Here is a 110,714-nt window from a genome sequence, read left to right on the forward strand (position 1 = left end):
CACGGCCCGGGCGGCCAGCACCCGCTGGCGCACGTCGGCGCTGGGCTCTCCGGGCGGGCCGTCGAGCATTTCCTGATGATCCTGCGCCGGCACTTCCACCTGCAGGTCGATCCGGTCGAGCAACGGTCCCGACAGCCTGGACTGGTAGCGCAGCACCTGGTCCGGCGTGCAACGGCAAGGACGGGAAGGGTGCCCCTGATAGCCGCAAGGACAGGGGTTCATCGCGGCGATGAACTGGAAGCGCGCCGGGAAGTCGGCTTGCCGCATGGCGCGCGAGATGGTGACGCGGCCGGATTCCAGGGGTTCGCGCAGCACTTCCAGCACCTTGCGGTCAAATTCAGGCAACTCATCCAGGAACAACACACCTTGGTGGGCCAGCGAGATCTCGCCTGGCCGGGGATTGCTGCCACCGCCCACCAGCGCCGCCGCCGACGCGGTGTGGTGCGGCGAGCGGTAGGGCCGTTCACGCCAGCGGGCGGGATGGAAGCCGGCGGCGGTCAGGCTCTGCACCGCGGCGGATTCCAGTGCTTCGTCCAGGGTCATGGGTGGCAACAGGCTGGCAAAGCGCTGCGCCAGCATGGATTTGCCGGTGCCGGGCGGACCGACGAGCAGGGCCGAATGCTGGCCCGCCGCCGCGATCTCCATGGCGCGGCGCGCTTGCGCCTGTCCCCGCACGTCACGCATGTCCGGGCCGGCCGGGTCGCCTCCGGCGATCTCCACCAACGGCTCCGCGCGTGCCAGGCGGTCCGCGGGCAGAGGGCCAAGGTGAGCACAGACTTCCAGCAGGGAGCGCGCCGCATATACCGTGACGCCGTCGATCAGGGCCGCCTCGGGCGCGTTTTCCGCCGCCACCACGAAGCTGCGCGCCGAGCCTTCCCCAGCGGCTTGCCGTGCCGCGTTGTCGCGCCCCAGGCCCATGGCCATGGCCAGTGCCCCGCGCACGGGGCGCAATTCGCCGGACAGCGACAGCTCGCCGGCGAACTCGCTGGCATCCAGGCCATCCAGCGGGATTTGCCCGCTTGCGGCCAGGATGCCAAGCGCGATCGGCAGGTCGAAGCGCCCGGACTCCTTGGGCAGGTCGGCCGGCGCCAGATTTACCGTAATGCGCCGGCTGGGAAACTCGAGCTGGCTGTTGAGGATCGCCGCGCGCACCCGCTCGCGGCTCTCGCGCACTTCGGTATCGGCCAACCCGACGATATTGAAGGCGGGCAGGCCGTTGGCCAGGTGCACCTCGACCGACACCAGCGGTGCCTCGAGTCCGGTCAGCGCCCGGCTGCGCAGGAGGGCGAGGCTCATCTCACTCCGAAAAGCATCAAGGAAGTGTTAACGAAAATGGCCGCCGGAATACGGCGGCCATTCTGGCGGTCGAGGGCTGCGCCCGGGGTCATCGGGCCCCTGGGGCAAACACGGGACGCGGCAAGGGTTTCAGCCCGAAACAGGCGTGTCGGAACCGCCTGCCGAGCGGCTTTCCAGTGCCTGCACGCGGGCTTCCAGTTCCTCCAGGCGCGCGCGGGTGCGCGCCAGCACCTGCGACTGGACGTCGAATTCCTCGCGGGTGACCAGGTCGAGCTTGGAAAACCCTTGCGTCATCATGCTGCGAACGTTTTTTTCGATGTCCTTGGCCGGCGAATTGCGCAGGGCTTCGCTGATCTTGGCCTGGAAATCGTTGAAGAGATCGGTGGGTTTCATACTGGTTCTCCTTTTGCACCGTCCTGGTGCGGATAACTGGGTGGGCGGGATTCGGCATGCTGCATCGCGGTGCACCGAGACAGGGTGCGGGCAAACGCGGTGCGTGCACGGCACTTGCCGCCGGCATGGGCCGATTATCGCGCTTCAAGCGTCCCCGGGAAAGCGCCAGCGCGGGCTGGTAACACCTTTTAACGTCAGTAAGTTCGCTGGGAGACAGTCGGCTTCGTCCATTCTGATGTCTTTTTGCGCACAAAATGATTTTCTCATGCCACGGTTCCATCCTGGCACGGCAGTTGCAGTAATGGAGACAGGAGCCTCGTTTTACAAACTACTTTCAAACACACGAGTACCGAGCCAGAGGAAAAGGAGAACAAACCCATGAAGAAGTTGGCCCTTGCAGTCAGCGCCAGTGCAGTTGTGCTTTGCGGGCTCGCCCCCGCCGCCTTCGCCCAGAGCAATGCGCAGGAGGGCGGTGCGCCTACCGACGCCACTGCCGCCGCCGAGGCTTCGCCGCACACCTTCACCGCCAACGTGACCCTGGCCAGTGAGTATCGCTATCGCGGCTTGATGCAGACCAACCGCCGCCCGGCCATCCAGGGCGGGTTCGACTACTCGCATTCGAGCGGCTTCTACGTGGGTAACTGGAACTCGAGCATCAGCTGGCTCGGCGACAGCAATCCGAAAGTCTCGGCACCGATCGAGATGGACTTCTATGGCGGCTTCAAGAACACGGTGACGCTGGCCGGCCTGGAGTGGAACTATGACGCAGGCGTGCTGCAGTACTACTACCCGGGCGATTACCCGAACGGCTTTACCCGCCCATACACCACGGAACTGTATGTCGGCGCTGGCGCTGGCCCGGTGTTCTTCAAGTATTCGCAGGCGCTGACCAACCTGTTCGGCTTCGCTGACAGCAAGTACAGCTACTACGCCGACCTATCGGCCAATGTGCCGCTGAACTTCTGGGACCTGACGCTCAATGCCCACGTTGGCTACCAGAACGTGAAGCACGTGAACAGCGCCTCCTACACCGACTGGAAGCTCGGGCTGACCAAGGACCTGGGCAAGGGCTTCGCGCTGGCGATCGCTTATATCGACACCAATGCGCACAAATCGGCCTATACCAATGTACCGGGCCGCTACGTCGGCAAGGCTACCGCCTGGGCTTCGATCACCAAGACTTTCTAAACACGCATCAGGTCGAGCGGGCGCCGGACGCTAGGCCGGGCCGTCCCGCTCAGAGGAGAAATCGGATGAAACTGATCATCGCCGTCATCAAGCCGTTCAAGCTCGACGAGGTGCGCGAAGCGCTCTCGGACGTGGGCGTGTCCGGCATCACCGTGACTGAAGTCAAGGGCTTCGGCCGCCAGAAGGGCCATACCGAGCTGTACCGGGGCGCGGAGTACATCGTGGATTTCCTGCCCAAGGTGAAGATCGAAGTGGCCGTCCCGGACGACGTGGTCGACCGGGCCATCGAGGCGATCGAGAAATCGGCGCGCACCGGCAAGATTGGCGACGGCAAGATCTTTGTCGCACCGATCGAGCAGGTCATCCGCATCCGCACCGGCGAGACCGGCGGCGACGCGCTGTGACGCACAGCCCAACGACAAGAGGTTAATCACAATGAAATCCTGGTTCAAGCGCATCCTGACAACCGGCGCCATGGCGCTGGCCCTGGGCACGGCCGGCATCGGCCTGTCCACCCACGCCGTGGCGCAGGACAAGCCCGCGGCCGAAGCCTCCGCGCCGGCCGCCACCGCCGCACCTGCAACTGCCTCCGCGGCAGCGGCAGCGGCAGCTGCGCCTGCAGAGGCTGCCGCCCCTGCCGCAGCGCCGGCACCGGTGCCAAACAAGGGCGATACCGCGTGGCTGCTGGTCTCTACGGCCTTCGTGATCCTGATGACGCTGCCTGGCCTGGCGCTGTTCTACGGCGGCCTGGTCCGCTCGAAGAACATGCTGTCGGTGCTGATGCAGTGCCTGGTGATCTTCTCGCTGGTGTCGCTGCTGTGGGCCATCTACGGCTACAGCTTTGCCTTCACCGAGGGTAATGCCTTCTTTGGCGGCACCGACCGGCTCTTCATGAAGGGGCTCAATGTCGATGCCGTGGCTGCCACCTTCTCCAAGGGCGTGGTGGTACCGGAACTGGCTTACTTCGCCTTCCAGTGCGCCTTCGCAGCCATTACCTGCGGCCTGATCATCGGCGCTTTCGCTGAACGCGCCAAGTTTTCGGCGGTGCTGGTCTTCGTGGTGCTGTGGTTCACCTTTTCGTACATCCCGATGGCCCACATGGTCTGGTTCTGGCCTGGTCCTGACCTGTACACCGACGCGGCAGCCGGCGCGGCAGCTACGGCCAAGGGCGGCTGGCTGTTCCAGAAGGGCGCGCTCGACTTCGCTGGCGGCACGGTGGTGCACATCAACGCAGCCGTGGCTGGCCTGGTGGGTGCCTTCATGTTCGGCAAGCGGATCGGCTTTGGCCGTGAGGCCCTGCGTCCGCACAGCCTGACCTTCACCATGGTGGGCGCCTCGCTGCTGTGGTTCGGCTGGTTCGGCTTCAACGCCGGCTCTGCGCTGGAAGCCAACGGCTCGGCCGCACTGGCCTTCGTCAACACCCTGCTGGCGACCTGCGCCGCCGTGCTGTCCTGGACCTTTGGCGAATGGATCAGCAAGGGCAAGCCCTCGATGCTGGGCGGCGCTTCGGGCGCAGTGGCCGGCCTGGTGGCCATCACCCCGGCAGCCGGCTTCGTTGGCCCGATGGGCTCGATCGTGATCGGCATTGCCGCCGGCCTGCTGTGCCTGTGGGGCGTAACCGGCCTGAAGAAGCTGCTGGGCATGGACGACTCGCTCGACGTCTTCGGCGTGCACGGCGTGGGCGGCATCCTGGGTGCGCTGCTGACCGGCGTGTTCGCCGCGCCGAGCCTGGGCGGCACGGGTATCTATGACTACGTGGCCAACAAGGTCTCGGACGATTATTCGATCGCGGGCCAGGTGTGGATCCAGTTCGAAGGCGTGCTCACCACCATCGTGTGGTCGGGTGTGGTGGCCTTCGTCGCCTTCAAGCTGGTGGATATGCTGATTGGCCTGCGGGTGCCGGAAGAAGAAGAACGCGAGGGCCTGGACATCACCTCGCACGGCGAGACCGCGTATGAAGCCTGATCGTAAAGGTGTTGTGCTGGAGAGCTGATTGGGAATCTTCTCTCAGGAGTTTCGCCCGGCCTTGTGCCGGGCTTTTTTCATTTCAGGCGTCCGCCGCGGGCGGCCGGGCCAGACGGAAAGCGGAGCCGGCGGCTTTTTCGCAAAGTGCTTAAATCCGATCTTAAAAAGCTTCAATTGTTTTTGAGGGGGGGCGCACATACAGTGCCAGTGAGGCAGTTTCCTCCACCTGCAGAACGCTCCCCGTATCTGTCAGGCCATTTGAAAGCGCGGCTCCGGTCGCGCTTTTTTTTTGCCTCCCGGCCTTGCTGGCAGGCCGCCCGGAAGTGCTTCGGATTCCTCTTAGGACCCCCCCTTTTATTCCGGGCCCCCATCCCCATATCCGTATCCCTTATCCCTTATGCCGGCGCTCGCATATGCTTATTCAGGCGGCGCCAGCAGCCAATTGGCCGTTCCTCTACAATCTGGGCGAACGATAAAGACGATCAATAGGATGTTTATGGTCCCGCATCTCATCACCGCGCTGAACGGTCCGCTGCTCGAGCTGGAAAAAAAGATCCTGGATGCGACGCCGTCCATCGAGCGCTGGTTCAGGCTGGAATGGCAGGAACATACGCCTCCGTTCTACTGTTCGGTCGACCTGCGCAACGCCGGCTTCAAGCTGGCCCCGGTCGATACCAACCTGTTCCCGGGCGGGTTCAACAACCTGGCGCCTGAAATGCTGCCGCTGGCAGTCCAGGCGGCGATGGCGGCGATCGAGAAGATCTGCCCCGACGCCAAGAACCTGCTGCTGATCCCTGAGCGCCACACCCGCAACATGTTCTACCTGCAGAACGTGGCGCGGCTGTCGCTGATCATGCGCCAGGCCGGCCTCAACGTCCGCCTGGGCTCGCTGTCCGAAGACATCACCGAGCCCACGCCGATCGAGCTCCCCGATGGCCAGACGCTGGTGGTGGAGCCGCTGGCCCGCCTTGGCGCGCGTGGCCGCCGCCTGGGCCTGAAGGACTTTGATCCTTGCTCGATCCTGCTCAACAACGATCTCTCCGCCGGCATTCCCCCGATCCTGGAGAACATCAATGAGCAATACCTGCTGCCGCCGCTGCACGCGGGCTGGTCCACGCGCCGCAAGTCGAGCCATTTCTCGGCCTACGACGAAGTCGCCAAAAAGTTCGCCAAGCTGATCGACGTCGATCCGTGGATGGTCAACCCGTACTTCGCCAAGTGCGGGGGCATCGATTTCCATGAGCGCATTGGCGAGGAGGCGCTGGCCGACTCGGTCGAAGGCGTGCTCAAGAAGATCGCCAAGAAGTACCGCGAGTACGGCATCAAGGAAACGCCGTATGTCGTGGTCAAGGCCGATGCCGGCACCTATGGCATGGGCATCATGACCATCAAGGATCCGTCCGAGATCAAGGGGCTGAACCGCAAGGAACGCAACAAGATGAGCGTCGTCAAGGAGGGCCTTGAGGTCAACGACGTCATCATCCAGGAAGGCGTGCACACCTTCGAGAAGGTCAACGACGCGGTGGCCGAGCCGGTGGTGTACATGATCGACCGCTATGTGGTCGGTGGCTTCTACCGCGTCCATACCGGCCGCGGCAACGACGAGAACCTGAACGCGCCGGGCGCGCATTTCGTGCCGCTGGCGTTCGCGCCCAACGGCATTCCGGACAGCCATGCCAAACCGGGCGCGGCCGTGCCGAACCGCTTCTATATGTATGGTGTGGTGGCGCGGCTGGCTTTGCTGGCGGCGTCGCTGGAACTCGAGAAGACCGACCCCAATCCGATTCTCTGAGACAAACGCTGCGACCGGGACGAGCCAACATGCGCATTCTGTTTATTACCGACCCGCTGGACACCTTCAAGACCTACAAGGACTCGACCTACGCCATGATGGTCGAGGCGGTCGAGCGCGGCCATGAGTTGTTCGCCTGCCTGCAGTCGCAACTGTCGCTGTCGGCCCATCAGGTCGAGGCGGTGGTGCGCCCGCTGCAACTAACGGGCGACGCCCATGACTGGTACCGCGCGGGCGAGCCCGGCCTGCAGCCACTGACCGGCTTCGATGCGATCGTGATGCGCAAGGATCCGCCCTTCGATATGGAGTACGTGACCAGCACCTGGCTGCTGGAACTGGCCGAGTCGCAGGGCGCCAATGTGTTCAACAAGCCGCAGGCGATCCGCGACCATTCCGAAAAGCTGGCGATTGCCCGCTATCCCGAATACATCACGCCGACCCTGGTCACCCGTGACGCGGATCGTATTCGCGCGTTCCACGCGGAGCATCTTGATGTGATTCTTAAGCCTCTCGATGGCATGGGCGGGATGGGGATCTTCCGAGTTGGCGCGGATGGCCTGAATCTTGGCGCCATCATCGAGACGCTGGGGGAGAACGGTGCGCGCACCCTGATGGTGCAACGTTATATTCCCGAGATCAAGGACGGCGACAAGCGCATCCTGCTGATCGGCGGCGTGCCCGTGCCGTACTCGCTGGCGCGTATTCCCAAGGACGGCGAGGTGCGCGGCAACCTGGCGGCGGGCGGCACCGGCCGTGCCCAGGAACTCTCGGCGCGCGATCGCGAGATCGCCGAGGCGCTGGCCCCGGGCCTGTGGGAACAAGGCCTGCTGCTGGTTGGGCTGGACGTGATCGGCGACTACCTGACCGAGGTCAATGTGACCAGCCCGACGTGCTTCCAGGAAATCACGCAGCAGACCGGCTTCCAGGTGGCTGCCATGTTCATCGACGCCCTAGAGCACGCGGTACAGGCGCGTTCGCGCTGAATCACGGGCGGGCTGCCTGCTACAATCGCGTCAATCCAACGGATTCACCACCATGGCAGGCATCCTGATCATCGCGCACGCCCCGCTGGCTTCGGCATTGCGCGAGTGCGCCGCCCACGTCTACTGCGGCCAGCCCCAACGGCTCGAGGCGATCGACGTCATGCCGGACGCTGAGCCCGCCGCCGTGCTGGCGGAGGCCCGGCGGCGCCTGGCCGAAGTCTGCGAAGACAACGGCGCGCTGGTGTTGACCGATATCTTTGGCGCCACGCCGGCCAACATTGCCGCGCGCCTCGCCGAGCCGGGCCGCGTCAAGGTGCTTGCCGGCGTCAACCTTCCCATGCTGGTGCGCGCCATCTGCTACCGTGCCGAGAAACTCGACCAGCTCGCCCTCAAGGCGCTGGCGGGGGGCTCGCAGGGTGTGCTGCAGGTAGGCTCCACCACCGTCCAGAACCAAATCGCAAATCATCCCGACAAATATGCTGCAGAGGGACACCAACATAATCAATAAGCTTGGGCTGCATGCCCGTGCTTCCGCCAAGCTGACGCAACTGGCGGGCAATTTCGTCAGTCAGGTCAAGATGTCGCGCAATGGTCGGCAGGTCGACGCCAAAAGCATCATGGGTGTGATGATGCTGGCCGCCGGCATCGGCTCCACCGTGACCATCGAGACCGACGGGCCCGATGAGCAAGAGGCCATGGACGCCTTGCTGGCGCTCATCGCCAATCGCTTCGGCGAAGGGGAGTAGGGGGCCGGGTACGGGATGAAAGGCGGCAGTGCCGAGCGTGGCGGCGGGCCTGGCCGGGGCCGCTTCGCCGCATCCTGAAGCCGTTTCCAAGGTGGCTGGCCCTGGCCAGATTTTTTAAACGTTCCTGACGGAGCGGTACATGCCATTTGCCCTGCACGGCATCCCGGTTTCGCGCGGCGTCGCCATCGGGCGCGCGCATTTGCTGGCGCCTGCCGCGCTTGATGTCTCCCATTACCTGGTCGACGAAGACCGGCTTGATGCCGAGGTCGAGCGCCTGCGTTCGGCGCGCGCGGCGGTGCGGGCCGAGCTGGTCACGCTCAAGCGGGATCTGCCGCGCGAGGCGCCGGAAGAACTGGGCGCCTTCCTCGACGTGCATGCCATGATCCTCGATGACGAGGCGCTGGCGCGCGAGCCCGAAGCGCTGATCCGCAACCGGCGCTACAACGCCGAATGGGCGCTGACCACGCGGCTCGAAGAGCTGATGCGCCAGTTCGACGAAATCGAGGACGAATACCTGCGCGAGCGCAAGGCGGACATCCGCCAGGTGGTCGAGCGCATCCTCAAGGTGCTGGCCGGCGCAGCCGTGCTGGCACCGGCCCCGGTGCCACCTTCCTCCCTGGCCCCTGACGGCGAGCCCGCGCCCGGCGTGATCGTGGTCGCCCACGACATCTCGCCGGCCGACATGCTGCAGTTCCGCCACACCGTGTTCCACGGCTTCGTGACCGACCTTGGCGGACGCACTTCCCATACCGCCATCGTGGCACGCAGCCTCGACATCCCGGCCGCCGTAGGCGTGCAGAGCGCCAGTGAGCTGATCCGCCAGGACGATTGGGTCATCATCGACGGCGATGCGGGCCTGGTCATCGTGGATCCGTCCGCGATCATCCTCGAGGAGTACCGCCACCGGCAGAGCGAGCGCGCGCTGGAAAAGAAGCGCCTGCAGCGCCTGCGCCATACGCCTGCGGTGACGCTGGACGGGCTCGAGATCGACCTGCTGGCGAACATCGAGATGGCGGAAGATGCCACCGCGGCGCTGACCGCGGGTGCCGTTGGCGTGGGCCTGTTCCGCTCCGAATTCCTGTTCATGAACCGGCGTGGCGAGCTGCCCGACGAGGAGGAGCAATTCGAGGCGTACCGCGGCGCGGTGGACGCCATGCACGGGCTGCCCGTCACGATCCGCACCATTGACATCGGTGCCGACAAGCCACTGGATGGCCGCGACGGCCGGGATGGCCGCGGCGACGATTTCGAGACGGCCCTGAATCCGGCGCTGGGCTTGCGCGCGATCCGCTGGTCGCTGTCCGAGCCGGCCATGTTCCTGACCCAGCTGCGCGCGCTGCTGCGTGCCTCGGCCTTTGGCCCGGTGCGGCTCCTGATCCCGATGCTGGCGCATGCCCGCGAGATCGACCAGACCCTGGACCTGATCGCGCAGGCCAAACGCCAGCTCGACGCGCGCGGCCAGGCGTTCGACCCCAACATCAAGGTCGGGGCGATGATCGAGATCCCGGCCGCCGTGTTGATGCTGCCGCTGTTCCTGCGGCGCATGGATTTTCTCTCCATTGGCACCAACGACCTGATCCAGTACACGCTGGCCATCGACCGTGCCGACAATGCCGTAGCGCATCTCTACGACCCGCTGCACCCGGCGGTGCTGCAACTGATCGCCCGCACCATCCGCGAGGCCAACCGCGCTGGCGTGCCCGTCGCGGTGTGTGGCGAGATGGCCGGGGACCCCGCCATGACGCGCCTGCTGCTGGGCATGGGGCTGCGCGAGTTCTCGATGCATCCCTCGCAATTGCTGCGGGTCAAGCAGGAAGTCCTGCATGCCGATTGCGAGCGGCTGGAGCGGCTGGTGGAGCAGGTGCTGAGCGCTTACGAGCCGGAGGAGCTCGCTTGCGCGTTGAAACTGCTTTGACAACCCTGATTCCATTGAGGTTTTTACGAAAATCCAACGCCGCACAGATGGTTTTTGGGGCACTTTTCTGTCGGTTGTGACGTTTCCTGTCTCTGCAATCCCCGGACTAAGTGCCGTGTTCTTGGCATGTATCCTTTGTGGCTTAATGGGAATTGTTATCATTTTCGATCTCTGATATTCTGACGTACATCGCGGGTGACATGCCGGTGTCACCCCTCTCCCAAGGAGGGATTTGTGTACGTTTGCATCTGCAATCAGGTTACCGACCGAGAAATTCACGGTGCTGTGCATCTAGGCGTGTCCACGCTCGACGAGCTGGCTGAAACGCTAGGTGTTGGCACCTGCTGTGGCCGCTGCCGCGAATGCGCCCAACAGGTGCTTTGCGAAGGCGTCGCGGCGGTCCGCAGCGTCAAGGTCTCCACCATCCAGGTCGTGCCCATTTCTTCCTGTTCGTCGTCGGGCCCACGTGCCATAATGGACACTCGGGACCCGGCAGTCGCGAACGACCAGCGCACTGAGCTGGTTGCTTAAATTCGCCCGCAACTATCAGGTTGCGGCGCGTGTTCGCTTGTTTTGACTGCCTGCGGCGCGCCTTGCGCCGCTTCGCGTTTTTGCGGGGGCCCGTTGCAACAAGGAGCCTCCAATGAAAGGTGACAAGAAGGTCATCCAGCATCTGAACGCGCAGCTGAAGAACGAGCTGACCGCGATCAACCAATACTTCCTGCACGCTCGCATGTACCGCCACTGGGGCCTGAAGAAGCTCGGCGATATCGAGTACAAGGAATCCATTGGCGAGATGAAGCATGCCGATCGCCTGATTGATCGCATCCTGATGCTTGACGGTCTGCCCAATCTGCAGGACCTCAACAAATTGCTGCTGGGCGAAGACACCCCGGAAATGCTCAAGTGCGACCTGAAGCTGGAGCAAGGCGCGCATGCCACCGTCAAGGAAGGCATTACGTATTGCGAATCGGTGGGCGACTACGTCAGCCGCGAGATCCTGGTCGAGATCCTGACCGATACCGAAGAGCACATCGAATTCCTCGAGACGCAGCTCGACCTGATCGACAAGGTTGGCCTGCCGAACTATCTGCAATCGCAGATGGAGCCGGGCGAGCAATAATCCGCCCAGCAGCCGGCCGCAAGTTCGCAAGAACCCAGTGGCCGCAACCGCGCGGCGCCACTCGGTGCTGCCGGTTCCGCCCGCATCCAGGCGGTAACCCTTATCATTCAGATTCCCATTCTTCCCCCAGCCTCACCACCCTTGTCAGGGCCAGTGTGTTCGCGCCAGCTTGAGCGCGATCCGCCTATGCTGCGGAGAAGGGAGCCGAATCGGCATCGCACAACACAACACCACACCAAACCAAACCAAACGACAGGAGCCAGCATCATGGCAGACCCGATCCGCCTGACGCAGTACAGCCATGGTGCCGGCTGCGGATGCAAGATTTCGCCGCAGGTGCTCGACGTGATCCTCGCCGGCAGCGGCAACCAGCATCTCGATCCGCGCCTGTGGGTCGGCAATGCCTCGCGCGACGATGCGGCGGTTTATGCGCTGGATGGGCTGGAGGAGGGCCGTGGCGTGGTCTCCACCACCGATTTCTTCATGCCGATCGTCGATGACCCGTTCGACTTCGGACGCATCGCTGCCACCAACGCCATCAGCGATATCTATGCGATGGGGGGCGATCCGCTGCTGGCCATCGCCATCCTCGGCTGGCCGGTCAAGCTGCTGCCGCCCGAGGTGGCGCGCGAGGTGGTGGCAGGTGGGCGCCGTGCCTGCGAGGAAGCGGGCATTCCGCTTGCCGGCGGGCATTCCATCGATGCGCCTGAGCCCATCTTCGGGCTTGCGGTGACTGGCGTGGTCGACCGCGCGTACCTGAAACGCAACGACACGGCGACCGCCGGCTGCCGTCTGTACCTGACCAAGCCGCTGGGCATCGGCGTGCTGACCACCGCCGAGAAGCAGGGCAAGCTGCGCGCCGAGGATATCCACCTGGCGCGCGACTGGATGTGCGTGCTCAATCGTCCCGGCAGCCGCTTCGGCAAGCTGGCGGGCGTGCGAGCCATGACGGATGTCACGGGCTTTGGCCTGCTCGGGCACCTTGTCGAGATGGCAGACGGCAGCCGCCTCACAGCGCGTCTTGACCACGCCGCCGTGCCGTTGCTGCCGGAAGTGCTGCGCTACGTCGAGGCCGGTTGCGTGCCCGGGGGCACCCAGCGCAACTTCGATAGCTACGGCGCGCGGATCGGCGCCGGGATCGACAACCAGGGCGGCGCGTTGAGCGAGGTGCAGCGCGCCTTGCTGTGCGATCCGCAGACCAGCGGCGGCTTGCTGGTGGCGGTCGAGCCCACCGGCGAGGCCGGTTTCCATGCCGCCTGCGCGGAGTTTGGCCTGGCGCTGGCGCCGGTCGGCGAGTTCGTCGAGCAGGGCCGGTACGCCGTCGAGGTGATCTGATGCGTGAGGATACGGCCGACTTTCGCCAGCTCTTTCTTTCCGGCGTGCCGCTGCTCGATGCGCGCGCGCCGGTGGAGTTCGCGCGCGGCGCGTTTCCGGGTGCAGTCAACCTGCCGCTGATGGACGATGCCGAGCGGCACCAGGTTGGCTTGTGCTATGAGGAGCAAGGGCCGCAGGCCGCGCTCGCGCTGGGCCACCAGTTGGTGACCGGCGAAATCCGCGCGGCGCGAACCGCGGGCTGGGCAGCCTTTGCGCGGGCGCATCCCGACGGCTACCTGTATTGCTTCCGCGGCGGCCTGCGCTCGCAGATCGTGCAGCAATGGCTGCGCGAGGATGCCGGCATTGCTTATCCGCGTGTGACGGGCGGCTACAAGGCGATGCGCAGCTTCCTGATCGAGACCCTGGATGCGGCCGCCGCCGAATGCAGCCTGCTGGTGCTGGGCGGCATGACGGGGAGCGGCAAGACCGAGCTGATCGCCGACCTGGTCACGGGCCCGAGCGGCAGCCGGGACGCCGCCATCGACCTGGAGGGCCAGGCTCGCCACCGCGGGTCCAGCTTTGGCCGGCGCACGGTGGCGCAGCCCACGCAGATCGATTTCGAGAATGGCCTGGCGATTTCGCTGCTGCGCCATCGCACGGCCGGGTTGCCGGCGCTGGTGGTCGAGGACGAGGGGCGCTTCATCGGCGCGCGCAACCTGCCGCAGGCCTTCTACCAGGCGATTCAGGTAGCGCCGCTGGTCTGGCTGGAGGAATCCTTCGAAGCGCGCGTGCACCGCGTGCTGGAAGACTACGTGCTTGGCTTGTCGGCGGAATTCATGGCGGCACTGGGTGAGCAGGCGGGTTTCGCCGCTTACGCGGCGCGCCTGCGCGATGCCATGGGGGCCATTGCCAAGCGGCTCGGCGGCACGCGCTACGAGCGGCTCTCGGACTTGCTGGACCAAGCGCTGGCGCGCCAGGAGGAAACGGGCGAGACCGACCTGCATCTGGGCTGGATCGCCTTGCTGCTGCAGCAATACTACGACCCGATGTACGCCTACCAGCGCGAACAGCGCGAGGCCAGGATCGTGTTCCGCGGCGAGCGCACCGCGGTGCTGGCATTCCTGCGTGAGCGCACCCGCGCCTGACCGCGCGCAGGCCGCCTAGGGGGCGGCTTGCGCGTGCGCGCCACCGCAGACTTCGCAATCGGCCACGCGCGCTAGGCGCATCGTGGTCCATTCCATGCCAAGCGCATCGACCATCAACAGGCGGCCGGCCAGGGTGGTGCCGACGCCCATCAGCAGCTTGAGGGCCTCGGCCGCCTGCACCGTGCCCACCATTCCCACCAGCGGCGCGAACACGCCCATGGTGGCGCAAGCCACTTCCTGCGCCGGCTGCGAGGGCGGGAACAGGCAGGCATAGCAGGGCGCGCCCTGCTGGCGGTGGTCGAACACGCTGATCTGCCCGTCGAAGCGCAGGGCCGCGCCGGACACCAGGGGCACGCTGTGCTGCACGCAGGCGCGGTTGACGGCCTGGCGCGTGTCGAAGTTGTCGCAGCAATCGAGCACGACGTCGGCATCGGCCACCAGGCGCGCTAGCTCTGCGGCGCCAACGCGCGCTTGGACCAGGCGCACGTCGATGCCCGGGTTGATACGCAGCATGCCCTCCCGCGCCGATTCCACCTTGGGGCGTCCGACATTGGCGGTGGTGTGGATCACCTGGCGCTGCAGATTGGTCAGGTCGACCACGTCGTCATCGACCACGGTGATGGTGCCCACGCCGGCCGAGGCCAGGTAGGGCAGGGCGGCAGCGCCCAGGCCGCCCGCGCCAATCACCAGCGCGTGGCTGGCGAGCAACCGGCTCTGGCCCTCGATGCCGAGTTCGTCGAGCAGGATATGCCGCGAATAGCGCAGCAGTTGATCGTCGTTCATGGCGTGCAATGCAAAAGCGGCCCCGCAGGGCCGCTGTTATTCATCAGGATTTCAGGGAGCCTTGCCGGTCGGCGTGCCCAGCGGCGTTCCGATCGGGGCGCTGGCCGGCGGCGCGCCGGCTGGTGCCTTGGTGGCCGGCTTGGCCGGGGTAGCCGCCTTGGTTGCCGCAGGCTTGGACGGCTTGTCCGACGTGGCCACGGCTTCGAGCTTGGACTTGGAGCGCTTGACCGGCTGGCCTTCGAGCTGGGCGATGGCTTGCTGCAGCATGAAGTCCTCGGCCGAGCCGAACTCGATCGGCTTCTTCTTGCGTTCCTTGTCGCGCTCTTCCGGCGTCTTCTTGGCGTTTTCTTCCTCGAGGCGGCGCAGCTCCTCGACGCGGCGCTGTTCGCGCTCGTTCATCTCGGGCTCTTCCGATTCCTGCTTGTTGTGCAGGTGGCGCTCGGTGTCGATCTCGCGGGTGATCAGCGCGTCGTCAGGATCGCCTTCCGGGTTCTGGTCGACCGGGATGTCCGGGCGGATGCCCTTGGCCTGGATCGACTTGCCCGTCGGCGTGTAGTAGTACGCGATGGTCAGCTTGATGCCGGTGTCGTTGGTGAGCGGGCGCACGGTCTGCACGGAGCCCTTGCCGAACGTGGTCTTGCCCATGATCAGCGCGCGCTTGTGGTCTTGCAGCGCGCCGGCAACGATTTCGGAGGCCGACGCCGAGTAGGCGTTGGTCAACACCACCATCGGGATCTTTTTATACAGCGCCGGCAGGTCCTTGAGCGGATCGTCCTCGAGCGAGGACAGCCGGTAGTTGTTGAACGTGGTCTTGTAGACGCGCTTGGCATCTGGCACCTGGCCATTGGTCGAGACCACGGTCACGTCGTCGGGCAAGAAGGCTGCCGCCACGCCGACCGCGCCTTGCAGCACGCCACCGCCGTTGTTGCGCAGGTCCAGGATCACGCCCTTCAGGTTGGGGTTCTTCTGGGCCAGTTCGTCCAGTTTCTTGCCCAGGTCGGCCACCGTGCGTTCCTGGAAGCTGGTCAGGCGGACCCAGGCGAGGCGGTCATTGTCGATCAGCTTGGCCTTGACCGACTGCACGCGGATCTCCGCACGCGTGATCGACACCGGGAAGGTGCGTTCGTCGCTCTTGCGATAGATGGTCAGCGTGACCTTGGTGCCCGGCTCGCCGCGCATGCGCTTGACTGCCTGCTCCAGCGGCAGGCCGCGCACGGGCTTGTCGTCGATGCGGGTGATCAGGTCGCCGGGCTGGATGCCAGCGCGGAAGGCGGGGGTGTCTTCGATCGGGTTGATCACCTTGACCAGCCCTTCTTCCTGCGAGATTTCGATCCCCAGGCCGGCGAAGCGTCCGCGCGTGCCTTCCTGCAGTTCCTTGAAGTCCTTCTCGTCCAGATAGGCCGAATGCGGATCCAGGCTGGCGACCATGCCTTTGATGGCTTCGGTCAGCAGCTTCTTGTCATCCACCGGCTCTACATATTCGCGCTTGATCTGGCCGAAGATGTCGGCCATCAAGCGCAACTGCTCCAGCGGCAGCGGCCCCGGCGAATTCTGCGCCGTGGCCGAGAGTTGCAGCGTGGCGAGCACGCCGGCAACGAGTCCGGCAGTAACAAGACTGATGTTCTTGAGCGTCTTACGCATGAGGGCTGCCTGAACGTGTGAGGATTGTGCTGTGTCGGAGCCGGCCTGGCGCATCGCACCGGCCGGATTTGTCCGACAGTATAAGAGGGAGCAGCAAAAAAGGCCTGGTCCACTGCCTGAGGCGGCCGGGCGAGCCTCGCGGCGCTCGCCCGGCCCGGGCCTCAGTTTGCCTTGCCTTGGTTCGCCACGGCGGCCAGGGAGGCTGCGATCGCTTCCTGGTCGCCCAGGTAGTAATGACGCAACGGGCGCAGGTCGGCGTCCAGCTCGTACACGAGCGGGGTGCCATTGGGGATGTTGATGCCAACGATGTCGTCATCCGAGATCTGGTCCAGGTATTTCACCAGCGCGCGGATGCTGTTGCCATGGGCGGCGATTACCACGCGCTTCCCCGCTTTGATGTCGGGGGCGATGGATTCGTTCCATAGCGGCAGCACGCGCTCGACCGTGTCTTTCAGGCATTCGGTCAGCGGAATCTGCTCGCGCGGCACTTGCGCGTAGCGCGGATCGTCGTAAGCCGCACGCGGATCGTCCGCGTCGAGTGCCGGCGGCGGGGTATCGTAGCTGCGGCGCCATACCAGCACCTGCTCGTTGCCGAACTTGGCTGCGGTCTCGGCCTTGTTCAGGCCGGAAAGCGAACCATAGTGGCGTTCGTTCAGGCGCCATTCGTTCCGGACCGGAATCCACATCAGGTCCATTTCGTCCTGCACGTGCCACAGCGTGCGGATGGCACGCTTCAACACCGAGGTGTAGGCTACATCGAAGGCCAGCCCTGCCTCGCGCAGCAGCTTGCCGCCCAGCTTGGCCTGGGCCACGCCGGTGTCGGTGAGGTCGACGTCGACCCAGCCGGTGAAGCGGTTTTCGAGATTCCACGTGGATTCGCCGTGGCGGATGAGAACGAGTTTGTACATGCTGCTTCCAAAGCGTGAGAAACCTGTGTGCGCCCTGCCACATACCGCCGCACATGTGTCAACTAGGAGACAATAGCGGGTCGCGGGCGCCAAACCGTCTATTTTATAATGCCGCCGACTCAACCCACCGGAATGCCAACGTGAATTTCTTCGCCGACTACAACAACCTTGCCTTGATCGCCCTCGCCGTCGTGTCGGGCGGCCTGCTGGCGTGGCCCGCCATCTCGCGCGGAACCTCCGGCAAGACCGTCAACCCGGCCGCCGCTACCCAGCTGATCAACAAGCGCAATGCCGTGGTCGTGGATATCCGGGAAGCCACCGAATACGCCAAGGGCCACCTGCCGCAAGCCAAGAGTGCGCCACTTTCCGACCTGGCAAGCCGTGCCKCCAGCCTTGCAAAGGACAAGTCCGTCCCCATCATCGTCGTGTGCCAGACTGGCCAGCGTTCGGGCAAGGGTCAAGCAGCCCTGAAGGAAGCCGGTTACAGTGAGATCTATTCGCTCGAAGGTGGCCTTGCCGCCTGGCAGCAAGCCGGTCTGCCCGTCGTCAAGTAAGCGGCGCAGGCGAGCGGCGCCGGGGGTACGTCCGCCGTTGCCGCCGCTGTCCCGGCTTGCGAGCACCCGACCAACCTCCGGATTCCGTTTTTCAAGGAGATGCGCATGGCCCGCGTTGTAATGTACAGCACGGTAGTTTGTCCGTATTGCCAGATGGCCGAGCGCCTTCTGAAGGCCAAGGGCGTGGAGGCGATCGAGAAGATCCTGATTGACCGCGAGCCCGGCAAGCGCGAGGAAATGATGAGCCGCACCGGTCGCCGCACCGTGCCGCAGATCTACATCGACGAGACCCATGTCGGTGGCTTCGACGACCTCTCGGCGCTCGATCGCCAGGGTGGCCTGGTGCCGCTGCTGGCAGCCTGAAGCGCCGCCTGTCTCGCCGCGGGTGAATTCGCCACCCGCGTCATGTACCATATGCGTTTTCCAACCGGGTGCCGACCCGGGCCGTGACCCTGGGCCAATCCCGCCCAGGGTGCCAATGTCCCGCACGCCTGGCCCCCAACGCCCATTTTTTCCGGAAGCCTTTCATGAGCGACCAGCAGAACAATCAGCAGGAAGACCAGCCGTTCTTCAACATCCAGCGCGTGTACCTGAAGGACATGTCGCTCGAGCAGCCGAATTCGCCCGGCATCTTCCTCGAGACCGAAGCGCCGGCCGTGGAAGTGCAGGTGAACGTGGGTGCCTCGCAACTCCAGGAAGGCATCTTCGAAGTCGTGGTGACCGGTACGGTGACCACCAAGGTGCAGGACAAGGTTGCCTTCCTGGTGGAAGCCCACCAGGCCGGCATCTTCGATATCCGCAACGTGCCGGTGGAGCAGCTCGACCCGCTGCTGGGCATTGCCTGCCCGACCATTCTCTACCCGTACCTGCGTAGCAATATCGCCGACGTGATCACCCGCGCCGGCTTCCAGGCCATTCATCTGTCGGAAATCAACTTCCAGGCCCTGTACGAACAGCGCCTGCAAGCCGCGATGGAAGAAGCGGAAACCGCGCAAGGTGGCAACAGCGGCATCGTGATGCCCGACGGCAGCCAGGCTCGTCACTGATCCTGCTGCAGGATGTCGCAAAGACGGGGCTTCGGCCCCGTTTTGTCTTTCCGGTTCGCGTCATTCGTGGCGCGCAAGGCTTAAGGCTTCGAGGCCGAACAAGCGAGGCAAACCGCCATGAAAATCACTGTCTTCGGTGCAGGTGCCTGGGGCACCGCGCTCGCCAGCCATGCCGCAGCGGCCCACGATGTGGTGTTGTGGGGGCGTGATGCCGCCCAGCTGGCCGCTATTGGCGCAGACCGCGTCAATGCTACCTACCTGCCCGGCGTGCCGCTGTCCGGGCGGCTCGTGGTGGAACCCGATTTCGAGCGGGCCGCGGCGCATGCCGATGTCGAACCCGATGGCCTGGTGATCGTCGCCACGCCGGTCTCGGGCCTGCGTGAAATGACGCGCAGGCTGGCCGCGAGCCAGGCCGGGGGCTTGCGCATGCTCTGGCTGTGCAAGGGCTTCGAAGCCGGCACCAATGCGTTGCCGCACCAGATGGTGCGGGAAGAGCTCACCGCCGCCGGCCGTCTCGCCGACACCAGCTACGGCGTGCTGACCGGCCCCAGTTTTGCCCGTGAAGTGGCGTTGGGCCTGCCCTGCGCGCTGACTGTGGCGGGCACTTCGCCGGCGCTGTCCGAGTTGGCGCAGCAGGCTTTCCATCACCATGCCATGCGCATCTACGGCAGTGATGACCTGGTCGGCGCCGAGGTGGGGGGCGCAGTCAAGAACGTGCTGGCGATTGCCACTGGCGCCAGCGATGGCCTGGGCCTTGGCCTGAACGCGCGCGCCGCGCTGGTGACACGCGGCCTGGCCGAGATGACCCGGCTCGGCATGGCATTGGGAGGGCGCGTCGAAACCTTCATGGGCCTGGCCGGTATGGGCGACCTGATCCTGACTGCCACGGGCGACCTCTCGCGCAACCGCAAGGTCGGCCAGCAACTGGCGCAGGGCAAGACGCTGGCGCAGATTCTGGCCGAGCTTGGCCACGTTGCCGAAGGCGTGCGCTGCGCGCAGGCCGTGGCGGCGCTGGCCGCGGCCAAGGGCGTCGACATGCCGATCACGCGCGCGGTATGTGCCGTGCTCTTCGAGGGGCTGCCCGCGGCCGATGCGGTGGCGCGGCTGCTCCAGCGCGATGCACGCGATGAGTGAACGCGCGATGGAAGATCGTCGCCGCGTCCTGAAAGCTCTTGCCGCTTTCGCCATGCCCGGCATGGCTGGCACCGCGCTGGCTGCGCCCGCATCCGCCCAGCCCTGGCCGGTAAAGCCGATCCGCATGGTGGTGCCGTTCCCGGCCGGGTCCTCGCCCGACCTGATCGCGCGCCTGCTGACCGAGAAGCTGGCCGCAGCGCTCGGACAAGCGGTCGTGGTGGAGAACCGTCCGGGCGCCGGCGGCAATATCGGCACCGGCATGGTGGCCAGGGCCGCCCCGGACGGCTATACCTTGCTGCTCACCATCAATGGGCCGCTGGTCACCGCGCCCACCTTGTCGCGCCATCTCGGCTACGACCCGGTGCGCCAGCTCGCCCCCGTGTCGCTGGTGGCGACTTCGCCCAATGTGCTGGTGGTGGATGCCCGCCTGCCGGTGCATGACGTGCGGGAGTTCGTGGCCCTGGCCCGTTCCCGGCCGGGGGTGCTGAACTACGGGTCGGTAGGCAACGGCAGCGCTGCCCACCTGGCCATGGAGCAGCTCAAGGCGGCCGCCGGCATCGACCTGCAGCACATCCCCTATCCGGGGTTCGCACAGATCACTACCGCCATGGTCGGCGGTCAGGTGCAGGCGGGCTTCATGGTGCCGGCCATCGCCATGCCGCTGGTGACCGCCGGCAAGCTGCGCATCATCGCGGTCACCACCAGCGGGCGCACCAGCCTGCTGCCCGCGGTGCCAACCGTGGCGGAATCTGGCTATCCCGGCTTCGAGGCGATCTCGTGGCAAGCAGTGCTGGCCCCGGCGGGCACGCCTGCGCCGGTGATCGACCGGCTCTATCGCGAGCTGGTGGCCATCATCGGCAGCGAGGACGTGCGCGCCAAGATGCGCGCTCAGTATTTCGTGCCGGCCGGCACCGCGCCGCAATCGCTGCGCCAGACCATGGCGAGCGAGAAGGTGCGCTGGGACAAAGTGATCCACGTGGCGGGCGTGCAGCCGGAATAAGGAAGTGCGCCGGTGGCGGCCTCAGGCGCCGCCGGCAAAGCCATTCTGGCGCCAGGCTTCGAACACCACGACCGCGACGGTATTGGAGAGGTTGAGGCTGCGGTTGTCCGGCCTCATCGGCAGCCGGATGCGCTGCGTGGTGGGAAACCATTCGCGCCGCTCCGGCGCCAGCCCGCGCGTTTCCGAGCCGAACACAAACCAGTCCCCGGGCTGGAAGCTGACCTGGCCGAAGGGCGTCGAGCCATGCGTGGTCAGTGCGAACATGCGGGCCGGGTCGGGTCGCTCGCTTTCCATCAGCGCGTCCCAGTTCTCGTGCACGCGCATGCTGGCGTACTCGTGATAGTCCAGGCCGGCGCGGCGCATGCGCGCGTCTTCCAGCGGAAAGCCGAGTGGCTTGACAAGGTGCAGGCGTGCACCGGTATTGGCGCACAGCCGTATCACATTGCCGGTGTTCGGCGGGATCTCGGGTTCGACCAGGACGACATTGAACATGGGGGAGGGGCGGGCCAGGGGCGCCGCAGCCGTGAAACGCTGGGCAGCTTACCCTGCCGGGGGCCGGCTGTCACGCCGGGCCTGTGGGCTGCGCTACGGCGTGCGCAAGGCGACCACCAGCGTCACGCGCGCCGCGCCGTTGGCTTTCAGGACCCGCGCCGCTTCGCCCAAGGTGGCGCCGCTGGTCATCACATCGTCGACCAGGCCGACATGCTGGCCCGCAACGTCATGGCCGGCCCCGAGGCCGAAGGCATCCTGCAGGTTGGCCTGCCGCGCGGGCAGGTCCAGCGTGGCTTGGGCCGGAGTATCGCGCAGCCTCGCCAGCAGCGTCGGCGCGGCGCGCACGCCCAGCCGGCGTGCCAGAGGCCGGGCGATTTCCCAGGACTGGTTGAAGCCGCGCTCGGCAAGGCGCTGCGCGGACAGCGGGATCGGCGCCAGCACATCGGGCAGGGCCAGGCCGGATCTGCTGCCGGACTCGGCCCGCCAGCGGCGCGCCAGTTCGCCCCCAAGCCAGTCCGCCAGCGGCAGCACGCCGCCGAACTTCAAGGCCAGCACCAGCCCGTCCTGCGGGCGGGCGTAGTCGCCCAGCACCAGCGCGTCGTCAAAAGGCGGCGGCTCGTAGCGGCACTGGGCACAGAGCGAGGCTGCGCCTGGCCCGGCGGTGCGCCCTAGCGGCCGGGCGCAGCAGCGGCAACGCGGCAGCGGCGTCAGCAACTCTAGCGCGCAACCTGCGCAGACGGTTTCGTCCTGCACGGTGCCGCAAAGTGCGCAAGCCGCTGGCAGGAGCGTGCGCAGCAAGCGCCGCGCATGATGGCGCAAGGCGCCTTCGCCCGGGCGCGCCAGGCGGCTCGGCACGGGGGCAACTGCCGCATGGAGCACGTCGGGGCCGTCGGCGGCAGGCCCGGCGGTGGGCGCGTATACTTGCGATCCTGTTGCGGCGCCCGCTGGCGCGCGCACCGCATGCCCGACGGCCGCTTTACGCCGGCCGTCATCCTCATTCTTAGTTTCTTGTTGCCTGGTTTGACCGTGTCCCTGCATGACGCCGACTCCCCCGATGCCTATTTGCCGCCCACGCGGCTGACCCGCCTCGCCTTCGACCGGCGCAGCGCTGGATTCGGCCAGCTGGACTTCCTGCTGGGTGAGATCGGCCAGCGCATGCAGGAGCGCATGCAGATGATCCGGCTTGCGCCGGCGCGCGCGCTCGATATCGGCTGCGGCCACGGGCGCGGCCTGGCCGCGCTGCGCGCCCAGTACCCGGATGCGCAGATCGCCGGGATGGATATTTCCGGCGCCATGCTGCGCGAGGCCGCCCAGCGCGATCCCCAGCGCCAGTCCGGATGGCTGGGGCGCCTGCTTGGCAAGCGCCCGACCTTCGACCTGGTGCAGGGCGATCTTGCCACATTGCCCTTCGCCCCGGCCAGCTTCGACCTGTTGTGGTCCAACCTGGCGCTGCACTGGCACCCCGAGCCGCACCGGGTCTTCCCGGAGTGGCACCGGGTCACCCGCGACGAAGGCCTGGTCCTGTTCTCCCTGTTCGGGCCGGATACGCTGGCGCAATTGCGCGCCGCCTTTGCCGAAGTGGACGGCGACACCCACACGTTGCGCTTCGTCGACATGCATGATATCGGGGACATGCTGGTGCACAGCGGCTGGTCCACGCCCGTGATGGACATGGAGACCCTGACGATCACCTATGAGTCGCCGCGGACCTTGCTGCGCGAAGTGCAGGCCTTCGGCGGGCTGCGCCTGCCGGCTGGCGCGAGCCAGGGAGGGCTGCGCGCTCGCCGCTGGCACGCAGCGCTGCTGGCCGCGCTGGAGCGCCAGCGCAATGCCGAGGGGCTGATCCCGCTTACGTTCGAGATCGTCTACGGCCATGCCTGGAAGCTGGCGCCGCGCGGCAAGCAGGCTGTCGATGAGCTCGGCCACGCCGTGGTTCCGCTCGACAAGATCGGGCGCGCGCGGCAGCGCAAGTAACGTCCGCGGCGCTGCTGCACGCATCGGCGGCGCAGTCAAGCGGCCGATGGCGAGCACCGTACTGATGCACAAAAACTTGTCGCGCGCTAGCCCCTTGGTCAAGTAGCGGCCTTGTCCGAGTAGGCGAAGCGCCCTATAATGCGCCAGTTTGTCGCAGTGGTCTCCCTGGCACAATTTGCCCGAAATCGCACTTCAATGGTGCGTCCCAGGCGCAATCGTCCAGGCGTGCATCCAGCGCAGAGTAGTTGGCGATGCAAGGTTGGCGATGCAAGACTTGGGTATCGCACTCCAGACGGCGCAAGGCAAATCCGGCGGCAGTTCCGACGGATTTGGCCCGCCGGACAAAGACTGGCTGATGAAGCGGAATTGTTCGCTGTCTCCGCGCCAGGTTGGCTGGTTTTACCTCTCAATCGTCAGTGTTTCGCTCGCCATCGCTTTGTTCTTCGCGTGGCGAGGGTCATGGCTCGTGCTTCCCTTTGCCGGGCTGGAACTGTTGGGGCTGGGCATCGCCCTGCTGGTGCACGGGCGGCATGCGTCGGACTACGAGCGCGTCAGCCTCGTCGACGGCAGGCTGGTAGTGGTTTCGGTCAGTGCAGGGCAGCTGACACGGCATGAATTCAACCCGCTATGGGTGCGGGTTGAACCGGGTGAATCATTACGGGCGCTGGTGTTGCTGCGCTCGGGCAAGAGCGCTGTGCGGGTGGGGTGTTTTCTGGACCCGTACAAGCGGCGAAAGTTCGCGCAGGAGCTCGCATCGGCTTTGCGTTGCCTCTGAGAGGCAGCGGGGGCCGGCGGGTCACAGATTTGAATCTGTAAATTGGGTAGATAACAAATGAAAATGTGGAAGAAGGCATCCGCAGCGTGTCTGGTGGGGGCGTCCCTGCTCACCGGTCATGCAGCCCTGGCAGTGGAAGACATGCCAGGTGGCCCCGCCGTGCGACAGCTCAATCTGACCGAGCCGGTCACCAAGATCGCCGAGCAGATTCACTGGCTGAACTGGATGATGCTGATCATGTGCACCGTGATCTTCATCGGCGTGTTCGCGGTGATGTTCTACTCCGTGTTCACGCACCGCAAGTCCAAGGGCGCGAAGTCGGCCTCCTTCCACGAAAGCATCACCGTCGAGGTGATCTGGACCATCATCCCCTTCCTGATCGTCATCGGCATGGCCCTGCCCGCCACCAAGACGGTCGTGGCGATGAAGGACACCACCAACGCCGACATCACCATCAAGGCCACTGGCTACCAGTGGAAGTGGGGCTACGACTACCTGAAGGGCGACGGCGAGGGGATTTCCTTCGTGTCCACCCTGACCACCCCGCGTGAGCAGATCAACAACGAGGCCCCCAAGTCGAACACCTACCTGATGGAGGTGGACAACGAGATGGTTGTGCCCGTGAACAAGAAGGTCCGCATGGTGCTGACGGCCAATGACGTCATCCATGCCTGGATGATCCCGGCCTTCGGCGTCAAGCAGGATGCCATCCCCGGCTTCGTGCGCGACACCTGGTTCAAGGCCGAGAAGATTGGCGTGTACCGTGGCCAGTGCGCCGAACTGTGCGGCAAGGAACACGCCTTCATGCCGATCGTCGTGCGCGTCGTCTCCGACGCCGACTACGCCAAGTGGGTCGACGGCAAGAAGAAGGAGCTCGCCGCCAAGGCGGACGATCCCAACAAGACCTGGACCCTGGACGAGCTCAAGGCCCGTGGCGAGAAGGTCTACACCGCCAACTGCGCGGTCTGCCACCAGCCTAACGGCAAGGGCGGCGGCGCCTTCCCGGCTCTCGACGGCTCCAAGATCGTCAATGGCCCGGATGCCGGCCAGATGCATATCCTGCTGGAAGGCAAGGGTGCCATGCCGGTGTGGAAGCACCTCTCGGATACCGAGCTCGCTGCCGTCATGACCTACACCCGCAACAACTGGGGTAACAAGACGGGTGAAGTGATTCAACCGAGCGATTTCGTGAATGCGCGTGCCGGCAAGTTCCGCGAAGGCGGCGGCGCACCTGGCGCGAGCGGCGATGCCGCGCCCAAGACGGAAGACAAGCCCGCTGCCAAGCAGGCCAGCGCCGCGGGCGACCGCGCCGCAGGTTGAACAGGATTTCAGGAGTTTTCGCGATGAGTACTGCTACCCCGGACGCGCTCGCCCACCCGCACGACCACGCGCATGACGATCACCACGATCAACCGCATGGCTGGCGCCGTTGGCTGTTTGCCACCAACCACAAGGACATCGGTACGCTGTACCTGCTGTTCTCGTTCACCATGCTGCTGTCTGGCGGCGCGCTGGCACTGCTGATCCGTCTCGAGCTGTTCGAGCCGGGCTTGCAGTTCTTCCGCCCGGAACTGTTCAATCAGTTCACCACCATGCACGGCCTGATCATGGTGTTCGGCGCGATCATGCCGGCCTTCGTCGGCTTTGCCAACTGGATGATCCCGCTGCAGATCGGCGCATCCGACATGGCATTCGCGCGGATGAACAACTTCAGCTTCTGGCTGATGCCCCCTGCAGCGCTGCTGCTGGTGCTGTCGTTCTTCGCGCCGGGCGGCGCCACCGCCGCCGGCTGGACCCTGTACGCGCCGCTGTCGGTGCAGATGGGCCCCGGCATGGACATGGCGATTTTCGCCATGCACATCATGGGCGCGTCGTCGATCATGGGCTCGATCAACATCATCGTCACGGTGCTCAATATGCGCGCACCCGGCATGACGCTGATGAAGATGCCGATGTTCTGCTGGACCTGGCTGATCACCGCCTACCTGCTGATCGCCGTGATGCCGGTGCTGGCTGGCGCCATCACCATGGTGCTGACCGACCGTCACTTCGGCACGAGCTTCTTCTCGGCTGCCGGCGGCGGCGACCCGGTGATGTACCAGCACATCTTCTGGTTCTTCGGCCACCCCGAGGTCTACATCATGATCTTGCCGGCGTTCGGGATCGTCTCGCACGTCGTGCCGACCTTCGCCCGCAAGCGCCTGTTCGGCTATAGCTCGATGGTCTACGCGACCGCTTCGATCGCCATCCTGTCGTTCATCGTGTGGGCTCACCACATGTTCACGACCGGCATGCCCGTGACCGGCCAGCTGTTCTTCATGTACGCCACCATGCTGATCGCGGTGCCGACGGCTGTGAAGATCTTCAACTGGATCGCCACCATGTGGCGCGGCTCGATGACCTTCGAGACCCCGATGCTGTTCGCGATCGGCTTCATCTTCGTGTTCACCATCGGCGGCTTCACCGGCCTGATGCCGGCGGTGGCCCCGATCGACATCCAGTTGCAGGACACCTACTTCATCGTTGCCCACTTCCACTACGTGCTGGTGGCGGGCTCGCTGTTCGCGATGTTCTCGGGTTTCTACTACTGGGGTCCGAAGTGGAGCGGTTTCATGTACAACGAAACCCGCGGCCAGATCCACTTCTGGGGCTCGATGATTTTCTTCAACATCACCTTCTTCCCGATGCACTTCCTGGGCCTGGCCGGCATGCCGCGTCGCTATGCCGACTACCCGACCCAGTTCGCGGATTTCAACGCGATTGCATCGATCGGCGCACTGGGCTTCGGCCTGATGCAGGTGTATTTCTTCTTCTTCGTGGTGCTGCCGTCCTACCGTGGCGGCAAGGCAGCCGGGGACAAGCCTTGGGATGGCGCCGAGGGCCTGGAATGGACCGTGCCGTCGCCGGCCCCGTTCCACACCTTTGAAGTGCCGCCGCAAGTCAAGTAAGCCGCAGTCAGGCAAGCCGCAATAAGCACGGAAGGATGGGCACTGCCCGTCCTTCCGTGCCACGCAAGCAAGGTGTTATGCAGGATCCAAACAAAAGTCCATCGCAGGCAGACCGCAAGGCCTCCAATCGTCGTCTCGGCCTGATCCTTTTCTCGATCGTGATGGTTTTCTTTTTGGGTTTCTTCGCCAAGATGATCTTTCTCGGCTGAAGCTGCAGGGTATTGAGATGAGCGCGAACCAGCAGTCAAGCAATGCCACCGACAAGAAGTTCAACCGCGGGATGATGCTGCGGCTGTTGGTGGTGGTGGCGTTGATGTTCTCGTTTGGCTATGCGCTGGTGCCGCTGTACAAGAAGATCTGCGAGATCACCGGCCTGAACGTGGTGACCACGCGCGACCTGTACGGTGGCCAGGTCAAGAACACGCAGGTGGACAAAACCCGCACGATCACGGTCGAGTTCGACTCCAATGCGCGCGGGCCCTTTGCCTTCCGTCCAGTCAAGAGCAGCATGGAAGTGCACCCGGGCGAGATGACCACCATCGTCTACGAAGTGGCGAACGGCCAGGCACGCGATATCTCGGCGCAGGCCATCCCGAGCTACCTGCCCAAGCTGGCTACGCAGTATTTCAAGAAGATCGAGTGCTTCTGCTTCAAGGAGCAGACGCTGAAGGCGAAGGAAGCACGCGAGATGCCGGTTGTGTTCGTGATCGATCCGGACCTGCCGAAAGACGTGAAGAACATTACGCTGTCCTATACCTTCTTCGAGATCGGGACGCCGGTGGCGCAAGCGCCGCAAGGTCCCCTCGACGCGCAGCCAGCAGGCGCGGGCAAGGGCATTTGAGTTTGCAGGCGAGGCAGGTTGCAGGGGAAAAACCGTGGATGAGATGAAGGACGCGGTCAAGCGCAAGCTGTCATTTGCGCAGACGCTGCGCGCGGTGTTCTGGTCGTTTATCGGCCTGCGCAAGGGCAGCGAGCATGAGCGCGACATGGCACAGCTCAACCCGGTCCATGTGATCATTGCTGGCCTGATCGGGGTAGCCATCCTGATCGCGGTGCTGATCACGGTCGTGCGTGTGGTGGTAGGGTGAGGCCATGCAGCGCAAAGCACGGGCAGGGCAGGAGTAAGTAAAAAGAGCAGGGCAAAAGCATGCCGCCGGCCTCGTCAGGGCCGGATGTGCGGATAACGATTACTGAATCAGAGACTCTGAGCTGGAGAAAAAAGAATGAGTGCGAACCGCGCAAACGCTCCGTACTACTTCGTACCGGGCCCCTCGCGCCATCCGATCACGGCTAGCTTTGGCTTGCTGCTGACGGCTGGGGGTGCTGCTGGCTGGGTAAACGGGCAGACCTGGGGGCCTTACCTGTGCGGCCTGGGCCTGCTGTGGTTCCTGTTCGTGCTCAAGAGCTGGTTCGGCGAGGCGATCAACGAATCCGAGACGGGCAAGTACGGCAAGAACATCGACCTGTCCTTCCGCTGGTCGATGGGCTGGTTCATCTTCTCCGAGGTGATGTTCTTCGCGGCGTTCTTCGGCGCGCTGTTCTACGCCCGTAACATCGCCATGCCGTGGCTCGGCGACCTGAACAACAAGATCCTGTGGCCCGACTTCGCCGCCGTATGGCCGAACCTCGGACCGGCCGGTGTCGTGGAGAGCTTCCAGACCATGGGCCCGTGGCCGATCCCCACGATCAACACCGCCTTGCTGCTGATGTCCGGCGTGACGCTGACCTGGGCGCACCATGCGCTGCTGGCCAACAAGCGTAGCCAGCTGATCCAGGGCCTGGTGCTGACCATCCTGCTGGGCGCGGTCTTCATGTGCTTTCAGGTGTACGAATACCACCACGCGTATTCGGAGCTGAACCTCAAGCTGACCTCGGGCATCTACGGTTCCACCTTCTTCCTGCTGACCGGCTTCCACGGTTTCCACGTGACGCTCGGCGCGATCATGCTGACGGTGGTGCTGGTGCGCGTGCTCAAGGGCCAGTTGACGCCCGACCATCACTTCGCATTCGAAGGCGCCGCCTGGTACTGGCACTTCGTCGACGTGGTGTGGCTGTTCCTCTACATCGTGGTGTACTGGCTGTAAGACACCCGATTGCAGTGCCCGCCGGCCACGCCGGCGGCATCGCGGGGGAGGTTCTCCTCCTTCGCGAGGAACAACAAAAAACAAGCGCCGCAGGGGAAGTAGCCAGCCTGCGGCGCTTGTTTTTTGTGGTTTGAACCTGGCGTAGCCAGGCCGCGCCGGCTTCAGGGCGCCATGCGGATGCCCGTGCTCTGTATCCATCCCATCCAGTGCGAGAACAGGATGAAGACGAACAGGGCCACCGAGAAGCCGACCCGGAACATCAGCGAGCGCATCATGTTTGGCGTCCTGCCGCGGTCGCGCATCATGAAGAACAGGGCGGAGGCCAGGCTACCGATGATGAGGAAGAACGCGATGAGGATGACGATGCGCATGGAGGGCCCGCAAGCGCGGGGTCTGCTAGGGATAGAGTGCCATTATCGCATCGGCGCGCGTGGCAACGGCCTCGGGAAATGCCAGGGAGGCCGCACGTGAAGCTGTGGCGCGCACTGAGCCCGCTGCCCACCATTGCCGCGCTGGTGGTGATCGCAGTCACCTGTGCCTTGGGCAACTGGCAACTGAATCGGGCCCACGAAAAAGTGGCGCGGGCCGCGCGCCTTGAGGCGCTGGCTGCCCAGCCGCCGCTGGAGATCGGGCGCAGTCTGGTGGATGGCGCGCTGGCGGAGCGGCGCGTGCACGTGCGCGGGCGCTTCGATGCAGCGCATACGGTTTTGCTGGACAATCGCCCCCACGGCAACGGCACCGATAGCCGTGCCGGATTCATGGTGCTGACGCCGCTGCGGGTTGCCGGGGGCGATGCGGCCGCGCCGGCCGTGCTGGTGCTGCGCGGCTGGCTGCCGCGCGATGCGCAGGATCGCACCCATATCGCGCCGTTCCCGACACCGGAAGGCGAGGTGGAGCTGGACGGCACCGCGCTGGCGACCGCGCCCAGGGTCTTCAGCCTGGGCCGGGGCGCGAATGCCGAGGCCGGCCAGAAGATCCGCCAGAATGTCGATCTCGCCGCTTATGCAGCGGAGCTTGGCGTACCCCTGCAGCCCTTTGTGCTGGAACAGCGCAACGACAACGGCGACGGTCTGGCGCGCGACTGGGCGCCAGCGGACATCGGCGCGGATCGCCACTATGGTTATGCCTTTCAGTGGTTCGGGCTGGCGGCGCTGACCCTGGTGCTGCTGGTGGCGCTGAGCTGGCGGCGCGCTGCCCGCATGACGGCTTGAGCATTCCCGCGGGTGGCACCCGTATCACCCACGAACCACAGCGGCGCGTTGCGGTCAGATGAGCGCAACCGCCCCTAACGACAGACAGACGACAGACAGACGAAACACTATGCAACAGCCAGATCCCGCTTCGGCCCAGGCCGCCCGCGCCGCGCCGCAAGACTCGCGCATCGACGCCCGCACCCGTCGCGGCCGCATCCAGATGCTGCTGCTTCTGCTGGTGTGCGCTTCGCCTGTCATCGCTTCCTACCTGACGTACTACGTGTTCAAGCCGGCGGGCGGTTCCACCAACTACGGCACGCTGATCGAGCCGCAGCGCCCCATGCCCGCGATACAGATCGGCAACGAGCGTGCCGAGTCCGTGCCGCTGGATAGTTTCAAGGGCAAGTGGCTGCTGGTGACGGCGGATGGCGCGGCCTGCGACGAAGCCTGCGCCAAGAAACTGTTCACCATCCGCCAGATCCGCGCGGGGCAAGGCCAGGACCGCGAGCGCATCGTGCCGGTGTGGCTGATCAGTGACGAAGGCCCGATCGATTCCCGCCTGTCAGCCGCCTACAACGAGCCCTATGCCGGCGTGCGCTTCCTGCGCGCCAACCGCGAGGCCATGCAGAAATGGCTGCCGGCGGAACCGGGTGCCCGGATCGAGGACAGCCTGTTCCTGATCGACCCGCTGGGTAACCTGATGATGCGCTTCCCCAAGGAGCCGGACCCCAAGAAGATGAGCTCCGACCTGAAGAAGCTGCTCAAGTACTCTCACATCGGGTGAGGCGCGCATGCTGCTCCAACTCGCCATCATCGGCGTCCTGATCGCGCTGTTCCCCTTGAGCTACGTGCTGGTCAAAGGGGACCGCAACAAGTATCGCAAGCTGGTCTGGATCACCGCCTTCCTGACGCTGGACCTGATCATGTTCGGCAGCTTCACGCGGCTGACGGACTCCGGCCTGGGCTGCCCTGACTGGCCGGGCTGCTATGGCCACTCCAACCCGCACGCGGCGCAGGAGCCTATCCGCGCCGCCGAGACGGCGTTGCCCAGCGGGCCCGTGAGCATCACCAAGGCGTGGATCGAGATGATCCACCGCTACTTCGCCATGGCGGTCGGCGTGCTGATCATCACGCTGATGGTGCTGGCCTGGGTCAAGCGGCGCGAACTCAAGCAGTCGCCCTGGTTCGCCACCGGGGTGCTGCTGCTGGTGTGCGTGCAGGGCGCATTCGGGGCCTTTACGGTCACACTCAAGCTGCAGCCCATCATTGTGGTCACGCACCTCATGCTTGGCATGAGCCTGCTGGCAGCGTTGATCTGGCTGGGCTCGCGCAACGATCCACCCTTGCGGGTGGCGCCGCAGGCGGCCGGGCTGCGCTGGCCGGCGCGCATCGCGCTGGCCTTGCTGGTGCTGCAGATCTTCCTGGGCGGCTGGGTGAGCACTAACTATGCTGTGCTGGCGTGTACCGACTTTCCGCTGTGCAACGGCCAGCTCGTGCCGGACATGGACTTCCACCACGGCTTCACGTTGTGGCGCCAGCTCGGCATGACCGCCGACGGCGACTATATCCCGCACTCGGCCCTGGTGGCGATCCATTGGGTGCATCGCGGTTTTGCCTTCGTTGTGCTGGCTTTCCTGGCCTGGTTCGGGCTGCAGGCACGCCGCCATGGCGGCCTCGCGCGCAGCGCGGGCTGGTTGCTGGGCTTTCTCGCGCTGCAATTGGCCACTGGCTTGTCGAACATCGTGTTTGACTGGCCGCTGGGCGCCGCGGTGGCGCATAACGGCGGCGCGGCGGTCTTGCTGCTGCTCCTGGTTCGCCTCAACTACAATATAGGGCTCGCGGCCCGGTCCGCTGACATTGCTACCGACGTGCCGGCCGCCGCGCGCGCCACATGAAAGACAAGAACTCCCCAGTGGTTACAGCTACCCACACACATCCCCTCGGACGGGTTCGCCACCTGGTCCGCCAGTACGCCGCCCTGACCAAGCCTCGGGTGACGCAGCTTGCCGTCTTCTGCGCCATCATCGGCATGTTCCTCGCCACGCCCGGCATGGTGCCGTGGCCGGTGCTGATTGGCGGCGCCGCCGGCATCTGGCTGTTGGCAGGCGCCGCTTTCGCCATCAACTGCCTGGTGGAGCAGAAGGTTGATGCGCTGATGCGCCGCACCGCGTGGCGCCCGTCGGCCACCGGCGAGATCACCACCATCCAGACGCTGGTGTTCTCCGCCGTGCTGGGCGGGGCAGGGATGTGGCTGCTGCACGTCTACACCAACGACCTGACCATGTGGCTGACCGTGGCCACCTTCGTGGGCTACGCCGTGGTGTACACCATCCTGCTCAAGCCGGCCACGCCGCAGAACATCGTCATCGGCGGCCTGTCCGGCGCCATGCCGCCGGCGCTTGGCTGGGCGGCGGTCGCGGGCGATCTGCCGGCGGAAGCGTGGTTCCTGGTGCTGATCATCTTCACGTGGACGCCACCGCACTTCTGGGCCCTGGCCCTGTATCGCCGCGCCGACTACGCCAAGTCCGGCCTGCCGATGCTGCCGGTGACGCACGGTGAGCGCTTCACGCTGCTGCACATCCTGCTGTACACGCTGATCATGATCGCGGCCACGCTGCTGCCTTTCGTGTACGGCATGTGCGGCTATATCTACCTGGCGGCCGCGCTGATCCTGGGGGCCGGGTTCCTGGCCTACTCGTGGAAGATGTATCGCAACTACTCGGACGCGCTGGCGCAACGCACCTTCCGCTTCTCGATCCTGTATCTCTCGCTGCTGTTCGCCGCGCTGCTGGTCGATCACTACTTCAAGTTCCTGCCGCAGGCCTGAGCGGCGCGTGCAGGCCTGCAGGCTTGCGGCATCTTGTCGCGGCCTGCGCGCGTGGCGGCCGCGATCGGCGATACTGCGTGTCATCTGTTAATGTGACCTTGTCGCGTCCAGCCGCCTGCTGGGCGGCGCCGGCTCGCCAATACCACCCGAACTCGCATGCCAAACCACTTCCCTTCAGGCTCCCTCCCCACCTTCGCGGCCTTTCGCCGGTTTTGCCTGCTGGCCCTGTGCGCGCTGCTGCTGGCGGCATGCGGCCAGCAGAAGGCTTCCTTCAAGAACGTCGATATCACCGGCGGCAGTGAGTTCGGCAAGGACTTCGTCCTTACCGACCACAACGGCAAGGTGCGCTCCATTGGCGACTTCAAGGGCAAGGCGGTAGTGATGTTCTTCGGCTATACGCATTGCCCTGACGTGTGCCCGACCACCATGGCCGAGCTCAAGGCGGTGATGGAACAACTGGGGCCCGACGCCGACAAGGTGCAGGTGTTGTTCGTTACGGTGGATCCGGAGCGCGATACGCAGGCGCTGCTGGCGCAGTATGTGCCTGCCTTCGATCCGCGCTTCCTGGGCATGCGCCCGGCCGACGATGCCGCGCTGCAGAAGGTTGCGAAGGACTTCAAGGTGTTCTACGCCAAGGTGCCGGGCACGTCCCCGAACAACTACACCATGGATCACTCGGCGGGCAGCTATGTGTTCGACCCGAGCGGCAAGCTGCGCCTGTTTATCCGCCACGGCCAGGGGCCGGAGCCGATCGTGCACGACCTCAAGCAACTGCTGTCCTGATGCCGTCATGAGGCGGGCCGCCGGCGCGAAGCCGGCAGGCAAAATAAAACAGGGCCGGTCGCGAGACCGGCCCTGTTTGACTTCTGGCGCGCTTAAGCCTTAGGCAAAGGCCTGCAGCGCACCCTTCATCTTCTTCATCGCCGCGGTTTCGATCTGGCGGATGCGTTCGGCGGAGACGCCGAACTCGTCAGCCAGTTCGTGCAGCGTGGAGCCGCCCGAGCCGTCGTCGTTGACCTGCAGCCAGCGCGCCTCGATGATGCGGCGGCTACGGTCGTCGAGCTTGGACAGCGCTTCTTCCAGGCCTTGCACCTGCAGGCGGTCGTGGCGCTGCGCCTCGATCACGCGGGTGGGCTCGTTGTGGTTGTCGGCCAGGTAGGCGATGGGCGCGAAGTCCTCTTCGCCATCGTCGATCTGCCCTTCGAGCGCCAGGTCGCCGCCCGACAGGCGGGTTTCCATCTCCATCACTTCTTCCGGCTTGACGTTCAGCTCGCGCGCAACCGCGTCGATTTGTTCCGGCGTGAAGGTATGGGCACCCTGCTTGTGGCTGCGCAGGTTGAAGAACAGCTTGCGCTGAGCCTTGGTGGTAGCCACCTTGACCATGCGCCAGTTCTTCAGCACGTATTCGTGGATCTCGGCCTTGATCCAGTGCATCRCATACGACACCAGCCGCACACCCTGATCCGGGTCGAAGCGCTTCACGGCCTTCATCAGGCCGATATTGCCTTCCTGAATCAGGTCTGCGTGGGGCAGGCCATAGCCGAGGTACTGGCGGGCGATGGACACCACCAGGCGCAGGTGCGACAGCACCATGCGGCGCGCCGCATCGACGGAATCGTGCTCGCGCAACTCGCGCGCGAGCCGCTGCTCTTCCTCGGGGGTAAGCAGGGGAATACGGTGGACAGCCTGGATATAGCTGTCGATATTTCCCAGCGTTCCGGGAAAGGTCAGCGCAAACGTCCCGGCGCCCTGTGGCACCGCAGGCAGACGGTTGGTCATTTGGGTTTGGTCAGCAGATAGGACTGCGTTCACTCGATGGCTCCTTTCGCATCCGGCGGGTGGGTTGCCCGCGTGTGCGGCCCTTTTCAGGGTCTCGCACTGCATTGCAACACATATTAGCACTCAAGCCGGGGGACTGCTAAGTTGGAGTGTCAATAGGGTTGATAGTTCCTGGTAATCGAATGGTTATTCTACATAGTATTTTAGTCCGGCATCTTGCAGGATGTGACGAGGCCACTATCTCACGCGGGTACGCGAACGATCCGGCAATGATTAGAGGGCTGATGCCCCTGCCGGTTCTGTCGCCAGTTGAGATGCTGTGTTTCGCTAGCAGCTACACTCTTTTCATTTGTCTCAGTGATGCTGAGCGCCAGCATCGACCAAACCGGGGACCATCATGTCTGCCATCGAGCACTTGTTAAAGCCGCACACCCGTGACCTCGGCGACTTTGCCGTGAGCCGTCTGCTGCCCGCTGCGGCAACCCAGACTGTCGGCCCATTCATCTTCTTCGACCACATGGGCCCGGTGGCCATGCCGCCAGGGGAAGGCGCCGATGTGYGCCCGCATCCCCATATCGGCCTGGCCACGGTCACCTACCTGTTCGAGGGCGAGATCCTCCACCACGACAGCCTGGGCAGCAAACAGGTCATCAGGCCGGGCGACGTGAACTGGATGACGGCTGGCAAAGGCATCGCGCACTCGGAGCGCTCGCCCCAGTCCGCCCGCGATGCCGGGCCGCGCCTGCACGGCATCCAGACCTGGGTGGCGCTGCCCAAGGAGCACGAGAACGTCGAGCCGTCCTTTCATCACCATCCGGCCGCGACGCTGCCCAAGCTGGAGCGCCCTGGCGTACGCATGACGGTGATTGCGGGCGATGCGTTTGGCGCCGAGGCGCCGGTGAAGGTGTTCAGCCGCACGCTCTACGTGGCCATTGAGCTCGAGGCGGGCGCCAGCCTGGAGATTCCGGCGGAGCACGCCGAGCGCGGCATCTACCCGGTGGACGGCACCATCGCCCTGGACGGCGAAGTGTTGCCCGAGCGGCACCTGGCGGTGCTGGTGCCGGGCCAGCCGGTGACGTTGACGGCGCAGGTGGCGTCGCGCGTGATGCTGCTCGGCGGCGACCCGACCGATGGCCATCGTTTTATTTTCTGGAATTTCGTTGCCAGCACCAAGGAAGCGATCGAAGCAGCCTCCCAGCGCTGGGAAGATGACCAGTTCCCGCGCGTGCCGGGCGAGAACGATCGCATTCCGCTTCCACAGCGCAAGCGCTAAGGGCGCCTGCCAGGCGCCATGCTCAGACCGGGCTGGCCCAAGCCACGCGCGTGCCTTGCTGCAGGCAGTCGCGGATGGCGTCGATCTGCGTGGCGATCGGGGCAGGCACTGGCACCTTGCCGTCCAGCACGAGGCGGATCCAGGCCGCGGTCTGGTCCACGTCACTGCCGGGCGGCAATTCCGGCACTTCGACGATGGAGCCCGACGTCGGGTCGACCAAGGTGCGTTGATGCCCGTCGTGCAGCCAGTCGATGCGGCTGTTGCGCCGGGCGTCCGCCACCACCTCGCCCTCGGTGCCTCGCGCCAGCAGCACATTGGCAGGCTCGCGCGAGAAATAATCGGTCAGGGTTTCGCGGTACTCGGGGTGGGTGTAGCTATACAGCCGCAGCGCCTCGGCCGGGCTGTGCGCGCCCACAGGCTGCAACATCTTGACCACCGTATGCGCGGAGTTGCGCAAGCCGATCTGCATGCGCTTGTCCAGCATCCGCGCCAGCGCTGGCGACAGCACGTCGATCGGCAGCACCGCCAGCGGGCCGGGCTGGGCATCCTTGCTGCGCAACTGGGATTCGGCCTGCGCCACAGCGCTGCAAGGCACGATGCCCAGCGCCTCGAACAGCGAGATGCTGGTGACGCGCCCGTTGAATTGGCGGGAGCCGTGCACCAGCACCGGAATGCCCTCGCGGGCCAGCAGCAGCGCCAGCAGCGGCACGAGGTTGGGCTGTTTGCGCGCGCCGTTATAGCTGGGGATCGACACCACGACGCGGTCCGCCGGGCCGGCCAGCGGCAGGCAATGCGCGTGCGCGGCGTCGAGCATCCCGGCCAGCTCGTGCGGGGCCTCGCCCTTGATGCGATAGGCCATCAGCACCGCGCCCAGCTCGATATCGGCCACGCGGCCTGCCAGCATCGCATCGAACAGCGCCTGGGCATCTTCGCGCGGCAGCGCGCGGGCGCCGTTGACGCCCCGGCCGATTTCCTTGATGTACTTCGCGGCAGCGAAAGCAGGGGCGGCGGGGGCCGCGGGGGAGGTGGGCGTGGTGGTCATGGCGGGTTGGGACTATGTGGTTTGAAGTCCATGATAGCGGAGCGGGCCGGCCGTGCCCATGACAGCCGCGATGCCGGCTCGGCCTCGCCCCCGGCACGGGAGTGGCCGGCCCGTCACGGCGCTCGCTCAGGCGGCTTCCTTCAGGGCGGGATTGCGCTGCTTGCGGTACAGGAAGTCCAGCACCGCCGTGCGGCATGCGTGGTAATCCTTGTCCTCGGCCAAGGCCATGCGCTCGCGTGGCCGCGGCAGGTTCACCTTCAGCACTTCGCCGATGGTGGCCGCGGGGCCGTTAGTCATCATGACGATGCGATCGGCCAGCAGCACCGCTTCATCCACGTCGTGGGTCACCATCACCACCGTGCTGCGCGTCTTCGCCACGATCTTGATCAGTTCGTCCTGCAGGTGCGCGCGGGTGAGCGCATCCAGCGCGCCGAAGGGCTCGTCCATCAGCAGCACCTTGGGCTCCATCGCCAGCGCCCGGGCGATACCCACGCGCTGCTTCATGCCGCCCGAGATCTCCTGCGGATACTTGGCTTCGGCATGAGTCAGGCCAACCAAGGCCAGCGTGCCGTGCGTGCGGGCCTTCAGTTGCGCCTTGCTCTCGCTGGCGCCGAACACGCGCTCCACGCCGAGGTAGACATTGTCGAAACAGGTCAGCCAGGGCAGCAGCGAATGGTTCTGGAACACCATCGCCCGATCCGGGCCGGGGCCTGCGATCTCGCGCTCGGCGCAGATCAACGCGCCGGCGCTGGGCCGGTCCAGGCCGGCCAGCAGATTGAGCAAGGTGGACTTGCCACAGCCCGAATGGCCGATCAGCGTAATGAACTCGCCGCTGGCGATGGTCAGGTTGACATCGCGCAGGGCCACGAATGGTCCCTTCTTGGTCTTGAAGGTCTGCCCGACATTCTCGATACGGACGAACTTTTCCATGAGCTTCTCCTTGGGCGCCAGCGCGCGGTTAGCGACTTGGCGTCTTAGTTGCCGTAGCTGAAGCGCTTGGCCAGGCTGAGCAGCGCGTATTCGAGCAGCAGCCCAACCATGCCGATGATGAAGATCGCGATGACGATGTGTTCCACCTTCAGGTTGTTCCACTCGTCCCACAGYCAGAAGCCGATGCCGGTGCCGCCAGTGAGCATTTCCGCGGCCACGATCACCAGCCAGGCGGTACCGATGGACAGCCGCACGCCGGTGAGCATGTACGGCAGCACGGCGGGCAGCAGTACGCGGGTGAACACCTTCCATTCGGAAAGGTCGAGCACGCGCGCCACATTCAGGTAGTCCTGCGGCACACGGGTCACGCCCACCGCGGTATTGATCACCATCGGCCAGATCGAGCAGATGAAGATAGCCCAGATCGCCGCCGGGTTTGCCGACTTGAACAGCAGCAGGCCAATGGGCAGCCAAGCCAGCGGCGAGACCGGGCGCAGCAGGCTGATGATGGGCGCCATCATCGCGTTGAGAAAGGCGAAGCGGCCCAGCGCGAAGCCGGCCGGGATGCCGATCAATGCGGCCAGCCCGAAACCCGCCGCCACGCGAGCCAGCGATGCCAGCACGTTCCAGCCGATGCCCTGGTCGTTGGGGCCGTTGCGGTAGAACGGGTCGGCGAACAGCGGCACGGCGGCATCCCAGGTGGCGGCCGGCGTGGGGATGGCGGGGACCATGGTGGCGATGCCGTGCCACATCAGCAGGAACAGCGCAAAGCCTGCTACCGGCGGCATCACCTTGAGCACCACGGCGGTGATGGCGTCGCGCCGCGCCGCGCGGCGGGCCTCGGCTTGGGCGGCGAGCGCGCGGCGCTCGGCGCGTTCATGGGCTTGCTGGTCGCCAACCACGGCAACCTCGGCATTGGCGCCGGCATCGGCAGGGGCGGCTTGGTTGGCGGCATGCGGGGCCGGCTGGGCTAGTGCATTCACGTCTGGCTCCTTCGGTGGCCGGCGTGTCGCCACGCCGGCGTTCAAGCGGCAATCAACATCGGAATCACGCCGGGGCGCGTGCGCTTCAGGCCTTGATCTTGAAATCGTCGGCGTAGGCCTTGGGGTCCTTGCTGGCGTCCCACACCACGCCGTCGATCAGCTTCGCGGTACGGAAGTCGCTCTTGGGCAGTGGCACCTGCGCGGCCGCAGCGGCCTGTTTGTAGATGTCGATGCGGTTGACCTTCTTCGCCACCTCCAGGTAGTCAGGGTGATCCTTGAGCAAGCCCCAGCGCTTTTGCTGCGTGAGGAACCACATGCCGTCGGAGAGGAAGGGATAGTTGGCGGCGCCGTCCTGGTAGAACTTCATCGAATCCGGGTCGTCCCAGGTCTTGCCCAGGCCGTTGTTATAGCGGCCCAGCATGCGGTCCAGGATGATGTCCATGTCGGTGTTGACGTAGGACTTGGCGGCAATGGTCTCGGCGGTCTTGCGGCGGTTGGATGCCGATGCGTCGATATACTTCGAGGCATCCAGCACGGCGGCCACCATCGCGCGTGCCGTGTTGGGATACTTCTGCACGAATTCCGCCGTGGTGCCCAGGGTCTTTTCCGGATGATCCTTCCAGATCGCCTGCGTGGTCTCCGCGGTAAAGCCGATCTTGTCGGCGATGGCGCGCGCGCCCCACGGCTCGCCCACACAGAAGCCGTCCATGTTGCCCACGCGCATGTTGGCCACCATCTGCGGCGGCGGCACGGTGATGGCCTTGGCGTCCTGCATCGGGTTGATGCCGTTGGCGGCCAGCCAGTAGTACAGCCACATGGCATGGGTGCCGGTGGGGAAGGTCTGGGCAAAGGTGTACTCGCGCTTTTCCTTCATCATCAGCGCCTTCAGGCTGGCGCCGTCCTTGACGCCTTTCTCCGCCAGCTTGGACGACAGCGTGATGGCTTGGCCGTTGTGGTTCAGGTTCATCAGCACCGCCATGTCTTTCTTTGGGCCGCCAATGCCAAGCTGCACGCCATAGATCAGCCCGTACAGCACATGCGCCGCATCGAGTTCGCCATTGACCAGCTTGTCGCGCACGCCGGCCCAGGAGGCTTCCTTGGTGGGCGTGATCTTGATGCCGTACTTCTTGTCGAAGCCGAGCGTGCCGGCCATCACGACCGAGGCGCAGTCTGTCAGCGGGATGAAGCCGATCCGCACCTCCGGTTTTTCCGGCGCGTCGGAGCCTGCCGCCCATGCGCCAGCGCGTACCAGGGGATCGACCAGGGTGATCACGCTGGCGCCGGCGATGGTAGCCAGGGCGCGGCGCCGTCCGTTGCTGGCGGGCACCGCATCGGCTCCCGTGGTGCTGGCGTCGGTGGCAACTGCTGCATGCAGAGACTTGGCAATCTTCAGGCGAGAGGGCATTGACGCGGCTCCAAATAAAAAGCGTCCTGAACTGCTCCGCTTTCGCCAGAAATGCGGGGGGCAGGTCAGGACGCCGTTGTCCCGTGATGCGGCGCGGCCGTCGTTGGCGGCGCACATCGGTATGTGATCGGCCGTCGTTGGCCGATGCTTCGATTATGCAAGCCGCGTGCCAAGGGTCGGGAGGGCTGTTGTCGGGGCCTGACTGCCAGCGAGCGTGGGCAAGGAGCCAGAAGCGGGCGCGCCGAAGCGGCGTCCGTGCGCTGCCGGTGCGTGAAAGGTGATGCGGTCGCGCCATCCTTGTGCATTGCACCAAGCGCGTGCGGGGCGCATCGAGGCGCCCGATCATGGTTTGTTCCGGGCTTAGCTCATCACATCGATGACCCGCCGCGCCGCCTCGACGAGCTTGATGCCGCGCTCCATCGCCATGCTGCGCAGCCGCTTGTAAGCCTCGTCCTCGGTCATGCCGCGCTCCTTCATCAGCAGGCCCTTGGCACGCTCCACTTCCTTGCGCTCGGCCAGCTGCAGCCGCGTGGCATCAAGCTCCGCGCGCAGTTCCTGGTCCAGTTCGAAGCGCGCATAGGCCACATCCAGCACGGTCTTGACGCGCTCGGCGCGCAGGCCGTCGACGATGTAGGCGGTGATCCCTGCGGTTAGCGCGGCCTTGATGCGCTGGGCGTCGTCGTTGTCCGTGAAGAGCACGATGGGGCGCGGCGCATGCTGGGTCGACACGCACACATGCTCGACCGTATCGCGCGCGGCCGACTCCGAGGCGATGATGATCAGGTCCGGCTGCCGCGCGGCGATTGCATCGGGCAGCCGCAGGTCGGCGTCCACCGTTTCGATGTCCGTGAAGCCCGCAGACACAAGCCCAGCGCGGATCGTCTCGATATTGAGCGGATCCTCGTCATGCGGATCGCGCACCAGCAAAATGCGCAGCGCGCGTGAACCCGACGCGGCGGGCGCGGGGCTGGCAGGACTCGTCGGGGTGGAGGGGGCTGTGGGGCGTCTGTTCATGGCGTCACTTGGAATGCCTCTTGCCATGCAAGATTCGCGCCGAGATGCCTTTCATTGTATTGCGGGGTTTCCCGGATTCAATGGCTGCCGGCGCACGCGGCCAGAACCGCCGGTGTATGCTATTGCCCTGCTGCGCGGCAGGGCGTCTACTGGCGATGCCAGCATGCTGGCGCGTAGTCTAAAACACAGAATATGCTTGGAGAGATGGATGACCGAATTCGTATTTGCCCCGCCGGCGCCCAATGGCGTGCCCGTGCGCGGCAGCAGCGCTCAGTTCCCGGTGCGCCGGGTCTACTGCGTGGGCCGCAACTATGCCGCCCATGCCCGTGAAATGGGTTCGGATCCCGACCGCGAGCCGCCGTTCTTCTTCTGCAAGCCTGCCGACGCCGTGAGCTATGTGGCTGACGGTACCGAAGGCGCCTTTCCCTATCCGCAGGGCACCAGCAATTGCCACTATGAAGTGGAGCTGGTCGTTGCCATCGGCAAGGGCGGCAAGGACATCGCCGAGGCGGATGCCGCGAGCCACGTGTTTGGCTACGCGCTCGGCCTCGACATGACGCGCCGCGACCTGCAGAACGAATCGAAGAAGACCGGCCGCCCCTGGGAAACCGGCAAGGCCTTCGATAAGTCCGCCCCGATCGGCCCGATCGTGCCGGTGTCCGCCATCGGCCATCCGGAGAAGGGCGCGGTCACGCTGTCCGTCAACGGCGTGGAGAAGCAGCGCGGCGACCTGTCGGACCTGATCTGGTCGGTGCCCGAGATGGTGTCCTATCTCTCCAAGCTGTTCGAGCTGCAACCCGGCGACCTGATCTACAGCGGTACGCCTGAAGGCGTGGGCCCGGTGGTCAAGGGCGATGTCATGCTGTGCAAGATCGAAGGCGTGGGCGAGCTCACCGTCAAGGTAGTCTGAGTCCATGCTCAAGCTTTACAGCTACTTTCGCAGCTCCGCCTCGTACCGGGTGCGCATTGCCCTGCAGTTGAAGGGCTTGCCTTACGAGTACCTGCCGGTGCATCTGTTGCGCGACGGCGGCCAGCAACTGCTGCCGGCCTACCGGGCGCTGAACCCCGATGCGCTGGTGCCGACCCTGCTGGATGACGATCACGTATTGATCCAGTCCGTGGCGATGGTCGAGTACCTCGACGAGACGCATCCCGAGCCGCCCCTGCTGCCGGGCAGCGCGCTCGACCGCGCCTACATCCGCGCGCTGGCGCTGGAGGTCGCGTGCGAGATCCATCCGCTGAATAACCTGCGCGTGCTGAAGTACATCAAGCACACGCTGGGCGTGGCGGAGGAGGCCAAGGACGCGTGGTATCGCCACTGGGTCGAGCTGGGTTTCGAGTCGGTCAATACCAACCTCGTACGCTCGGGCAAGGCAGGGCGTTTCTGCTTTGGCGATACGCCGACGCTGGCGGACATCTGCCTGGTGCCGCAGGTGTTCAACGCGCAGCGCTTCAATATCGACGTGGCCCGCTACCCAGCCATTGCCAAGGTGTTCGACTCCTGCATGGCGCTGCCCGCGTTCCAGCAGGCCGAGCCCAAGGCGCAGCCGGACGCCGAATAAGTTGCCACGCCAGGTTCGGCAGGCCGCAAAAAGCAAGAAGCCCCGCGAGCGATTGCGGGGCTTTTTTACTGGCGAGCCGGGTGGGCTGTTCAGCCGAGCAGTGCGTCGGCGAATTCCTCGGCCTTGAAGGGCTGCAGGTCCTCGACCTTCTCGCCCACGCCGATGAAGTAGACCGGCACCGGGCGCTGGCGCGCGATCGCGGCCAGGATGCCGCCCTTGGCGGTGCCGTCGAGCTTGGTCACGATCAGCCCGGTCAGGCCCAGCGCGTCGTCGAACGCCTTGACCTGGGACAGCGCGTTCTGGCCGGTGTTGGCGTCGATCACCAGCAGCGATTCGTGTGGCGCGTTCGGCATCGCCTTGGCGATGACACGCTTGACCTTCTTCAGCTCTTCCATCAGGTGCAACTGTGTGGGCAGGCGGCCCGCGGTATCGGCCATCACGATATCGATGCCGCGTGCGCGTGCCGCGTTGACCGCGTCGAAGATCACCGCCGCCGGGTCGCCGCTTTCCTGCGAGACCACGGTGACATTGTTGCGCTCGCCCCAGATGGTCAGCTGCTCGCGCGCGGCGGCGCGGAAGGTGTCGCCCGCGGCCAGCAGCACGGACTGGTCATAGCTCTGGAAGTGCTTGCACAGCTTGCCGATGCTGGTGGTCTTGCCGGCGCCGTTCACACCCGAGATCATCATCACCAGCGGCTGCTCGCGGCCCAGAGACATGGTCTTCTCGAGCGGGCGCAGCAGGTCGGTCAGCAGCTCGCGCAGCGCGGCCTTGACGCCTTCGGCGGTTTCGATGCGTTCGGTCTTGACGCGGCGGCGCAGCGCGCTCAGCAGGTGCTCGGTAGCCTCGACRCCGGCGTCGGCCATGATCAGGGCTGTTTCCAGGTCCTCGAACAGGTCTTCGTCGACCTTGACGCCAACAAACAGCGTGCCCAGATTGCGGCTGGTCTTGGACAGGCCGGTGCGCAAGCGCTGCATCCAGCCGCGCTTGGCCTCGGCGGAGGCGGCCGGCGGCGGGGTCAGGACCAGTTCCTCGGCAGCGGCCGGGGTCGCGCTCTGGACTGGCAGGGCGGCGGTTGGCGGGACGGGAACGACGGCGGCCGGGGCAGGCCCGGCCGCAGGAATTGGGGGTGGCGCGCTGGCGGGCGCCGCGGCCGGGGTGGCGGCGGGCGCCGGGCTTTGCACCTCGGGCGGCGCACTGGCCGGTTCGGCCTTGCGCTTCTTCCAGAAACTAAACATTGGGAAAGGGGTCAATACCCCGGTAGAATCAATCGCCAAAATTCTAGCAGACGGGGTCGCATGAACCATTGTGCTGTCAGGTCCAGGTCGGGCGCCGCCCGTACCGCTTCGCTTCTTGCCGGCGCCGGCGCTGTTCACCCGGCCGCTTTCTCCCGGCGCCTCGTTCCCACCCTTTTGTTGATTGCGATGCCCTGGTTCGGCGCTGCCTATGCGCAGACCGCCGTGGTGGCGCCGCCGTTGCCGACTGGCCAGGCCACCGCCGCGCAAACCGCCGCGGCGCAGGCCGATACCACCGAGTTCAAGCTGTCCAATGGCATGCGGGTCATCGTCAAGGAAGACCATCGCGCGCCCACCGTAGCCCACCAGATCTGGTATCGCGTGGGCGGCATGGACGAGGTCAGTGGCACCACTGGCGTGGCGCACATGCTTGAACACATGATGTTCAAGGGTACACCAAAGGTCGGGCCGGGCGAGTTTTCCAAGCAGATCGCCGCATTGGGCGGGCGCGAGAACGCCATGACCAACCGCGACTTCACGCTCTATTACCAGCAGATCAGCAAGCAGTACCTGCCGAAGATGATGGAGCTGGAAGCCGACCGCATGGCCAACCTCATCATCAAGAAGGATGAGTTCGAGCGGGAAATGAAGGTCGTGATGGAAGAGCGGCGCCTGCGCACGGACGACTCCGCGCGCGGCACCGTCTACGAGCAGTTGCTGGCCACCGTCTACACCGCCGGACCCTACCGGCATCCCGTGATCGGCTGGCCGGCCGACCTGGTCAACATGCGCGTGGAAGACGTGCAGGCCTGGTACAAGAACTGGTACGTGCCCGACAACGCGCTGCTGGTGGTAACGGGCGACGTCACGGCGGCCGAGGTCAAGGCGCTGGCGGAGCGCACCTACGGCAAGCTCAAGGCCCGCCCGCTGCCGCTGCGCAAGGACCAGCAGGAGCCGGCGCAGAAGGGCATCAAGCGGATCTGGGTCAAGGCCCCGGCCGAGAACCCCTACGTGGTCTTGGCGTACAAGGTGCCGCGCCTGCACGATGTCGAGAAGGACGTCGACCCCTACGCCCTGGAGGTCCTCTCTGCCGTGCTCAATGGCTATGACAACGCCCGCCTGACGCGCGACCTGGTGCGCGAGCGCCGCATCGCCGACGACGTCAACGTGGGCTACGACAGCATCAACCGCGGCGAGTCCCTGATGGTGCTCGACGGTACGCCGGCCACTGGCCATACCACCGAGGAGATCGAGCGCGCGCTGCGCGACGAGATCGCCCGCATTGCGCGCGAAGGCGTCTCGCCAGCAGAGCTCAAGCGGGTCAAGGCGCAGGTGGTGGCGGCGCAGATCTACAAGCGCGACTCGGTGTTCGGGCAGGGCATGGAGATCGGCGTGGCCGAGATCGCCGGCATTTCCTGGCGCCAGCTCGACCGCATGCTCGACAAGATCAAGGCCGTCACGCCGGAACAGGTGCAGGCGGTGGCGGGCAAATACTTCAACGACGATAACCTGACCGTGGCGACCCTGCTGCCGCAGCCGATCGACCCGAACAAGGCGAAGGCTCCGGCCGCCGCCGACTCGCTCCGCTGAGCTCTCTAGAGGACAGGACCCAAGATGCCTCTCTTTGCCCCGACGATCCCGTCGCCACGCCTGTTGCGCCGCCTGGCAGGCGCGGCTTGCGGTGCGCTTGCCCTGATCGCCTCGCAGGCCGCGCTGGCTGCGATCCCGATCGAGCAGTGGACCACCTCCACCGGCGCCCGCGTGTATTTCGTGCGCAGCCCGTCCATTCCCATGCTCGACGTCAATATGGATTTCGACGCCGGCAGCCGCTACGACCCGGCCGGCAAGGCCGGCCTTGCCACGCTCGCCTCGGCCCTGCTCGATAAGGGCGCGGCCGCGCAGGATGGCCAGCCGGCCCGCAATGAAGCGCAGGTGGCTGATGCCTTCGCCGACACCGGCGCTGACTTCGGCGGCGCCGCCAGCAGCGATCGCGGCGGCATCGGCCTGCGCACGCTGACCTCCGAGCCGGAACTCAGCCAGTCGCTCGCGCTGGCCGGGCAGCTGATCAAGGCGCCGTCCTACCCGGATGCCGTGGTGGCGCGCGAGAAGCAACGCCTGATCACCGCCATCCGCGAGGCCGATACCAAGCCCGGCGTGATCGCCGACAAGATGGTGTCGCGTGCGATCTATCCGTCGCATCCGTATGGCGTGTCGCCGACCGAGGCCAGTGTCGAATCAATCACGCGAGCCGATATCGAGCGCTTCTGGCGGGATAATTTCGCGGCGTCGCGCGCCGTCTTGACGCTGATCGGCGCTATCGACCGCAAGCAGGCTGAGTCCATTGCCGAGCAGCTGACGCGCGGCCTGCCGGCTGGCGCCACGCCGCCTACAATGCCGCCCGTGCAACTCAAGATCCCGGCTAGCGAGCAGCGCGTGCCGCATCCGGCTCAGCAGGCTACGGTAGCCATTAGTCAGCCCGCCATCGCGCGTGGTGATCCCGACTACTTTGCCCTGCTGGTGGGCAACTACGTGCTCGGCGGCGGCGGCTTCAGCTCGCGCCTGACCGACGAGGTGCGGGAAAAGCGCGGCCTCACCTACGGCGTCGACAGCTACTTCGCACCCGCCAAGCAGGCAGGACCCTTCGGCATCGGCTTGCAGACCAAGAAGGCACAGACCAACGAAGCACTGGCGCTGGTGCGCAAGGTGCTGGCGCAGTACGTGGCGGAAGGCCCCACCGACACCGAACTGAAGGCCGCCAAGGACAATCTGGTCAACGGCTTCCCGCTGCGCATCGACAGCAATCGCAAACTGCTGACCAATGTGGCCAATATCGGCTGGTATGGGCTGCCGCTGGACTACCTTGACACCTGGACCGCCCAGATCGGCAAGGTCACCCGTACCCAGGTCCGCGAAGCCTTCCAGCGCCACGTGTTCCCGGACGCCATGGCGACCGTCATTGTGGGTGGACCGGAATAACGCAGCGACAGGCGCGGGCGCCGGGAGGCGTTTCCGGCGCCCGCGCTTTTCCGCGCCGCAGGCTCTACAATCACGGCATGAATTCGCGTACCCGATCTCCCTCGCCCGCAGCCAGCGGGCGAACCCCATCCCCCTCGCCGCGGCAGTCTCCTGCCCAGGTCCGCATCATTGGCGGCAAGTGGAAGCGCACGCCGCTGCCCGTGCTCGATGCCGAAGGCCTGCGTCCCACCCCTGACCGCGTGCGTGAGACCCTGTTCAACTGGCTTGGGCAGGACATGTCAGGGCTGGCTTGCCTCGACCTGTTTGCCGGCTCCGGCGCACTGGGTTTCGAGGCTGCCTCCCGGGGTGCCCAGCAGGTCACCATGGTCGAAGCGAATCCGCGCGTGGCCAAGCAGCTGCGCGACAACCAGTACCGGCTCGACGCCCAGCAGATCCGGGTGGTGCAAGGCGATGCATTCGCGACTGCGGCGCAGATGCCGTCGGCCAGCTTCGACGTGGTGTTCCTCGATCCGCCCTTTGCCGAAGACTGGCTTGGCCCCGCGCTGGAGCATGCGGCGCGGCTATCACGTCCAGGCGGCGCCGTGTATGTGGAAACGGATCGCGCCCTGATTGGCCCCGACGCGCCCGTGCCGGCGGCGCTGGAGATCGTGCGGCATGCGCGGGCTGGCGCGGTGCACTTCCATTTGCTGCAGCACAGGAACCTTTGAAGAGCCGGTGGCCGCGAGCATTGCGACCGGCCACCTGCACGCAAGATGCGGCGGCGCGGCAAAACCGCGATGTGGCGGCTTGCAAGTGCCGCGTTTAGAGTTACACTACGCCGCTGTCGCCAACGCTCGTCACGCAGCCTTGGCTCCAGCCCTCACCATAGTGGGCGGGGTCGATCGGTCCATCCAGGACCGGCGGCGGGCAGAACAAGGAGGAAGCATGGTCGTCGCGGTCTATCCCGGCACTTTCGACCCAATGACCCGGGGCCACGAGGATCTGGTGCGCAGAGCATCCAATATCTTCGATGAGCTCGTGGTCGGCGTGGCGCATAGCCCCAACAAGCGCCCGTTCTTTTCGCTGGAAGAGCGCATAGGCATCGCCCGTGAAGTCCTGGGCCACTATCCCAATGTGCGCGTCGAAGGTTTCTCCGGCCTGCTCAAGGATTTTGTCCGCAAGAACAATGCGCGCGTGATCGTGCGGGGTTTGCGCGCGGTTTCCGACTTCGAGTACGAGTTCCAGATGGCGGGCATGAACCGTTACCTGCTGCCGGACGTGGAAACCATGTTCCTGACGCCGTCCGACCAGTACCAGTTCATCTCCGGCACCTTCGTGCGCGAGATCGCGGTGCTTGGCGGCGATGTCAGCAAGTTTGTGTTCCCCTCGGTCGAACGCTGGCTTGCGGAGAAGATCAGCAGCAAAACGGAATAAAATGGAGTCTTGCAACATGTCGGCCGCGGCCAGTCGGGCGCGGGGCATGCTGGGTTCAAAGGAAATACCATGGCACTATTGATCACCGACGACTGCATCAATTGCGACGTTTGTGAGCCGGAGTGCCCAAACGAAGCCATTTCGATGGGGCCCGAGATCTATGAGATCGACCCCAACAAATGTACCGAATGCGTTGGGCACTTCGACGAGCCACAATGCCAGCAGGTTTGTCCCGTGGCTTGCATCCCGCACGATCCCAACCGCATTGAGACGCGCGAGATCCTGATGGATCGCTACCGTCTCCTTACGGCGGCCAAACGGGCAGCCTGAGCTACCACTGCGGCTTGCGGCACGAAGTTCGCAGCAAACGAAAAGCCCCATGACCTTCGCGGTGATGGGGCTTTTCGTTTGGGCGCGCGCGTTCAGCGGTTTCAGCGGTTCGTATGCAGTTCCAGCATGGCGCGTTCGGACTCGCCTTTGGCCAGCAACCCAAGCGGTGCGATGCTGCGGTCGATGGCTTCGTCGATGGCCTGCTGCTCCTCGCGGCGCGGCGGCTTCAGCACAAAATTGATCACATCCTCGCGCTCGCCGCCGCCACCGGCCGAATTGCGCGGATGGCCGACGCCAATGCGCAGGCGCCAGTAGTCCTGGGTGGTCAGGTGTGCGGAAATATCCTTGAGGCCATTGTGGCCGCCCGCGCCACCGCCACGCTTGAGCTTGACGGTGCCCGAGGGCAGGTCCATCTCGTCATGGGCCACCGCGATCTCGTCCGGCAGGATCTTGTAGAAGCGCGCGAGCGATACCACGGACAGCCCGGAACGGTTCATGAAGGTGGACGGCTTGAGCAGCCAGATCTCCTGGTCCCACAGCCGGGCGCGCGCTGCCAGCCCGTGGAAGCGGCCTTCCACGCGCAGGGTGACGCCGCCCATGCGGGCCAGCTGGTCGACCAGCCAGAAGCCGGCATTGTGGCGCGTGGCTTCGTATTCCGCCCCGGGGTTTCCGAGGCCGACGATGAGTTTGATCATGCGTTGCACTACTTGGTTGAGAGGGGCGCGAAAGTGCTGCCAGAAGCCAAGCATACGCGAACCTCGGGACGAAAAAAAACCGCCGGACGCGCCGGCGGTTTTTTCTTGCGGCTGCGGGAGCCGTCCTGTTGCACGGCCCAAAGGCCGCGTTCAGGGTACTCAGGCAGCAGGCGTTTCGCCTTCGGCAGCTTCCGACACGCCGCCGGCCGGCAGCGAGATGCTGGCGATAGCGGGGTTTTCGTCGCCGTGGGTGATGGCGCTCACGCCCTTCGGCAGCTTCACGTCGGACAGGTGCAGGGTCTGGCCCAGTTCTGCATTGCCAAGGTCCACTTCGATGAACTCAGGCAGGTCGGCCGGCAGGCACGACACTTCCAGTTCGTTCAGGATGTGGTTGACGATGCCATGGCCCAGCTTCACGCCCGGGGCGTCTTCCTGGTTCATGAAGTGCAGCGGCACCTTGACGTGGATCTTGTCGGTGGCCGACACGCGTTGGAAGTCAACGTGCAGGACCAGCGGCTTGAACGGGTGCATCTGGAAAGCGCGCAGCAGGGCCTTTTCAGCCTTGCCTTCCACTTCGAGGTCGAGAATCGACGAGTGGAATGCTTCTTTCTTCAGCGCGTGGAACAGTGCGTTGTGATCGAGTTCGATCATCTTGGGTTCGGCTGCGCCGCCATAGATGATGCCGGGGGTCTTGCCGGCGTTGCGCAGGCGGCGGCTCGCACCCGTTCCCTGTACGCTACGCTCGAAGGCTACTACTTTCATGATGACTCCAAATGTAAGAGGGCTGTCCGCGACCAGACAGCCCGATGAACCCCGTCACGTGCCGTAATCGGGGTCTTACTCCCCAAAAACAGCCGCAAACGCGGTAAAGCCTTGAATTCTATCAGGAATCGGCGAACAGCGACATGATCGAGTCGCCCTTGACGATCCGGGTAAAGGTCTCTGCCAGCAGCGATGCGGTCGAGAGCTGGCGAATCTTGCCGGACTGGATGGCATCGTCGCGCAGCGGAATCGTGTCGCACACCACCACTTCATCCAGTTCGGAGTCGGCGATGCGGGCAGCCGCGCCACCGGACAGGACCGGGTGGGTACAGTAAGCGAATACCTTCAGCGCGCCGCGTTCCTTGAGCACCTGGGCCGCCTTGCACAGGGTGCCGCCGGTGTCGATCATGTCATCCATGATCACGCAGTTGCGGCCGTCGACTTCACCGATGATGTTCATCACCTCGGCCACGTTGGCCTTGGGGCGACGCTTGTCGATGATGGCCAGGTCGCAGTTCAACTGCTTGGCCAGCGCGCGGGCGCGCACCACGCCGCCGACGTCGGGCGAGACGACCAGCAGATTGCCGTAGTTCTTCTCGCGCAGGTCGCCCAGCAGAACCGGGGAGGCGTAGATGTTATCAACCGGGATATCGAAGAAGCCCTGGATCTGGTCGGCGTGGAGGTCCATGGTCAGGACCCGCTCGACGCCGGCAACTTCCAGCATGTTGGCTACCACCTTGGCCGAGATCGCGACGCGTGCTGAACGCGGGCGGCGGTCCTGGCGGGCATAGCCGAAGTAGGGCATGGCGGCAGTGATGCTGCGTGCCGAAGCGCGCTTGAGCGCATCGACCATCACCATCAGTTCCATCAGGTTGTCGTTGGTCGGCGCGCAGGTGGACTGCAGCACGATGACGTGCTTGCCGCGAACATTTTCCTGGATTTCAACTTGGACTTCGCCGTCGGAGAACCGACCGACCTGGGCCTTCCCGAGCGGGATGCCGAGGTGCTGAACGACAGCCTCCGCGAGTTTGGGGTTGGCGTTGCCGGTAAAAACCATCAAGCCTTCGCTGCTCATTCGGTGCACCTGTCTTGCTACTGGAGGGGGGAACGATTGCTGCCGGCTAGTGCCGGCAGCTTTTCGTGCAGGTCCGTAAGGACACTGTAGGATGTAATGGCAGGGGAAGAAGGATTCGAACCTTCGAATGCCGGAATCAAAATCCGGTGCCTTGACCAACTTGGCGACTCCCCTACACAACCGGGTACGTCCATCGTCACATTCAACTGCCTGCGACGCCGAACGAAAAACTTTTATGCGAGCGTTGCGAGTGGGTGTTGCGATAAACTCTTCGCACACCTGCCATCCCATTCGGGAGGCAACCGGTCTAGTACCTGCTGCGCAGTTTGCTCGTCGTTAAATCGTGCAAACACGCAGGCTCCGGAACCGGTCATCCTTGCATGTGGACTGTACTGTCTCAACCATTCAAGGGCTCGGGCAACTTCGCCGAACTTCACTGTTGCTATCGCTTCCAGGTCGTTGCGACCGAAACCGAACTTGTTTGTGCATCCAGTGAAGTCCGCTATTATGGAGATCGCCGTATCCCTTGTCAAGCGCTTGTCTGAGAAAATTGCAGCGGTCGGAACATGCTGCCGCGGATGGATGATCACGAACCAGCTTTCAGGCAATTCGACCGTCGTCAGTTCCTCGCCAATCCCTTGCGCGAACGCGTTTTCTCCATGCACGAAGAACGGCACGTCGGCACCTAGTGAAAGGCCGATGCGCTTGAGTTCGTCGCGCCCCAGGCCCAGCCCCCAAAGATGATTCAGTGCCAGCAGTGTGGTCGCCGCGTCCGACGATCCGCCGCCGATGCCGCCGCCCATCGGCAGCCGCTTGGCAATGGCGATATCCGCGCCAAAGCGGGTGCCGCCAGCTTGCTGCAAGGCCTGCGCGGCGCGCACGATCAGGTCGCTCTGCGCCGGTACGCCCGGCACGTCGCTGATGCGCTCGATGCGGCCATCGTCGCGGCGGAAAAAGTCGAGCGTATCGCTCCAGTCCACCAGTTGGAAAACTGTCTGCAGCGTGTGGTAGCCATCCGCGCGGCGTCCGGTCACATGCAGGAAGAGATTCAGCTTGGCGGGCGCGGGGCAGTCGCGCAGCGCAGGCGGAGGCAGGGGGCGGGCAGCGCTCATTGTGCTTGCTCCGGATCGATGACCAGACGTACCGAGAGCGGGTTGGCTGCGCCGTCGCGCGCGAGGTCGATGCGGCGCGGGCTTGCCGCGGCCGGCGTGGATGGTGTTGTGGGTGCGGCTTCCTGCCATGCTACGTAGCGCACGGTCCAGCCGTTCTGCGCCAGGGTAGCTAGCCGTCCGTTGTCGTCACGCGTGGCGCGCGCCGGGCTGCCGGGCGCGGGGCGGGCGTGCAGCCAGTCGCGCAGGCCTGCCACCGGCAGCGAAAATCCAAGCGCTTCCTCCAGCAAGGTATCGACTTCGGGCGCGTTGCGCGGCGGCTGGTTGGGCAGGTCGAGCGTGGCCCCCGAAGGCGTCGAGGTGACCACCGCCAGGGTCTGGCCCAGCGGCGAGATCAGGTCCAGGCGCACATTGCGGCCTTGCTCATGCCATTGGAAGCTGCCCTGCACGCCTTCATCGCGGCCGTAGCGCACGTAGTTGGCGGCGAAGCGGCCGCTGAGGTCGCGAGCCTGGGCGGTCTCGCCGGCGTCGAACTGCCGCGTGGGCGTGATGCTGGCGCAGGCGGCGAGCCATAAGGGGGCGCTCAGGCAGAGCAGGGCAAGGCGTCGGGATGTGGGCATGGCGTTTGGCGTGCGCGCCGGCGCCGCCGGGCGCCGGGCTGCCGGCCCGGCGCGAGGGCCGGGCGGCGGATGATTGCGGGTGATCGGAGTGCTGCGTGACGGCTGCGGACGGCAGGATGCTACTTGGACAGCGCGGAGAGCGGGACGTTATAGCGGCGCAGGGTGTCGATCAGGATGACGTTATCCGGCTCGATCTTGGCGGCTTCGGTCCAGGTCTTGCGGGCCTCGTCCTGCTGGCCGAGCTGCCATAGCACCTCACCGAGGTGGGCGCCGATTTCGGCCTCGGGCGCCTTGGCGTAAGCGTTGCGCAGCAGTTCAGCGGCCGGCTGCAACTGGCCCAGGCGGAACTTGACCCAGGCCAGGCTATCCATGATGTAGGGATCGTCCGGGCCCAGCGCTGAGGCTTTTTCCAGCAGCTTGAGGGCTTCGGGCAGGCGCACGTTGCGGTCCGCAAGCGAATAGCCCAGGGCGTTATAGCCCTGCTTGGCTTCCGGCTGCATGGCGATCACGCGGCGCAGCAGCTTTTCCATGCTGTCGTAGCGCTTCTCGCGCTCATCGAGCATGGCGAGTTCATAGACCCAGTCCGAGTTGTCGGGCTCCGCCGCGGCGCGTTCTTCCAGCACCTTGCGGGCGCGGTCGTAGGACTTGGCGTCGATCAGCATGCCAACTTCTGCCTGGCGGATAGCGGTCATGCGCTGCGCGCGCTGGTCGGGCTCGGGTATATCCTCGGCATCGGCCAGCATGTCGTTGAATACCGCCTGGGCGTCGTCGAGCTTGCCCATGCGGCCCAGCAGCTGCGCGCGCTTGACGGCTGCAGCCGGCGCGAGGCGGGCGTCGTCGATGCGGTCGAGCCAGGCTACGGCCGCCGGGTAGTCCTTCTTTTCCTCGGCGATCTGCGCCAGGTACTGGTAGGCGATATCCGGGCTGGCCGCCGGCACTTGCTCGGCGAGTTGCAGGTATTCCTTCAGGTACAGCTCGGCTTCGTCGTAGCGCTTGGACTGCAGGCTGGTGAGGCCGAGGGCGAGCGGCACACGCGGATCCTTCGGCGCAATCTTGCGCAGCGTCTCGAACTCCGAGCGCGCGGCTTGCAGGTCGTTTTGCTGCAGGTAGAGGCGGGCCAGCGTGATGTGTCCGTTGACCGAGGCCGGGGCCTTGTTGACGAACGCCTTGAGCCCGGCAATGGCCTGGTCCGGCGCGCTGTCGGCGCGCAGCTCGGCGGCCATCAGCGCGGCGCCTTCGAAGTCGGGACGGATCTTCTGGGCCTCGTCGAGCTCCGCCAGGGCGCCGGGAATATCGCTGGCGGCTTCCTTGGCGCGCGCAAGGGCAAGGTGAGTCTCGGCCGACTTCAGGTCGTTCGCCACCAGGCGCTGCAGCAGCGCGGCCGCACCGGCGGGATCGCTGGTGCGTGAAAGCTGCTGCTGCATCTGCAGGATGGCCTCCGGCCGCTGGCTCGGCGGCACGCCATTGAGCTGCAGAGCCAGCAGGGGTTCGGCTTCGTCCCATCGGCCGCTAAGGACCAGCAGGGTCGACAGCACCTGCCGCGCACCGGCGGAGGTGGGCGCAAGCTCGGTCCACAGCCGCGCGGCGTCAAGCGCTTGCTGGGCGCTGCGGGCATTGAACGCGATCTCGGTGGCGCGTTGGGCAAAGCGCGGGTCGCGCGTATTGCGCGCCAGTTCCAGGTACGTCTGGTAAGCGGGGCCGACCACGCCGCGCTGGGCGGAGATTTCCGCGGCCAGCACCCGGTAGAGGATGTCCGCGGTCAGCGGCACCGTCGGCAGGGGCATCTTCGGCGGCAGCGGGTTCGAGCGGATTGGCGTGGTGGCCTCCGCGGCGACCTTCATCGCGGGCTTGCCGTCCGCGGGCGCGGCGTGGCTGGCGAGCGGCGCCAGGGCGCAGACTGCCACGGCGGCCGCAGCCGTGGCCGCGAGCCTGTGACGCAGCGGCCGCCGGGGGAAGAGAAGTTGAGCGGTGGTCATCGGGGTACGGTCCAGGCGGTCCGACATGTGGGTGGGTGCTCCAGCACTCAAAGGCGATGGGGAAGGTAAAGGCATTGTAGCCTGCCGCTACAATGCTCTGCATATCCGCATGGCACCGGCACGGCTGGGGTCTCTGGCGGTTTGAGTGGCACAAAAGGGAGAGGTTCGATGCCTGAGTTGCCGGAGGTCGAAGTGACCCGGCGCGGCTTGCTGCCGCATGTGGTTGGGCGGCGCATTGCCGATGTGGTGGTGCGCCATCGCGGCCTGCGCTGGCCGGTCGAGCCGGACCTGGAGTCGCAGCTGGCCGGGCGGGTGATCGCGCGCATCGAGCGGCGCGGCAAATACCTGCTGCTGGAGTGCGTGCGCCCGGACGGCGAGGCTCCCGGATGGCTGCTGATCCACCTCGGCATGACCGGCACGCTGCGGGTGTTGCCTCAGGCGCCGCCGCCGGGCACGCACGATCACCTTGATCTGGTCCTTGCCGAGCCCGACGGCGCGGGCAATGCGCAGCCCGGCGCAGCCACCAGCCTGGTGCTGCGCTTTCGCGATCCGAGGCGCTTTGGCGCGGTGCTGTGGAGCTTGCTTGAAGAGTCGCAATTGCCGACCCATCCTCTGCTGAGCAAGCTCGGCATCGAGCCTTTCGACCCACGTTTCGACGGGGCCTGGCTCTATCGCCTGGGACGCGGGCGCAGCGCGGCCATCAAGACCGTGCTTCTCGCGGGCGACATTGTGGTGGGCGTGGGCAATATCTATGCATCGGAAAGCCTGTTTGCCGCTGGCATCCGCCCCACCACGCCGGCCGGGCGCTTGTCTTTGGCGCGTTGCGAACGCCTGGCCGAGGCCGTGCGCGATACCCTGGCCCGCGCGATCGAGCGCGGCGGCAGCACGTTGCGCGACTTTGTCGGCAGCGATGGCAGCAGTGGCTATTTCCAACTGGATTGCGCCGTGTACGACCGCGCCGGCCATCCATGCCGGGTCTGCGGTACCACCATCCGGCAGATCGTCCAGGGGCAGCGCTCCACATTCTACTGCCCGAGCTGCCAGCGTTGAGCGCGGCGGCGCCGTGCCAGCGGCTCTCGTTGCGCGGGCCGTACGAGAGTGATGATTGCCTATCTTCTTGCGAATGTGGCGCCAACCCGATGGCCCGGCACAACAGGGACGGCGGCGGGCGACTCGAATTTCACAAAAATCCGCCGTAAACCTGTATCTTGAAGAACGTAAAAAAGTGTTACAAAGACACCATGTCACCGCCCGGGTGCCGGCCATCGGACATCGAGATGTCAGGCCTGCAGCGCCGTCGCGGGGGCTTTTCGCCAAGCCGATCCCAGTGCCAATGACAACCCTCGCCCTTCAATTCGAACAATACGGCGCCTGGAGAACCGGGGTACTCCACTCCCTGGCCGAATTCCGCTCCTGGCTGCAGCAGCACGATCTCTACGACGCCCAGGCCGACGAACGCGTCCAGCGCATCCAGGGCGTGCTCAAGAGCGACCGGCTCAAGGTGGCGTTCATCGCGGAGTTCTCGCGGGGCAAGAGCGAGCTGATCAACGCGATTTTCTTTGCCGACTACGGCCGTCGCATCCTGCCGTCTTCCGCCGGGCGCACCACGATGTGCCCGACCGAGCTACGCTACGACGAAGCCGAGGCGCCGTGCATCCGGCTGCTGCCGATCGAGACGCGCCTGCAGGAAGCTTCCACCGCCGATTTCCTTGACGTCGATGCGCACTGGCATACCGTGCCGCTCGACCCCTCGTCGCCCGACGGCATGCTGGATGCGTTCCGGCACGTGGTCGAGACCAACCGTGTCACGCGCGAGATGGCCCAGTCGCTTGGCCTGTACAACGAGAACGATCCCGACGCCGCCTACGCGCTCGATGCCGACGGCATGGTCGAGATTTCCCGCTGGCGCCACGCGGTCATCAACTTCCCGCATCCGCTGTTGCGCCAGGGCCTGGTCATCCTCGACACGCCGGGCCTCAACGCGATCGGCACCGAGCCCGAGCTGACGCTGCGCCTGATTCCGGACGCGCATGTCGTGGTGTTCATGCTGGCGGCCGACGCCGGCGTGACCAAGAGCGACCTCGACCTCTGGCGCAGCCATGTGAGCGCAGGCCACCGCAAGGGGTGCCTGGCGGTGCTCAACAAGATCGATGGCCTGTGGGACCCGCTCAAGTCGCCGGCAGAGACCGCGGCCGAGATCACGCGCCAGGTCACAACCAGCGCTCATGTGCTGGGCATCGACGAGTCGCGCGTCTACCCGGTGTCGGCGCAGAAGGGCCTGGTGGCCAAGGTCACCAACGACGACGACTTGCTGGCGCGCAGCGGCCTGCCGCAGTTCGAGCACGTGCTGTCTGACCAGTTGATCCCGCAGCGGCGCGAGATCGTCGCCGACCAGGTGCAGCGCTCGGTCGAGGAGATGGCGCGCGGCGCGCAGCAACTGCTGCAAAGCCGCCGCCGCAGCATCGTCGAGCAGTTGTTCGAGTTGCGCGGGCTGCGCGGCAAGAACCATGCGATGGTCAAGCACATGCTGATGCGCGTGCAGTCGGAGAAAGAAGAGTTCGAGCAGAGCATCGCCAAGTTCCAGGCGCTGCGGCTGGTGTTCGGGCGCCATAGCGCGGACATCATAAAGAGCCTGCAGCTGCGCGACGTGCGCCGCACCATGCGCGAGCGCCGCGAGCAGATGAAGGAGCGTTTCTTCTCGCGCGGCATGCGCGAGGATATGGACGCCTTGTTCGCGCGGCTTGGCGAACTGGTCAGCGAGTCCGACCAGAAGATCACCCAGCTCCACCAGCTCACCGACAGCATGTACCGCCGCTTCAATGCCGAGCATGGCTTTACGCTGCCCGCGCCGATCCAGTTCGTCACCGCGCGCTACGTCAGCGAATTGCAGCAGACGCTGGCGTTGGCCCATACGCACTTCGGCGCCATGAACATGCTCACGCGCTCGCGCCCGCAGCTGGTGCAGAGCGCGTTTTCCACCATCGCCACGCGCGTGCTGGAAACCTTCCGGGATCTGAACCGCGATATCGAGATCTGGCTCAAGTCGGTGATGACGCCGCTGGAGGCGCAGGTGCGCGAGCACCAGAAACAGTTGCGCCGCCGGGTCGATTCGATCGAGCGCATCCACGAGGCCACCGACACGCTCGAGAGCCGCATCGCGCAGCTCGAGGAAGTGCTCAACGGCCTGGACGATCGCAGCGGGCGCATCGAAATTTTCTCCAGGCGGATCCTGCAGCCGGACGCCGACGAGGGGCAGCTCAGGGCGTTCGCGGCCTGAAGCGCGGCCGGCGCAAGTCCGGCGGCGAATGCAGGTGGCGAGTGCGGGTGGCGGCGAGGCGGTATCATGACGCGCCGCCGCTTCCGGCGCTGTTGCTGTGTTGCCTTACCCGTCACGTACCCGATGCCCCGCAAGCCCGCTGCTTCTCCTGCCGTTTCATCCGATCTTTCCCCCGCCGTGGTTCCTGCCGATTTCGCCGCGCGCGTGGTGGGCTGGCAGCGCGTGCACGGGCGCCATGACCTGCCGTGGCAGAACACCCGCGACCCTTACCGTATCTGGCTGTCCGAGATCATGCTGCAGCAGACCCAGGTCAGCGCGGTGATCGAGTATTTTCAGCGTTTCGTCGGCCGGCTGCCAACCGTGGCCGCATTGGCTGAGGCCAGCGCGGATGAGGTGATGGCGCTGTGGGCCGGGCTTGGCTACTACTCGCGCGCGCGCAACCTGCACCGCTGTGCCAAGGCCGTGATGAGCGAGCATGGCGGTGTGTTCCCGACCGACCCCGAGGTGCTGGTGACGCTGCCCGGCATCGGCCGCTCCACCGCTGCTGCCGTGGCCGCGTTCAGCGCCGGCGTGCGCTCGCCGATCCTGGATGGCAACGTCAAACGCGTCTTTGCCAGGTTCTTTGGCATCCATGGCCATCCCGGCGTCAAGGCGGTGGAGAACCGCATGTGGCAACTAGCCGATGCTGTCCTGCCCGCCAAGGGACCGGCGCAAGCCGAGGACATGGTGTCCTACACCCAGGGCGTGATGGACCTTGGCGCCACTGTCTGTTCGCGCGGCAAGCCAGCCTGCCTCGCCGCCGCCGCGTCGTGCCCGCTGGCCAGCGACTGCGTGGCGCGCCGCGACGGGCTGACCGGCGTGCTGCCCACGCCGAAGCCACGTGCAGCCATTCCCGAGCGCAGCACAGTGATGCTGCTGGTCCGCCGCGGCCGCGAGGTCCTGCTCGCACTGCGCCCGGACAGCGGCATCTGGGGCGGGCTGTGGAGCTTGCCCGAAATGCCGGTCGATACCGTGCCCTTCGATGCGGAACTGGCCGAAGACGCCGCGCTGGAACGCGCCCGCGAATTCGGCAATCCCAGCACGGCCAATATGGTTGGCGAGCTCACCCACGTATTCACTCACTTCCGCCTGCTGATCCGCGCCATTCGCGTCGACGTCACCGGCCTCACCGCGCGCGATGCCGCCAACGGCCCCGCGCTACGCTGGCTGTCACTGGACGATCTGGATGCGGTAGGCACGCCCGCGCCGGTGCGCAAGCTGCTGGAGACGCAAGCCCAAGGCGGATTGTTTTAACGTTGCTTAGAGAATGTGGTGCTGGTGCATGTACTTATGCACGATCTCGATCCGCATGCCCGCGTCCGGCAGCGCCATCAGCATCTGCTTGGCCTTGAGCGGCACCGGCAAGAACTCGCACAGCCGATTGGCCACCCAGCTGGGGTCATCCCACAGGAACGGCTCGCAGAAAGGCAGCTCGCCCGGATGCTCGGCATGGAGCGAGGCAACGATACGCCGCAGCACGGCCAGGCATTCGCCCAGCAGTTCGAGCTTGCAGTCGATGATGTCGGGCGGCAGCAATACCGCCTGGCCGACCAGCAAGCCGTCCGGGTTCACGCTGTGGCCCAGCAACCGGAAGCGTTGGCGGCCGCGCGCACTGATCAGCAGCACGCCCAGTTGCTCCATATTGCAGTCGATGATGTCGGCCAGGCAGCCGATCGTCTCGGGCATGGTGGGCTCGTCCGGGCGGGCGACTTCATTGCCGCTGGCGATCAGGCAGACCCCGAAGGGGGTGCGATCGCGCATGCAGGCGCGCACCATGTCCACGTAGCGCGCTTCGAACACGCGCAGTGGCAGCAGCCCATCGGGAAAGAGTACGGTATGCAGCGGAAACAGCGGCAGGCTATCCAGCGTAGGCCCCGCCGACGTGCTGTGCGAGGCGGCGAACGATGCGGATGAGCCGGGCGTGGCGGGTGAGGACATGCTGAACCAGCAAAGGTTTCGGGCGAGGATTGCCGAGCCTGACCACGAAACCTGGCGGTGCGGCGTTTAGCCGCCTGGTGCGAGCTCGCGGTGTCTCACCAGCACATTACCATGGGCGCGAAAATAGTTGGCAAGTCTTTCCGCGATGTACACGGAGCGATGCTGCCCACCAGTGCAACCGATTGCGACGGTCAGGTAACTGCGATTGTCAGCGATGAAACTTGGCAGCCACTTTTCCACATAGGCGCGTATGTCCTCGGCCATGGCCAGCACCATCGGCTGGCTTTGCAGGAAATCGATCACGGGCTCGTCGCGGCCGGTCAGCGGGCGCAGCGCCAGGTCGTAGTAGGGGTTGGGCAGCGAGCGCACGTCGAACACCAGATCGGCGTCGCTGGGCACGCCGTGCTTGAAGCCGAACGACTCGAACAGCAATGTGAGCTTGAGGTCATCGCCGCGCACGAATTCCTTGATCCACGCGCGCAATGTATTGGTGCGCACATTGCTGGTGTCGATGCGGTGCGCAGCCTCCGCCAGCGGGCTCAGGAGCTCGCGCTCCATCTCGATGGCCTCGATCAGCGAGGTGTCGTTGAATGCGGCTTCGGCGGTACTGTCGGCGAGATTCTCGTTCTTGGGATTGGCCGAGAGGCCAGCCATGGCTGCGCGCATCGATAGCGGATGCCGCCGCCTCGTCTCGGAATAGCGCTGCACCAACGCATCGGTATTGGCGGTCAGGAAGACCACCCGGACCTGGTGTTCGGAGGCGAGGTTGCGAAGCGTGCCGGGCAGCTCGTCCAGCGATTCGCGGCTACGGATATCGGTGGCGACGCCCAGATGGGTGTAGCCCTGTGCTGCGAGGTACTGGGCCAACTCCGGGATAAACTGCGCCGGCAGGTTGTCGACGCAGTAGTAGCCCGCGTCTTCCAGTACGTTCAAGGCAACGGATTTGCCGGAGCCGGAGATCCCGGTGATAAGTATGATGCGCATAGCACGACAAGCATAACATCAGGTGATGACGCCGTCATGACGGCGCGGCGCCAGTAAAAATGGCGAACCGAAGGGGTTCGCCATTTTTACACGTCCGCGCCGCAAATGATGCCGGCAGCTTACTTGGACAAGCAGTCGCTCATGAAGGCCTTGCGCTCGTCGCCCTTCTTGCCGGTGGCCTGGGCGTTGCAGGTCTTCATCTTTTCCTGCTGGCTGTTCTTGGCGGGTGCGGCCGCGGGCTTATTGGACAGGCAATCGCTCATGAAGGCCTTGCGCTCATCGCCCTTCTTGCCGGTGGCCTGCGTGTTGCAAGCCTTCATCTTGTCCTGCTGGGTGTTGGCTGCCGCCGGTGCCGCGGGTGCAGCGGCCGGTGCATTCTGGGCGAAGGCGCCGGTGGCAAAAAGCGGGGCTACCAGCACGCACATCGCGATCAATTTTTTCATGCTTGCTCTCCTGGCTGTGGGAAACTTCATGGCTGCTGGCCTGTCGGCTCGGCAACTCGGGGCTGGGCCCAATGCCCATTACTGCACAAAACGGCCTATGACCCCATCGCGTTGACCATCGAAGCGCGGCCGGATGTAAGCAATTGAAAACGGCCCCGTCGTGGTGGTACGACGTGGGCCGGTCAAACCTAGAGTAGCCGGCCCTGGCCCCGCGATGCGACATCGGCCTGCATCGCGGCGCGCTGGCGGTCCATGAAGTCGCGCAGCGTGTCGATGCCGCGCAGGCGCAGGATGGTGTTGCGCACCGCGGCCTCGACCAGCACGGCGAGATTTCGGCCGGCCGCCACCTGGATCTTGACCATGTGGATGGGCAGGCCGAGCACGTCGAGATACTGGGAGTCCAGCGGCAGGCGCTCGAATTCGCCATCGTTGCGGCGTACCAGCTGCACCACCAGCTTGAGCTTCATCTTGCGGCGTACCGCAGTCTCGCCAAAGATGGTCTTGATGTCGAGCAGGCCCAGGCCGCGCACTTCCAGCAGGTTCTGCAGCAGCGGCGGGCAGCGGCCCTCGATGAAGTCCGGCCCGAGGCGTACGAAATCGACGGCATCGTCCGCCACCAGCCCATGTCCGCGCGAGATCAGTTCCAGGCCGAGTTCGCTCTTGCCCAGGCCGGATTCGCCCATCACCAGCACGCCCATGCCGAGGATGTCGAGGAACACGCCGTGCATGGTCACGCGCGGCGCGGAAATGCGCGACAGATAGAGGCGCAGGTGGTCGATCACCGCGGCCGAAGACACCGGCGTGGTGAACAGCGGGGTGGACGAGCGCGTGCAGCGCAGTTCCAGGTCGGGCGGCGGCTCCATGCCGTCGGCGATCACCAGGAACGGCGGCTCCAGCAGGATCAGCTCGCCCATCTGGCGCTTGCGCATCTCGTCATCGAGGCGCTGGTAATACGTGATTTCGGGCTTGCCCAGCACCTGGATCCGGTTCGGGTGGATCAGGTTCAAGTGGCCGACGAGATCGGCCGCGGACGTGGCTTCACGCGCAAACTCGACATCGAAGGCCCGGTCCGCGCCCTCCAGTCCTGCTACCCAGGAGAGTTTGATATCGGCTGCGTTGTCGTCGAAGATCGACTGCGAGGTGACGCCAGTGAGTTCCATTCGGGTGCTTTCAGGGACGGGCTTTCAGTGCCGGATCAAGGGTGCCATTGCGTCAGCAACTGATGCACGTCGTTGGGGGTGGGCAGGGTAGCCAGTCCTTCGCGCATCTCGCGGTCAGACAGCAGCTGGGCGATCTCGGAGAGGATTTCCAGATGCTGCTGGGTGGCCTGTTCGGGCACCAGCAGGAAGATCAGCAGTGCGACCGGCTTGCCGTCGGGCGACTCGAAGGGGATCGGCTCGGCCAGGCGCATGAAGGCGGCCAGTGGCTGTTTCAGTCCCTTGATGCGGCCATGGGGGATCGCAACCCCCGCGCCAAGGCCGGTGGACCCGAGCGACTCGCGGGCGAACAGGTTGTCGGTCACGGTCGCGCGCGCTACGCCATGGTTGTTCTCGAAGAGGAGCCCGGCCTGTTCGAACACGCGCTTCTTGCTGGTGACGCTGACGTCGAGGTTGATGTTGCCGGGTGGCAGCAATTTAGCCAAACGATTCATGTGGAATGCGCAGGGTTTTCTAGTAAGCAGGCCCGGGGCCAGGAGGCGTCCCGCCGGGCGGAAAGAGGATAAGAACCAGGGCCCGAGGTTTCCACCGGGTGTCCCCCCATGCCGGTGTCAGGCGTCTGGCCATTATAGAGCAGGCCCGCTTCCGCTTTGTGCATTGCAATAGCCGATGCGCTCAAGCGGTGCTGCATGCACCGGAATGGCTAGGCCAGTCAACCATGTATTGCACAGCATACACTGCTACATATGCGTTGCGGAATCCCCTGCGTGGCCCGATCGGGCAGGCTGCAACGAAAAAGCCGCGCTCTGGGCGCGGCTTGATTCCGTTTTTCAAGGGACTGACACCGACGGCCCGGTATGTGGGCCGCCAGGCACGGTCATTGCTGCATCTGCGATGCGGCCATCTGATACTTGACCGCTTCACGGTCGTGGCTCTGCACGCGATCCTTGTGGCGAATCACCTGCCGGTCGAGCTTGTCGACCAGTGCGTCGATAGCGGCATACAGGTCTTCATGATGCGCTTCGACAAAGATGTCCTTGCCCTTGAGATGTAGATTGATTTCCGCGTACTGCCGCCGGTCCTTTTCTTTTGTATTGTCGACAGAGAGCAGCACACTTACGCCAATGACTTGATCGAAATGCCTGACGATACGCTCCAGTTTCGTTTCCACGTACTCACGCAGAGGGGGCGTGATGTCCAAGTGGTGTCCACTGATCTTGAAGTTCATAGCGTTTCTCCTTCTGAAAGAGCTGCATCAGGCAGGCGATGCAGCTCGGCTACAAAGTCTTACGGAGATTTACCGCGGGAATCTTGAGCGCTTCGCGGTATTTGGCAACGGTACGCCGTGCCACCACAAAGCCTTGCTCGCCGAGCAATTCGGCAATCCGGCTGTCGGACAAGGGGTTCCTAGCGTCTTCGGCTCCTATCAATTGCTTGATCAACGCACGGATTGCCGTTGATGAGGCCGCGCCGCCGGTTTCTGTGGATACGTGAGAGCCGAAAAAATACTTCAGCTCGAAAGTCCCCATCGGCGTTGCCATGTATTTATTGGTAGTCACCCGAGAGATGGTGGACTCGTGTAAACCCAGTGTATCGGCAATCTCCCGCAAAACCAAGGGGCGCATCGCAATTTCACCGTGGGTGAAGAAGTTCTTTTGACGTTCGACAATGGCTTGTGCGACGCGCAATATCGTATCGAACCTTTGCTGGATATTCTTGATCAACCAGCGTGCTTCCTGCAGTTTTTGCTGCAGCCCGGCCGCGCCAGCGTCGCCTTTTGCACCGCGCAAAATCTGCGCGTACATGTCGTTGATGCGTAGCCGCGGCATCACATCCGGGTTGAGGTGGGCGATCCATCCGCCGCTCAACTTTCGAACAAAAACATCGGGCACCACGAAGTCCGCTTCTGGCCGGCTGTAGGCGTGGCCTGGATAGGGCGCGAGCGAGCGGATCAGTTCATGTGCTGCCTTGAGTTCCGGCTCGTCCACTTGCAGCGCTTTTTTCAGGCGCGTGTAATCGCGCACCGCCAGCAGCTCCAGGTGATTGGTGACGATGCTCAGCGCCAGTTCGCGCTGCGGATGCTTGAGCCTGCGCAATTGCAGCGCCAGGCACTCGGCGGCGTTGCGCGCCCCGACGCCCGGCGGATCGAAGCTCTGCAGCAGCGTGAGCACAGCCTGGATCTCGTCGACCTCGAACTCGAGCTCCTCCGGCAGCTCGCTGCAGATTTCCTCGAGCGTGGTGCTCAGGTAGCCATCATCGTCCAGGGATTCGACCAGGAAGATGGCCAGCCCTTTGTCGCGCAGGGAAATCTTGAGCGGCGCCAGCTGCTCCATGAGGTGTTCACGCAGCGTGGGCTCGGCATCGCGCAGCTGCATCGGGGTTTTTTCGTCGTCTTCGCCTTGCGGGCGGCGTGCGAAGTCGTCCAGGCTCCAGTCGCTGCCGTAATCCTCATTGCTGTCAGAGTAGCTGTCGTCGGCTTCGGGGGCGCCATCGGGGCGGTTCTCGCTGGTGCCCTGGCCATCGGCTGGCGCCGGCGCGGGCGCGCTCTGCAGGTTCACCGAGCCGTCCGAAGATACGCGCAACGGGCTGTCCAGCCAGTCGTTCTCACGCTCGAGCAAGGGGTTCTCGGTCAGCGCCTGTTCCACTTCCTGCTGCAGTTCAAGCGTGGACAGTTGCAGCAGCCGGATCGACTGCTGGAGTTGCGGCGTAAGCGCGAGATGCTGCGAGAGGCGGAGCTGTAGCGACGGTTTCATGCGACCTATTTTATGCCCAACTTCCGTACTGGTGGAACGGAAATTGCTATCGCTGGTGTCGCTATGATCGTTTGAAGGATAAAAGGCGACACTGAAGCCGCCGGGGGGCGATGCGCGGCAGGCGCCGCGCGCCCTTACATACGGAAGTTCTCGCCCAGGTAGACCTTGCGCACCGACTCGTTGGCGATGATGTCTTCAGGCTGCCCGGACGCCAGCACCGCGCCTTCGCTGATGATGTAGGCGTGGTCGCAGATGCCCAGTGTCTCGCGCACGTTGTGGTCGGTGATCAGCACGCCGATATTGCGTGCCTTGAGGAAGCTGACGATGCGCTGGATTTCGCCCACCGCGATCGGGTCGACGCCGGCGAAGGGCTCGTCGAGCAGGATGAAGCGCGGCGCGGAGGCCAGCGCGCGGGCGATTTCCACGCGGCGGCGCTCGCCGCCGGACAGCGATAGCGCCGGGTTGTCGCGCAGGTGGGCAATCTGCAGGTCATCCAGCAGGGTGTCCAGCCGGCGCTCGATCTCGACCTTGCCCAGGGGTTTGCCATCGTTGAGCTGCAGCTCCAGCACTGCGCGGATGTTCTCCTGCACATTGAGCTTGCGGAACACGGAGGCTTCCTGCGGCAGGTAGGACAGGCCCATGCGCGCTCGCTCATGGATGGCCAGGCCGCTGATGTGCTTGTCGTCGAGCACGATATCGCCCTCGTCCAGCGCCACCAGCCCCACGATCATGTAGAACGACGTCGTCTTGCCCGCGCCGTTGGGGCCCAGCAAGCCAACCACCTCGCCGCTCTTCACGTCGAGCGACACGTCCTTGACCACGGTGCGCGAGCCGTAGCGCTTCTTCAGGTGGCGCACGACCAGCGTGCTGCCGTCCTTCAGGGTGGCGGGCTGGGACGGTGCGGTTTGGGTAGCGGTCATGAAGGTGAAGTCAGAATCCGTGGGTCAGGGGTTGACGGGGGCAGTTGCCGGCTTGAGCGGCAGAGGGCTGGCTGCGGCACCGCTGGCGGGCTGCTCCTGGCGCGGCGACAGCACGGCGCGCACGCGGCCCGACGGGCTGCCCGCGGTCGCGTTCTCGGCGCCACCGCTGGCCGTGTAGAACTCGTTGCGGCTGTCATAGGTGATCACCGCGCCGCGGATCTCGTCGACCAGCTTGGCGCCGGCCAGGCGGGCCATGCGGGCGCGCCCGATCAGCTTGGACAACTCCTGCTTGCCGTCATATTCGATGCGGTCGCCCCAGCCGTCGATGTACTCGTCGACGTTGTCGCGCTTCTGGCGGATATAGGCTTGCTTGCTGCCCTTGGAGGTCGCGACCGCGTACTGGTAGCCCTCGGGATCGGTACGGACTTCGGCTGCGTCGGATTTGAGCACCATGGTGCCCTTGGTCAGCACCACGTTGCCGGTCAGTACATAGACCTGCTTGACGTCATCGTAGCTGGCATTGTCGGCCTCCAGGACCAGCGGCTTTTCGCGGTCGGCCTTTTCGGCGCTGGCGGGCGCGGCCAGCGTGAGGCCAAGGACGGCGGCCAGCGTCAGCAAGGCGGCCGTGCTGCGGCGCAGACAGGACGAAGTCGTCGGGAATGGATTCATGTTGGCGTGATGGCGGTTGACGCGGGCGGCTGGTGCCCGCGGGCGGCTTCAGGGCTACTTTGCGGGACTCGCCGGCGGCGGCCCCGTGATGATGGTGCCGCGTACGTTACCCAGCAATTGTACTTCGCGAGTGACATTGTTGAAGACCAGGCCGTTGGCGGTCATCACCGATGGGCCGCGGGTCAGCTTGACAGCCTTGTCGGTCTTGACGATGTCATCGTTCACCAGCACCTGGAAGTACTCCGAGGCGGCCGTCATCTGCGGATCCTTGGCGGGGTCGGGACCCTGGGCGCGCACGATGAAGGCATTGCCGAACAGGTCGATGACCGAGCCTTCCGCGTTCATCGTGCCGCGATCGGAGTGGCCGGTGACGGGCGGACGGTCGATTTCATAGGAACGCATGGCCGGACGCGTCACATCGTAGGTCTGGTCGTCCTCGAAGTGGATCATCTTGTCGCCGGTGAAGCGCAGCTTGGTGTTGCCGTCCTCGGCAAGCTCGGTCGCGGAAAAACGGATCATGTAGTAATCCGGTTCATGCTTCTTGCCTACCGGCCCGGTGTCCGCTTCTTTCGGGGAGTTGACCTGCACCAGCCAGAAGGTGCTGCCCGCCACCAGCGCCATCAGTAGCAGGGGCAGGGCTCGCATGGCAAGCCGGCTCAGGGAGGACAGGATTTCCCGCATAGGCATGGGCTGGCCTCAGATGACCTTGGCGCGGGTCAGGTCGTGGATGTGGAGCGCGCCGACCAGGCGCCGCTCCGCGTCGACCACCAGCATCTGGTTGATGCGATTCGCCTCCATGACCTGCACGGCTTCCACGGCCAGCTGGTCCGGCCCGACGGTATGCGGTGTGCGGTGCATGACCTCGCTGATGGGTACGGTCTTCCAGTCGCGCGGGGTTTCGAGCAGGCGGCGCAGGTCGCCATCGGTGAAGACGCCGATCAGGCGGTCGTCCGGGTCCACCACCGCGGTCATTGCCATGCCTTTGCGGGTGATTTCCATCAGGGCCTGCGCCAGTGGTGTGCTCTCGCGCACCTTGGGCACCGCGTTGCCGCTGCGCATGACGTCGCGCACGTGGGTCAGCAGCTTGCGCCCGAGCGCGCCGCCCGGATGCGAGCGGGCAAAGTCTTCCTCGCCAAAGCCGCGGGCATCCAGCACCGCCACCGCGAGCGCGTCGCCCATCGCCAGTGCGGCGGTGGTGCTGGCGGTCGGGGCCAGGTTGAGCGGGCAGGCTTCTTTTTCCACGCCGGCATTGAGGTGCGCGTCGGCCAGCTTGGCCAGCGTGGACGCGGGGTTGCCGGTCACGGAGATGAGCTTGGCGCCGATGCGCTTGACGATCGGGACGATCGAAAGCAACTCGGCGGTCTCTCCGGAATTGGAAAAGGCGATCAGCACGTCGTCGCGCGTGACCATGCCCAGGTCGCCGTGGCTGGCTTCGGCCGGATGCACGAAAAACGCGGGCGTGCCGGTCGAGGCCAGCGTGGCCGCGACCTTGCGGCCGATGTGGCCCGACTTGCCGATGCCGGACACGACGACGCGCCCGCTGCAATTGAGCGTCAGTTGCACGGCCTGCGCAAATCCGTCGTCCAGGCGGCCTGCGAGGGCGGCGACGGCGTCGGCTTCGATCTGGAGGGTTTCGCGAGCGAGCCTAAGTGCTCGATCCGCATTGAAATTAGCTATCATGGCGACGAAGTATACCAACGAATGCGATGGCGCTTGGGCTGTTCCTGGGATCGGGCGGCCGGGGCGCCCATCGCGCTTGCCGTAATCCGCCGGCAGGGCCGCCCGCACCGGGCCGGCCCGGTGCCCGGCGCGGCGTACCCTGACCCTGTCGATGCACTCTCCGCTGGACCTTACCCTTGTCCTGCTGGCCGCCGCCGTGTTTGGCGTGGTCGCGTTTCGCATGTTGCAGTTGCCGCCGATGCTGGGGTACCTGGTCGTGGGCATCCTGATCGGGCCGCATGCGCTCGGCCTGGCCAGCGATACCGCGCAAACCAAATACCTGGCCGAGTTCGGCGTGGTCTTTTTGATGTTCTCGATCGGCCTGGAGTTCAGCCTGGGCAAGCTCAAGGCGATGAAACGGCAGGTGTTCGGCCTGGGTGGCTCGCAGGTGGTGCTGTCGCTCCTGGCCGTGATTCCGGCGAGCTGGGCGTTCAACTGGCTGTTTCCGCTGTCCTGGCAGGCCTCGGTGGCGCTGGGCGGCGCGCTGGCCATGTCATCTACCGCCATTGTGTCCAAGATGCTGTCGGAGCGGCTTGAGCTGGAGAGCGAGCACGGGCGCAACATCATCAGCATCCTGCTGTTCCAGGACCTGGCCGTGGTGCCGCTGCTGATCGTGATCCCGGCGCTCTCGCGCGATCCGGGCGACCTGATGATGGCGCTGGGCCTGGCCACGGTGAAGATCGTGGTGGCCCTGAGCCTGATCTTCTTCGTCGGCCAGCGTCTCATGAGCCGATGGTTCCACATCGTGGCGGCGCGCCGCTCGCAAGAGCTGTTCATGCTCAACCTGCTGCTGGTCACGCTGGGCATGGCCGCGCTGACCGAGCGGCTCGGCCTGTCGATGGCGCTGGGCGCCTTCATGGCCGGCATGCTGATCTCCGAGACGCCCTATCGCCATCAGGTGGAGGAGGATATCAAGCCCTTCCGCGACGTGCTGCTGGGGCTGTTCTTCGTCACCATCGGCATGCTGCTCAATATCCATGTGGTGCTCGATCACTTGTGGCTGGTGCTGGCGCTGCTGGTGGTGCCCATTGTCTTCAAGCTGGTGCTGATATCGGGCCTGGCCCGCTTGTTCGGTTCGCGCCAGGGGGTGGCGATCCGTACCGGCCTGGGCCTGGCGCAGGCCGGCGAGTTCGGCTTCGTGCTGCTTAACCAGATCGACGGCCTGAACCTGGTCGACCCGGTGCTGATCCAGGTCATCCTGGCCTCCATGTTGTTGTCGATGCTGGCGGCACCGTTCCTGATCCAGTACAGCGACGCCATCGTGCTGCGCTTTACCGCCAACGAATGGCTGATGCAGTCGCTCAACATGACGCGCATCGCGGTGCAGAGCCTGCAGACCGAGAAGCACGCCATCATCTGCGGGTTTGGCCGCAGCGGCCAGAACCTGGCGCACATGCTGGAGCGCGAGGGCATTACCTACGTGGCGCTGGACCTCGACCCGGACCGGGTGCGCGAAGCCGCCGGCGCGGGCGATACGGTGGTGTATGGCGATGCCGGCCGGCGCGAGGCGCTGATCGCGGCGGGCCTGCATCGCGCGGCAGCCTTGATCATCACTTACAACAACACGCCCTCGGCCCTCAAGGTGCTGCATCATGTGCAGGAACTGGAGCCGGCGCTGCCCGTGATCGTGCGCACCATGGACGACTCGGAGCTCGACATCCTGCAAAAGGCGGGCGCCACCGAGGTGGTGCCCGAAAGCATCGAGGGCAGCCTGATGCTGGCCTCGCATGCGCTGGTGCTGCTGGGCGTGCCGATGCGGCGCGTGGTGCGCGGGGTGCAGGAGGCGCGCGATGCGCGCTACAGCCTGCTGCGCGGCTACTTCCACGGCCGCGACGACGAGGAAGACATGGTGGAGCGAGAGTCCGTGCGGCTGCACTCTATTTCGCTCGGCCCAGAGGCCACGTCGGTGGGGCGGCGCCTGGGCGCGCTCGGGCTGGACCGTATCGGGGTGGAGGTGACGGCGGTGCGCCGGCGTGGCATCCGCGCGTTCGATCCGGAGCCCGATACCGTACTGGAGCCGGGCGATATTGTGGTATTGCGCGGCCAGCCAGAGGCGCTGGAAGCGGCCGAGGCGCGCATGCTGGCCGGCTGAGCCCGCGCTATGCGCTCAGTGGCGCCGCAAGTTCGGGTTCATGCCGCCACGCGGCTGCCGGCGTGTGCCTCTTCCGCCCACGATGGCGGCAGGCCCTCCAGCACGGAGCGCGCATCGAGCGAGCCAATCGGGATGCGCGGGTCGGCGGGAATGCGGCCTTCGCCTTGCAGCATCAGGTAGCGCAGGCAGCATACACGCAGGAAGGACGTAAAGTTTGCGGCCTCGCCCCGGTAGGCGACCAGTTCGTCGTGCAGCCGGGTGATGAGTTGGCCCACGCTCATGCCGTCGCGGCGCGCCAGCGTTTCGAGCACTTCCCAGAACAGGCTTTCCAGCCGGATGCTGGTGGCCACGCCGTGCAGCCGGAGCGAGCGCGACTGGCCCTGGTACGACTGCGGGGTGGCCCGGATGAAGATTTCACACATAGAAGAACTCCCGTACTTAACGGCCCGCGATCGCCCTATGCAGGCTCGCGGGCCGCGTTCGGTAGCCTCTAATGTACGATCCTGGTGCCCAGGACGGCAAGGAACTGCGCCAGCCATGCCGGGTGCGCGGGCCAGGCCGGTGCGCTTACCAGGTTGCCATCGGTGTAAGCCTGGTCGACCGGGATGTCGGCATATTTTCCGCCCGCCAGGCGCACTTCGGGTGCGCAGGCCGGATAGGCCGAGCAGGTCCGGCCTTCCAGGACGCCGGCCGCGGCTAGCAGCTGGGCGCCGTGGCACACCGCGGCGATCGGTTTGTTGGTGCTGGCAAAGTGCCGCACGATCTCCAGCACCCGCTCGTTCAGGCGCAGGTATTCCGGGGCGCGCCCGCCCGGAATGACCAGCCCGTCGTAGGCCGCCGGATCCACATCGGCAAAGCTCGCGTTCAGCGCGAAGTTGTGGCCGCGCTTTTCGCTATAGGTCTGGTCGCCCTCGAAATCATGGATGGCGGTGGGGCAGCTGGCGCCGGCCGCCTTGTCCGGACACACCGCATGGACTGTGTGGCCCACCATCTGGAGTGCCTGGAAAGGCACCATGGTTTCATAGTCTTCGGCGTAGTCGCCGACCAGCATCAAGATCTTTTTCGCCATCGCTGTCTCCTGTATGGTTACGGTTGTCCCGGGGGAGCCACGCCGCAAAGCGTGCCATCCGCCCAGGCGTTGCCCATTGTGTTGCCGTTTGCGGCAGCCCGGGTGGTAACCCATTACCGCATCCAGCCTGCCGATTTGGCGGGCTGCCCGAACGAGTCCCCATGCCCAACACCACTATCCAGTCGTCCGCCCTTGGCGACGTTACCCACTACCTGCGCGAACGCATCCGTACCGTGCCGGACTGGCCCCAGCCCGGCGTGATGTTCCGCGACATCACGCCGTTGCTGCAGGATCCCAAGTCCCTGCGCGTGCTGATCGACGTCTTTGTGCACCGCTACATGGACGCCAAGCTCGACGTGGTGGCCGGCATCGACGCACGCGGCTTTATCCTGGGCGCCATCGTGGCGTACGAGCTGAACCTGGGCTTCGTGCCGATCCGCAAGAAGGGCAAGCTGCCGTTCGAGACCGTGGCCGAAGAATATGAGCTGGAGTACGGCAGCGCCACGGTGGAGATCCACGCCGATGCCTGCAAGCCGGGTGACCGCGTGCTGCTGGTGGACGACCTGATCGCCACCGGCGGCACCATGATGGCTGGCCGCAAGCTGCTTGAGCGGCTGGGCGCCACCGTGGTGGAAGGCGCCGCCATCGTCGACCTGCCCGAGCTCGGCGGCTCTCGCCACCTCCTGGATAGCGGCCTGCCGTTGTTCACGGTTTGCCGCTTTGACGGGCATTGACACGCATTGACGGCCGCTCTCCGAGCGGCTTGCGCATTGGGCTTGCGGCCATTTCCACCGCGTGGACATGGCGTTGCCCACACATGCCGGCAGGCGCATAATGCCCCATTGACTACGATACGATGGCCGGGCGAAATCTTGCGATCCGCAATGGAGGCACCGGTCACATAAGGGCATAAGGGCGCAGCATGGGCGTACTACTTCATTTGCTTTCCGGCGTGGCGCTGCTGGTGTGGGGCACCAACATCGTCAAGGTCGGCATCCTGCGCGTGTATGGCGCCAACCTGCGCCACGTGCTCTCGTCCAGCATTTCCAACCGGTTCACGGCCTTTGCCGCCGGCCTCGGCGTGACGGGCCTGGTCCAGAGCAGCAACGCGACCGCCGTCATCGTCAGTTCCTTCGTCGGCCAGGGCCTGATTGCCGTGGCCCCGGCGCTGGCCATCATGCTGGGCGCCAACGTCGGTACCGCCATCATGGTGCAGGTGTTCTCGCTGGACCTGTCCTGGCTGTCGCCGCTGCTGATCTTCATTGGCGTGATCCTGCATCTGTCCTGGAAGGGCAACAAGCCTGGCCACGTGGGCCGCGTGCTGATCGGCCTGGGGCTGATCACGCTGGCGCTGGAGCTGATCTCCATTGCCACCCGCCCGGTGGTGGAAGCAGCCGGCGTCAAGGTGTTGTTCGGCACGCTCACTGGAGACCCTACGCTGGACATGCTGATTGGCGCCTTCCTGACCATCCTTTGCTATTCCAGCCTGGCGGTGGTGCTGTTCTGCGGGGCGCTGGCCTCGGCCGGGGTGGTGTCGCTGCATGTGGCGATGGCGCTGGTGCTGGGCGCCAACCTGGGCTCGGGCATTTCCGCATTGCTGACCACCTCCGGCAACAACCAGCCCGGCAAGCGCGTCACGCTGGGCAACCTGCTGTCGCGCCTGCTCGGCTGCGTGATCGCGCTGCCTTTGCTGGGGCAGGCCGAACACCTGCTGGCGCTGGTCGATGCCGATCCGCAGCGGCTGGTCGTGAATTTCCACCTGCTCTTCAATGTGGCGCTGGCGGTGCTGCTGCTGGGCGCCACCGGTCCGCTGGCGCGCCTGTGCGAGGCGGTGCTGCCCGGGCGCAACACCGGCGACAGCCAGGTCACCCCGCGCCACCTCGATCCCGCCGCGCTGCCCACGCCGGCGCTGGCGCTGTCCAATGCCGCGCGCGAGGTGCTGCGCATCGGCGACCGCATCGAGCAGATGCTGGACAACATGCTGCGCGTGCTGCGCACCAACGATGCCAAGCTCGCCACCGCCACCTGCCGCATCGACGACGAGGTGGACGATCTCTACACCGCGATCAAGCTCTACCTGACCCGGATCAGCCTGGAGGCGCTGGACGAGCGCGACGGCCGGCGCTGGACGGAGATCATCTCGCTCACCATCAACCTCGAGCACGCCGGCGACATCATCGAGCGCATCCTGCAGGACGCGCGCGAAAAGAAGATTGCCCACAACCTGGCCTTCTCGGAAGCGGGCATGCAGGAGATCTCGCAGATGCACGCGCGCGTAGTGGCCAACCTGCGGCTCGGGCTGTCGGTCTTCCTCTCCGGCGACCTGAAAAGCGCGCAGCAACTGATGGCGGAGAAGGCGACCTTCCGCGAGATGGAGCGCCAGTACGCGCGCACTCACCTGCAACGCGTCGCCGTGCAGACCGCCGAGAGCATCGAGACCAGTTCGCTGCACCTCGACGTGATCAGCGATCTCAAGCGCCTGAACTCGTTGTTTTGCGCCACCGCCTACCCGGTGCTGGAAGAAGCTGGCGTGCTTAACCGCAGCCGCATGAAGGAAGATGATGGCGAGCCTCCGGCCAGGGCGGTGCCGTCTGCGCAGGCGCACTGAGGGAGCACCAAGGAGCCACGAAGGCGCCACCAAGGAGGGCTACAGCTTGTAGCCGATCTCCCGCAGCAGGTTCCGCCGCGAGGCAATGTCAGCCTCGGTTTCCAGCCCGAGCGGCGAAGCGCCATCCACCACGCCAAGCACCGCGCGCCCCTGCGCGGTCTGCGCTACCACCACCTCGGTCGGGTTTGCCGTGGCGCAATAGATCCGGCATACCTCCGGCACCGCGCGCACGGTCGCGAGCACATTGACCGGGTAGAAGCCGTCGCCAAGGAACAGCAGGAAGCAGTGGCCGGCGCCGATTGCCAGCGCGTTCTGGCACGCCAGGTCGATCATCGCCTCGTCGGTGCCGGACCAGCGCACCAGGCGCTTGCCCGAGGCCTCGCAGAACGCTAGTCCAAAGCGGATGCCCGGCACCGCGCCGGCCAGCGCCTCGTGGATGTCGTCCACGGTCTTGATGAAGTGGGATTGCCCGAAAATGAAGTTGGTCGCCTCGGGCTTGGCGATCGGCACTACGGTGAGTTCCATGGCCGTGCTCCTGCATTGGCCTGTGCCAGCCCCGGAAAGGGCTTCAAGAGGCGCGGCCTTCCGCAGTCTATGGTAGGCCGGGCAAGGTCGAATGCAAGGCGCCGCGCCGGCCTACTTTGAGGAAGGCGGGCGGCGTCTGCGGCGCGCGCGCTGCAGCATCGCGGCGATGGCCACAAGCACGGCCGCGCCGCCCAGCGTCAGCGCCAGATTGCCGGATACAGCGCCGCTCGCCTTGGCAGGTACCTGGGCAGCGCTGGCAGCGCTGGCGGCGCTGGCCTCCCGGGCGGCTTGCGCGGGCGGGGCGGATGCTGCTGGCGCAGCAGGTTCATCGAGCGCTCGCGCCGCCGGCGCGGCCAGGTCGATCGGCGTGACGGTGGCCTGCGCCGCAGCCGGGCCGGCAACGGCTGCGCTGCCGAGCAGCAGCGCGCATTGCCAGGCGCAAAGGATGAGGCGGGAGCGCGTGCGCACGGTGGTCAGCGGCGCTCGAGCAGCGGCGCCAGGTACTTGCCGGTGAAGCTCACGCGGCTAGCTGCCACCGTTTCCGGCGTGCCCTTGGCGATCACCTGGCCACCGCCCGCACCGCCCTCCGGGCCCATGTCGAGCAGCCAGTCCGCGGTCTTGATCACGTCCAGGTTGTGCTCGATGATGACCACCGTGTTGCCCTGGTCGCGCAGCTTGTGGATGACCTTGAGCAGCAGCTCGATATCGTGGAAGTGCAGGCCCGTGGTGGGCTCGTCCAGGATGTAGAGCGTGCGGCCGGTGTCGCGCTTGGACAACTCCAGCGACAGCTTGACGCGCTGCGCCTCGCCACCCGAGAGCGTGGTGGCGGACTGGCCCAGCCGGATATAGCCAAGGCCCACGTCCAGCAGCGTCTTGAGCTTGCGCCGCACGACAGGCACCGCCAGGAAGAACTCGTGCGCGTGTTCTACCGTCATGTCGAGCACTTCGTGGATGTTCTTGCCCTTGTAGAGCACCTCCAGCGTTTCGCGGTTGTAGCGCTTGCCGTGGCAGACGTCGCAAGGCACGTACACGTCCGGCAGGAAATGCATCTCGACCTTGATCACGCCATCGCCCTGGCAGGCCTCGCAGCGCCCACCCTTGACGTTGAACGAGAAGCGGCCCGGATCGTAGCCACGCTCCTTGGCGGAAGGCACGCCCGCGAACAGCTCGCGGATCGGCGTGAACAGGCCGGTGTACGTAGCGGGGTTGGAGCGCGGGGTGCGGCCGATCGGGCTCTGGTCGACGTTGATGACCTTGTCGAAATGCTCCAGTCCGTCGATGCGGTCGTGCGCGGCTGGCTCCGCCGTGGAGCCATACAGGTGGCGCGCCACCGCGTGGTAGAGCGTGTCGTTGATCAGCGTCGACTTGCCCGAGCCGGACACGCCGGTCACGCAGGTGAGCAGGCCCACCGGGATCTCGGCGCTGACGTTGCGCAGGTTGTTGCCGGTTGCGTTGATGATGCGCAGCAGCTTTTCCTCGTCGGGCGCGGCACGCTCTTTCGGCACCTCGATGCGGCGCGCGCCGGACATGTACTGCCCGGTGAGCGAATTGGCCGACTGCTCGATCTGCTGCGGCGTGCCTTCGGCCACGATCATGCCGCCGTGCACGCCGGCGCCCGGGCCGATGTCGACCACGTAGTCGCAGGCGCGGATCATGTCTTCGTCGTGCTCCACCACCAGCACGGAGTTGCCGATGTCGCGCAGGTGCTTGAGCGTGCCGATCAGGCGGTCGTTGTCGCGCTGGTGCAGGCCGATGGAAGGCTCGTCCAGCACGTACATCACGCCGGTCAGGCCGGAGCCGATCTGCGACGCCAGCCGGATGCGCTGCGCCTCGCCGCCCGACAGCGTGTCGGCGCTGCGCTCGAGCGACAGGTAATCCAGCCCCACGTTGTTGAGGAAGTTCAGGCGCGCGCTGATTTCCTTGACGATCTTGTCGGCGATCTCGCGCTTGGCGCCGTGCATGTCCAGCGTGAGGAAATAGGTGAGTGCATCGCGCAGCGGCCAGCCGTTGATCTCGTAGATGGCGCGCGCCTGGTCGTTCTCGCCCAGCTTGACGTGGCGCGCCTCGGTGCGCAGGCGGGTACCGTGGCAGGCGGGGCAGGCCTGGTTGTTCTGGTACTTGGCGAGCTCCTCGCGCACCGCGATGGAGTCGGTCTCGCGGTAGCGGCGCTCCAGGTTGGGAATGATGCCCTCGAAGGCATGCTCGCGCACCGTGGTGCGGCCACGTTCGTTCATGTAGGTGAACGGGATCTCCACGTCGCCCGAGCCGTGCAGCACGACTTCCTGCACCTCGGCCGGCAGGTCCTCGAAGGCCGTATCGAGCTCGAAGTCGTAGTAGGCCGCCAGGCTTTGCAGCATCTGGAAGTAAAACTGGTTGCGGCGGTCCCAGCCCTTGATGGCGCCCGAGGCCAGCGACAGGTTAGGGAAGGCCACCACCCGCTTGGGATCGAAGAAGGTGATCTGGCCCAGGCCGTCGCAGCTCGGGCAGGCGCCCATCGGGTTGTTGAATGAGAACAGCCGCGGTTCCAGCTCCTGCAGCGAGTACGAGCAGATCGGGCAGGCAAACTTGGAGCTGAACCCGTGCTCCTGGTCGGTGTCGATCTCCAGCGCGATGGCGCGGCCGTCGGCCAGGCGCAGCGCGGTCTCAAACGATTCCGCCAGTCGTTGCTTGATGTCCGGGCGCACCTTGACGCGATCCACCACCACGTCGATGGAATGCTTCTCCGTCTTTTTCAGCTTGGGCAGCGCGTCCACCTCGTAGACCACCGCCGGTGCCTCATGTGTGGTGCCGCCGCCGGAGCGGATGCGAAAGCGCACGAAACCCTGCGCCTGCATGGTGTCGAACAGGTCGGAATGTTCACCCTTGCGGTTGGCCACCACCGGCGCCAGGATCATCAGCTTGGTGTCTTCCGGCAGCGCCAGCGCGGCGTCGACCATCTGCGAGACGCTTTGCGCYTGCAACGCCAGGTTGTGGTCGGGGCAGTAAGGCGTGCCCGCGCGCGCGAACAGCAGCCGCAGGTAGTCGTGGATCTCGGTGACCGTGCCCACGGTCGAGCGCGGGTTGTGGCTGGTTGCCTTCTGTTCGATGGCGATCGCGGGCGATAGCCCCTCGATCAGGTCGACGTCCGGCTTTTCCATCAGCTGCAGGAACTGGCGCGCGTAGGCCGACAGCGACTCCACGTAGCGGCGCTGGCCCTCCGCGTACAGCGTATCGAAGGCGAGCGAGGACTTGCCCGATCCGGACAGCCCGGTAATCACGATCAGCTTGTTGCGCGGCAGATCGAGATTGATGTTCTTCAGGTTGTGGGTACGGGCACCACGGATTCTAATTTCTTCCATATACCGATTGTCTTCGCCAGGCGGGGCCGCCGGTCGGGTCGACAGGCCGGGTCTCACGGAATTTCAAGAAAAAAGCATGCCAGCAGAGCTGCGACCGGCTTCAGGCCAGCCTCAGGCCGGGCTTTGCCAGCCCGTGCCGGGGCTTGCGGTGTCCGATTCGGAGCCGAAAGCGCAGCGGAGCAAACCTGTTAATATACCGAACTTCGGTTTCCGGGGGTTGCTTGGGCCATGAGACTGCGCCCTGCAGCAACGGTGGCAGAAGCGCCGCAACTTCCGCTCCGGCCATGGATCGAAGTTGTCGCCGCCCCGTCAGCATTGGGGTGATGCGGTGCGTGCGCGGTGCACGACCCGGCAATCCGTCATAGAAATTCCCCACGATCGCAATGTCGTCGATCCATAGCTCCTCCCAAGATGCGGCCAAGGCCGACGATTCCAAGGTTCAGCCCGCTGCCGGGCGCGACCGCATGACCGGCACGGAAGTGCGGGCCAGCATTTCGCTCGCCAGTATTTTTGCGCTGCGCATGCTGGGCCTGTTCCTGATCCTGCCAATTTTCGCGGAATATGCGCGAACCCTTCCGGACGGCCACGACGGGCTCCGGGTTGGCATTGGCATGGGCATATACGGGCTGATGCAGGCTTTTCTCCATATTCCGCTCGGCTGGCTGTCCGACCGGGTGGGGCGAAAGCCGGTGATGGTAGGTGGCCTGCTGATGTTTGCTGCTGGCGCTCTGGTGGCTGCCTTTTCCGACACCCTGACGGGCATCATCATTGGCCGTTCGCTGCAGGGGATGGGGGCTATCTCCGCGGCCATTACGGCGTGCATTGCGGATCTCACCAGGGAGCAGCACCGCACCAAGGCCATGGCCATGGTCGGCGGCAGCATCGGGTTGACCTTCGCATTGTCGCTAGTGATCGCCTCTCCGCTGTTGCACATCATCGGCATGCCCGGCATCTTTGCACTGATGTCCGTGTTTGGGGTGTTAGCGATCTTGGTCACACTGTTCGTGGTGCCTACGCCTCCGCCGCCGCATCCGGTACGGCTACCATTTCGCACTGTGCTGATGAATCCCGACCTGATTCGCCTCAATGTTGGCGTTCTGGCCCTTCATGTCTCCCAGGTCGCCATGTTTATGGTGGTGCCTGCCATGCTGACAGATGCGGGTATGCCACTTGATCAGCATTGGAAAGTTTATCTGCCGGTGGTGCTAGTGTCATTTGTCCTGATGCTGGCGCCAATGATGGCCGCGGAGCGATACGGAAAGATACGTCCTGTGCTGCTCGGTTCGGTAGCGCTGATGACTGCGGTACAGCTGTTGTTTGCGGCAGTTCATGGCCTGTGGGCCATCACGGGCGTCTTGCTGTTGTTCTTTGTTGCCTTTAATTTGCTGGAGGCCATGCAGCCATCGCTAGTGTCTCGCTATGCTGCCGCCTCTCGAGGTGCGGCCCTGGGCGTCTACAACACTACTCAGGCTCTGGGCATGGCATTAGGAGGGCCTGCCGGAGGTTGGTTGCTCCAGCATGAGGGTAGAAGCGCAGTGTTTGTGGGCTGTGCGGTGTTGTTGATGCTCTGGCTTATAATCGCTTGGAGTATGAAGCCACCTCCGGCTCGGGCAAGCGCCAGCAGTCGGACCGCGGCGGCGTGAGGTCGGTTTTGAGTCACGTTCGCATCACTTCGTAAAGTTTTTTGCCAAGAATTGGCACTAGCATGACCGCGCGCCCGACTTCTTGGCCGGGGGCGCGTTATTCGTTTACGCATCAGTCAACAGTCAAGGCATCGCCACGCCGCTTGCAGCAGAGGGCGTGGCCCTGGGAGAACATTCACATGGCATCGATCAACAAAGTCATCCTCGTCGGCAACCTGGGCGCGGATCCGGAAACCCGCTACCTGCCCAGCGGCGACGCCGTGAGCAACATCCGCCTGGCGACCACCGATCGTTACAAGGACAAGACCAGCGGCGAGATGAAGGAAGCCACCGAGTGGCACCGCATCGCCTTCTTCGGCAAGCTGGCCGAGATCGCCGGCCAGTACCTGCGCAAGGGCTCGCAGGTCTATATCGAAGGGCGCATCCGCACCCGCAAGTGGACCGACCAGTCTGGCGCGGAAAAGTACAGCACCGAAATCGTGGCTGAGCAAATGCAGATGCTGGGTTCGCGCCAGGGCATGGGCGGTGGTGGCGGCGGCGGTGGCGACGACATGGGTGGTGGCGGCGGTGGCTATGGTGRTGGCCGCGAATCGTCGGGCGGTGGCGGTGGTTACGGCGGCGGTGCGCGCAGCGGTGGCGGCCAGGCTGCCGGCGGCCAGCAAGGTGCTGGCGGCGCGCGTCGCCAGCAGCAGGCTCCGTCGAACGGCTTTGAAGACATGGACGACGATATTCCGTTCTGACGATCTGACCGTTCTGAGCATCCCCGCCATCCCAGGCCGACACAGTCGGTACGGCCTGCACCGGCAAACGAAAAACCCCGGGAGTCGTTGATTCCCGGGGTTTTTTGTTTCTTGGCCCCTCGAAGGCGCCGTGCGTGCTCAGTGCGGCATGGCGGTGAAGTCCAGCGCGTTGGTCAGGTCGCCCATGGCCTTGCCCTTGTTGGCGAGCAGGGCGGTATCGCGTTGCTGCAGGCCCGGCAGGGTCGGCAGGACAAAGCGGCGGGTGATGAAGCGCAGCGCCGAGGCCGTGTCGTATTGCGTGTGGTCGACAAAGCCCTTTTTCACATACGGCGACACCAGGATCGCCGGGATGCGCGTGCCCGGGCCCCAGCGGTCGCCGGTGGGCACTTGCGCGTGGTCGTAGAAGCCGCCGTTTTCGTCGTAGGTGACGAGAATCAGCATGTTCTTCCACTGCGGGCTCTGCTGGAGCTGCGCGATCACGCTGGCGATATGCTTGTCGCCGTCGGCCACGCTCGCGTAGCCGGGGTGCTGGTTCAGGTTGCCCTGCGGCTTGTAGAAGGTGACCGCAGGGAGGTTGCCGGCAGCGGCATCCTGCAGGAACTGGCTGTCGAAGTCCTTCAGGTGCGCGCTGCGGTTGGCGGCCTGGGTGACCGGGTCAAAGTTGGCGTAGTAGTTGAACGGCTGGTGGTGCGCCTGGAAGTTGGGCACCGTGTTGTTATAGATGGCGGTCGGGTCCTGCGTGGCCTTGGCCCAGGCACCGGCGTACCAGGCCCAGCTCACGCCGCGCGCGTTCAGCAGGTCGCCGATGGTGGTCTGGGTCTGCGGCGGCAGCGTGGTCGCCTTGGTGGGGTCGGCGTAGAGGCCTGTGGCATCGGTGGTGGCGGGCTTGTTGCCGCTCGGCTGGTAGTCCGGCTGCATGGTGTTGACCGCGTAGAACATGCCGCTGGCGTCCTTGGGCGTCAGCGTGCTGTCGTTCTGGTACACCGCCTTGCCGGAGAGGACCGAGGTGGGGTTGCCGGTGCCGGGGGTCAGGCGCACGAAGTTGCCGTTGGCGTCGACGTCGATCGCGGAGATCGAGTTCTTGGCCGGCGAGGTGGCCGCGTCGGCGTTCGGGTACTGCGGCGCGCAGGCGCAGATCAGGTACTGGTGGTTCAGGAACGAGCCGCCAAAGGCACCCATGTAGAAATTGTCGGCCAGCACATATTGCTTGGCGAGCTGCCACATCTGCATCTGGCTGCCGTCGTAATAGCCCATCGTCAGGCCGCCGGCGTCCGAGAACGCGGCGTACTTGTCGTTCTTGCCGCCGTTGATCTGCATCTGGTTGTTATAGAAGCGGTGCACCAGGTCGCGCGTGGTGACGGACTGCGCAATCTCCACGTTGCTGCCGTTGATGCCGCCGGACGCGAGCGGCGTGTCGATCTGGAACGGCTTGTTCGCCCAGTTGGCGGTGCTGGCCTGCGGCAGTTGCACGCCCTGGCCTGCTGCGGTGAGCCCGCCCCAGGTCGGCGGCAGCACCGGCAGCACGGAGCCATCGAAGTCCTTCTGCGGCTCGACGGTGCCGGTCGAGGTGGGGTTCACGCCGGGCACGCCGTTGGCGCCCGGGAACAGGCCGTAGAGATTATCGAAGCCGCGGTTCTCGGCATAGATCACCACCACGGTCTTGATGTTGTCGAGGGCGACCCGCTTGGCGACGCCGTCGCGCAGCGCCTGGGCGATGTCGCCGCCGCCGGCCACCGAGTCGGCGATCAGGTCGATGGTCTGATCGATCTCCGCCTGCAGGGTCGCCTTGATGGTCTTGTCGGTTTCCTTGTTGTGGTCGGTCAGCAGCTTGTCCGCCGTCACGCCGATGCGGGCGGCCAGACGTGCCTTGGCCGCGGTGAGGTCGCCACCGTTGGACTCCATGAGCGCGACCAGTTCGGTCGTGATGGCGCTGAGCACGCCGTTGGCGCTGGCCGGTGCGCGGAACACCAGCGGACGGGTCACGGCTGCGTGGCCGCCGGTGTCATCGTTGCGGAAGGCGTCGCTGCCGATCTCGGCGGCGATCGCGCCCTGGCCGGTGAGCGTAAAGGCGCCGTTCTTGTCGGTGTAGGTACTGGTCTCCGTGCTTTCGCACTTGCCATTGTTGTTGGCATCGATGCAGACCTTGGCGTGCTCGAAATAGCTGCCGGTCACCACGCCCGAGGTGGTGACGGCTGCGGGCGTGCTTCCGCTCCCGGAGTCGCTGCCGCCGCAGGCGGCCATGGCAGCGGCGGCCACCGCTGCAAGGGGATAAAGTCTTAAGGCTCGGCGCATGGAATATCCTTTTTTCGTTATGTGTAAGGCGGTTTTTTTTGGGACAGCCGCGCGATTCTCGCGCCGCTCCATGTCAGATTGATGATGGCGCCGGGACGAGAAAGCGACATCCGGCCACGCATGACACGCCGTTGTCATGCACGCGTGCTAGCGTGGCGGCCCGTTCCTGAATCTCCTGTGCCTGGGCTGCCGCACTCATCCCGCCCTGGCCATTCCACTTCGCCGCACAGATGCCACCGTGCTTTGTTCTGCCGCCAGTTCCTTCCCCGATCCGCCGCCTTGCCACGGGGGCCTTGCTGCTGTCTTTCGCCCTGACCCTGGCGGGCTGTGGCAAGTCCGGAAAGGAGGGCGTGGCCGCGGCCCCGGCATCCACGCCGGCTGCCAGCCAGGTCGCCGCGCCTTCGCGGCCAGCCTATGCCGACGCGTTCTACACCATGATGGCAACGCGCCGGCCGCAGGTGCCGGCCATGGCCGCGCTTGGCAAGGCGCTGTTCTTTGATCCCGCCTTGTCGGCGTCCGGCCGGCTCGCGTGCGCAAGCTGCCACAGCCCGGAACACGCCTATGGGCCGGCCAACGGCCTGTCGGTGCAACGGGGCGGCCCCGACATGCTGCGCGCCGGCGCGCGCGCGGCGCCGTCGCTGCGCTATGTGCAGAACGTGCCGCCGTTCTCCGAGCATTTCCACGAGAACGACGGCAACGACAGCGAAGACCAGGGTCCCACCGGCGGCCACAACTGGGACGGGCGGGCGTCTTCCACGCACGAGCAGGCCGGCATTCCCTTGCTGTCACCGCATGAGATGGCGAACGCGGACGCGGCAGCGGTGGCCGTCAGGCTGCGCACCGGCAAGCATGTGCAGACCCTGCGCGAGGTGTTTGGCGCCGACATCCTGGAGCGCGACGAGGTAGCCTTCCAGGCCGCGCTGATGGCGCTCGAGGTGTTCCAGGAAACGCCGTCCGAGTTCTATCCCTACAGCAGCAAGTACGATGCGTTCCTGCGGCGGCAGGTCAAGCTGAGCGAGCAGGAAGCGCGCGGCCTGCGCCTGTTCAACGATCCCGCCAAGGGCAACTGCGCGGCCTGCCACCCCAGCGCGATCAGCGCCGATGGCGTCTTTCCCGCCTTCAGCGATTTTGGCTTCATCGCGCTGGGCGTGCCGCGCAACCGCAAGCTGGCGGTCAATGCCGATCCGGCCTTCTTCGACATGGGCCTGTGCGGGCCGGATCGCACGGACCTGAAGGCGCGCGCCGAGTACTGTGGCCTGTTTCGCACCCCTGGCCTGCGCAACGTGGCGCAACGTAAGACCTTCTTCCACAACGGCGCCCTTCATTCGCTGGAAGAGGTGTTGCGTTTCTACGTGCAACGGGACAGCAATCCCGGTAAGTGGTACCCGCGCAAGGCCGACGGCAGCATCGACAAGTTCGACGACCTGCCGGTGCGGTATCGTGACAACGTCAATATGGAGCCTCCGTTCGGCGGCGCGCCTGGCAGCAAGGGCGCCCTGTCGGAGGCGGAGATCCGCGACGTCATCGCGTTCCTGAAGACCCTCAACGACGGCTACCGCTTGCCTGCAACCCGTTGAGGGGCCGGGCGGCAGTGGCTGTTTGCCGGTACTTACGGGTTAGCACGCATTGGCGGGTGGGCAAGCGCCCGGCAACGTGCCGGGCGCCTCGCAGGCCTTTCCTTTTTTCAATCCGTCCCCATTTCCTCCTGACACCGTGCTGTCAGGAGATGTCAGCGCCACACTTCAGCGCGCGGCACGCTGCCGTCCTTCGGGATAGGATAGCGGCCTGACCGTACCAATACCGCGATTCGCGATGGCTTTCGCCGCGCTCCCGGGGCCCGTGTGCCCTGCCAGGCCTGTCTTCGCCAATCGCATGCCGCACGCAAGCTATCAGCTAGCCACTCGCAAGCCACGCTTTAAAGGACGCATCCCATGTCATCCGGTGTCATCCGTATCCGCGGAGCCCGTCAGCACAATCTCAAGAATCTCGACCTCGATCTGCACACCGGCGAAATGACCGTGGTGACGGGGCCGTCGGGCTCGGGCAAATCGAGCCTGGTGTTCGATACGCTCTACGCCGAAGGGCAGCGGCGCTATGTCGAAACCTTCAGCGCCTATGCGCGCCAGTTCCTGGACCGCATGGACCGGCCGCAGGTGGACCGGGTGGACGGCGTGCCGCCGGCCATCGCCATCGACCAGACCAACCCGGTGCGCAGCTCGCGCTCCACGGTCGGCACGATGACGGAGCTCAACGATCACTTGAAGCTGCTGTACGCGCGCGCCGCCGAGCTGTTCGACCGCCAGACCGCGCAGCCTGTGCGGCATGACTCGCCGGAGACCATCTACGCGGAGCTGCAAGCACGTGCCGCCCAGGGCGATCCGCGCCTGGTTGTCACCTTCCCGGTGGAACTGCCGGAAACCACCACCGATGCCGAGATCGAGCAGTGGCTCTCCGTCAGCGGCTACACACGCGTGCAGGCGCAGCGCGTGGTGGCCTCGCCCACCGGCCCGCGCAAGGTGCTGGACGTGGTGGCCGACCGCTTCCGCCTGGGCAATACCGAAAAGGTGCGGGTGCTGGAAGCCATCGAGGCCTCGCTCAAGCGCGGCAGCGGCCGTGTCAACGTCTACGTGATCGACGCGGCGGACGAGGGCGCGCAGGCGCAGGTGTGGCGGTTCTCGACCGGCCTGCACAGCCCGGAAAGCGATATCCGCTATGCCGATCCGCAGCCCGCGCTGTTCTCCTTCAACTCCGCCTACGGTGCTTGCGAGACCTGCCGCGGCTTCGGCCGCGTGATTGGCGTGGACCTCGGACTGGTGATCCCGGACGAGCGCAAGACGCTGCGCGGCGGCGCCATCAAGCCGATGCAGACGCCGGCCTGGAAGGAGTGCCAGGACGACCTGATGCGCTACGCCGCCAAGGCGGGCATCCCGCGCGACGTGGCGTGGTCAAGCCTTACCCCGGCCGAGCGCGCCTGGGTCATCGACGGCTCGCCGGATTGGAACGGCAAGTGGAATACCCACTGGTATGGCGTCAAGCGCTTCTTCGACTACCTGGAGTCGAAGGCGTACAAGATGCATATCCGCGTGCTGCTATCGAAGTACCGCAGCTATACGCCGTGCGAGACCTGCGGCGGCGCGCGGCTGAAGACCGAGGCGCTGTTGTGGCGCCTGGGCAGCAAGCCGGGTGCGGACGCCGTATGCGCGCCGGAGAAGCGCTTCCTGCCGCGCGGCGTGGACTGGGACCGCACGCAGCTCGAAGCGCTGCCGGGCCTCACCGTGCACGATCTGATGCTGATGCCGATCGAGCGCATCCGCAAGTTCTTCGACGAGCTCACGCTGCCGAGCCTGATGCTCGATGACGCGCTCAAGCTGTTGCTGGCCGAGGTGCGCACACGCCTGAAATATTTGTGCGATGTGGGCCTGGGCTACCTCACGCTGGACCGCCAGAGCCGCACGCTGTCCGGCGGCGAGGTGCAACGGATCAACCTGACCACCGCACTCGGCACCTCGCTGGTCAAGACGCTGTTCGTGCTGGACGAGCCCAGCATCGGCCTGCACCCGCGCGACCTGAACCGCATCGTCGAGGCCATGCATCGCCTGCGTGACGCCGGCAATACGCTAGTGGTGGTGGAGCACGATCCTTCGGTGATGCTCGCGGCAGACCGGCTGATCGACATGGGCCCCGGGCCGGGCGAGCGCGGTGGCAACATCATCTTTGACGGCACGCCTGCCGATATCCGCGGCTCGGGCACGCTCACCGGCGAATATCTTGCCGGCCATCGCCAGGTGACCGATCTCTCCCGCTGGATGCCGCGCACGGTCGACGCTGCGACGCCGCGCATCGTGCTCGAAGGCGCCTCCGAGCACAACCTGCGTGACGTCACCGTGGAGATCCCGCTGCAGCGCCTGGTGTGCGTGACCGGCGTTTCCGGCTCGGGCAAGTCCACCTTGCTGCAGGACGTGCTGTATCCCGCCATGGCGCGCCAGTTCGGCAAGTCCACGGATGCGCCCGGCGCCTTTCGCAGCCTCACCGGCGCGGAACAGGTGGCCGATGTGGTGTTCGTCGACCAGTCGCCCATCGGCAAGACCGCGCGCTCCAACCCGGCCAGCTATGTGGGGGCCTTCGACGAGATCCGCAAGCTGTTCGCCAAGGCGCCCATGGCGCTGCAGCGCAGCTATACCGCCGGCATGTTCAGTTTCAATTCCGGCGACGGGCGCTGCCCCACCTGCGGTGGCTCGGGCTTCGAGCACGTCGAGATGCAGTTCCTCTCCGACGTCTACCTGCGCTGCCCGGATTGCGATGGCCGGCGCTACCGCGCTGAAATCCTCGAAGTAAAGATCGAGCGCGCGCTGCCGGGCCAGCCGCCGCGCGCGCTCAGCGTGGCCGATGTGCTCGAGCTGACCGTGAGCGAGGCCGTGGCGTACTTTGCCGGCGACGCGGCGGTGCTGCGCGTGCTGCAGCCGATCGTCGACGTGGGCCTGGAATATGTGAAGCTGGGCCAGCCGGTGCCAACATTGTCGGGGGGCGAGGCCCAGCGGCTGAAGCTGGCCGGCTACCTGGCCGAGACCGCGCAGGCGAGCAATACGCGCGTCAAGCCGATGCCGTACGAATGCAAGCTGTTCATGTTCGACGAGCCCACCACCGGGCTGCACTTCGACGACATCGCCAAGCTGATGCGCGCTTTCGGCAAGCTGCTCGATGGCGGCCACTCGCTGATCGTGATCGAGCACAACCTCGACGTGGTGCGCGCCGCCGACTGGATCATCGACCTCGGCCCCGAGGGCGGCGACGCGGGCGGTGAAGTGCTGTGCGTGGGCACGCCGGAAGACGTCAAGCGCTGCGCGCACTCGCACACCGGCAAGGCGCTGCTGCAATACGACCGCGCCGTCGGCCATGCCTTTGTCGCGGAGGACGCGGGCGTGCCCTTGCAGGCCGCCTTGCGCGCGGCGCGCGCGCGCCGCGCCATCGAGGGCGAGGACGTGGTGCGCATCGTCAACGCGCACGAGCACAACCTGAAGGCGCTCAACGTCGATATCCCGCATGGCAAGTTCAACGTCATCACCGGTGTGTCGGGATCGGGCAAATCCACGCTTGCTTTCGACATCCTGTTCCATGAAGGGCAGCGTCGCTATCTCGAATCCCTCAATGCCTACGCGCGCTCCATCGTGCAGCCCGCCGGGCGGCCGGAGGTGGATGCGGTGTACGGCATTCCGCCCACGGTGGCCATCGAGCAGCGCCTGTCGCGTGGCGGCCGCAAGAGCACGGTGGCGACCACTTCCGAGGTCTGGCACTTCCTGCGGCTGATGTATGTGAAGCTGGGCATCCAGCATTGCATCCACGACGGCACGCCAGTCACCTCGCAAAGCCCCGAGTCCATCGCGGCGCAGTTGCTGCGCGACTACAAGGGCCAGCATGTGGGCCTGCTGGCGCCGCTGGTGGTCAACCGCAAGGGGGTCTATACCGACCTGGCCAAATGGGCCAAGGCGCGCGGCAACACGCACCTGCGCGTGGACGGCGAATTCCTGCCGGTGGACCCATGGCCGCGCCTGGACCGTTTCCGCGAGCACACCATTGAACTGCCGGTGGGTGACATCATCGTGTCCGCGGACAACGAAGCCGCATTGCGCGCGCTGCTCGGGCAGGCGCTGGAAGCCGGCAAGGGCGTGATGCACCTGCTGGCGCCGCTCGATGGCCTGCAGCATGCCATGGGCAACGGCGGCACCGCTCGCGTCGGCAGCACCACGGTGTTCTCGACCAAGCGCGCTTGCCCGGTGTGCAGCACCAGCTATCCGGAACTGGACCCGCGCCTGTTCTCCTACAACAGCAAGCACGGCTGGTGCACCAGCTGCGTGGGCACCGGCCTGACCCTCACGCGCGAGCAGCGTGCGGCCTACGACGATACCGTGATGGCCGACGACAACCGCGGGCGCGAGCAGACGCTGCCCTCGGAGCAGCAAGAGCCCGATGACGTTGCCGATACCCCGTGCGCGGATTGCGGCGGCACGCGGCTGAACCCGGTGGCGCGCGCGGTCACCTTCGACGCGCACCCCATCGTGGAAGTGGCGCAGTGGACGGTGTCCGACACGCACCGCTGGGTGCAGGGCCTGCACCTGGCCGGGCGCGAAGGCGAGATCGCGCGCGACGTGGTGAGCGAGATCCGCAGCCGCCTGCAGTTCCTGGAGGAGGTCGGCCTGGGCTACCTGAGCCTGGACCGCGCCGCGCCTAGCTTGTCCGGCGGCGAGGCGCAGCGCATCCGGCTGGCGGCGCAGCTTGGCAGCAACCTGCAGGGCGTGTGCTACGTGCTTGACGAGCCCACCATCGGCCTGCATCCGCGCGATAACCAGATCCTGCTCGGCGCCCTGCGCAAGCTCGGCGAGAAGGGCAACACGCTGGTGGTGGTGGAGCACGACGAGGACACCATCCGCCGCGCCGACCATATCATCGACATCGGTCCTGGCGCCGGCAAGCGCGGCGGCACGCTGGTGGCGCAAGGCGGCGTGGCCGCGCTGTCGGCCAGTGCGGATTCGCTGACCGGACAGTTTCTCGCCCATCCGATCCTGCATCCGTTGCAGCCGCGCCGTGAGGTGAAGCCGGCGGGCAAGAACGGCGAGGCCGTACCCGAGCGCTGGCTGACCGTGCATCACGCCACGAAGCACAACCTGCGCAACGTGACCGCCAGCATTCCGTTGGCGCGGCTGGTCGCCATCACGGGCGTCAGCGGTTCCGGCAAGTCCACGCTGGCGCGCGATGTGCTGATGGCCAACCTGCTSGACGCSGTGGGSCGCTCGGTRATGTCGTCGCCGGCCACGCGGCGCGCGCGCAAGGCGGCGGGCAGCGAGGCGCCCGCGCGCTCGCAGGCCACGGCGCGCACCGAGCCGCGCCGCAAGCTGGAGGTCACGCACAACTGGCAGGGCTGCGAGTCCATCACCGGGTATGAGAGCATCGACCGCGTGCTGGAGGTCGACCAGACCCCGATCGGCAAGACGCCGCGCTCCTGCCCGGCCACGTATATCGGCGTGTGGGACACCATCCGCAAGCTGTTCGCGCAGACGCTGGAGGCCAAGGCGCGCGGCTATTCCGCCTCGCGCTTTTCCTTCAACACCGGCGACGGGCGCTGCCCGGCCTGCGAGGGGCAGGGCGTGCGCACCATCGGCATGAGCTTCCTGCCGGACGTGAAGGTGCATTGCGATGTCTGCCATGGCCAGCGCTTCAACCCGGAGACGCTGGCGGTTACCTGGCGCGGCAAGAATATCGGCGACGTGCTGACGATGGAGATCGACGAGGCGGTGGAGTTCTTCTCCGCCATGTCCAATATCGCGCACCCGCTGCAGCTGATGAAGGACGTGGGCCTGGGCTACCTGACGCTGGGCCAGCCGTCGCCCACGCTGTCCGGCGGCGAGGCGCAGCGCATCAAGCTGGTGACCGAGCTGTCCAAGGTGCGGGACGACATCACCCGCCGTGGGCAGCAGGCGCCGCATACGCTGTACGTGCTGGATGAACCTACCGTGGGCCTGCACATGGCCGACGTGGCCAAGCTGATCCGCGTGCTGCACCGGCTGGCCGATGGCGGGCACAGCGTGGTGGTGATCGAGCATGATCTCGACGTGATCGCCGAGGCCGACTGGATCCTCGACCTGGGCCCGGAAGGCGGCGTGGCGGGTGGCGGCATTGTCGCCGCGACCGATCCCGAGGGGCTGGTGCGGGTGCGGGCCAGCCACACCGGCGCGGCGCTGGCGCCGGTGCTGGCCCGCGGCAAGGCGGCTGGCAAGGCAACGCCAGAGAGCGGCAACGACGCCAGGCACCGCCTTGCGGCGGCGCAGTAAAGCCAGCGTGGCGGCCTCGCCCCTACCCGGAGGGCGAGGCTGCAGGCCGTTTTCACCCGGCGGCCCCGGTAGCTGACACAATGACGGATTCAGCAACTGGTGGCCGCCGCCGGTCCAGCCGTGCGCCACAGAGGTGGCGGCCGGGCGGGCCATGCGTAGCCGCCGCATGACAGCGTGATAGCAAAACCCCTTTCCCTTTTCTCCCTCCTCTCCCTACCCGCCATCGTGACGGCGCTTTGGCTCGCCCTGGCCAGCACGTCCGCGCTGGCGGCACCCGCTGCCGCATCGGACGCTAGCGGCCCACGCGCGCCTGCCAAGGCGGGCAAGCGCGCGGCCTCGGCGCCGACGCCAACCTCCCGGGCCGTTCAGCAAGCCACCACCGCGCCGCAGGTCAACCATGACCAATACGCACTGCGCCCCGAGCGCGACGTGCAGCCGCGCAGCAGCTTTGGCCTGCGGATGAAACCCGGCTGGCCGCAGCAGGACGATTCCGCCGGGCCCGGGCGTTAGCCAGCCAGCTCGGCATGCTGCCGGGCATACCGGCGGCAGTGCCTTTGCGGTACGCTCTGTGGGTTCCGTAGTCCGACCCGCAGTCCGACCCTTACACCGCAAGGAGCTCAGATGTCCACCAGCCCGTCCGGCTTTGCGTGCGCCCCGGCCGCAGCCCGCGCCACCGTCCATCACCTGCGCGCCTCGCGCATCCGCGAGGTGGCCAATGCTGGCATCGGCCTGCCCGACGTGCTGCCCTTCTGGTTCGGCGAATCCGACCAGGTCACGCCCGCCTTTATCCGCGACGCCGCCAGCCGGGCACTGGCCGGCGGGGCGACGTTCTACACGCACAACCTGGGCATCGCCCCGCTGCGCAGCGCGCTGGCCGACTACGTCAGCGCACTGCATGGCGCCACCGCCCTGGACAATGTGGTGGTGACCAGCGCCGGCGTCAACGCGCTGATGCTGGCTGCCCAACTGGTGGCCGGGCCCGGCGACCGCGCGGTTGCCGTCACGCCGCTGTGGCCCAACCTGGTGGAAATCCCCAAGATCCTTGGCGCCGAAGTGGAAACCGTCTCGCTCGATTACGGCACGCACGGCTGGACCCTGGATCTGGACAAGCTGCTGGCCGCGCTGACGCCTGATACGCGCTTGCTGATGATCAACTCGCCGAACAACCCTACCGGCTGGGTGATGTCGCGCGCGGACCAGCAAGCGGTGCTCGCGCACTGCCGGCGCCATGGCATCTGGATCATTGCCGATGAAGTGTACGAACGGCTGTATTACGGCGAAGGCGATGGCGCCATCGCGCCGTCGTTCCTGGATATCGCCAGCCGCGACGAGCGGGTGATCTGCGTCAACTCGTTCTCCAAGGCCTGGTTGATGACTGGCTGGCGGCTGGGCTGGATGGTGCTGCCCGCGGCGCTTACCGACGACCTGGGCAAGCTGGTTGAGTACAACACATCGTGCGCGCCGTCCTTCGTGCAGGAAGCCGGCATTGTGGCGGTGCGGGAGGGCGAGGCCTTTACCCGTGAACTGGTCGGCAGGCTGCGCGCGGCGCGCGATCACCTGGTGGGTGCGTTGGCTGTGGTGCCGGGCGTGGATGTGCATGCGCCCGAGGGCGCCATGTATGTGTTCTTCCGGCTGGCCGGCGCCAGCGACAGCCTGGCGCTGTGCAAGCAGCTGGTGCGCGAGGCACGGCTCGGGCTGGCGCCGGGGAGCGCGTTCGGGGACGAGGGGGAGGGCTTTGTGCGGTGGTGCTATGCGTGTGATCCGGCGAGGCTGGATGAGGGTGTGCGACGGTTGCGCGGGTTTCTGGGGCGTTGAGCGCCGCGCCGCTCGCGGTGCGCTCGGGCTGGCGTGCGCCATCTTCATGTCGAGACGGCACCGCTAGCACTAGCACTAGCACTTCACTGCGCAGCGGCCGCCTCTGCCTGCCACCAGCCGCCCCCCAGCGCCTGCAGCAGCGCCGCGGAATCGGTAAAGCGGCTGGCGGTAGCCTGCGACAGCGAAAGCGCGGCCTGCCGGTACTGCCGCTCGGCATCGAGCACCGCAAGCTGGCTGACGCCGCCGAGACGATACTGGCCGGTCACGATCGATAGCGTATCGGCGGCCTGCTTCGCACTGTCGGCGCGCGCCTGCAAGGTGTTGGCATCGGCCTCCAGCGCGCGCAGCGAATCCGCGACTTCACGCAGGCCCTGCAGCACCGTTTGCTGGTAGGCCGCGAGCGATTGCGCGTAGGCCGCTTGCGCCGCGCGCTTGCGCGCCACCAGCTCGCCGCCCCGGAACACCGGCTGCGCCAGCCCCGCGGCCAGCGACCACACGTTGAGGCTGCCAAACAGATCGCGCGCGGAGAGCGCCTGCGTGCCGGCGCTGCCGGACAGCGTGAGCTGCGGGTAGAGCTGCGCGGTGGCCACGCCGATATTGGCTGACGCCTGGTGCAGCAGCGCCTCGGCCGCGCGGATATCCGGGCGCCGCCTCGCCATGGCGGAGGGCAGGCTTACCGGAAGCGTGGCGGGCAAGGTGAGATCCTCCAGCCGGAACTCGGGCAGCTGGGCGCTCGCGGGCGCCTGTCCCAGGTACACGGCAAGCTGATGCCGCGTGGCCGCAAGCTGCTGCACCAGGCCCGGCAGCAAGGCCTGGCTCTGCGCCAGTTCATTGCGCTGGCGCTGCGCGTCCACCTGCGCCACGCCGCCTGCGCGCAAGCGTTGCTCGGTGATGGCGAGCTGGCGCTGCTGCGCCGCCACGATGGCCTCGGTGTCGGCAATCTGCGCGCGCAAGCCAGCCTCGCGGATGGCGGCCGTGGCCACGTTGCCGGCCAGCGTCAGGCGTGCGGCTTCCAGCTCGAAGCGTTGGTAGTCCACCGCCGCGCGCAGGCCTTCCAGCTCGCGGCGCTGGCCGCCGAACAGGTCGAGCGTGTAGGAGATTTCCACGCTGGCGCCGTACAGCGTGAACGGCCCGGGACTGGGAAAGGCGGTGATGCCGAGCGAGTTGAAGTCGACCTGCTGGCGCGTGGTGTTGAGCTTGGCGTCCACCCGCGGCAGCAGGCGCGCGCCCGTGGTGGCCACCAGTTCCTGGCGCGCCTGTTCGATGCGGGCCTGTGCTTGCGCCAGCGTTGGGCTGGCATCCAGCGCCGCGCGGATGGTGCGGTCCAGCGCGGGGCTGCGGAACAGCGTCCACCATTGCGCCGGCACGTCGGCGCCGCTCTCCAGCGTTTGCGCCTGGCCGTGCGGTGCGTCGGCGGCGCTGGTGCGCGTTGGCTGCGTGCCCTCGGTATAGGACGGCGCGGCGGGCGCGGCCGGCTCGGTGAAGTCCGGGCCCACCGCGCATGCCGAAAGCATGGCAGCCGCCAGTACGGCGAGGACCGTGCGGGATGTGGATTTACCGTGTGGCGAGGCTTGCATGGCAGGCTCCTCAATCCAGCGTGCGGCGATAAAAACGCACTGCAATGGTCATGACGACGACCGTGAACAGGGCCATCGGCCACACGTTCGGCCATAGCTCGGTCCAGCTGTTGCCCTTGAGCAGGATCCCGCGGATCAGGCGGTTGAAGTAGGTCATCGGCAGCACGTTGCCAATGGCCTGCGCCCAGCGCGGCATCCCCTGGAAGGGAAACATGAACCCCGACAGCAGCAGGTTCGGCAGGAAGTAAAAGAACGTCAGCTGCACCGCTTGCAACTGGTTTTGCGCAAGCGACGACAGTGTGATGCCCACGGTCAGGTTGGCGGCGATAAACAGCAGCGCCGCCAGGTAGACCGCGACCACCGAGCCGACAAAGGGCACGCCGAAGACCCAGCGCGCGGCCAGCAGGATGATGGTGGACTGGATCAGGCCGATGAAGATGTAGGGCACGATCTTGCCGCTGATCACCTCCAGCGGCCTGACCGGCGTGGCAAGCAGGTTTTCCATGGTGCCGCGCTCGCGTTCGCGGGTCATTGCCAGGCCCGTCATCATGACCATGGTCATGGTCAGGATCACGCCCATCAATCCGGGAATGATGTTGTACTGCGTGAGTCCCTCCGGGTTATAAAGCCGCTGCACCTGCACGTCGAAGGGCGGCTTGCCGCCCGCCAGATGCGCCAGCGCGCCCTGCAGGTCCTTGTCCGCGACCGAGAACGGCAGCTGCGACAGCGCGGCGATGGCCGAGCCGGTGGCGGACGGGTCGGTGGCATCGGCCTCCACCAGCAGCGCCGGGCGTTCGCCGCGCAGCAGCCGGCTGGTGAAGTCGGGCGGGATGCTGAGCACGAACTGCACCTCGCCCTTCATCAGCGCCTCGCGCCCGGCGGCTTCGTCGGGCAGGGTGCCGACCACGTTGAAGTAGGTGGTTGCCTGCATGCCGGCCACGAAGGAGCGGGTGAACTCGCTCTGGTCCGCGGCGATGACCGCAGTGGTGAGGTGGCGCGGATCGGTGTTGATGGCGAAGCCGAACAGCATCAGCTGCACGATGGGCAGGCCGACGATCATGCCGAAGGTAACGCGGTCCCGCCGCAGTTGCAGGAACTCCTTGAGCACGATGCTCCACCAGCGCTGAAAGGAGAGCGGGAAGCGTGCGCGGTTGGTTGCCTTGGCCGGTTCGCCTGCGTCGCGCGTCATGCCCGGGCCTCCTTGCCGTCCTGCCCGGTTTTTTGCATTTCCTTGCCCGCGCGCATATTGTCCTCAGCGCCGCTCATCATGTGGATGAAGACGTCTTCCAGGCTGGTCTCGATCGGTTCGATCCGGTGCTGCGGGCCGGCAATGCGGCGCAGCGTGGCCTCCAGCGCGGGCGCATCGTGCCCGGTGATGTGCAGCGCGCTGCCGAACACCACGGTCTGCTCCACGCCCGGCGCACCCTTGAGCTGATCCGACAACGTGGAAAGCTGCTCGCCCTGCACGCTCCAGGTGACGAGCTTCTGGCTGGCCACCACTTCGCTTGCCGTGCCCTGCGCCAGCAGCTTGCCGTAGGCGATATAGGCGAGCTTGTGGCAACGCTCGGCTTCATCCATGTAGTGCGTGCTGACCAGCACCGAGATGCCGCGCGCGGCTAGCTGGTGCAGTTGCTCCCAGAAATCGCGGCGCGCCTTCGGGTCGACCCCGGCGGTGGGCTCGTCCAGCAGCAACAGTTCCGGTTCATGTAGCAGGCAGGCGGCCAGCGCCAGGCGCTGCTTCCAGCCGCCCGAGAGCGCGCCGGCCAGTTGCTGTGCGCGGCTGGCCAGGCCGAGGTGCTCGAGCGCCTGGTCCACCACCTCGCGCCGGCGCGGCATGCCATACACGCGCGCCACGAAATCCAGGTTCTCGCGGATGGAGAGATCGTCCCAGTAGGAGAACTTCTGCGTCATGTACCCCACGCGCCGCTTGATCTCGGCGGTCTCGCGCAGGATGTCGTAGCCCAGGCAGGTGCCGGTGCCCGAGTCCGGCGTCAGCAGCCCGCACATCATGCGGATGGACGTGGTCTTGCCGCTGCCGTTGGGGCCGAGGAAGCCAAAGATCTCGCCGCGCGCGACTTGCATCGTCAGGTTGTTGACGACGTGCTTGTCACCGTAGTGCTTGTTGATGCCGTGCACGTCGATGGCCAGGGCGCTGGCTTTGCCGGGCCCGCCGTCCAGGGGAGCAACGGTCGCGTTCATGGCCTTGCCACCTCGACCGGCTGGCCCGGATGGAGCTTCGGCGCGTCGGCCGGTGCGGGCCGCGCTTCCACCAGGAACACCAGCTTGTTGCGCGTTTCATTGCTGTAGATCACTGGCGGCGTGTACTCGGCCTGGCTGGAGATGTAGGTGACAATGGCCGCAATGGGCGCGGCGCAGCCATCGCAGCGCACGCGCACGGCCTCGCCGTTCTTGAACGCGCCGAGCACGGCCTGCGGCACGTAGAAGCGCACCTTGACGTTGCCCGGTGGCAGCAGCCGCACCACCGGGCTGCCGGCTGGCACCCAGTCGCCAAGGCGGAAGGGCGTGTCGTAGACCAGGCCGGCCTGGGTCGCGCTCACGGTCTTGCGCGACAGCTTCCACTCGGCCTGCGCCAGCGCGGCGCGCGCGGCGGCCACCTGGGCTTGCTGGGCCGCCTGCTGCGCGGTGCGTCCCGGCAGCCGGGCCACGTCGATATCGCGCTGCAGCTCGCGCACGCGGGCGGCGTCGGAGGCGGCGGTGGCGAGGCTCTCTTCCAGCTGCGCCAGCGCGATCCCGCCGATGGCGTACTGGGCTTCGTCGCGCTTGCGTTGCGCGGCGCTGCGCAACGAGGCGGCTTGCGCCTGCGCCAGCTGGGCTCGGCTCACGTCGACTTCCGGCACGCGCTTGCCGGTCTGCAGGTCGGCAAGCTGGGACTCGGCCACACGCACTTGTTCCGCCGCTTGCTGCCGGGCCGCGCGCTCGTCGTCGGCCTCCAGCGCGAACAGCGGCGCGCCACCTGCCACCTGCTGCCCGCGCTGGACGGAGATCTGGTCCAGCCGGCCGGCAAAGGGGGAGGCCACGCTGACGAATTCGCCCTCCACATAGCCTTGCCAGGAGGGTGGTGCAGGCTCGCCACAGGCAGATAGCAGCGCCGCGCCGATCAGGGCGGCCGATGGCCAGCCCGCACGCAGGTTCGGGACAGGGCGGGAGGAATGAGGCTGAGCGTGGCGAGGCATGCGGGCTCCGTGACGGGCAGGCTGGGTTCAGGCGGGCGGCGGCGTGACCGGCCCGGGCCGCGGTATCGGCGCGATCGGCGCGATCGGCGGTACCCCCAGGCCGTGCGCCAGCAGCGCGCTCACGTGGCGCACCAGCGCCTCGCTGTCGATGGTGCCGGCGCCGGGCAGGCGGCGCCAGATATGGGTGGTGGCCAGCGGCAGCAGCGTCAGGCCGATCAGCGACACCATCAGCAGCGCGGGCTCCAGGCTGGCGTTGATCTCGCCGCGCGCGCGCGCCGCCGCCAGCGGGCCGATCACCAGGCCGGCGCGCTGCAGCGCGATCTTCTGCAGCACGCGCTGATGCAGCTGGCCGTCCGCGCCAACGATCTCGCGGATCCACAGCCCGGGAAACCATGGCGTGGCGGCGGCGGTGCGGATCAGCCGCCCGGCGATGCCCACCAGCATGGCTGCTGCGTCCGCGCTGTCGGCGGCGGCCGGCGCGAACACCTGTTCCACCAGCGGCTGCAGGCGCTCGTCGACCACCGCGTCAAGCAACTGGTCGCGATCGCGGAAGTAGTAGTGCACGAGCGCCGGGGTGACGCCAGCATGGATAGCGATGGTCTTGATCGGCGTGGCGGCAACGCCGCGCTGGGCGAACAGCTCGGTGGCGGCGTCGAGCAATTGCCCGCGCTGGCCCGCGCTGCCCCCATGCCCGGCGGCAGGCCGGCCCGGACGGCGGCTTGGGGGCGGGGTGGCAGTAGCAGGCGGCATGGCGGCTCCTGAATCTGCAGATAATATTAATTCATGAATTAATTAATTCAAGGCCAATTACAGCGTGGTGTTTCAGCCACTTGCCTTCTCGCTATGTTGCGTCGCAGCAATGCAAGGTAGACATGTCATAAACGCTTGGCTATGCTTCGTCCGCCCCCCAGCCGGGCTTGCCCATTCATGTGCCTGCTGCTGTTCCCCGGATTTTTTTCATGCCGCTTTGTCGCTTCCACGCCGCCCCAGCGCGGCTACGCCTGTTCTTTGCCACTCGCCTGGCGGGTGTGGCCTTGTCGCTGGCCGGCCTTGCCGGCATGGCGGCCATGCCCGCACAGGCGCAGGAAAAAGCCGGGACAAGCAGCGACGCACCCGCGCAGGCCGATGCCCCCGAGGACTACGCCTTCCATGGCCAGACCACCTATATCTGGCAGCGCAAGCCGTCCTTCGGCGCGGCCTACTCCGGCGCCAACAGCCTGACGGCGGACCGCGCCAAGAGCTACTCGTTCAGCACCACGCTCGATCTTGGCTTGCGACTGTGGCGCGGTGCGGAGTTCCACTTCAACCCGGAGGTGACGCAGGGCGTGCCGTTTTCCGAGCTGCACGGCCTGGGCGGGCTGAGCAACGGCGAGCTGGCCAAGGTCTCCAGCACCAATCCGGTGTTCTACCGGGCGCGCGCGTTTGTCCGCCAGACCTGGGGGCTGGGCGGCGGCAGCGAACAGCTGGACGCCGATTTCAACCAGCTGGCCGGCAGCGTCGACAAGCGCCGCGTGGTGCTGACCGCCGGCAACTTCGGCGTGCTCGATGTGTTCGACCAGAACGAGTACGGTTCCGACCCGCGCACCCAGTTCATGAACTGGTCGTTCATGGCGCACGGCTCCTTCGATTACCCGGCCGATGCGCGCGGCTACAACTGGGGCGTAGCGCTCGAGTACATCGGCGACATGTGGTCGGTGCGGCTTGGCCGCTTCCTGCAACCGCTGGAGTCCAACGGGCTGGAGCTCGATACGCGGATGTTCCAGCACTATGGCGACATCCTCGAGTTCGAGAAGCGCTACAACCTGGCCGGCCAGCCCGGCGTGGCGCGCCTGCTGCTCTGGCGCAACAAGGCGCGCATGGGCGCGTTCAGCGATGCGGTGCAACTCGGCGCCGCCACTGGCGCCGCGCCGGACGTGGCCAATGTGCGCGAGGAGCACGCCAAGATCGGCGCGGGATTGTCGCTGATGCAACGGGTCAACGAATCGCTCGGCGTGTTCGCGCGCGCCAATATGTCGGACGACAAGACCGAGACCTACGCCTTTACGGAAATCGGCCGCCAGGTCGCCATCGGCGGCGTGCTCAACGGCAATGCGTGGGGCCGGCCGCGCGATGTGGTTGGGTTGGCGATGTCGGTGAATATGCTGGGGTCGCGGCACCAGGCTTACCTGGCCGCCGGCGGGCAGGGCGCCTTTCTTGGCGATGGCGCGTTGCGCTATGGTCCTGAGCAAGTCGTTGAGCTGTTCTATAGCTTCCAGCCGGTCAAGTACCTGAGCATCAGCCCGGATTTCCAGTACATCCGCAATCCTGGCTACAACCGCGACCGCGGCCCGGCGATGTTCTACGGCGTGCGCCTTCACGCGGAGTTCTGAGTCCCGGGCGCTGCGCCTTGCCGGTGGTTCAGTCGCCCAGCGCGCTCAACAATGCCCTGAGCTGTTTCGCCTTGGCGGGCCCAAGGCTGCGCACGATGCCGTCCTCATGCTGCTGCACCAGCCGATTGAGCCGCTTGGACAGCGCCAGTCCATCGTCGGTGGCGTAAAGCAGCACGCGGCGGTTGTCGTGCAGGTCGGGGCTGCGCATGGCCAGGCCATGGCCGATCATGCGGTCAACCAGCTTGGTCAGGGTGGGCGGATGCATCGCCAGCGCCTGGGCCACCTCGCCCATGGCGTGCCCTTGCTCGTCAGCCAGCACCCGCAGTACTTTCCAATGTTCGACCTGTACGCCTTCCGCCGCCAGCGCCTGTTCCAGTCGGGCGTGGACGGCGATGTGGGCGCGTGACAGGAGTTGGGCTAGGTAGCTGTCGAAATCGCTCATGGGGCAGGCCTGCGTGAAACACTGCGTTAGTATACGGGAAAAATACGGGAAAACTTTCCCAGGAAAGCTTTCTGGCCTTGTCCTCGCTTGCTATTCTTGCGGATCGAGGCGCGCTGACAAGACGCGGCGTTGCCGCCCCGCCCGGCAAGGAGACGAAGCCATGCAATGGAAGCCACTGCAGCCCAGTTGCGCCCCGGCGTCGGACGACCCGGCTTTGACCTGCCTGGTCGATGCGCCGCCGGCTGGCTACGGCGCGCGCCGCGCCGATTGCCTGAACGTCGGCCTGCTAGTGCCGGTGCGGGGCGCCGCAGGGATCTGGGGCCCGTCGGCACGCGCCTGCGCGCAGCTCGCGGCGGAAGAACTGAACCGGCAGGGCGGCATACGCGGGCGGGAGATCTGCCTCCAGGTGTTCAACGCCGTTGACGAGTGCCGCGATATCCCCGACTTGCTCGGCGGCCTGGTGCGCGAGGGCGAAATCGACGCTGTGGTCGGCATGCATACCAGCGCGGTGCGCTCACGCGTGCGCGCCGCCACGAGGGGGCGGATTCCGTTTGTCTATACGCCGCTCTACGAAGGTGGCGAATGCGCGCCCGGTGTCTACGCGATCGGCGAAACACCGGATCAGCAACTCTTGCCCGCGCTGGCGGCGATGTATCGCCAGTACCGCGCGCGCCGCTGGGTGTTCGTCGGCAATGACTGCGTCTGGCCGCGTGCCTCGCACGGGCTGGCCAGCGGCGCACTGAGGGCGCTGGGCGGGGAAGTGCTGGCCGATCGCTATATGGAACACGGTTGCGCGTCCTATCGCAAGGTCCTGCAGGAGATCGAGATGCTGCGGCCAGATGCGGTCCTGCTTTCGCTGATCGGGCAGGATGCCGTGCGTTTTAACCGCGAGTTCGGCGCATCGGGCCTGCAGCGGCGTGTGCGCCGGCTGTCGTGCGCCATCGAGGAAAACGGCTTGCTTGCCATCGGGGCCGCCAATACCGAGGGGTTGTTCGCGGCCGCCGGCTATTTCGCCGCCCTGCCCAACGAGGCCAACATGGCCTTCAAGGAACGCTATCACGGCCGCTTTGGCGAACGGGCACCGGTGTTGAATGCGCTGGGGCAGTCCGTCTACGATGGCGTGCACTTCCTGGCGGCGCTGGCTTCTGCGCCGCAGCGTGCGCGGCGCAGCGCGCCGCTGGTGTTCCGCAGCGTGCGCGGACTGTCCTGGCGCGGCAATGCACGGGTGCAGCAACCGGTTTTTCTTGCCGAGGCCAACGGCCACTTTTTCAACGTCGTCAGGCAACTCTGAGTCCACGGCCGTGTCGCCATGGTTTTCCCTAGCCGTCAAATATTTCCCTTGGAAATTATTTCTTTGGAAAATAATATGACGGCTGCCCCAGGATTGCGGGCCATTCTTCTCATGCCTTTCCCACCTTGCACAGGAGTACGCCATGACCGTGAAGCGCCCCACCCAGGCCCAGATGCGCGAGCTGATCGCCAGCCTGCACATGACGATGAGCGAGGCCGAATGCGCCGAGTACCTCGCCTTGATGGAAGGCAGCATCCAGGCCTACGACCGCGTCGACGAACTGCCTGACTTCCTGCCCGAGCCGAAGTACCCGCGCAGCGCGGGCTACCAGCCACCACCCCAGGAAAACCGCCTCAATGCCTGGTACGTCAAGACCGAAGTGAAGGGGGCCGCCGGCGGCGCGCTGGCAGGGCGCTCGATCGTGCTCAAGGACAATATCTGTCTGGCCGGGGTGCCGATGATGAACGGCTCATCGACGCTGCAAGGCTACGTCCCCGATATCGACGCCACCGTGGTGACGCGCATCCTCGACGCCGGCGGCACCATCGTCGGCAAGGCGCATTGCGAGTGCTTCTGTCTGTCCGGCGGCAGCCATACCAACGCCACCGGCCCCGTGCACAACCCCTATCGGATGGGCTATATCGCGGGTGGGTCGTCCTCCGGTTGCGGCGCACTGGTCGGGGCGGGCGAGGTGGAAATGGCGATCGGCGGCGACCAGGGCGGCTCGATCCGCATTCCCGCCGCGTTTTCCGGCTGCTATGGCATGAAGCCCACGCATGGGCTGGTTCCCTATACCGGCATCATGCCGATCGAATCCACCATCGACCACACGGGCCCGATGACCCGCACCGTGGCTGACAACGCCTTGCTGCTGGAGGTGATCGCCGGTCCCGATGGCCTGGACCCGCGCCAGTACGCGCCGAGGGTCGAGCGCTATACCGAGGCGCTCGGCAGGGGCGTGGCGGGCTTGCGCATCGGCGTGGTGCGCGAAGGATTCGGCCTGGCCAACAGCGAGGCTGATGTCGATGCCAAGGTACGCGAGGGCGCCCAGCGCCTGGCGCGGCTTGGCGCGGTGGTGGAGGAAGTCAGCATTCCCATGCATCTGGACGGCGCCGCCATCTGGACGCCGATCGCGCTGGAAGGCTTGCAGGCGCAGATGATGCATGGCAACGGCATGGGCTTCAACTGGAAGGGCCTTTACACTACAAGCCTGCTGGAGCGCCATGCGGGCTGGCGTGAGCAGGCGGACCAGCTTTCCCCTTCGCTCAAGCTGTCGATGTTCGTCGGCGAGTTCTTCATGCAGCAGTATGGCGGGCGTTTCTATGCCAAGGCGCAGAACCTCGCGCGTCAGCTGTGCCAGGCTTATGACGACACCTTGCAGCGCTATGACTTGCTGCTGATGCCGACCTTGCCTTTGAAGGCGCAGCCGATTCCCGCGCCCGGTGCGCCGCTGGCCGAAGTGATCCAGCGCGCCTTCGAGATGGTGGTCAATACGGCGCCGTTCGACGCCACCGGCCATCCGGCCATGAGTGTGCCCTGCGGGCTGGGCAACGGGCTGCCGATCGGCTTGATGCTGGTGGGCAAGCATTGGGATGAGGCGACCATCTACCGTGCCGCGCATGCCTTCGAGCAATCGGGAGACTGGCACAAGTTCTGATGGCGTAAAAAAGCCCGGCGCACACGCCGGGCCTTCTCTCTTCTCTGCTGGCTGCAAGGCCTACGGCATCACTGCCGTGCGTTGCGCCGGTTGTCCGGCCACGGCGTGTTGAAGTTGGTGCGGAACGGATTGATATCCAGCCCGCCGCGCCGCGTATAGCGCGCATAAACCGCCAGCTTCACCGGCTTGCACTGCCGCATCACGTCGGTAAAGATCCGCTCCACGCATTGCTCGTGGAACTCGTTGTGGTTGCGAAACGAGATCAGGTACTTGAGCAGTCCTTCCTGGTTGATCGGCGCGCCCACGTAGCGGATCTGCACGCTGCCCCAGTCCGGCTGGCCGGTTACCAGGCAGTTCGACTTGAGCAGGTGCGAGACCAGCGTTTCTTCCACCGGCGATTCGTCCTGGGCGGCATGCAGCAAGTGCGGCGCCGGCTCGTAGATGTCAGTTTCGATGTCGAGCCGGTCCAGCTGCACGCCGTCCAGCTCGGCCATCTTCTGCGTGCCGAGATCAGCCTCGGTTACCAGGCGCACCTGCACCGTGCCGCCGGTGGCCTCGGACAGGTCGTGGTGCAGCAGCTGCTGCAACGCCTCGGGCGAGGCGATCTTGCTCTGGTTGAACGAATTCAGGTAGAGCTTGAACGACTTGGACTCGACGATGTTGGGCGTGTCGGCCGGAATGATGAAGCTGGCCAGCGCCACCTGCGGCTTGCCCTTCATGTTCAGCCACGACAGCTCGTACGCGTTCCAGATGTCCACGCCGAAGAACGGCAGCGCGCGGCCTTGCGCCAGCCCGATCTCCGTGCGCTTGGGCTGGCGCGGGATCGGGAACAGCAACGTCGGGTCGTACTCGGTCTTGTAGGCCGAGGGTTTGCCTAGCGGCGATTGTTCGGGAAGGCTCATGGTTGCCTCGGATGATCAGGACAGGAACAGCTTGTACACGGGATTTTCGGTCTCTTCCCAGTGTACATAGCCCAGCGTGGCGAGGAAGGCGCGGAAGGCGCGCTTCTCGTTCTTGGGCACCTGGATGCCAACCAGGATGTTGGAGGTGTCGCCGCCCTGGTTGCGGTAGTGGAACAGGCTGATATTCCAGTTCGGGCTCATGCTCGACAGGAAGCGCATCAGCGCGCCCGGCCGCTCGGGAAACTCGAATCGGTACAGCAGTTCGTCATGCGCCAGCGGCGAGTGCCCGCCCACCATGTAGCGGATGTGCTGCTTGGCCAGTTCATCGTTGGACAGGTCCAGCGTATCGAAGCCGTGGCGGCGGAATCCGGCGGCGATCTTCTCGTTCTCCGCGCGGCTCGCAATCTGCACGCCGACGAAGATATGCGCCATGCTCTTGTCGGCGATGCGGTAGTTGAACTCGGTCACATTGCGCGTGCCGAGCTGCTCGCAGAAGCGCTTGAAGCTGCCGCGTTCCTCGGGGATGCTGACCGCGAAGACCGCCTCGCGCGCCTCGCCCACCTCGGCGCGCTCCGCCACGAAGCGCAGGCGGTCGAAGTTCATGTTCGCGCCGCAGGCAATGGCCACCAGGTGCTGGCCCTTGAGCTTCTCGCGCTCGGCGTAGAGCTTCAGGCCGGCCACGGCCATGGCACCGGCCGGCTCCAGGATGCTGCGGGTATCCTGGAACACGTCCTTGAGCCCGGCGCAGATGGCGTCGGTGTCCACCAGGATGATCTCGTCGACCAGCTCGCGCGTGATGCGGAAGGTTTCCTTGCCGACCAGCTTCACGGCGGTGCCGTCCGAGAACAGGCCCACTTCCTTGAGCTCCACGCGCTTGCCCGCGTCCACCGAGCGCTTCATCGCGTCGGAGTCCACGGTCTGCACGCCGATCACCTTGATCTCCGGGCGCACGGCCTTGATGTAGGACGCAATGCCGGAGATCAGCCCGCCACCGCCGATCGCCACGAACACCGCATGCAGCGGGCCCGGGTGCTGGCGCAGGATCTCCATGGCGATGGTGCCTTGGCCGGCGATGACTTCGGGATCGTCGAAGGGGTGGATGAAGGTCAGCTTGTGCTTTTTCTCCAGCACCGCGGCATGGTTGTAGGCGTCGCTGTACGAGTCGCCGTGCAGCACGATTTCCACCCACTCGCCGCCGCGCTCGCGTACCGCGTCGATCTTCACCTGCGGGGTGGTGACCGGCATCGCGATCAGCGCCTTGCACTTCAGGCGCGCGGCCGACAGCGCCACGCCCTGCGCGTGATTGCCGGCCGAGGCGGCGATCACGCCGCGCTTGAGCTCTTCCGGCGACAGCGAGGCCATCTTGTTGTACGCGCCGCGCAGCTTGAACGAAAACACCGGCTGGGTGTCCTCGCGCTTGAACCACACCTTGTTGCCGGTGCGCGTGGAGAGCAGGTTTGCATAGGTGAGATCGGTCTCCTGGGCCACGTCGTACACCTTGGCGGTCAGGATCTTTCTCAGGTAATCGGGTTTGCGGGTCATCGTGGACAGCCGGGGCGGGGATTGGCGGAAACCGGTAATGATAATGGATGGCGGGGGGGCGGCGATGGCTGCACCCCTGTGCAAGCGGCCGCGAAGGGCAGGCAAGCTCACCTTCGTGCGCGAGGCGCGTTGCGCACTGCAGCGGTGCAGGCACCGCCGTGGCGCGCCGAAGGGGCGTTTGTGCAGCTTGTAGGACGAAGCCCGGTGGACGCTGCCGGAACACTCGTGATACGGTGTAACGCAATGCCTTCCCTACCTCTTATCGAACCGAACACCGCGCTGTTCCTGGATTTCGACGGTACGCTGGCCGACCTTGCGCCGCGTCCTGACCTCGTGCAGGTCGAACCGGAACTGGTGGGGACGCTGCGCGCCCTGCATCTGCATCTGGGCGGCGCGCTAGCCCTGGTTTCCGGCCGGCCGATTGCCGAGCTGGATCATTTCCTGCATCCGCTGCAACTGCCGTGCGCCGGCGTGCATGGCGCGGAGCTGCGCGACGCGGGCGGCCACCGCCTGCGCCAGCCTGACCCCGGCGTGCCGCTGCTGCTCCCGCCGCTCGAAGCGCTGGTTGGCGCGCATCCCGGCTTGCAGCTCGAGCGCAAGTCGGTTGCGGTCGCGGTGCATTACCGCGCCGTTCCCCACCTCGAAGGCATGGTGCGCCACTTCGCGGCCGAACTCGCCAGCGGCGTGCCGGGCATCGAAGTCCTGCACGGCAAGATGGTGGTGGAGCTCAAGCCGGCAGGCATCGACAAGGGCGGCGCCATCGATGCCTTTATGCGCAGCCCGCCATTTGCGCGGCGCACGCCGCTGTTTGCCGGCGACGATATTACCGACGAGGCTGGCTTTGCCGTGGTGCGCCGCCTTGGCGGCATCGGCTTGCTGGTTGGCGCGCGCCCCAGCGCCGCCACCGCCAGCGTGACCGGCCCGGCCGCGCTGCGCTGCTGGCTGCATCGCTCCGCCAAGGCACTCGAAGTCATGGCCGCCGCGCAGGGCACGCAGGTTTCCGGAGCTACATCCACAACGACGTCTTGAGGGGGATTCGCTGTGAGCAACCCATCCACCGAGGATAATCCGGCGCGTGCCGGAGGTGCCGGCCGCTACGCCGATCCTTCGCTATCGCTGGGCATGATCGGCAACTGCGCGATCTCCGCGCTGGTCGACGGGCGCGGGCGCATTGTGTGGTGCTGCCTGCCGCGCTTTGACGGCGACCCGGTCTTCAACGCCCTGCTCGATCCGGGCGAGAACGCTGGCCACTTTGCCATCGAAATCGAGGACTTCCAGGAAGCGCACCAGTGGTACGAGCCCAATACGGCCGTGCTGCGGACCCGGCTGACCGACCAGCATGGCAACAGTCTTGAGATCACCGATTTTGCACCGCGTTTTTTCCGCATCGGACGTTACTTCCGCCCCACCTCGCTGATTCGCCGCATCCGCCCGATACAGGGCGCGCCGCGTGTGCGCGTGACGTTGGCGCCGCGTTTCGACTGGGGGCGCATCAAGCCCGAGATCACGCGCGGCAGCAGCCACGTGCGCTATATCGGCGACGGCACCACGCTGCGCATGACCACCGACGCGCCGCTGACCTACGTGCTGTCGCACACGCCTTTCCTGCTCACGCGCGACCTCAACTTCATCCTCGGGCCGGACGAAACCCTGCAAGGCGGCGTGGAGGAAATCGCACGCGACTTCGAGCAGGAAACCACGGCTTACTGGAAGATGTGGAGCCGCCGCCTCGCGGTGCCGCGCGAGTGGCAGGACGCGGTGATCCGCGCCGCCATTACGCTCAAGCTGTCGCTGTATGAAGAGACGGGCGCCATCGTCGCGGCCATGACCACCAGCATTCCCGAGGCGCCCGGCAGCGGGCGCAACTGGGATTACCGCTTCTGCTGGCTGCGCGATGCTTTCTTCGTGATCCGCGCGCTCAACAGCTTGTCCGAGGTCGGCACCATGGAGGACTACCTGCGCTGGTTGTCCAACGTGGTGATGCAATCCAAGAATGGCCATATCCAGCCGCTGTATGGCATCGGGCTGGAGCTCGAATTGCCGGAGAGCATGCTCGATCATTTGTCCGGCTACCGTGGCATGGGTCCGGTGCGCGTGGGCAACCAGGCACAGGAGCACTTCCAGCATGATGTCTACGGCAACGTGGTGCTGGGTGCGGCCCAGGCTTTCCACGACCATCGCCTGCTGCACCGCGGCGGGGCGGCCGAGTACCACGTGCTGGAAACCGTGGGCGAGCAGGCGGTACGCGTGTTCGGCACGCCCGATGCGGGCATGTGGGAGCTGCGCACGCGCGCGCGGGTGCATACCTCGTCCGCGCTGATGAGCTGGGCCGCCTGCGACCGCCTCGCCAAGATCGGCGATGCGCTGCAATTGCCCGATCGCGCGGCTTACTGGCGCCAGCATGCCGACGGCATGAAGGTGCGCATCGTGCGCGAGTCCTGGAGCGAGGAACGACAGGCGTTCGCCGAGAGCTTCGGCGGGCGCGAGCTCGATGCCAGCGTGTTGCTGATGGCCGAGGTCGGCTTTATCGAGCCCAGGGATGAACGTTTCATGTCCACGCTCAAGGCCATGGAAGCGTCACTTTGCGACGGGCCTTATATGCGCCGCTACGAGGCCCCGGACGACTTCGGCAAGCCCGAGACCGCCTTCAACATCTGCACCTTCTGGCGTATCGATGCGCTCGCGCGCGTGGGGCGCCGGGAGGAAGCGCGCGAGATCTTCGAGGCCATGCTGGCGGCGCGCAATCCGCTTGGCCTGCTGTCCGAGGATACGCACCCCGTGACCGGCGAGATGTGGGGCAATTTTCCGCAGACCTACTCGATGGTGGGCCTGATCAACGGCGCCACGCGCCTGTCCGCGCCGTGGGATTCCGTGATCTGAAGGCGCGCGCGGCAAGGCCAGCGCAAAGGAATGTATGGGCAGACTAGTAGCGGTATCCAACCGCGTGGCCGATCCGCGCAATCTTGCCGCGGGCGGCCTCGCCGTGGCACTGGGCGAAGCGCTCAAGGCTACCGGCGGCATGTGGTTCGGCTGGAGTGGCAAGATTGTGGAGGCCGCGCAGGGTGGCACGCCGGGCGAGGGAGAGCTGCATATCCAGCAAGCCGGCAATGTCACGCTGGCTACGGTCGACCTGTGCCGCGAGGACCACGACGCGTACTACCAAGGCTACAGCAATGGCGTGCTGTGGCCGGTGTTCCACTATCGCATCGACCTGGCGGATTTCGACTCCGGTTATCTCAACATCTACCGCCGCGTCAACCAGCTCTTTGCACGCAAGCTTGCCCCGCTGCTGCGCCCGGACGATGTGATCTGGATCCACGACTACCACCTGATCCCGCTTGCGTCGGAGCTGCGCGCCATGGGCTGCGGCCAGCGCATGGGTTTTTTCCTGCATATCCCGCTGCCCCCGCCGCTGATCCTTGCCGCCATCCCACAGCACGAATGGCTGATGCGGGCGCTGTTCGCCTATGACCTGGTTGGCTTCCAGAGCCAGCTCGATCTCGAGCATTTCTCGCGCTACGTGCAAAGCGAAGCGCAGGCCGAGCCCATGGGCGAGTATCGCTTCCGGGCTTTCCACCGCACCGTGCGCGCGCAGGCGTTTCCGATCGGCATCGACGTCGACGAATTCGCCGCGCTGGGCCAGTGCGAGGAATCGCGCGAGACGTACGAGATGATGCGCGGCCAGTATTCGAGCCGCCGTCTTCTGCTTGGCATCGACCGGCTCGATTACTCCAAGGGGCTGCCGCAGCGGCTCAAGGCGGTCAGGACGCTGATGGCGCAGTATCCGGAGAACCGCCGCAGCGCCACGCTGATCCAGATTGCCGCGCCATCGCGCGAAACGGTAGATGCCTACGCGGATCTGCGGCGCGAGCTGGAAGGGTTGTCGGGGGCGATCAATGGCGAGTATGGCGAGCTGGACTGGATGCCGGTGCGCTATATCCACCGCACCACGGCACGGCGCCGTTTGCCGGGCCTTTGCCGCGCTTGCCGCGTGGCGCTGGTGACGCCGTTGCGCGATGGGATGAACCTGGTCGCGAAGGAGTTTGTTGCCGCGCAGGATCCGGACGATCCCGGGGTCCTGGTGCTATCGCGGTTTGCTGGTGCTGCCGAGCAGTTGCGCGAGGCGTTGCTGGTGAATCCATACGATATCAATGCTACCGCGCAGGCGATTCAGCAGGCCTTGCATATGCCGCTGGCGGAGCGGCAGTCCCGGCATCAGAAGYTGCTGGAGCGGATTCGGGCGCAGGATGTGCATTGGTGGAGGAGGGAGTATTTGAGGACTTTGGCGGAGACGGATGGGGGGTAAGGGGGTAGGGGGTATTGGGGTGTTTGCTGGCGGTGTTGGTTTTTGGACCCAAGGGCCGTACGACATCTGCCTGCGGGGTTGGTCGCTGTTTGTTTCATCGGCGTTGGTTTTTGCACCCAAGGGCCATACGACATCCCCCTGCGGGGGCTGCCGGTCACTTTTCTTTGACCGGCAAAGAAAACTAACGAAAAGAAA

Annotated in this window: 102 protein-coding genes and 1 tRNA gene (1 of these 103 running past the window's edge); 56 read left to right on the forward strand and 47 right to left on the reverse strand. The window is 65.7% G+C overall.

The features are described from left to right. Both AC1DQR_RS05005 and AC1DQR_RS05010 read right to left on the reverse strand, forming a co-directional pair. Nucleotides 1-1,296, reverse strand: the 5' portion of a protein-coding gene (locus AC1DQR_RS05005) for a YifB family Mg chelatase-like AAA ATPase (RefSeq protein ID WP_477132631.1). The gene continues 249 nt to the left of window position 1, outside the view; 1,296 of the gene's 1,545 nt are visible here — the first part of the coding sequence; its start codon is at nucleotides 1,294-1,296; the stop codon falls past the left edge of the window. 129 nt (nucleotides 1,297-1,425) lie between these two features. Then, the gene (locus AC1DQR_RS05010; RefSeq protein ID WP_043343307.1) at nucleotides 1,426-1,689 is read right to left on the reverse strand and encodes an accessory factor UbiK family protein; all 264 of its coding nucleotides are present in this window, start codon (nucleotides 1,687-1,689) and stop codon (nucleotides 1,426-1,428) included. 378 nt (nucleotides 1,690-2,067) lie between these two features. On the opposite strand from AC1DQR_RS05010, the gene AC1DQR_RS05015 reads away from it, so the two are divergent. The 12 genes from AC1DQR_RS05015 (at nucleotide 2,068) to mnmH (ending at nucleotide 13,860) form a co-directional block, all read left to right on the forward strand. Further along, nucleotides 2,068-2,877 carry a TorF family putative porin gene (locus tag AC1DQR_RS05015; protein ID WP_150989651.1) on the forward strand — a complete coding sequence of 270 codons (810 nt, stop codon included), beginning with the start codon at nucleotides 2,068-2,070 and terminating at the stop codon, nucleotides 2,875-2,877. Nucleotides 2,878-2,942: 65 nt separating this feature from the next. Then, nucleotides 2,943-3,281 (forward strand): P-II family nitrogen regulator, encoded by a 339-nt coding sequence (locus AC1DQR_RS05020; RefSeq protein ID WP_006159494.1) that lies wholly within the window; start codon nucleotides 2,943-2,945, stop codon nucleotides 3,279-3,281. Nucleotides 3,282-3,312: 31 nt separating this feature from the next. Beyond that, nucleotides 3,313-4,842 carry an ammonium transporter gene (locus AC1DQR_RS05025; RefSeq protein ID WP_477132632.1) on the forward strand — a complete coding sequence of 510 codons (1,530 nt, stop codon included), beginning with the start codon at nucleotides 3,313-3,315 and terminating at the stop codon, nucleotides 4,840-4,842. A 496-nt stretch (nucleotides 4,843-5,338) separates the two neighbouring features. Then, a complete protein-coding gene (gshA, locus tag AC1DQR_RS05030; protein ID WP_416047501.1) occupies nucleotides 5,339-6,634 on the forward strand; it encodes a glutamate--cysteine ligase in 1,296 nt (431 codons plus the stop codon). A gap of 29 nt (nucleotides 6,635-6,663) precedes the next feature. Beyond that, the gene (gene gshB, locus AC1DQR_RS05035; RefSeq protein WP_416047502.1) at nucleotides 6,664-7,617 is read left to right on the forward strand and encodes a glutathione synthase; all 954 of its coding nucleotides are present in this window, start codon (nucleotides 6,664-6,666) and stop codon (nucleotides 7,615-7,617) included. A 52-nt stretch (nucleotides 7,618-7,669) separates the two neighbouring features. Next, nucleotides 7,670-8,125 carry a PTS sugar transporter subunit IIA gene (locus AC1DQR_RS05040; protein ID WP_150989660.1) on the forward strand — a complete coding sequence of 152 codons (456 nt, stop codon included), beginning with the start codon at nucleotides 7,670-7,672 and terminating at the stop codon, nucleotides 8,123-8,125. After that, nucleotides 8,094-8,363, forward strand: coding sequence for an HPr family phosphocarrier protein (locus AC1DQR_RS05045; RefSeq protein WP_035861002.1), 270 nt, complete (start codon nucleotides 8,094-8,096; stop codon nucleotides 8,361-8,363). The genes AC1DQR_RS05040 and AC1DQR_RS05045 overlap by 32 nt, the downstream gene beginning before the upstream one ends. Before the next feature lie 139 nt (nucleotides 8,364-8,502). Continuing rightward, entirely contained in the window at nucleotides 8,503-10,278 is a 1,776-nt protein-coding gene (gene ptsP, locus AC1DQR_RS05050) for a phosphoenolpyruvate--protein phosphotransferase (RefSeq protein ID WP_043343319.1), read from the forward strand. 234 nt (nucleotides 10,279-10,512) lie between these two features. Continuing rightward, on the forward strand, nucleotides 10,513-10,809 hold the full coding sequence (locus AC1DQR_RS05055) for a (2Fe-2S)-binding protein (protein WP_150989663.1): 297 nt from the start codon (nucleotides 10,513-10,515) through the stop codon (nucleotides 10,807-10,809). A 112-nt stretch (nucleotides 10,810-10,921) separates the two neighbouring features. Next, the gene (gene bfr / locus AC1DQR_RS05060) at nucleotides 10,922-11,401 is read left to right on the forward strand and encodes a bacterioferritin (RefSeq protein ID WP_006159487.1); all 480 of its coding nucleotides are present in this window, start codon (nucleotides 10,922-10,924) and stop codon (nucleotides 11,399-11,401) included. A gap of 267 nt (nucleotides 11,402-11,668) precedes the next feature. Next, nucleotides 11,669-12,736: a selenide, water dikinase SelD gene (gene selD, locus AC1DQR_RS05065; RefSeq protein ID WP_416047504.1), complete on the forward strand. Its 1,068-nt coding sequence runs from the start codon at nucleotides 11,669-11,671 to the stop codon at nucleotides 12,734-12,736. Further along, nucleotides 12,736-13,860 carry a tRNA 2-selenouridine(34) synthase MnmH gene (gene mnmH / locus AC1DQR_RS05070; protein WP_416047505.1) on the forward strand — a complete coding sequence of 375 codons (1,125 nt, stop codon included), beginning with the start codon at nucleotides 12,736-12,738 and terminating at the stop codon, nucleotides 13,858-13,860. Before selD ends, mnmH begins: the two co-directional genes overlap by 1 nt. A 15-nt stretch (nucleotides 13,861-13,875) precedes the next feature. Here mnmH and AC1DQR_RS05075 read toward each other — a convergent pair whose 3' ends face one another. From AC1DQR_RS05075 to gpmA, 3 genes are all read right to left on the reverse strand, one after another. Then, nucleotides 13,876-14,643 (reverse strand): HesA/MoeB/ThiF family protein, encoded by a 768-nt coding sequence (locus tag AC1DQR_RS05075; RefSeq protein WP_183032038.1) that lies wholly within the window; start codon nucleotides 14,641-14,643, stop codon nucleotides 13,876-13,878. 51 nt (nucleotides 14,644-14,694) lie between these two features. Beyond that, nucleotides 14,695-16,284, reverse strand: coding sequence for a S41 family peptidase (locus AC1DQR_RS05080; RefSeq protein ID WP_416047506.1), 1,590 nt, complete (start codon nucleotides 16,282-16,284; stop codon nucleotides 14,695-14,697). A gap of 161 nt (nucleotides 16,285-16,445) precedes the next feature. Further along, nucleotides 16,446-17,192 carry a 2,3-diphosphoglycerate-dependent phosphoglycerate mutase gene (gpmA, locus tag AC1DQR_RS05085; RefSeq protein ID WP_416047507.1) on the reverse strand — a complete coding sequence of 249 codons (747 nt, stop codon included), beginning with the start codon at nucleotides 17,190-17,192 and terminating at the stop codon, nucleotides 16,446-16,448. A 140-nt stretch (nucleotides 17,193-17,332) separates the two neighbouring features. On the opposite strand from gpmA, the gene AC1DQR_RS05090 reads away from it, so the two are divergent. From AC1DQR_RS05090 to AC1DQR_RS05110, 5 genes are all read left to right on the forward strand, one after another. Continuing rightward, nucleotides 17,333-17,746: a rhodanese-like domain-containing protein gene (locus AC1DQR_RS05090; protein ID WP_477132633.1), complete on the forward strand. Its 414-nt coding sequence runs from the start codon at nucleotides 17,333-17,335 to the stop codon at nucleotides 17,744-17,746. Between the two features lie 105 nt (nucleotides 17,747-17,851). Continuing rightward, complete coding sequence (gene grxC, locus AC1DQR_RS05095) at nucleotides 17,852-18,109, forward strand: glutaredoxin 3 (RefSeq protein WP_043343338.1); 258 nt, start codon at nucleotides 17,852-17,854, stop codon at nucleotides 18,107-18,109. 164 nt (nucleotides 18,110-18,273) lie between these two features. Next, nucleotides 18,274-18,792 (forward strand): protein-export chaperone SecB, encoded by a 519-nt coding sequence (secB, locus tag AC1DQR_RS05100; protein WP_043343340.1) that lies wholly within the window; start codon nucleotides 18,274-18,276, stop codon nucleotides 18,790-18,792. A 117-nt stretch (nucleotides 18,793-18,909) separates the two neighbouring features. Further along, the gene (locus AC1DQR_RS05105) at nucleotides 18,910-19,926 is read left to right on the forward strand and encodes an NAD(P)H-dependent glycerol-3-phosphate dehydrogenase (protein ID WP_043343344.1); all 1,017 of its coding nucleotides are present in this window, start codon (nucleotides 18,910-18,912) and stop codon (nucleotides 19,924-19,926) included. 7 nt (nucleotides 19,927-19,933) lie between these two features. Then, entirely contained in the window at nucleotides 19,934-20,926 is a 993-nt protein-coding gene (locus AC1DQR_RS05110) for a Bug family tripartite tricarboxylate transporter substrate binding protein (protein WP_477132634.1), read from the forward strand. Between the two features lie 21 nt (nucleotides 20,927-20,947). On the opposite strand, the gene trmL is transcribed toward AC1DQR_RS05110, so the two are convergent. Then, nucleotides 20,948-21,418: a tRNA (uridine(34)/cytosine(34)/5-carboxymethylaminomethyluridine(34)-2'-O)-methyltransferase TrmL gene (gene trmL, locus AC1DQR_RS05115; protein ID WP_416047510.1), complete on the reverse strand. Its 471-nt coding sequence runs from the start codon at nucleotides 21,416-21,418 to the stop codon at nucleotides 20,948-20,950. A gap of 93 nt (nucleotides 21,419-21,511) precedes the next feature. Beyond that, entirely contained in the window at nucleotides 21,512-22,273 is a 762-nt protein-coding gene (locus AC1DQR_RS05120) for a phosphoribosyltransferase family protein (protein WP_416047511.1), read from the reverse strand. Between the two features lie 171 nt (nucleotides 22,274-22,444). Here AC1DQR_RS05120 and AC1DQR_RS05125 point away from each other — a divergent pair, with 171 nt between their 5' ends. The 8 genes from AC1DQR_RS05125 to AC1DQR_RS05160 all read left to right on the forward strand — a co-directional run bounded on the left by AC1DQR_RS05125 (nucleotide 22,445) and on the right by AC1DQR_RS05160 (nucleotide 29,199). Then, nucleotides 22,445-23,392 carry a methyltransferase domain-containing protein gene (locus AC1DQR_RS05125; RefSeq protein WP_416047512.1) on the forward strand — a complete coding sequence of 316 codons (948 nt, stop codon included), beginning with the start codon at nucleotides 22,445-22,447 and terminating at the stop codon, nucleotides 23,390-23,392. 265 nt (nucleotides 23,393-23,657) lie between these two features. Continuing rightward, complete coding sequence (locus AC1DQR_RS05130) at nucleotides 23,658-24,167, forward strand: DUF2244 domain-containing protein (RefSeq protein WP_253929796.1); 510 nt, start codon at nucleotides 23,658-23,660, stop codon at nucleotides 24,165-24,167. A 57-nt stretch (nucleotides 24,168-24,224) separates the two neighbouring features. Continuing rightward, nucleotides 24,225-25,487 (forward strand): cytochrome c oxidase subunit II, encoded by a 1,263-nt coding sequence (coxB, locus tag AC1DQR_RS05135; protein ID WP_183032045.1) that lies wholly within the window; start codon nucleotides 24,225-24,227, stop codon nucleotides 25,485-25,487. A 23-nt stretch (nucleotides 25,488-25,510) separates the two neighbouring features. Next, complete coding sequence (gene ctaD / locus AC1DQR_RS05140; RefSeq protein ID WP_150989700.1) at nucleotides 25,511-27,115, forward strand: cytochrome c oxidase subunit I; 1,605 nt, start codon at nucleotides 25,511-25,513, stop codon at nucleotides 27,113-27,115. Nucleotides 27,116-27,192: 77 nt separating this feature from the next. Then, nucleotides 27,193-27,324 carry a cytochrome oxidase small assembly protein gene (locus tag AC1DQR_RS05145; RefSeq protein WP_006159470.1) on the forward strand — a complete coding sequence of 44 codons (132 nt, stop codon included), beginning with the start codon at nucleotides 27,193-27,195 and terminating at the stop codon, nucleotides 27,322-27,324. Nucleotides 27,325-27,341: 17 nt separating this feature from the next. Continuing rightward, complete coding sequence (locus tag AC1DQR_RS05150; RefSeq protein WP_150989703.1) at nucleotides 27,342-27,956, forward strand: cytochrome c oxidase assembly protein; 615 nt, start codon at nucleotides 27,342-27,344, stop codon at nucleotides 27,954-27,956. Between the two features lie 34 nt (nucleotides 27,957-27,990). After that, a complete protein-coding gene (locus AC1DQR_RS05155) occupies nucleotides 27,991-28,203 on the forward strand; it encodes a DUF2970 domain-containing protein (RefSeq protein WP_035861042.1) in 213 nt (70 codons plus the stop codon). A 135-nt stretch (nucleotides 28,204-28,338) separates the two neighbouring features. After that, nucleotides 28,339-29,199, forward strand: a complete 861-nt coding sequence (locus tag AC1DQR_RS05160; RefSeq protein ID WP_006159467.1) for a cytochrome c oxidase subunit 3 — start codon at nucleotides 28,339-28,341, stop codon at nucleotides 29,197-29,199. Nucleotides 29,200-29,360: 161 nt separating this feature from the next. On the opposite strand, the gene AC1DQR_RS05165 is transcribed toward AC1DQR_RS05160, so the two are convergent. Continuing rightward, nucleotides 29,361-29,570 carry a twin transmembrane helix small protein gene (locus AC1DQR_RS05165; protein WP_006159466.1) on the reverse strand — a complete coding sequence of 70 codons (210 nt, stop codon included), beginning with the start codon at nucleotides 29,568-29,570 and terminating at the stop codon, nucleotides 29,361-29,363. Between the two features lie 96 nt (nucleotides 29,571-29,666). Here AC1DQR_RS05165 and AC1DQR_RS05170 point away from each other — a divergent pair, with 96 nt between their 5' ends. The 5 genes from AC1DQR_RS05170 to AC1DQR_RS05190 all read left to right on the forward strand — a co-directional run bounded on the left by AC1DQR_RS05170 (nucleotide 29,667) and on the right by AC1DQR_RS05190 (nucleotide 34,002). Then, a complete protein-coding gene (locus tag AC1DQR_RS05170) occupies nucleotides 29,667-30,410 on the forward strand; it encodes an SURF1 family protein (RefSeq protein ID WP_477132635.1) in 744 nt (247 codons plus the stop codon). Nucleotides 30,411-30,519: 109 nt separating this feature from the next. Next, a complete protein-coding gene (locus tag AC1DQR_RS05175; protein ID WP_416047514.1) occupies nucleotides 30,520-31,176 on the forward strand; it encodes an SCO family protein in 657 nt (218 codons plus the stop codon). 7 nt (nucleotides 31,177-31,183) lie between these two features. Continuing rightward, a complete protein-coding gene (locus AC1DQR_RS05180; RefSeq protein ID WP_416047515.1) occupies nucleotides 31,184-32,287 on the forward strand; it encodes a COX15/CtaA family protein in 1,104 nt (367 codons plus the stop codon). After that, on the forward strand, nucleotides 32,284-33,219 hold the full coding sequence (gene cyoE, locus AC1DQR_RS05185) for a heme o synthase (protein ID WP_416047516.1): 936 nt from the start codon (nucleotides 32,284-32,286) through the stop codon (nucleotides 33,217-33,219). Before AC1DQR_RS05180 ends, cyoE begins: the two co-directional genes overlap by 4 nt. A 156-nt stretch (nucleotides 33,220-33,375) precedes the next feature. Next, entirely contained in the window at nucleotides 33,376-34,002 is a 627-nt protein-coding gene (locus AC1DQR_RS05190) for an SCO family protein (protein WP_043343379.1), read from the forward strand. A 99-nt stretch (nucleotides 34,003-34,101) separates the two neighbouring features. On the opposite strand, the gene rpoH is transcribed toward AC1DQR_RS05190, so the two are convergent. After that, nucleotides 34,102-34,998, reverse strand: a complete 897-nt coding sequence (rpoH, locus tag AC1DQR_RS05195) for an RNA polymerase sigma factor RpoH (protein ID WP_477132636.1) — start codon at nucleotides 34,996-34,998, stop codon at nucleotides 34,102-34,104. Between the two features lie 397 nt (nucleotides 34,999-35,395). On the opposite strand from rpoH, the gene AC1DQR_RS05200 reads away from it, so the two are divergent. After that, nucleotides 35,396-36,271, forward strand: a complete 876-nt coding sequence (locus AC1DQR_RS05200; protein WP_477132637.1) for a pirin family protein — start codon at nucleotides 35,396-35,398, stop codon at nucleotides 36,269-36,271. Between the two features lie 22 nt (nucleotides 36,272-36,293). Here the strand turns inward: AC1DQR_RS05200 and ybiB are convergent, their stop codons facing one another. From ybiB to AC1DQR_RS05225, 5 genes are all read right to left on the reverse strand, one after another. Continuing rightward, nucleotides 36,294-37,313 carry a DNA-binding protein YbiB gene (ybiB, locus tag AC1DQR_RS05205; RefSeq protein ID WP_477132638.1) on the reverse strand — a complete coding sequence of 340 codons (1,020 nt, stop codon included), beginning with the start codon at nucleotides 37,311-37,313 and terminating at the stop codon, nucleotides 36,294-36,296. A 126-nt stretch (nucleotides 37,314-37,439) separates the two neighbouring features. Further along, nucleotides 37,440-38,243, reverse strand: a complete 804-nt coding sequence (locus AC1DQR_RS05210) for an ABC transporter ATP-binding protein (RefSeq protein WP_477132639.1) — start codon at nucleotides 38,241-38,243, stop codon at nucleotides 37,440-37,442. Nucleotides 38,244-38,287: 44 nt separating this feature from the next. Then, nucleotides 38,288-39,226 carry a nitrate ABC transporter permease gene (gene ntrB / locus AC1DQR_RS05215; RefSeq protein WP_477132640.1) on the reverse strand — a complete coding sequence of 313 codons (939 nt, stop codon included), beginning with the start codon at nucleotides 39,224-39,226 and terminating at the stop codon, nucleotides 38,288-38,290. 85 nt (nucleotides 39,227-39,311) lie between these two features. After that, a complete protein-coding gene (locus AC1DQR_RS05220; RefSeq protein WP_416047521.1) occupies nucleotides 39,312-40,631 on the reverse strand; it encodes a CmpA/NrtA family ABC transporter substrate-binding protein in 1,320 nt (439 codons plus the stop codon). Nucleotides 40,632-40,991: 360 nt separating this feature from the next. Next, nucleotides 40,992-41,645, reverse strand: a complete 654-nt coding sequence (locus AC1DQR_RS05225; RefSeq protein WP_416047522.1) for an ANTAR domain-containing response regulator — start codon at nucleotides 41,643-41,645, stop codon at nucleotides 40,992-40,994. 208 nt (nucleotides 41,646-41,853) lie between these two features. Here AC1DQR_RS05225 and AC1DQR_RS05230 point away from each other — a divergent pair, with 208 nt between their 5' ends. Further along, a complete protein-coding gene (locus AC1DQR_RS05230; RefSeq protein WP_043343393.1) occupies nucleotides 41,854-42,555 on the forward strand; it encodes a fumarylacetoacetate hydrolase family protein in 702 nt (233 codons plus the stop codon). A gap of 4 nt (nucleotides 42,556-42,559) precedes the next feature. Then, nucleotides 42,560-43,207, forward strand: a complete 648-nt coding sequence (gene maiA, locus AC1DQR_RS05235) for a maleylacetoacetate isomerase (protein ID WP_416047523.1) — start codon at nucleotides 42,560-42,562, stop codon at nucleotides 43,205-43,207. An 89-nt stretch (nucleotides 43,208-43,296) separates the two neighbouring features. Here the strand turns inward: maiA and ftsY are convergent, their stop codons facing one another. Next, a complete protein-coding gene (gene ftsY / locus AC1DQR_RS05240; protein WP_416047524.1) occupies nucleotides 43,297-44,442 on the reverse strand; it encodes a signal recognition particle-docking protein FtsY in 1,146 nt (381 codons plus the stop codon). A gap of 60 nt (nucleotides 44,443-44,502) precedes the next feature. On the opposite strand from ftsY, the gene AC1DQR_RS05245 reads away from it, so the two are divergent. The 5 genes from AC1DQR_RS05245 to AC1DQR_RS05265 all read left to right on the forward strand — a co-directional run bounded on the left by AC1DQR_RS05245 (nucleotide 44,503) and on the right by AC1DQR_RS05265 (nucleotide 49,158). Continuing rightward, nucleotides 44,503-46,029, forward strand: a complete 1,527-nt coding sequence (locus AC1DQR_RS05245) for a M16 family metallopeptidase (RefSeq protein WP_477132641.1) — start codon at nucleotides 44,503-44,505, stop codon at nucleotides 46,027-46,029. Between the two features lie 24 nt (nucleotides 46,030-46,053). After that, complete coding sequence (locus AC1DQR_RS05250) at nucleotides 46,054-47,415, forward strand: M16 family metallopeptidase (RefSeq protein ID WP_477132642.1); 1,362 nt, start codon at nucleotides 46,054-46,056, stop codon at nucleotides 47,413-47,415. Between the two features lie 77 nt (nucleotides 47,416-47,492). Further along, entirely contained in the window at nucleotides 47,493-48,122 is a 630-nt protein-coding gene (gene rsmD, locus AC1DQR_RS05255; RefSeq protein WP_416047526.1) for a 16S rRNA (guanine(966)-N(2))-methyltransferase RsmD, read from the forward strand. A gap of 217 nt (nucleotides 48,123-48,339) precedes the next feature. Then, the gene (gene coaD, locus AC1DQR_RS05260) at nucleotides 48,340-48,828 is read left to right on the forward strand and encodes a pantetheine-phosphate adenylyltransferase (protein ID WP_043343402.1); all 489 of its coding nucleotides are present in this window, start codon (nucleotides 48,340-48,342) and stop codon (nucleotides 48,826-48,828) included. 69 nt (nucleotides 48,829-48,897) lie between these two features. Then, a complete protein-coding gene (locus AC1DQR_RS05265; protein ID WP_150991846.1) occupies nucleotides 48,898-49,158 on the forward strand; it encodes a YfhL family 4Fe-4S dicluster ferredoxin in 261 nt (86 codons plus the stop codon). A 101-nt stretch (nucleotides 49,159-49,259) separates the two neighbouring features. On the opposite strand, the gene pth is transcribed toward AC1DQR_RS05265, so the two are convergent. The 7 genes from pth to AC1DQR_RS05300 all read right to left on the reverse strand — a co-directional run bounded on the left by pth (nucleotide 49,260) and on the right by AC1DQR_RS05300 (nucleotide 55,422). Continuing rightward, nucleotides 49,260-49,853, reverse strand: a complete 594-nt coding sequence (gene pth, locus AC1DQR_RS05270) for an aminoacyl-tRNA hydrolase (RefSeq protein ID WP_043343405.1) — start codon at nucleotides 49,851-49,853, stop codon at nucleotides 49,260-49,262. A gap of 159 nt (nucleotides 49,854-50,012) precedes the next feature. Then, entirely contained in the window at nucleotides 50,013-50,615 is a 603-nt protein-coding gene (locus tag AC1DQR_RS05275) for a 50S ribosomal protein L25/general stress protein Ctc (RefSeq protein WP_416047527.1), read from the reverse strand. Nucleotides 50,616-50,736: 121 nt separating this feature from the next. After that, entirely contained in the window at nucleotides 50,737-51,690 is a 954-nt protein-coding gene (locus tag AC1DQR_RS05280) for a ribose-phosphate pyrophosphokinase (RefSeq protein ID WP_017229695.1), read from the reverse strand. 97 nt (nucleotides 51,691-51,787) lie between these two features. After that, nucleotides 51,788-51,864 (reverse strand) — tRNA-Gln (locus AC1DQR_RS05285). 59 nt (nucleotides 51,865-51,923) lie between these two features. Continuing rightward, the gene (ispE, locus tag AC1DQR_RS05290; protein WP_416047528.1) at nucleotides 51,924-52,802 is read right to left on the reverse strand and encodes a 4-(cytidine 5'-diphospho)-2-C-methyl-D-erythritol kinase; all 879 of its coding nucleotides are present in this window, start codon (nucleotides 52,800-52,802) and stop codon (nucleotides 51,924-51,926) included. After that, nucleotides 52,799-53,419: a lipoprotein insertase outer membrane protein LolB gene (gene lolB, locus AC1DQR_RS05295; RefSeq protein ID WP_477132643.1), complete on the reverse strand. Its 621-nt coding sequence runs from the start codon at nucleotides 53,417-53,419 to the stop codon at nucleotides 52,799-52,801. Before lolB ends, ispE begins: the two co-directional genes overlap by 4 nt. Before the next feature lie 119 nt (nucleotides 53,420-53,538). Continuing rightward, nucleotides 53,539-55,422: a tetratricopeptide repeat protein gene (locus AC1DQR_RS05300; protein WP_416047529.1), complete on the reverse strand. Its 1,884-nt coding sequence runs from the start codon at nucleotides 55,420-55,422 to the stop codon at nucleotides 53,539-53,541. 141 nt (nucleotides 55,423-55,563) lie between these two features. Between AC1DQR_RS05300 and mutM the strand changes: the two genes are divergently transcribed. The 3 genes from mutM (at nucleotide 55,564) to mutY (ending at nucleotide 59,965) form a co-directional block, all read left to right on the forward strand. Further along, complete coding sequence (gene mutM / locus AC1DQR_RS05305) at nucleotides 55,564-56,445, forward strand: bifunctional DNA-formamidopyrimidine glycosylase/DNA-(apurinic or apyrimidinic site) lyase (protein ID WP_416047530.1); 882 nt, start codon at nucleotides 55,564-55,566, stop codon at nucleotides 56,443-56,445. 283 nt (nucleotides 56,446-56,728) lie between these two features. Further along, nucleotides 56,729-58,672 carry a dynamin family protein gene (locus tag AC1DQR_RS05310; RefSeq protein ID WP_416047531.1) on the forward strand — a complete coding sequence of 648 codons (1,944 nt, stop codon included), beginning with the start codon at nucleotides 56,729-56,731 and terminating at the stop codon, nucleotides 58,670-58,672. Between the two features lie 123 nt (nucleotides 58,673-58,795). Beyond that, on the forward strand, nucleotides 58,796-59,965 hold the full coding sequence (gene mutY / locus AC1DQR_RS05315; protein WP_416047532.1) for an A/G-specific adenine glycosylase: 1,170 nt from the start codon (nucleotides 58,796-58,798) through the stop codon (nucleotides 59,963-59,965). Nucleotides 59,966-59,971: 6 nt separating this feature from the next. Here the strand turns inward: mutY and AC1DQR_RS05320 are convergent, their stop codons facing one another. The 11 genes from AC1DQR_RS05320 to AC1DQR_RS05370 form a co-directional block, all read right to left on the reverse strand. Further along, nucleotides 59,972-60,649: an LON peptidase substrate-binding domain-containing protein gene (locus tag AC1DQR_RS05320; protein ID WP_477132644.1), complete on the reverse strand. Its 678-nt coding sequence runs from the start codon at nucleotides 60,647-60,649 to the stop codon at nucleotides 59,972-59,974. A 66-nt stretch (nucleotides 60,650-60,715) separates the two neighbouring features. Further along, on the reverse strand, nucleotides 60,716-61,633 hold the full coding sequence (rapZ, locus tag AC1DQR_RS05325) for an RNase adapter RapZ (protein WP_416047534.1): 918 nt from the start codon (nucleotides 61,631-61,633) through the stop codon (nucleotides 60,716-60,718). Nucleotides 61,634-61,752: 119 nt separating this feature from the next. Continuing rightward, nucleotides 61,753-62,076 carry a PsiF family protein gene (locus tag AC1DQR_RS05330; protein WP_150991818.1) on the reverse strand — a complete coding sequence of 108 codons (324 nt, stop codon included), beginning with the start codon at nucleotides 62,074-62,076 and terminating at the stop codon, nucleotides 61,753-61,755. Between the two features lie 188 nt (nucleotides 62,077-62,264). Then, nucleotides 62,265-63,236, reverse strand: a complete 972-nt coding sequence (gene hprK, locus AC1DQR_RS05335) for an HPr(Ser) kinase/phosphatase (RefSeq protein ID WP_006159437.1) — start codon at nucleotides 63,234-63,236, stop codon at nucleotides 62,265-62,267. 35 nt (nucleotides 63,237-63,271) lie between these two features. Further along, a complete protein-coding gene (locus AC1DQR_RS05340; protein ID WP_416047535.1) occupies nucleotides 63,272-63,727 on the reverse strand; it encodes a PTS sugar transporter subunit IIA in 456 nt (151 codons plus the stop codon). A gap of 383 nt (nucleotides 63,728-64,110) precedes the next feature. Continuing rightward, complete coding sequence (gene hpf, locus AC1DQR_RS05345; protein WP_006159435.1) at nucleotides 64,111-64,461, reverse strand: ribosome hibernation-promoting factor, HPF/YfiA family; 351 nt, start codon at nucleotides 64,459-64,461, stop codon at nucleotides 64,111-64,113. Nucleotides 64,462-64,510: 49 nt separating this feature from the next. After that, the gene (locus AC1DQR_RS05350) at nucleotides 64,511-65,986 is read right to left on the reverse strand and encodes an RNA polymerase factor sigma-54 (RefSeq protein WP_043343436.1); all 1,476 of its coding nucleotides are present in this window, start codon (nucleotides 65,984-65,986) and stop codon (nucleotides 64,511-64,513) included. 134 nt (nucleotides 65,987-66,120) lie between these two features. Then, the gene (gene lptB, locus AC1DQR_RS05355) at nucleotides 66,121-66,906 is read right to left on the reverse strand and encodes an LPS export ABC transporter ATP-binding protein (RefSeq protein ID WP_477132645.1); all 786 of its coding nucleotides are present in this window, start codon (nucleotides 66,904-66,906) and stop codon (nucleotides 66,121-66,123) included. A 24-nt stretch (nucleotides 66,907-66,930) separates the two neighbouring features. Continuing rightward, nucleotides 66,931-67,575: a lipopolysaccharide transport periplasmic protein LptA gene (lptA, locus tag AC1DQR_RS05360; protein WP_416047537.1), complete on the reverse strand. Its 645-nt coding sequence runs from the start codon at nucleotides 67,573-67,575 to the stop codon at nucleotides 66,931-66,933. Nucleotides 67,576-67,629: 54 nt separating this feature from the next. After that, on the reverse strand, nucleotides 67,630-68,256 hold the full coding sequence (gene lptC / locus AC1DQR_RS05365) for an LPS export ABC transporter periplasmic protein LptC (protein WP_150991856.1): 627 nt from the start codon (nucleotides 68,254-68,256) through the stop codon (nucleotides 67,630-67,632). A 15-nt stretch (nucleotides 68,257-68,271) separates the two neighbouring features. Further along, on the reverse strand, nucleotides 68,272-69,255 hold the full coding sequence (locus AC1DQR_RS05370; protein ID WP_150991810.1) for a KpsF/GutQ family sugar-phosphate isomerase: 984 nt from the start codon (nucleotides 69,253-69,255) through the stop codon (nucleotides 68,272-68,274). Between the two features lie 151 nt (nucleotides 69,256-69,406). On the opposite strand from AC1DQR_RS05370, the gene AC1DQR_RS05375 reads away from it, so the two are divergent. Then, the gene (locus tag AC1DQR_RS05375; protein ID WP_416047538.1) at nucleotides 69,407-71,386 is read left to right on the forward strand and encodes a monovalent cation:proton antiporter family protein; all 1,980 of its coding nucleotides are present in this window, start codon (nucleotides 69,407-69,409) and stop codon (nucleotides 71,384-71,386) included. Between the two features lie 38 nt (nucleotides 71,387-71,424). Here the strand turns inward: AC1DQR_RS05375 and AC1DQR_RS05380 are convergent, their stop codons facing one another. Then, nucleotides 71,425-71,808 (reverse strand): ribbon-helix-helix domain-containing protein, encoded by a 384-nt coding sequence (locus AC1DQR_RS05380; RefSeq protein WP_043343452.1) that lies wholly within the window; start codon nucleotides 71,806-71,808, stop codon nucleotides 71,425-71,427. A gap of 68 nt (nucleotides 71,809-71,876) precedes the next feature. Continuing rightward, complete coding sequence (locus AC1DQR_RS05385) at nucleotides 71,877-72,455, reverse strand: DJ-1/PfpI family protein (protein ID WP_006159426.1); 579 nt, start codon at nucleotides 72,453-72,455, stop codon at nucleotides 71,877-71,879. A gap of 161 nt (nucleotides 72,456-72,616) precedes the next feature. On the opposite strand from AC1DQR_RS05385, the gene AC1DQR_RS05390 reads away from it, so the two are divergent. After that, nucleotides 72,617-73,189, forward strand: coding sequence for an adenine phosphoribosyltransferase (locus tag AC1DQR_RS05390; protein WP_267605425.1), 573 nt, complete (start codon nucleotides 72,617-72,619; stop codon nucleotides 73,187-73,189). 188 nt (nucleotides 73,190-73,377) lie between these two features. Further along, complete coding sequence (locus AC1DQR_RS05395) at nucleotides 73,378-75,063, forward strand: Na/Pi cotransporter family protein (RefSeq protein WP_416047539.1); 1,686 nt, start codon at nucleotides 73,378-73,380, stop codon at nucleotides 75,061-75,063. A 39-nt stretch (nucleotides 75,064-75,102) separates the two neighbouring features. Here AC1DQR_RS05395 and AC1DQR_RS05400 read toward each other — a convergent pair whose 3' ends face one another. From AC1DQR_RS05400 to uvrA (AC1DQR_RS05410), 3 genes are all read right to left on the reverse strand, one after another. Further along, nucleotides 75,103-75,588, reverse strand: a complete 486-nt coding sequence (locus AC1DQR_RS05400; RefSeq protein WP_174425617.1) for an adenosine-specific kinase — start codon at nucleotides 75,586-75,588, stop codon at nucleotides 75,103-75,105. Nucleotides 75,589-75,699: 111 nt separating this feature from the next. After that, complete coding sequence (locus AC1DQR_RS05405) at nucleotides 75,700-76,056, reverse strand: hypothetical protein (RefSeq protein ID WP_477132646.1); 357 nt, start codon at nucleotides 76,054-76,056, stop codon at nucleotides 75,700-75,702. Between the two features lie 5 nt (nucleotides 76,057-76,061). Continuing rightward, a complete protein-coding gene (uvrA, locus tag AC1DQR_RS05410; RefSeq protein ID WP_477132647.1) occupies nucleotides 76,062-78,926 on the reverse strand; it encodes an excinuclease ABC subunit UvrA in 2,865 nt (954 codons plus the stop codon). Nucleotides 78,927-79,309: 383 nt separating this feature from the next. On the opposite strand from uvrA (AC1DQR_RS05410), the gene AC1DQR_RS05415 reads away from it, so the two are divergent. Together AC1DQR_RS05415 and ssb are read left to right on the forward strand one after the other, a co-directional pair. After that, a complete protein-coding gene (locus AC1DQR_RS05415) occupies nucleotides 79,310-80,569 on the forward strand; it encodes an MFS transporter (RefSeq protein ID WP_477132648.1) in 1,260 nt (419 codons plus the stop codon). 179 nt (nucleotides 80,570-80,748) lie between these two features. After that, nucleotides 80,749-81,309, forward strand: a complete 561-nt coding sequence (gene ssb, locus AC1DQR_RS05420) for a single-stranded DNA-binding protein (protein ID WP_477132649.1) — start codon at nucleotides 80,749-80,751, stop codon at nucleotides 81,307-81,309. Nucleotides 81,310-81,447: 138 nt separating this feature from the next. Here the strand turns inward: ssb and acpA are convergent, their stop codons facing one another. Next, the gene (acpA, locus tag AC1DQR_RS05425) at nucleotides 81,448-83,601 is read right to left on the reverse strand and encodes an acid phosphatase (protein ID WP_416047543.1); all 2,154 of its coding nucleotides are present in this window, start codon (nucleotides 83,599-83,601) and stop codon (nucleotides 81,448-81,450) included. A gap of 230 nt (nucleotides 83,602-83,831) precedes the next feature. On the opposite strand from acpA, the gene AC1DQR_RS05430 reads away from it, so the two are divergent. The 4 genes from AC1DQR_RS05430 (at nucleotide 83,832) to AC1DQR_RS05445 (ending at nucleotide 93,239) form a co-directional block, all read left to right on the forward strand. Continuing rightward, entirely contained in the window at nucleotides 83,832-85,178 is a 1,347-nt protein-coding gene (locus AC1DQR_RS05430) for a cytochrome-c peroxidase (RefSeq protein ID WP_416047544.1), read from the forward strand. Nucleotides 85,179-85,532: 354 nt separating this feature from the next. After that, nucleotides 85,533-91,424 carry an excinuclease ABC subunit UvrA gene (gene uvrA / locus AC1DQR_RS05435; RefSeq protein ID WP_416047545.1) on the forward strand — a complete coding sequence of 1,964 codons (5,892 nt, stop codon included), beginning with the start codon at nucleotides 85,533-85,535 and terminating at the stop codon, nucleotides 91,422-91,424. Nucleotides 91,425-91,649: 225 nt separating this feature from the next. Continuing rightward, complete coding sequence (locus tag AC1DQR_RS05440; protein ID WP_416047546.1) at nucleotides 91,650-91,934, forward strand: hypothetical protein; 285 nt, start codon at nucleotides 91,650-91,652, stop codon at nucleotides 91,932-91,934. 111 nt (nucleotides 91,935-92,045) lie between these two features. Further along, the gene (locus tag AC1DQR_RS05445) at nucleotides 92,046-93,239 is read left to right on the forward strand and encodes a pyridoxal phosphate-dependent aminotransferase (protein ID WP_416047547.1); all 1,194 of its coding nucleotides are present in this window, start codon (nucleotides 92,046-92,048) and stop codon (nucleotides 93,237-93,239) included. Between the two features lie 83 nt (nucleotides 93,240-93,322). Here the strand turns inward: AC1DQR_RS05445 and AC1DQR_RS05450 are convergent, their stop codons facing one another. From AC1DQR_RS05450 to AC1DQR_RS05470, 5 genes are read right to left on the reverse strand one after another with little or no spacing between them, the layout of a single operon-like run. Beyond that, nucleotides 93,323-94,816, reverse strand: coding sequence for an efflux transporter outer membrane subunit (locus AC1DQR_RS05450; protein WP_477132650.1), 1,494 nt, complete (start codon nucleotides 94,814-94,816; stop codon nucleotides 93,323-93,325). A 10-nt stretch (nucleotides 94,817-94,826) separates the two neighbouring features. Continuing rightward, nucleotides 94,827-96,005: an ABC transporter permease gene (locus AC1DQR_RS05455; protein WP_477132651.1), complete on the reverse strand. Its 1,179-nt coding sequence runs from the start codon at nucleotides 96,003-96,005 to the stop codon at nucleotides 94,827-94,829. Beyond that, on the reverse strand, nucleotides 96,002-97,015 hold the full coding sequence (locus AC1DQR_RS05460) for an ABC transporter ATP-binding protein (RefSeq protein ID WP_416047550.1): 1,014 nt from the start codon (nucleotides 97,013-97,015) through the stop codon (nucleotides 96,002-96,004). The genes AC1DQR_RS05455 and AC1DQR_RS05460 overlap by 4 nt, the downstream gene beginning before the upstream one ends. Continuing rightward, on the reverse strand, nucleotides 97,012-98,010 hold the full coding sequence (locus tag AC1DQR_RS05465; RefSeq protein ID WP_416047551.1) for an HlyD family secretion protein: 999 nt from the start codon (nucleotides 98,008-98,010) through the stop codon (nucleotides 97,012-97,014). Before AC1DQR_RS05465 ends, AC1DQR_RS05460 begins: the two co-directional genes overlap by 4 nt. Before the next feature lie 27 nt (nucleotides 98,011-98,037). Next, on the reverse strand, nucleotides 98,038-98,760 hold the full coding sequence (locus AC1DQR_RS05470) for a TetR/AcrR family transcriptional regulator (protein WP_416047552.1): 723 nt from the start codon (nucleotides 98,758-98,760) through the stop codon (nucleotides 98,038-98,040). Nucleotides 98,761-98,969: 209 nt separating this feature from the next. Between AC1DQR_RS05470 and AC1DQR_RS05475 the strand changes: the two genes are divergently transcribed. After that, complete coding sequence (locus tag AC1DQR_RS05475) at nucleotides 98,970-100,379, forward strand: carbohydrate porin (RefSeq protein WP_416047553.1); 1,410 nt, start codon at nucleotides 98,970-98,972, stop codon at nucleotides 100,377-100,379. Between the two features lie 28 nt (nucleotides 100,380-100,407). Here the strand turns inward: AC1DQR_RS05475 and AC1DQR_RS05480 are convergent, their stop codons facing one another. Further along, on the reverse strand, nucleotides 100,408-100,821 hold the full coding sequence (locus tag AC1DQR_RS05480) for a MarR family winged helix-turn-helix transcriptional regulator (protein WP_477132652.1): 414 nt from the start codon (nucleotides 100,819-100,821) through the stop codon (nucleotides 100,408-100,410). A 160-nt stretch (nucleotides 100,822-100,981) separates the two neighbouring features. On the opposite strand from AC1DQR_RS05480, the gene AC1DQR_RS05485 reads away from it, so the two are divergent. Beyond that, nucleotides 100,982-102,112 (forward strand): substrate-binding domain-containing protein, encoded by a 1,131-nt coding sequence (locus AC1DQR_RS05485; protein WP_477132653.1) that lies wholly within the window; start codon nucleotides 100,982-100,984, stop codon nucleotides 102,110-102,112. Nucleotides 102,113-102,254: 142 nt separating this feature from the next. After that, nucleotides 102,255-103,769, forward strand: a complete 1,515-nt coding sequence (locus tag AC1DQR_RS05490; protein WP_416047556.1) for an amidase — start codon at nucleotides 102,255-102,257, stop codon at nucleotides 103,767-103,769. A gap of 68 nt (nucleotides 103,770-103,837) precedes the next feature. Here the strand turns inward: AC1DQR_RS05490 and queF are convergent, their stop codons facing one another. Continuing rightward, on the reverse strand, nucleotides 103,838-104,671 hold the full coding sequence (queF, locus tag AC1DQR_RS05495; protein ID WP_043343529.1) for an NADPH-dependent 7-cyano-7-deazaguanine reductase QueF: 834 nt from the start codon (nucleotides 104,669-104,671) through the stop codon (nucleotides 103,838-103,840). A gap of 15 nt (nucleotides 104,672-104,686) precedes the next feature. Next, on the reverse strand, nucleotides 104,687-106,213 hold the full coding sequence (ilvA, locus tag AC1DQR_RS05500) for a threonine ammonia-lyase, biosynthetic (protein WP_416047557.1): 1,527 nt from the start codon (nucleotides 106,211-106,213) through the stop codon (nucleotides 104,687-104,689). Nucleotides 106,214-106,456: 243 nt separating this feature from the next. Here ilvA and otsB point away from each other — a divergent pair, with 243 nt between their 5' ends. From otsB to AC1DQR_RS05515, 3 genes are read left to right on the forward strand one after another with little or no spacing between them, the layout of a single operon-like run. Continuing rightward, nucleotides 106,457-107,242, forward strand: a complete 786-nt coding sequence (gene otsB / locus AC1DQR_RS05505) for a trehalose-phosphatase (protein WP_416047558.1) — start codon at nucleotides 106,457-106,459, stop codon at nucleotides 107,240-107,242. Nucleotides 107,243-107,254: 12 nt separating this feature from the next. Beyond that, a complete protein-coding gene (locus AC1DQR_RS05510; RefSeq protein ID WP_416047559.1) occupies nucleotides 107,255-109,093 on the forward strand; it encodes a glycoside hydrolase family 15 protein in 1,839 nt (612 codons plus the stop codon). A 34-nt stretch (nucleotides 109,094-109,127) separates the two neighbouring features. Continuing rightward, entirely contained in the window at nucleotides 109,128-110,519 is a 1,392-nt protein-coding gene (locus AC1DQR_RS05515; protein WP_174425597.1) for an alpha,alpha-trehalose-phosphate synthase (UDP-forming), read from the forward strand. Nucleotides 110,520-110,714: the final 195 nt, after the last annotated feature.

The organism is Cupriavidus sp. 05L411 (assembly GCF_056398045.1).

Excerpts from the sequence above, each read along its gene's own strand:
- AC1DQR_RS05010 (WP_043343307.1), bottom strand. The coding sequence starts at position 1,689 with ATGAAACCCACCGATCTCTTCAACGATTTCCAGGCCAAGATCAGCGAA.
- AC1DQR_RS05015 (WP_150989651.1), top strand. The coding sequence starts at position 2,068 with ATGAAGAAGTTGGCCCTTGCAGTCAGCGCCAGTGCAGTTGTGCTTTGC.
- AC1DQR_RS05020 (WP_006159494.1), top strand. The coding sequence starts at position 2,943 with ATGAAACTGATCATCGCCGTCATCAAGCCGTTCAAGCTCGACGAGGTG.
- AC1DQR_RS05025 (WP_477132632.1), top strand. The coding sequence starts at position 3,313 with ATGAAATCCTGGTTCAAGCGCATCCTGACAACCGGCGCCATGGCGCTG.
- gshA (WP_416047501.1), top strand. The coding sequence starts at position 5,339 with ATGGTCCCGCATCTCATCACCGCGCTGAACGGTCCGCTGCTCGAGCTG.
- gshB (WP_416047502.1), top strand. The coding sequence starts at position 6,664 with ATGCGCATTCTGTTTATTACCGACCCGCTGGACACCTTCAAGACCTAC.
- AC1DQR_RS05040 (WP_150989660.1), top strand. The coding sequence starts at position 7,670 with ATGGCAGGCATCCTGATCATCGCGCACGCCCCGCTGGCTTCGGCATTG.
- AC1DQR_RS05045 (WP_035861002.1), top strand. The coding sequence starts at position 8,094 with ATGCTGCAGAGGGACACCAACATAATCAATAAGCTTGGGCTGCATGCC.
- ptsP (WP_043343319.1), top strand. The coding sequence starts at position 8,503 with ATGCCATTTGCCCTGCACGGCATCCCGGTTTCGCGCGGCGTCGCCATC.
- bfr (WP_006159487.1), top strand. The coding sequence starts at position 10,922 with ATGAAAGGTGACAAGAAGGTCATCCAGCATCTGAACGCGCAGCTGAAG.
- selD (WP_416047504.1), top strand. The coding sequence starts at position 11,669 with ATGGCAGACCCGATCCGCCTGACGCAGTACAGCCATGGTGCCGGCTGC.
- mnmH (WP_416047505.1), top strand. The coding sequence starts at position 12,736 with ATGCGTGAGGATACGGCCGACTTTCGCCAGCTCTTTCTTTCCGGCGTG.
- AC1DQR_RS05075 (WP_183032038.1), bottom strand. The coding sequence starts at position 14,643 with ATGAACGACGATCAACTGCTGCGCTATTCGCGGCATATCCTGCTCGAC.
- AC1DQR_RS05080 (WP_416047506.1), bottom strand. The coding sequence starts at position 16,284 with ATGCGTAAGACGCTCAAGAACATCAGTCTTGTTACTGCCGGACTCGTT.
- gpmA (WP_416047507.1), bottom strand. The coding sequence starts at position 17,192 with ATGTACAAACTCGTTCTCATCCGCCACGGCGAATCCACGTGGAATCTC.
- grxC (WP_043343338.1), top strand. The coding sequence starts at position 17,852 with ATGGCCCGCGTTGTAATGTACAGCACGGTAGTTTGTCCGTATTGCCAG.
- secB (WP_043343340.1), top strand. The coding sequence starts at position 18,274 with ATGAGCGACCAGCAGAACAATCAGCAGGAAGACCAGCCGTTCTTCAAC.
- AC1DQR_RS05105 (WP_043343344.1), top strand. The coding sequence starts at position 18,910 with ATGAAAATCACTGTCTTCGGTGCAGGTGCCTGGGGCACCGCGCTCGCC.
- AC1DQR_RS05110 (WP_477132634.1), top strand. The coding sequence starts at position 19,934 with ATGGAAGATCGTCGCCGCGTCCTGAAAGCTCTTGCCGCTTTCGCCATG.
- trmL (WP_416047510.1), bottom strand. The coding sequence starts at position 21,418 with ATGTTCAATGTCGTCCTGGTCGAACCCGAGATCCCGCCGAACACCGGC.
- AC1DQR_RS05130 (WP_253929796.1), top strand. The coding sequence starts at position 23,658 with ATGCAAGACTTGGGTATCGCACTCCAGACGGCGCAAGGCAAATCCGGC.
- coxB (WP_183032045.1), top strand. The coding sequence starts at position 24,225 with ATGAAAATGTGGAAGAAGGCATCCGCAGCGTGTCTGGTGGGGGCGTCC.
- ctaD (WP_150989700.1), top strand. The coding sequence starts at position 25,511 with ATGAGTACTGCTACCCCGGACGCGCTCGCCCACCCGCACGACCACGCG.
- AC1DQR_RS05145 (WP_006159470.1), top strand. The coding sequence starts at position 27,193 with ATGCAGGATCCAAACAAAAGTCCATCGCAGGCAGACCGCAAGGCCTCC.
- AC1DQR_RS05150 (WP_150989703.1), top strand. The coding sequence starts at position 27,342 with ATGAGCGCGAACCAGCAGTCAAGCAATGCCACCGACAAGAAGTTCAAC.
- AC1DQR_RS05160 (WP_006159467.1), top strand. The coding sequence starts at position 28,339 with ATGAGTGCGAACCGCGCAAACGCTCCGTACTACTTCGTACCGGGCCCC.
- AC1DQR_RS05165 (WP_006159466.1), bottom strand. The coding sequence starts at position 29,570 with ATGCGCATCGTCATCCTCATCGCGTTCTTCCTCATCATCGGTAGCCTG.
- AC1DQR_RS05175 (WP_416047514.1), top strand. The coding sequence starts at position 30,520 with ATGCAACAGCCAGATCCCGCTTCGGCCCAGGCCGCCCGCGCCGCGCCG.
- AC1DQR_RS05180 (WP_416047515.1), top strand. The coding sequence starts at position 31,184 with ATGCTGCTCCAACTCGCCATCATCGGCGTCCTGATCGCGCTGTTCCCC.
- cyoE (WP_416047516.1), top strand. The coding sequence starts at position 32,284 with ATGAAAGACAAGAACTCCCCAGTGGTTACAGCTACCCACACACATCCC.
- AC1DQR_RS05190 (WP_043343379.1), top strand. The coding sequence starts at position 33,376 with ATGCCAAACCACTTCCCTTCAGGCTCCCTCCCCACCTTCGCGGCCTTT.
- ybiB (WP_477132638.1), bottom strand. The coding sequence starts at position 37,313 with ATGACCACCACGCCCACCTCCCCCGCGGCCCCCGCCGCCCCTGCTTTC.
- AC1DQR_RS05210 (WP_477132639.1), bottom strand. The coding sequence starts at position 38,243 with ATGGAAAAGTTCGTCCGTATCGAGAATGTCGGGCAGACCTTCAAGACC.
- AC1DQR_RS05220 (WP_416047521.1), bottom strand. The coding sequence starts at position 40,631 with ATGCCCTCTCGCCTGAAGATTGCCAAGTCTCTGCATGCAGCAGTTGCC.
- AC1DQR_RS05225 (WP_416047522.1), bottom strand. The coding sequence starts at position 41,645 with ATGAACAGACGCCCCACAGCCCCCTCCACCCCGACGAGTCCTGCCAGC.
- AC1DQR_RS05230 (WP_043343393.1), top strand. The coding sequence starts at position 41,854 with ATGACCGAATTCGTATTTGCCCCGCCGGCGCCCAATGGCGTGCCCGTG.
- maiA (WP_416047523.1), top strand. The coding sequence starts at position 42,560 with ATGCTCAAGCTTTACAGCTACTTTCGCAGCTCCGCCTCGTACCGGGTG.
- AC1DQR_RS05245 (WP_477132641.1), top strand. The coding sequence starts at position 44,503 with ATGAACCATTGTGCTGTCAGGTCCAGGTCGGGCGCCGCCCGTACCGCT.
- AC1DQR_RS05250 (WP_477132642.1), top strand. The coding sequence starts at position 46,054 with ATGCCTCTCTTTGCCCCGACGATCCCGTCGCCACGCCTGTTGCGCCGC.
- rsmD (WP_416047526.1), top strand. The coding sequence starts at position 47,493 with ATGAATTCGCGTACCCGATCTCCCTCGCCCGCAGCCAGCGGGCGAACC.
- coaD (WP_043343402.1), top strand. The coding sequence starts at position 48,340 with ATGGTCGTCGCGGTCTATCCCGGCACTTTCGACCCAATGACCCGGGGC.
- AC1DQR_RS05265 (WP_150991846.1), top strand. The coding sequence starts at position 48,898 with ATGGCACTATTGATCACCGACGACTGCATCAATTGCGACGTTTGTGAG.
- pth (WP_043343405.1), bottom strand. The coding sequence starts at position 49,853 with ATGATCAAACTCATCGTCGGCCTCGGAAACCCCGGGGCGGAATACGAA.
- AC1DQR_RS05275 (WP_416047527.1), bottom strand. The coding sequence starts at position 50,615 with ATGAAAGTAGTAGCCTTCGAGCGTAGCGTACAGGGAACGGGTGCGAGC.
- AC1DQR_RS05280 (WP_017229695.1), bottom strand. The coding sequence starts at position 51,690 with ATGAGCAGCGAAGGCTTGATGGTTTTTACCGGCAACGCCAACCCCAAA.
- ispE (WP_416047528.1), bottom strand. The coding sequence starts at position 52,802 with ATGAGCGCTGCCCGCCCCCTGCCTCCGCCTGCGCTGCGCGACTGCCCC.
- lolB (WP_477132643.1), bottom strand. The coding sequence starts at position 53,419 with ATGCCCACATCCCGACGCCTTGCCCTGCTCTGCCTGAGCGCCCCCTTA.
- AC1DQR_RS05300 (WP_416047529.1), bottom strand. The coding sequence starts at position 55,422 with ATGTCGGACCGCCTGGACCGTACCCCGATGACCACCGCTCAACTTCTC.
- mutM (WP_416047530.1), top strand. The coding sequence starts at position 55,564 with ATGCCTGAGTTGCCGGAGGTCGAAGTGACCCGGCGCGGCTTGCTGCCG.
- AC1DQR_RS05310 (WP_416047531.1), top strand. The coding sequence starts at position 56,729 with ATGACAACCCTCGCCCTTCAATTCGAACAATACGGCGCCTGGAGAACC.
- mutY (WP_416047532.1), top strand. The coding sequence starts at position 58,796 with ATGCCCCGCAAGCCCGCTGCTTCTCCTGCCGTTTCATCCGATCTTTCC.
- AC1DQR_RS05320 (WP_477132644.1), bottom strand. The coding sequence starts at position 60,649 with ATGTCCTCACCCGCCACGCCCGGCTCATCCGCATCGTTCGCCGCCTCG.
- rapZ (WP_416047534.1), bottom strand. The coding sequence starts at position 61,633 with ATGCGCATCATACTTATCACCGGGATCTCCGGCTCCGGCAAATCCGTT.
- AC1DQR_RS05330 (WP_150991818.1), bottom strand. The coding sequence starts at position 62,076 with ATGAAAAAATTGATCGCGATGTGCGTGCTGGTAGCCCCGCTTTTTGCC.
- hprK (WP_006159437.1), bottom strand. The coding sequence starts at position 63,236 with ATGGAACTCACTGGCGTCACCTCGCAGTCGATCTTCGACGACAACGCA.
- AC1DQR_RS05340 (WP_416047535.1), bottom strand. The coding sequence starts at position 63,727 with ATGAATCGTTTGGCTAAATTGCTGCCACCCGGCAACATCAACCTCGAC.
- hpf (WP_006159435.1), bottom strand. The coding sequence starts at position 64,461 with ATGAACTTCAAGATCAGTGGACACCACTTGGACATCACGCCCCCTCTG.
- AC1DQR_RS05350 (WP_043343436.1), bottom strand. The coding sequence starts at position 65,986 with ATGAAACCGTCGCTACAGCTCCGCCTCTCGCAGCATCTCGCGCTTACG.
- lptB (WP_477132645.1), bottom strand. The coding sequence starts at position 66,906 with ATGACCGCTACCCAAACCGCACCGTCCCAGCCCGCCACCCTGAAGGAC.
- lptA (WP_416047537.1), bottom strand. The coding sequence starts at position 67,575 with ATGAATCCATTCCCGACGACTTCGTCCTGTCTGCGCCGCAGCACGGCC.
- lptC (WP_150991856.1), bottom strand. The coding sequence starts at position 68,256 with ATGCGGGAAATCCTGTCCTCCCTGAGCCGGCTTGCCATGCGAGCCCTG.
- AC1DQR_RS05370 (WP_150991810.1), bottom strand. The coding sequence starts at position 69,255 with ATGATAGCTAATTTCAATGCGGATCGAGCACTTAGGCTCGCTCGCGAA.
- AC1DQR_RS05375 (WP_416047538.1), top strand. The coding sequence starts at position 69,407 with ATGCACTCTCCGCTGGACCTTACCCTTGTCCTGCTGGCCGCCGCCGTG.
- AC1DQR_RS05380 (WP_043343452.1), bottom strand. The coding sequence starts at position 71,808 with ATGTGTGAAATCTTCATCCGGGCCACCCCGCAGTCGTACCAGGGCCAG.
- AC1DQR_RS05385 (WP_006159426.1), bottom strand. The coding sequence starts at position 72,455 with ATGGCGAAAAAGATCTTGATGCTGGTCGGCGACTACGCCGAAGACTAT.
- AC1DQR_RS05390 (WP_267605425.1), top strand. The coding sequence starts at position 72,617 with ATGCCCAACACCACTATCCAGTCGTCCGCCCTTGGCGACGTTACCCAC.
- AC1DQR_RS05395 (WP_416047539.1), top strand. The coding sequence starts at position 73,378 with ATGGGCGTACTACTTCATTTGCTTTCCGGCGTGGCGCTGCTGGTGTGG.
- AC1DQR_RS05400 (WP_174425617.1), bottom strand. The coding sequence starts at position 75,588 with ATGGAACTCACCGTAGTGCCGATCGCCAAGCCCGAGGCGACCAACTTC.
- AC1DQR_RS05415 (WP_477132648.1), top strand. The coding sequence starts at position 79,310 with ATGTCGTCGATCCATAGCTCCTCCCAAGATGCGGCCAAGGCCGACGAT.
- acpA (WP_416047543.1), bottom strand. The coding sequence starts at position 83,601 with ATGCGCCGAGCCTTAAGACTTTATCCCCTTGCAGCGGTGGCCGCCGCT.
- AC1DQR_RS05430 (WP_416047544.1), top strand. The coding sequence starts at position 83,832 with ATGCCACCGTGCTTTGTTCTGCCGCCAGTTCCTTCCCCGATCCGCCGC.
- AC1DQR_RS05445 (WP_416047547.1), top strand. The coding sequence starts at position 92,046 with ATGTCCACCAGCCCGTCCGGCTTTGCGTGCGCCCCGGCCGCAGCCCGC.
- AC1DQR_RS05450 (WP_477132650.1), bottom strand. The coding sequence starts at position 94,816 with ATGCAAGCCTCGCCACACGGTAAATCCACATCCCGCACGGTCCTCGCC.
- AC1DQR_RS05455 (WP_477132651.1), bottom strand. The coding sequence starts at position 96,005 with ATGACGCGCGACGCAGGCGAACCGGCCAAGGCAACCAACCGCGCACGC.
- AC1DQR_RS05460 (WP_416047550.1), bottom strand. The coding sequence starts at position 97,015 with ATGAACGCGACCGTTGCTCCCCTGGACGGCGGGCCCGGCAAAGCCAGC.
- AC1DQR_RS05465 (WP_416047551.1), bottom strand. The coding sequence starts at position 98,010 with ATGCCTCGCCACGCTCAGCCTCATTCCTCCCGCCCTGTCCCGAACCTG.
- AC1DQR_RS05470 (WP_416047552.1), bottom strand. The coding sequence starts at position 98,760 with ATGCCGCCTGCTACTGCCACCCCGCCCCCAAGCCGCCGTCCGGGCCGG.
- AC1DQR_RS05475 (WP_416047553.1), top strand. The coding sequence starts at position 98,970 with ATGCCGCTTTGTCGCTTCCACGCCGCCCCAGCGCGGCTACGCCTGTTC.
- AC1DQR_RS05480 (WP_477132652.1), bottom strand. The coding sequence starts at position 100,821 with ATGAGCGATTTCGACAGCTACCTAGCCCAACTCCTGTCACGCGCCCAC.
- AC1DQR_RS05485 (WP_477132653.1), top strand. The coding sequence starts at position 100,982 with ATGCAATGGAAGCCACTGCAGCCCAGTTGCGCCCCGGCGTCGGACGAC.
- AC1DQR_RS05490 (WP_416047556.1), top strand. The coding sequence starts at position 102,255 with ATGACCGTGAAGCGCCCCACCCAGGCCCAGATGCGCGAGCTGATCGCC.
- queF (WP_043343529.1), bottom strand. The coding sequence starts at position 104,671 with ATGAGCCTTCCCGAACAATCGCCGCTAGGCAAACCCTCGGCCTACAAG.
- ilvA (WP_416047557.1), bottom strand. The coding sequence starts at position 106,213 with ATGACCCGCAAACCCGATTACCTGAGAAAGATCCTGACCGCCAAGGTG.
- otsB (WP_416047558.1), top strand. The coding sequence starts at position 106,457 with ATGCCTTCCCTACCTCTTATCGAACCGAACACCGCGCTGTTCCTGGAT.